105 protein-coding genes, 4 tRNA genes and 3 rRNA genes (2 of these 112 running past the window's edge) are annotated in these 115,343 nt (G+C 42.4%); 41 read left to right on the top strand and 71 right to left on the bottom strand.

Annotation, left to right across the window (positions count from 1 at the left end; genetic code table 11):
- From hisS to CLV57_RS03260, 5 genes are all read right to left on the bottom strand, one after another.
- Positions 1-314, bottom strand: partial view of a histidine--tRNA ligase gene (gene hisS, locus CLV57_RS03280; RefSeq protein WP_100339917.1) — the start only. It extends 1,051 nt beyond the left edge of the window; only the first 314 of its 1,365 coding nucleotides appear in the window; the start codon lies at positions 312-314; its stop codon lies off the left edge, out of view.
- 33 nt (positions 315-347) lie between these two features.
- Positions 348-719 carry a VOC family protein gene (locus tag CLV57_RS03275; RefSeq protein WP_100339916.1) on the bottom strand — a complete coding sequence of 124 codons (372 nt, stop codon included), beginning with the start codon at positions 717-719 and terminating at the stop codon, positions 348-350.
- 65 nt (positions 720-784) lie between these two features.
- On the bottom strand, positions 785-2,620 hold the full coding sequence (gene glmS / locus CLV57_RS03270; protein WP_100339915.1) for a glutamine--fructose-6-phosphate transaminase (isomerizing): 1,836 nt from the start codon (positions 2,618-2,620) through the stop codon (positions 785-787).
- A gap of 103 nt (positions 2,621-2,723) precedes the next feature.
- Entirely contained in the window at positions 2,724-4,112 is a 1,389-nt protein-coding gene (locus CLV57_RS03265; protein ID WP_100339914.1) for a DUF4270 family protein, read from the bottom strand.
- Positions 4,113-4,127: 15 nt separating this feature from the next.
- Complete coding sequence (locus tag CLV57_RS03260) at positions 4,128-4,952, bottom strand: glycogen/starch synthase (RefSeq protein WP_100339913.1); 825 nt, start codon at positions 4,950-4,952, stop codon at positions 4,128-4,130.
- 157 nt (positions 4,953-5,109) lie between these two features.
- Here CLV57_RS03260 and panC point away from each other — a divergent pair, with 157 nt between their 5' ends.
- Entirely contained in the window at positions 5,110-5,946 is an 837-nt protein-coding gene (panC, locus tag CLV57_RS03255) for a pantoate--beta-alanine ligase (RefSeq protein WP_100339912.1), read from the top strand.
- Positions 5,947-6,071: 125 nt separating this feature from the next.
- Positions 6,072-6,422 (top strand): aspartate 1-decarboxylase, encoded by a 351-nt coding sequence (gene panD / locus CLV57_RS03250; protein WP_100339911.1) that lies wholly within the window; start codon positions 6,072-6,074, stop codon positions 6,420-6,422.
- Positions 6,423-6,498: 76 nt separating this feature from the next.
- Here the strand turns inward: panD and CLV57_RS03245 are convergent, their stop codons facing one another.
- From CLV57_RS03245 to CLV57_RS03220, 6 genes are all read right to left on the bottom strand, one after another.
- The gene (locus tag CLV57_RS03245; RefSeq protein WP_100339910.1) at positions 6,499-7,320 is read right to left on the bottom strand and encodes an alpha/beta fold hydrolase; all 822 of its coding nucleotides are present in this window, start codon (positions 7,318-7,320) and stop codon (positions 6,499-6,501) included.
- Between the two features lie 279 nt (positions 7,321-7,599).
- Positions 7,600-7,711 (bottom strand): 5S ribosomal RNA (gene rrf / locus CLV57_RS03240).
- Between the two features lie 243 nt (positions 7,712-7,954).
- Positions 7,955-10,831: ribosomal RNA gene (locus tag CLV57_RS03235) — 23S ribosomal RNA — on the bottom strand.
- 222 nt (positions 10,832-11,053) lie between these two features.
- A tRNA-Ala gene (locus CLV57_RS03230) sits at positions 11,054-11,130 on the bottom strand.
- A gap of 36 nt (positions 11,131-11,166) precedes the next feature.
- A tRNA-Ile gene (locus CLV57_RS03225) sits at positions 11,167-11,241 on the bottom strand.
- A gap of 214 nt (positions 11,242-11,455) precedes the next feature.
- Positions 11,456-12,977, bottom strand: a 16S ribosomal RNA gene (locus tag CLV57_RS03220).
- Together the 16S, 23S and 5S rRNA genes with 2 tRNA genes alongside form the textbook arrangement of a ribosomal RNA operon.
- An 883-nt stretch (positions 12,978-13,860) precedes the next feature.
- Here CLV57_RS03220 and CLV57_RS03215 point away from each other — a divergent pair.
- The 4 genes from CLV57_RS03215 (at position 13,861) to porD (ending at position 17,363) form a co-directional block, all read left to right on the top strand.
- Positions 13,861-14,805 (top strand): outer membrane protein assembly factor BamD, encoded by a 945-nt coding sequence (locus CLV57_RS03215; RefSeq protein ID WP_100339909.1) that lies wholly within the window; start codon positions 13,861-13,863, stop codon positions 14,803-14,805.
- A 10-nt stretch (positions 14,806-14,815) separates the two neighbouring features.
- Positions 14,816-15,160 carry a DNA-directed RNA polymerase subunit omega gene (locus CLV57_RS03210; RefSeq protein WP_100339908.1) on the top strand — a complete coding sequence of 115 codons (345 nt, stop codon included), beginning with the start codon at positions 14,816-14,818 and terminating at the stop codon, positions 15,158-15,160.
- A 116-nt stretch (positions 15,161-15,276) separates the two neighbouring features.
- Positions 15,277-16,473 (top strand): bifunctional phosphopantothenoylcysteine decarboxylase/phosphopantothenate--cysteine ligase CoaBC, encoded by a 1,197-nt coding sequence (gene coaBC / locus CLV57_RS03205; RefSeq protein WP_100339907.1) that lies wholly within the window; start codon positions 15,277-15,279, stop codon positions 16,471-16,473.
- The gene (porD, locus tag CLV57_RS03200; protein ID WP_100339906.1) at positions 16,470-17,363 is read left to right on the top strand and encodes a type IX secretion system protein PorD; all 894 of its coding nucleotides are present in this window, start codon (positions 16,470-16,472) and stop codon (positions 17,361-17,363) included. The genes coaBC and porD overlap by 4 nt, the downstream gene beginning before the upstream one ends.
- A 51-nt stretch (positions 17,364-17,414) precedes the next feature.
- Here the strand turns inward: porD and CLV57_RS03195 are convergent, their stop codons facing one another.
- The 4 genes from CLV57_RS03195 to CLV57_RS03180 all read right to left on the bottom strand — a co-directional run bounded on the left by CLV57_RS03195 (position 17,415) and on the right by CLV57_RS03180 (position 21,339).
- On the bottom strand, positions 17,415-18,365 hold the full coding sequence (locus tag CLV57_RS03195; RefSeq protein WP_100339905.1) for a DUF6515 family protein: 951 nt from the start codon (positions 18,363-18,365) through the stop codon (positions 17,415-17,417).
- A gap of 128 nt (positions 18,366-18,493) precedes the next feature.
- Positions 18,494-19,066, bottom strand: coding sequence for a CBS domain-containing protein (locus CLV57_RS03190; protein ID WP_157799057.1), 573 nt, complete (start codon positions 19,064-19,066; stop codon positions 18,494-18,496).
- Positions 19,067-19,192: 126 nt separating this feature from the next.
- Positions 19,193-20,863 carry an alkaline phosphatase PafA gene (pafA, locus tag CLV57_RS03185; RefSeq protein ID WP_100339903.1) on the bottom strand — a complete coding sequence of 557 codons (1,671 nt, stop codon included), beginning with the start codon at positions 20,861-20,863 and terminating at the stop codon, positions 19,193-19,195.
- Positions 20,864-20,973: 110 nt separating this feature from the next.
- Positions 20,974-21,339, bottom strand: a complete 366-nt coding sequence (locus CLV57_RS03180) for a DoxX family protein (RefSeq protein WP_100339902.1) — start codon at positions 21,337-21,339, stop codon at positions 20,974-20,976.
- Positions 21,340-21,564: 225 nt separating this feature from the next.
- Between CLV57_RS03180 and CLV57_RS03175 the strand changes: the two genes are divergently transcribed.
- Positions 21,565-22,506 carry a manganese catalase family protein gene (locus CLV57_RS03175; protein ID WP_100339901.1) on the top strand — a complete coding sequence of 314 codons (942 nt, stop codon included), beginning with the start codon at positions 21,565-21,567 and terminating at the stop codon, positions 22,504-22,506.
- A 55-nt stretch (positions 22,507-22,561) separates the two neighbouring features.
- Here CLV57_RS03175 and CLV57_RS03170 read toward each other — a convergent pair whose 3' ends face one another.
- The 4 genes from CLV57_RS03170 to modA all read right to left on the bottom strand — a co-directional run bounded on the left by CLV57_RS03170 (position 22,562) and on the right by modA (position 26,157).
- The gene (locus CLV57_RS03170) at positions 22,562-23,758 is read right to left on the bottom strand and encodes a cation:proton antiporter (protein WP_100339900.1); all 1,197 of its coding nucleotides are present in this window, start codon (positions 23,756-23,758) and stop codon (positions 22,562-22,564) included.
- A 327-nt stretch (positions 23,759-24,085) separates the two neighbouring features.
- Positions 24,086-24,709, bottom strand: a complete 624-nt coding sequence (locus CLV57_RS03165) for an ATP-binding cassette domain-containing protein (protein ID WP_100339899.1) — start codon at positions 24,707-24,709, stop codon at positions 24,086-24,088.
- The gene (modB, locus tag CLV57_RS03160; protein ID WP_100339898.1) at positions 24,706-25,377 is read right to left on the bottom strand and encodes a molybdate ABC transporter permease subunit; all 672 of its coding nucleotides are present in this window, start codon (positions 25,375-25,377) and stop codon (positions 24,706-24,708) included. Before modB ends, CLV57_RS03165 begins: the two co-directional genes overlap by 4 nt.
- A 12-nt stretch (positions 25,378-25,389) precedes the next feature.
- Positions 25,390-26,157 carry a molybdate ABC transporter substrate-binding protein gene (modA, locus tag CLV57_RS03155; RefSeq protein ID WP_100341293.1) on the bottom strand — a complete coding sequence of 256 codons (768 nt, stop codon included), beginning with the start codon at positions 26,155-26,157 and terminating at the stop codon, positions 25,390-25,392.
- 205 nt (positions 26,158-26,362) lie between these two features.
- On the opposite strand from modA, the gene CLV57_RS03150 reads away from it, so the two are divergent.
- The 4 genes from CLV57_RS03150 to CLV57_RS03135 all read left to right on the top strand — a co-directional run bounded on the left by CLV57_RS03150 (position 26,363) and on the right by CLV57_RS03135 (position 31,709).
- Entirely contained in the window at positions 26,363-26,731 is a 369-nt protein-coding gene (locus CLV57_RS03150) for a BlaI/MecI/CopY family transcriptional regulator (protein ID WP_100339897.1), read from the top strand.
- A 122-nt stretch (positions 26,732-26,853) separates the two neighbouring features.
- Complete coding sequence (locus tag CLV57_RS03145) at positions 26,854-28,935, top strand: M56 family metallopeptidase (protein WP_100339896.1); 2,082 nt, start codon at positions 26,854-26,856, stop codon at positions 28,933-28,935.
- A gap of 132 nt (positions 28,936-29,067) precedes the next feature.
- Positions 29,068-30,720, top strand: a complete 1,653-nt coding sequence (recN, locus tag CLV57_RS03140) for a DNA repair protein RecN (RefSeq protein WP_100339895.1) — start codon at positions 29,068-29,070, stop codon at positions 30,718-30,720.
- 176 nt (positions 30,721-30,896) lie between these two features.
- Positions 30,897-31,709, top strand: coding sequence for an enoyl-ACP reductase FabI (locus CLV57_RS03135; protein ID WP_100339894.1), 813 nt, complete (start codon positions 30,897-30,899; stop codon positions 31,707-31,709).
- A 71-nt stretch (positions 31,710-31,780) separates the two neighbouring features.
- Here the strand turns inward: CLV57_RS03135 and CLV57_RS03130 are convergent, their stop codons facing one another.
- The 4 genes from CLV57_RS03130 to CLV57_RS03115 form a co-directional block, all read right to left on the bottom strand.
- Positions 31,781-32,209, bottom strand: coding sequence for a hypothetical protein (locus CLV57_RS03130; protein ID WP_100339893.1), 429 nt, complete (start codon positions 32,207-32,209; stop codon positions 31,781-31,783).
- A gap of 142 nt (positions 32,210-32,351) precedes the next feature.
- A complete protein-coding gene (locus tag CLV57_RS03125) occupies positions 32,352-34,886 on the bottom strand; it encodes an ATP-dependent Clp protease ATP-binding subunit (RefSeq protein WP_100339892.1) in 2,535 nt (844 codons plus the stop codon).
- Positions 34,887-35,211: 325 nt separating this feature from the next.
- On the bottom strand, positions 35,212-36,381 hold the full coding sequence (locus CLV57_RS03120) for a PepSY-associated TM helix domain-containing protein (protein ID WP_100339891.1): 1,170 nt from the start codon (positions 36,379-36,381) through the stop codon (positions 35,212-35,214).
- A gap of 1 nt (position 36,382) precedes the next feature.
- Positions 36,383-38,773 carry a TonB-dependent receptor gene (locus CLV57_RS03115; RefSeq protein ID WP_100339890.1) on the bottom strand — a complete coding sequence of 797 codons (2,391 nt, stop codon included), beginning with the start codon at positions 38,771-38,773 and terminating at the stop codon, positions 36,383-36,385.
- A 352-nt stretch (positions 38,774-39,125) separates the two neighbouring features.
- On the opposite strand from CLV57_RS03115, the gene CLV57_RS03110 reads away from it, so the two are divergent.
- From CLV57_RS03110 to CLV57_RS03095, 5 genes are all read left to right on the top strand, one after another.
- Positions 39,126-39,299, top strand: a complete 174-nt coding sequence (locus CLV57_RS03110) for a hypothetical protein (RefSeq protein ID WP_157799056.1) — start codon at positions 39,126-39,128, stop codon at positions 39,297-39,299.
- A gap of 191 nt (positions 39,300-39,490) precedes the next feature.
- Entirely contained in the window at positions 39,491-39,613 is a 123-nt protein-coding gene (locus tag CLV57_RS18670; RefSeq protein WP_262497411.1) for a hypothetical protein, read from the top strand.
- A gap of 217 nt (positions 39,614-39,830) precedes the next feature.
- Entirely contained in the window at positions 39,831-40,214 is a 384-nt protein-coding gene (locus CLV57_RS03105) for a response regulator (protein WP_100339888.1), read from the top strand.
- A gap of 231 nt (positions 40,215-40,445) precedes the next feature.
- On the top strand, positions 40,446-40,904 hold the full coding sequence (locus tag CLV57_RS03100) for a nuclear transport factor 2 family protein (RefSeq protein WP_100339887.1): 459 nt from the start codon (positions 40,446-40,448) through the stop codon (positions 40,902-40,904).
- Positions 40,905-41,204: 300 nt separating this feature from the next.
- Positions 41,205-41,278, top strand: a tRNA-Pro gene (locus CLV57_RS03095).
- Positions 41,279-42,066: 788 nt separating this feature from the next.
- Here the strand turns inward: CLV57_RS03095 and CLV57_RS03085 are convergent.
- Positions 42,067-43,170 carry a glycosyltransferase family 4 protein gene (locus tag CLV57_RS03085; RefSeq protein ID WP_169927054.1) on the bottom strand — a complete coding sequence of 368 codons (1,104 nt, stop codon included), beginning with the start codon at positions 43,168-43,170 and terminating at the stop codon, positions 42,067-42,069.
- 93 nt (positions 43,171-43,263) lie between these two features.
- On the opposite strand from CLV57_RS03085, the gene CLV57_RS03080 reads away from it, so the two are divergent.
- The 3 genes from CLV57_RS03080 to CLV57_RS03070 all read left to right on the top strand — a co-directional run bounded on the left by CLV57_RS03080 (position 43,264) and on the right by CLV57_RS03070 (position 46,095).
- On the top strand, positions 43,264-44,211 hold the full coding sequence (locus tag CLV57_RS03080) for a hypothetical protein (RefSeq protein WP_100339884.1): 948 nt from the start codon (positions 43,264-43,266) through the stop codon (positions 44,209-44,211).
- A 402-nt stretch (positions 44,212-44,613) separates the two neighbouring features.
- Entirely contained in the window at positions 44,614-44,979 is a 366-nt protein-coding gene (locus CLV57_RS03075) for a hypothetical protein (protein WP_100339883.1), read from the top strand.
- A 690-nt stretch (positions 44,980-45,669) separates the two neighbouring features.
- The gene (locus CLV57_RS03070) at positions 45,670-46,095 is read left to right on the top strand and encodes a hypothetical protein (protein WP_100339882.1); all 426 of its coding nucleotides are present in this window, start codon (positions 45,670-45,672) and stop codon (positions 46,093-46,095) included.
- A gap of 80 nt (positions 46,096-46,175) precedes the next feature.
- Here the strand turns inward: CLV57_RS03070 and CLV57_RS03065 are convergent, their stop codons facing one another.
- Genes CLV57_RS03065 through CLV57_RS03055 form a run of 3 tightly spaced genes read right to left on the bottom strand, consistent with a single transcriptional unit; the run spans position 46,176 to position 49,754 of the window.
- A complete protein-coding gene (locus CLV57_RS03065) occupies positions 46,176-48,044 on the bottom strand; it encodes a glycoside hydrolase family 97 protein (protein ID WP_100339881.1) in 1,869 nt (622 codons plus the stop codon).
- A 25-nt stretch (positions 48,045-48,069) separates the two neighbouring features.
- Positions 48,070-48,843 (bottom strand): carbohydrate-binding family 9-like protein, encoded by a 774-nt coding sequence (locus tag CLV57_RS03060; protein ID WP_100339880.1) that lies wholly within the window; start codon positions 48,841-48,843, stop codon positions 48,070-48,072.
- 20 nt (positions 48,844-48,863) lie between these two features.
- Positions 48,864-49,754 (bottom strand): sialate O-acetylesterase, encoded by an 891-nt coding sequence (locus CLV57_RS03055; protein ID WP_100339879.1) that lies wholly within the window; start codon positions 49,752-49,754, stop codon positions 48,864-48,866.
- 203 nt (positions 49,755-49,957) lie between these two features.
- Between CLV57_RS03055 and CLV57_RS03050 the strand changes: the two genes are divergently transcribed.
- On the top strand, positions 49,958-51,079 hold the full coding sequence (locus tag CLV57_RS03050; protein WP_100339878.1) for an MBL fold metallo-hydrolase: 1,122 nt from the start codon (positions 49,958-49,960) through the stop codon (positions 51,077-51,079).
- Between the two features lie 12 nt (positions 51,080-51,091).
- Here the strand turns inward: CLV57_RS03050 and CLV57_RS03045 are convergent, their stop codons facing one another.
- Entirely contained in the window at positions 51,092-51,751 is a 660-nt protein-coding gene (locus CLV57_RS03045) for a YceH family protein (RefSeq protein WP_100339877.1), read from the bottom strand.
- Positions 51,752-52,050: 299 nt separating this feature from the next.
- Here CLV57_RS03045 and CLV57_RS03040 point away from each other — a divergent pair, with 299 nt between their 5' ends.
- Both CLV57_RS03040 and CLV57_RS03035 read left to right on the top strand, forming a co-directional pair.
- Complete coding sequence (locus tag CLV57_RS03040; protein ID WP_100339876.1) at positions 52,051-52,281, top strand: DUF433 domain-containing protein; 231 nt, start codon at positions 52,051-52,053, stop codon at positions 52,279-52,281.
- A complete protein-coding gene (locus CLV57_RS03035; RefSeq protein WP_100339875.1) occupies positions 52,278-52,646 on the top strand; it encodes a DUF5615 family PIN-like protein in 369 nt (122 codons plus the stop codon). Before CLV57_RS03040 ends, CLV57_RS03035 begins: the two co-directional genes overlap by 4 nt.
- Before the next feature lie 25 nt (positions 52,647-52,671).
- Here CLV57_RS03035 and CLV57_RS18295 read toward each other — a convergent pair whose 3' ends face one another.
- The 3 genes from CLV57_RS18295 to CLV57_RS03030 form a co-directional block, all read right to left on the bottom strand.
- Positions 52,672-52,851 (bottom strand): hypothetical protein, encoded by a 180-nt coding sequence (locus CLV57_RS18295; protein WP_157799055.1) that lies wholly within the window; start codon positions 52,849-52,851, stop codon positions 52,672-52,674.
- A complete protein-coding gene (locus tag CLV57_RS18290; RefSeq protein ID WP_157799054.1) occupies positions 52,808-52,981 on the bottom strand; it encodes a hypothetical protein in 174 nt (57 codons plus the stop codon). Before CLV57_RS18290 ends, CLV57_RS18295 begins: the two co-directional genes overlap by 44 nt.
- Before the next feature lie 333 nt (positions 52,982-53,314).
- Positions 53,315-55,546, bottom strand: a complete 2,232-nt coding sequence (locus tag CLV57_RS03030; protein WP_100339874.1) for a S41 family peptidase — start codon at positions 55,544-55,546, stop codon at positions 53,315-53,317.
- A gap of 249 nt (positions 55,547-55,795) precedes the next feature.
- On the opposite strand from CLV57_RS03030, the gene CLV57_RS03025 reads away from it, so the two are divergent.
- Positions 55,796-57,220, top strand: a complete 1,425-nt coding sequence (locus CLV57_RS03025; protein ID WP_100339873.1) for a glycogen synthase — start codon at positions 55,796-55,798, stop codon at positions 57,218-57,220.
- Between the two features lie 7 nt (positions 57,221-57,227).
- Positions 57,228-58,490: a glucose-1-phosphate adenylyltransferase gene (locus CLV57_RS03020; RefSeq protein WP_100339872.1), complete on the top strand. Its 1,263-nt coding sequence runs from the start codon at positions 57,228-57,230 to the stop codon at positions 58,488-58,490.
- Between the two features lie 79 nt (positions 58,491-58,569).
- Here the strand turns inward: CLV57_RS03020 and CLV57_RS03015 are convergent, their stop codons facing one another.
- A complete protein-coding gene (locus CLV57_RS03015) occupies positions 58,570-58,794 on the bottom strand; it encodes a hypothetical protein (RefSeq protein ID WP_100339871.1) in 225 nt (74 codons plus the stop codon).
- 142 nt (positions 58,795-58,936) lie between these two features.
- Between CLV57_RS03015 and CLV57_RS03010 the strand changes: the two genes are divergently transcribed.
- On the top strand, positions 58,937-59,317 hold the full coding sequence (locus CLV57_RS03010; RefSeq protein ID WP_100339870.1) for a hypothetical protein: 381 nt from the start codon (positions 58,937-58,939) through the stop codon (positions 59,315-59,317).
- A gap of 3 nt (positions 59,318-59,320) precedes the next feature.
- Here the strand turns inward: CLV57_RS03010 and CLV57_RS03005 are convergent, their stop codons facing one another.
- The 6 genes from CLV57_RS03005 to CLV57_RS02980 all read right to left on the bottom strand — a co-directional run bounded on the left by CLV57_RS03005 (position 59,321) and on the right by CLV57_RS02980 (position 65,135).
- Positions 59,321-60,208 (bottom strand): sterol desaturase family protein, encoded by an 888-nt coding sequence (locus tag CLV57_RS03005; RefSeq protein WP_100339869.1) that lies wholly within the window; start codon positions 60,206-60,208, stop codon positions 59,321-59,323.
- A 74-nt stretch (positions 60,209-60,282) separates the two neighbouring features.
- Complete coding sequence (gene cdaA, locus CLV57_RS03000) at positions 60,283-61,077, bottom strand: diadenylate cyclase CdaA (protein WP_100339868.1); 795 nt, start codon at positions 61,075-61,077, stop codon at positions 60,283-60,285.
- 48 nt (positions 61,078-61,125) lie between these two features.
- The gene (locus CLV57_RS02995; protein WP_100339867.1) at positions 61,126-61,608 is read right to left on the bottom strand and encodes a group II truncated hemoglobin; all 483 of its coding nucleotides are present in this window, start codon (positions 61,606-61,608) and stop codon (positions 61,126-61,128) included.
- 30 nt (positions 61,609-61,638) lie between these two features.
- Positions 61,639-62,685 (bottom strand): TerC family protein, encoded by a 1,047-nt coding sequence (locus CLV57_RS02990; protein WP_100339866.1) that lies wholly within the window; start codon positions 62,683-62,685, stop codon positions 61,639-61,641.
- Position 62,686: 1 nt separating this feature from the next.
- Positions 62,687-63,658 (bottom strand): polyprenyl synthetase family protein, encoded by a 972-nt coding sequence (locus tag CLV57_RS02985; RefSeq protein WP_100339865.1) that lies wholly within the window; start codon positions 63,656-63,658, stop codon positions 62,687-62,689.
- 181 nt (positions 63,659-63,839) lie between these two features.
- A complete protein-coding gene (locus CLV57_RS02980) occupies positions 63,840-65,135 on the bottom strand; it encodes an Ig-like domain-containing protein (RefSeq protein ID WP_157799052.1) in 1,296 nt (431 codons plus the stop codon).
- A 68-nt stretch (positions 65,136-65,203) separates the two neighbouring features.
- Between CLV57_RS02980 and CLV57_RS02975 the strand changes: the two genes are divergently transcribed.
- On the top strand, positions 65,204-65,584 hold the full coding sequence (locus CLV57_RS02975) for a zinc ribbon domain-containing protein YjdM (protein WP_317044563.1): 381 nt from the start codon (positions 65,204-65,206) through the stop codon (positions 65,582-65,584).
- A gap of 7 nt (positions 65,585-65,591) precedes the next feature.
- Here the strand turns inward: CLV57_RS02975 and CLV57_RS02970 are convergent, their stop codons facing one another.
- Positions 65,592-66,080, bottom strand: a complete 489-nt coding sequence (locus CLV57_RS02970) for a YdeI/OmpD-associated family protein (protein ID WP_100339863.1) — start codon at positions 66,078-66,080, stop codon at positions 65,592-65,594.
- Positions 66,081-66,329: 249 nt separating this feature from the next.
- Between CLV57_RS02970 and CLV57_RS02965 the strand changes: the two genes are divergently transcribed.
- A complete protein-coding gene (locus tag CLV57_RS02965) occupies positions 66,330-68,795 on the top strand; it encodes a glycoside hydrolase family 95 protein (protein WP_100341291.1) in 2,466 nt (821 codons plus the stop codon).
- A gap of 57 nt (positions 68,796-68,852) precedes the next feature.
- Here the strand turns inward: CLV57_RS02965 and CLV57_RS02960 are convergent, their stop codons facing one another.
- A complete protein-coding gene (locus CLV57_RS02960; RefSeq protein WP_100339862.1) occupies positions 68,853-70,346 on the bottom strand; it encodes a hypothetical protein in 1,494 nt (497 codons plus the stop codon).
- A gap of 120 nt (positions 70,347-70,466) precedes the next feature.
- Here CLV57_RS02960 and yiaA point away from each other — a divergent pair, with 120 nt between their 5' ends.
- Positions 70,467-70,934, top strand: coding sequence for an inner membrane protein YiaA (gene yiaA, locus CLV57_RS02955; protein ID WP_100339861.1), 468 nt, complete (start codon positions 70,467-70,469; stop codon positions 70,932-70,934).
- A gap of 67 nt (positions 70,935-71,001) precedes the next feature.
- Here yiaA and CLV57_RS02950 read toward each other — a convergent pair whose 3' ends face one another.
- Positions 71,002-71,361, bottom strand: a complete 360-nt coding sequence (locus CLV57_RS02950; RefSeq protein WP_100339860.1) for a response regulator — start codon at positions 71,359-71,361, stop codon at positions 71,002-71,004.
- Positions 71,362-71,605: 244 nt separating this feature from the next.
- On the opposite strand from CLV57_RS02950, the gene CLV57_RS02945 reads away from it, so the two are divergent.
- The 4 genes from CLV57_RS02945 (at position 71,606) to CLV57_RS02930 (ending at position 75,315) form a co-directional block, all read left to right on the top strand.
- The gene (locus CLV57_RS02945; RefSeq protein WP_100339859.1) at positions 71,606-72,664 is read left to right on the top strand and encodes a sensor histidine kinase; all 1,059 of its coding nucleotides are present in this window, start codon (positions 71,606-71,608) and stop codon (positions 72,662-72,664) included.
- A gap of 1 nt (position 72,665) precedes the next feature.
- A complete protein-coding gene (locus tag CLV57_RS02940) occupies positions 72,666-73,394 on the top strand; it encodes a LytR/AlgR family response regulator transcription factor (RefSeq protein ID WP_100341290.1) in 729 nt (242 codons plus the stop codon).
- A gap of 120 nt (positions 73,395-73,514) precedes the next feature.
- The gene (locus CLV57_RS02935) at positions 73,515-73,994 is read left to right on the top strand and encodes a cupin domain-containing protein (protein WP_100339858.1); all 480 of its coding nucleotides are present in this window, start codon (positions 73,515-73,517) and stop codon (positions 73,992-73,994) included.
- A gap of 7 nt (positions 73,995-74,001) precedes the next feature.
- Positions 74,002-75,315 (top strand): hypothetical protein, encoded by a 1,314-nt coding sequence (locus CLV57_RS02930; protein WP_100339857.1) that lies wholly within the window; start codon positions 74,002-74,004, stop codon positions 75,313-75,315.
- Positions 75,316-75,396: 81 nt separating this feature from the next.
- Here the strand turns inward: CLV57_RS02930 and CLV57_RS02925 are convergent, their stop codons facing one another.
- From CLV57_RS02925 to CLV57_RS02915, 3 genes are all read right to left on the bottom strand, one after another.
- Entirely contained in the window at positions 75,397-76,032 is a 636-nt protein-coding gene (locus CLV57_RS02925; RefSeq protein ID WP_100339856.1) for a DUF2306 domain-containing protein, read from the bottom strand.
- A 123-nt stretch (positions 76,033-76,155) separates the two neighbouring features.
- Complete coding sequence (locus tag CLV57_RS02920; RefSeq protein WP_100339855.1) at positions 76,156-77,256, bottom strand: helix-turn-helix domain-containing protein; 1,101 nt, start codon at positions 77,254-77,256, stop codon at positions 76,156-76,158.
- 175 nt (positions 77,257-77,431) lie between these two features.
- Positions 77,432-77,519 (bottom strand) — tRNA-Ser (locus CLV57_RS02915).
- A gap of 552 nt (positions 77,520-78,071) precedes the next feature.
- On the opposite strand from CLV57_RS02915, the gene arr reads away from it, so the two are divergent.
- Positions 78,072-78,485, top strand: a complete 414-nt coding sequence (gene arr, locus CLV57_RS18740; protein ID WP_394339442.1) for an NAD(+)--rifampin ADP-ribosyltransferase — start codon at positions 78,072-78,074, stop codon at positions 78,483-78,485.
- A gap of 72 nt (positions 78,486-78,557) precedes the next feature.
- Here arr and CLV57_RS02905 read toward each other — a convergent pair whose 3' ends face one another.
- The 6 genes from CLV57_RS02905 to CLV57_RS02880 all read right to left on the bottom strand — a co-directional run bounded on the left by CLV57_RS02905 (position 78,558) and on the right by CLV57_RS02880 (position 87,272).
- Positions 78,558-80,666, bottom strand: coding sequence for a hypothetical protein (locus CLV57_RS02905; protein WP_100339853.1), 2,109 nt, complete (start codon positions 80,664-80,666; stop codon positions 78,558-78,560).
- A 100-nt stretch (positions 80,667-80,766) separates the two neighbouring features.
- Complete coding sequence (locus CLV57_RS02900) at positions 80,767-82,422, bottom strand: response regulator (protein WP_100339852.1); 1,656 nt, start codon at positions 82,420-82,422, stop codon at positions 80,767-80,769.
- A complete protein-coding gene (locus CLV57_RS02895; RefSeq protein ID WP_100339851.1) occupies positions 82,397-83,050 on the bottom strand; it encodes a hypothetical protein in 654 nt (217 codons plus the stop codon). Before CLV57_RS02895 ends, CLV57_RS02900 begins: the two co-directional genes overlap by 26 nt.
- Positions 83,051-83,062: 12 nt before the next feature.
- Positions 83,063-83,512 carry a hypothetical protein gene (locus CLV57_RS02890; protein WP_100339850.1) on the bottom strand — a complete coding sequence of 150 codons (450 nt, stop codon included), beginning with the start codon at positions 83,510-83,512 and terminating at the stop codon, positions 83,063-83,065.
- Between the two features lie 181 nt (positions 83,513-83,693).
- Complete coding sequence (locus CLV57_RS02885; protein ID WP_100339849.1) at positions 83,694-83,918, bottom strand: DUF4287 domain-containing protein; 225 nt, start codon at positions 83,916-83,918, stop codon at positions 83,694-83,696.
- 156 nt (positions 83,919-84,074) lie between these two features.
- Positions 84,075-87,272 carry an arabinofuranosidase catalytic domain-containing protein gene (locus tag CLV57_RS02880; RefSeq protein ID WP_211290019.1) on the bottom strand — a complete coding sequence of 1,066 codons (3,198 nt, stop codon included), beginning with the start codon at positions 87,270-87,272 and terminating at the stop codon, positions 84,075-84,077.
- 307 nt (positions 87,273-87,579) lie between these two features.
- On the opposite strand from CLV57_RS02880, the gene CLV57_RS02875 reads away from it, so the two are divergent.
- On the top strand, positions 87,580-88,047 hold the full coding sequence (locus CLV57_RS02875) for a (2Fe-2S)-binding protein (protein ID WP_100339848.1): 468 nt from the start codon (positions 87,580-87,582) through the stop codon (positions 88,045-88,047).
- A complete protein-coding gene (locus CLV57_RS02870; protein ID WP_100339847.1) occupies positions 88,044-90,158 on the top strand; it encodes a xanthine dehydrogenase family protein molybdopterin-binding subunit in 2,115 nt (704 codons plus the stop codon). The genes CLV57_RS02875 and CLV57_RS02870 overlap by 4 nt, the downstream gene beginning before the upstream one ends.
- A gap of 72 nt (positions 90,159-90,230) precedes the next feature.
- On the opposite strand, the gene CLV57_RS02865 is transcribed toward CLV57_RS02870, so the two are convergent.
- From CLV57_RS02865 to CLV57_RS02835, 7 genes are all read right to left on the bottom strand, one after another.
- A complete protein-coding gene (locus CLV57_RS02865; protein ID WP_100339846.1) occupies positions 90,231-90,662 on the bottom strand; it encodes a hypothetical protein in 432 nt (143 codons plus the stop codon).
- A gap of 3 nt (positions 90,663-90,665) precedes the next feature.
- Positions 90,666-91,010, bottom strand: a complete 345-nt coding sequence (locus CLV57_RS02860) for a phage holin family protein (RefSeq protein ID WP_157799051.1) — start codon at positions 91,008-91,010, stop codon at positions 90,666-90,668.
- Between the two features lie 79 nt (positions 91,011-91,089).
- Positions 91,090-91,356, bottom strand: coding sequence for a YtxH domain-containing protein (locus CLV57_RS02855; RefSeq protein WP_100339844.1), 267 nt, complete (start codon positions 91,354-91,356; stop codon positions 91,090-91,092).
- Between the two features lie 158 nt (positions 91,357-91,514).
- Positions 91,515-92,561, bottom strand: a complete 1,047-nt coding sequence (locus CLV57_RS02850) for an AI-2E family transporter (RefSeq protein WP_100339843.1) — start codon at positions 92,559-92,561, stop codon at positions 91,515-91,517.
- 71 nt (positions 92,562-92,632) lie between these two features.
- A complete protein-coding gene (locus CLV57_RS02845; RefSeq protein ID WP_100339842.1) occupies positions 92,633-92,830 on the bottom strand; it encodes a hypothetical protein in 198 nt (65 codons plus the stop codon).
- Positions 92,831-94,240: a sigma-54-dependent transcriptional regulator gene (locus tag CLV57_RS02840; protein WP_100339841.1), complete on the bottom strand. Its 1,410-nt coding sequence runs from the start codon at positions 94,238-94,240 to the stop codon at positions 92,831-92,833.
- Positions 94,241-94,421: 181 nt separating this feature from the next.
- Complete coding sequence (locus tag CLV57_RS02835) at positions 94,422-95,000, bottom strand: outer membrane beta-barrel protein (RefSeq protein ID WP_100339840.1); 579 nt, start codon at positions 94,998-95,000, stop codon at positions 94,422-94,424.
- A gap of 251 nt (positions 95,001-95,251) precedes the next feature.
- Here CLV57_RS02835 and CLV57_RS18530 point away from each other — a divergent pair, with 251 nt between their 5' ends.
- On the top strand, positions 95,252-96,229 hold the full coding sequence (locus tag CLV57_RS18530) for a L,D-transpeptidase family protein (protein WP_211290018.1): 978 nt from the start codon (positions 95,252-95,254) through the stop codon (positions 96,227-96,229).
- Between the two features lie 175 nt (positions 96,230-96,404).
- On the opposite strand, the gene hemN is transcribed toward CLV57_RS18530, so the two are convergent.
- The 4 genes from hemN to CLV57_RS02810 are packed head-to-tail and all read right to left on the bottom strand — an operon-like array spanning position 96,405 to position 101,121.
- A complete protein-coding gene (hemN, locus tag CLV57_RS02825) occupies positions 96,405-97,769 on the bottom strand; it encodes an oxygen-independent coproporphyrinogen III oxidase (RefSeq protein ID WP_100339839.1) in 1,365 nt (454 codons plus the stop codon).
- Positions 97,770-97,780: 11 nt separating this feature from the next.
- Positions 97,781-98,836, bottom strand: a complete 1,056-nt coding sequence (locus CLV57_RS02820) for a 2-hydroxyacid dehydrogenase (protein ID WP_245856842.1) — start codon at positions 98,834-98,836, stop codon at positions 97,781-97,783.
- A 49-nt stretch (positions 98,837-98,885) separates the two neighbouring features.
- Positions 98,886-99,935 (bottom strand): response regulator, encoded by a 1,050-nt coding sequence (locus CLV57_RS02815; protein WP_100339837.1) that lies wholly within the window; start codon positions 99,933-99,935, stop codon positions 98,886-98,888.
- Positions 99,913-101,121, bottom strand: coding sequence for a PAS domain-containing sensor histidine kinase (locus CLV57_RS02810; protein ID WP_100339836.1), 1,209 nt, complete (start codon positions 101,119-101,121; stop codon positions 99,913-99,915). Before CLV57_RS02810 ends, CLV57_RS02815 begins: the two co-directional genes overlap by 23 nt.
- Before the next feature lie 191 nt (positions 101,122-101,312).
- On the opposite strand from CLV57_RS02810, the gene CLV57_RS02805 reads away from it, so the two are divergent.
- Positions 101,313-102,032, top strand: a complete 720-nt coding sequence (locus tag CLV57_RS02805) for an LOG family protein (RefSeq protein ID WP_100339835.1) — start codon at positions 101,313-101,315, stop codon at positions 102,030-102,032.
- Position 102,033: 1 nt separating this feature from the next.
- Positions 102,034-102,207, top strand: a complete 174-nt coding sequence (locus tag CLV57_RS18285) for a hypothetical protein (RefSeq protein ID WP_157799050.1) — start codon at positions 102,034-102,036, stop codon at positions 102,205-102,207.
- 4 nt (positions 102,208-102,211) lie between these two features.
- Here the strand turns inward: CLV57_RS18285 and CLV57_RS02800 are convergent, their stop codons facing one another.
- Positions 102,212-102,664: a pyridoxamine 5'-phosphate oxidase family protein gene (locus CLV57_RS02800; RefSeq protein ID WP_100339834.1), complete on the bottom strand. Its 453-nt coding sequence runs from the start codon at positions 102,662-102,664 to the stop codon at positions 102,212-102,214.
- A gap of 152 nt (positions 102,665-102,816) precedes the next feature.
- Positions 102,817-103,338 carry an ExbD/TolR family protein gene (locus CLV57_RS02795; RefSeq protein ID WP_100339833.1) on the bottom strand — a complete coding sequence of 174 codons (522 nt, stop codon included), beginning with the start codon at positions 103,336-103,338 and terminating at the stop codon, positions 102,817-102,819.
- Between the two features lie 237 nt (positions 103,339-103,575).
- On the opposite strand from CLV57_RS02795, the gene CLV57_RS02790 reads away from it, so the two are divergent.
- Positions 103,576-104,403 carry an SDR family oxidoreductase gene (locus CLV57_RS02790; RefSeq protein WP_100339832.1) on the top strand — a complete coding sequence of 276 codons (828 nt, stop codon included), beginning with the start codon at positions 103,576-103,578 and terminating at the stop codon, positions 104,401-104,403.
- A 103-nt stretch (positions 104,404-104,506) separates the two neighbouring features.
- On the top strand, positions 104,507-105,409 hold the full coding sequence (locus CLV57_RS02785; RefSeq protein ID WP_100341287.1) for a helix-turn-helix domain-containing protein: 903 nt from the start codon (positions 104,507-104,509) through the stop codon (positions 105,407-105,409).
- A gap of 6 nt (positions 105,410-105,415) precedes the next feature.
- On the opposite strand, the gene CLV57_RS02780 is transcribed toward CLV57_RS02785, so the two are convergent.
- The 5 genes from CLV57_RS02780 to CLV57_RS02760 form a co-directional block, all read right to left on the bottom strand.
- The gene (locus CLV57_RS02780) at positions 105,416-106,009 is read right to left on the bottom strand and encodes an HPP family protein (protein WP_100339831.1); all 594 of its coding nucleotides are present in this window, start codon (positions 106,007-106,009) and stop codon (positions 105,416-105,418) included.
- 216 nt (positions 106,010-106,225) lie between these two features.
- Entirely contained in the window at positions 106,226-107,632 is a 1,407-nt protein-coding gene (locus CLV57_RS02775; RefSeq protein WP_100339830.1) for a sialate O-acetylesterase, read from the bottom strand.
- A 113-nt stretch (positions 107,633-107,745) separates the two neighbouring features.
- Positions 107,746-108,669, bottom strand: coding sequence for an RraA family protein (locus CLV57_RS02770; protein WP_100339829.1), 924 nt, complete (start codon positions 108,667-108,669; stop codon positions 107,746-107,748).
- Positions 108,670-108,693: 24 nt separating this feature from the next.
- A complete protein-coding gene (locus tag CLV57_RS02765; RefSeq protein WP_100339828.1) occupies positions 108,694-110,343 on the bottom strand; it encodes a hypothetical protein in 1,650 nt (549 codons plus the stop codon).
- 113 nt (positions 110,344-110,456) lie between these two features.
- The gene (locus tag CLV57_RS02760; protein ID WP_100339827.1) at positions 110,457-111,770 is read right to left on the bottom strand and encodes a cupin domain-containing protein; all 1,314 of its coding nucleotides are present in this window, start codon (positions 111,768-111,770) and stop codon (positions 110,457-110,459) included.
- 382 nt (positions 111,771-112,152) lie between these two features.
- Here CLV57_RS02760 and CLV57_RS02755 point away from each other — a divergent pair, with 382 nt between their 5' ends.
- Positions 112,153-112,710, top strand: a complete 558-nt coding sequence (locus tag CLV57_RS02755) for a helix-turn-helix domain-containing protein (RefSeq protein WP_100339826.1) — start codon at positions 112,153-112,155, stop codon at positions 112,708-112,710.
- Between the two features lie 59 nt (positions 112,711-112,769).
- Here CLV57_RS02755 and araD1 read toward each other — a convergent pair whose 3' ends face one another.
- The 3 genes in view from araD1 to CLV57_RS02740 are tightly spaced (at most 17 nt apart) and all read right to left on the bottom strand, a layout consistent with a single transcriptional unit that may run on beyond the window.
- Positions 112,770-113,780, bottom strand: a complete 1,011-nt coding sequence (gene araD1 / locus CLV57_RS02750) for an AraD1 family protein (protein WP_100339825.1) — start codon at positions 113,778-113,780, stop codon at positions 112,770-112,772.
- Positions 113,781-113,789: 9 nt separating this feature from the next.
- Positions 113,790-114,566 carry an SDR family NAD(P)-dependent oxidoreductase gene (locus CLV57_RS02745; RefSeq protein WP_100339824.1) on the bottom strand — a complete coding sequence of 259 codons (777 nt, stop codon included), beginning with the start codon at positions 114,564-114,566 and terminating at the stop codon, positions 113,790-113,792.
- Between the two features lie 17 nt (positions 114,567-114,583).
- On the bottom strand, positions 114,584-115,343 hold the end of the coding sequence (locus CLV57_RS02740) for a glycoside hydrolase family 127 protein (RefSeq protein ID WP_211290017.1). It continues 1,613 nt past the right edge of the window; the window shows 760 of its 2,373 coding nt (coding positions 1,614-2,373); the start codon falls outside the window, past its right edge — the gene reads right to left on this strand; its stop codon occupies positions 114,584-114,586.

Here is a 115,343-nt window from a genome sequence, read left to right as displayed (position 1 = left end):
GGAACGGTAAGGTCGTAGCGGAGGGCTTTTTCAGAGATTACGCCGGTTAAAGCTTTTGAAGAATGCTCTGTATTCTTCTTCTCTACCTCATTCCAGAAATCGCCGCTATTTAAAATTTTAAACATCAGTTTATCACCTTCTTCACCATATTTACCGGTAAGGGTAGTTAAGTTTTCCATAGATGGGGTTTCTATCTGCTGATAGCCATACTTGCGGAAAACAGTTTTAATGGTGTCAAAAATATAATTGCGGCGGCCCATTTCTAACGGAGAAAAATCGCGGGTGCCTTTTGGTACTGATGGTTTAATTGCCATGCGGCAAATGTACAAAAATGAAGGTAAATCACCTCATTGCTTATATTCAAGCAACTCCAAACGGTTGCCAAACGAATCATAAAAGGTAAACCTGTGGCGGCCTTGTATCAATGGCTCATCATAAGTTTTTATATGATTTTGCTCCAGCCAACGGCGGGCAGCAGCAACGTCCGTCACTTCAAATGCCGTGTGCCGCGCAGAAACCGGCAGGGCAGGTTCAACGCCTATGTGCAGCTCAATATCTGCCCAGGCAAACCAATGGCCGGGTGTAGTAAACACTTCGGGCCGGTCTATTTGCTTTAACCCCATTATGGTCCGATAAAACTCACGCGCTTCTTCCAGTTTTTCAATTGGAACGCAGATGTTGATATGATCTGTACGTTTGTAACTTATAGGGCAAGCCATATAAAATTTGAGTTAAAAGAAAAGGCGCCTGTTGCAAAGGCGCCTTCAAAATTTATTAATATTTGTTACTCTACAGTTACTGATTTTGCCAAATTACGTGGCTGATCAACGTTGCAATTACGCATAACCGCAATATGATACGATAACAATTGCAACGGAATAGTGGCCAGCAGCGGAACAAAAGCATCATCGGTGGCTGGTATCTCTATACTATAATCGGCCATGTTGCGTACTTCGGTGTCACCCTCGGTAACAATAGCCAGAACTCGCCCGCCGCGCGCTTTTACTTCCTGTATGTTGCTGATCACTTTCTCGTAAGAAGAATTTTTGGTAGCAATAAAAACAACAGGCAATTCCGCATCTATCAGCGCTATTGGCCCGTGTTTCATCTCAGCAGCCGGATAACCTTCAGCGTGTATGTAAGAAATCTCCTTTAACTTTAAAGCACCCTCTAATGCAACAGGGAAAGAACTGCCCCTACCCAGGAATAAGCAATTGCTGGCATCTTTAAATGCAGCTGCTATCTTTTTAACTTCTTCGTTGCATTTCAGCGTTTGCTCTACCAGTTCGGGTATTTGATCCAACTCTGTTAAATAGGCAATTAATTTGCTCTTGGTAAGCGTACCGCGAAGCTGGGCTATATAAAAACCAATCAGCGTTAATACGGTAACTTGTGCCGTAAAAGCCTTGGTTGAAGCTACACCAATTTCGGGACCCGCATGTGTATATACGCCCGCATGGGTGATGCGTGGAATTGAAGCACCAACCACATTACAAATACCAAATATTGTAGCGCCTTTTTCTTTAGCCAGCTCAAGGGCAGCCATGGTATCTGCAGTTTCGCCAGATTGAGAGATCGCTATCACAATATCCCTCTCAGATATAATAGGGTTACGATACCTGAATTCTGATGCATACTCTACCTCTACAGATACCCTTGCATACTCTTCAATCAAATACTCGCCCACCAAACCAGCATGCCATGATGTTCCGCATGCTACTATGATTATGCGATCAACATTTTTTAGCTTATCAGCATACTCTTTAATACCTCCAAGTTGTACTTTGCCTTTTTCGGGATAAATACGACCGCGTAAACAATCGCGTATGGATCGTGACTGCTCGTATATCTCCTTCAGCATAAAGTGATCGTAGCCGCCTTTCTCCAACATTTCCAGCTTTAGGTCAAGCTCTTGTATATACGGAGTTTGAACGGTATTATCTATATTCTTTATCAGCAGGTCATTCCGTTGTATATAGGCAATCTCGTTATCATTTAAATAAATAACGTTTTTGGTGTATTCAACAATAGGTGTAGCATCAGATGCTACAAAGTACTCGCCTTTACCAACGCCAATCACCATTGGGCTGCCTTTGCGGGCCGCAATAAGCAGATCAGGTTCCTCGGCACTCATAATTACAATGGCGTAAGCTCCAATAACACGGTTTAGCGCTATACGCACCGCCTCTTTTAGATCAACACCTGTTTCATTCAAAATATCTTCTACCAGGTGTATTAAAACCTCGGTATCGGTATCGCTTTTAAAAACGTGCCCTTTGGCTAACAGCGTCTCTTTAATAATACCGTAGTTCTCAATTATACCGTTGTGTATAATGGTAAGCTTTCTATCTCCTGACGAGTGCGGGTGAGAGTTCCTGTCGCTTGGCGCGCCGTGCGTAGCCCAGCGTGTATGCCCCATACCAATGGTGCCGGTCATGGGTAGCCCTTTAACGAAATCTTCCAGATCGCTAACCTTACCTGTTTTTTTGTAAACCTTTAAGTTTTTGTCCAGTAAAGCAACGCCGGCACTGTCATACCCACGGTATTCAAGGCGACGCAGGCCCTTAATTATAATCGGATAAGCATCCCTGTGGCCTACATAGCCTACTATTCCACACATAAATTAAATTTAAAAAACGTTGTAAAAATAATCAGCTATATAACATGTTATATAGCTGATTGCATTTTTCAATATAAGAAATTAACTATTTTACAACAACGTGTTATTTGTTAACTTTTGTATAAATGATATTGAGTTTTACACGATAAGTTGATCCATCACTCCCCACAGCTGCCGTACGTCCGTCAAGTTGAGGGTTGGGTGTTACGTCGCTAAAATAAGAAAAGCCCTGATTGTCGGCCGCTCCTATATAGGTACCATAATCAATGGTTTTTCCGCGCATTAAATCCTGAACATATGCAGTTACCAAAAAGCGATATTCCTTTTTATCTGAGTTGTAAAAACCACCATAAGACGTGGCAGAACGCGGATCGGTCTGTGTGTTGTCCTGGATGTTGATGCGCTGCTTCGCCAGATCAAGCTTGTAAAGCATTAAACTATTAATAGGCGTATAAGGGAACGCAGTTCCGGGTTGCGGAGAAATAACCAGTTCAGCACGGTTTACAATAATATCACTACCGGCTTTTGTTATAATTTCTTTAAGATATGGAAACTGTACTTTAGCCCTTAGGCCTAATAACCCCTGTAAATAAAATGTATTACGTGTTTTTGATGTAGTAGCTGCAAGTTCTGTAGCTATGGCAGTACCAGCGTAGTTATGACTAATTTCGGCTGAGCGACGTACGCTTGGCAAAACAACTACGTTTGTATCAATTGTGGACCCATCTGTAGCGGTTACTTTAACATAAACTTTAACAGTGGCCGAGTCCATGTTGAACATCATAGTTCCGCCGGGCCCTGTTTGGTTTTTATCTAAAGTTACATACAATCCGTTCACTCTGTTTCTAAACACCAGATTAGATGCTACCTGATCAGCAGGAGCATTGAACAAAATACTGTTAACAAAAGTAGGGTCTAAAGGCACACGCACCTGCGGAATAAACTTCATTAAAGAATCTTTTCCCGCTCGGATAGGTTGAATCACTCTAACACTATCACGCGTTCTTGGAAAGAAGGATTTAGTTCCCAACAAAACGGATTTAGTTTTCCATTTTTTTGAGGCGTTATAAGTTCCATTACTCAGTATGCGCTCATCCAACTGATAAACGTTGGCTTTAAAGCGTGTTGTAAGCGAGTCGCCATAAAATCCGCTGGTATACGGAAGAATAAGTATGGCAGAATCAATAGCTATTGTACCTGTTGGAACAGTATAAGCTGCTTGCGAAGGCAAATTAAGATCCATTGCTATATTTGATTCAGTTATACCAAAAACAGGATCTTTAAAATAACTAAGCGCAGTTTTGGCCAGACCAGAAGCAATGGCATCCTCCTCAGGAACGGTATTTACATATACAGTAGATGTATCTATCAGACTACCTTCAATAAGGTTACCATCATTAACTCCCAAGTTAACGGTGCCCTGCTTTTTACAGCTACTTAAAATAAAAAGACTTATTAACAGTGTCAATAAGTCTAATCTGAAAAATTTCATATTTGATCTCAAAGCTTATACAACGTTTACCAGTTCTTCAGTGGTAATTTCGTCGTAAAAATTGTAATAATTTTCGAAATCTGCGGTAGAATTAAAATCCAAAACCGATTTTTGGCTGTTTTTAACATTATTTAACACATCCTCGTCGATATTTTCGGCCGCTAAAACAATGCCATCACTGTAGTGAATAGCTCCTTCATACAATGAAGTGTTAGTACCTGGTTTATACATTTCGGTATGCTGCTCGGTCATGCCGCCCATAACTGCTTTTTGTGCAAAATCGGCATTCATTTCGCCTTTAAAATCATTTTCATAAATAGAGTAGACTATTTTTGAATGCTTAAAGGTTGGATCGTCTTTGTAAGTAGTTTTTAAATAGGCCGGCACTAATGAACTCATCCAGCCGTGACAATGGATAATATCCGGGGCCCAACCCAATTTCTTCACCGTTTCTAGCGCGCCCTTACAGAAAAATATCATTCGCTCATCGTTGTCAGCATAAAACTTCCCGTCTTTGTCCTCAAACACATGCTTGCGTTGAAAATACTCTTCGTTGTCTAAGAAATAAACCTGCATACGCGCCGCCGGAATAGAAGCCACTTTTATGATCAAAGGATTATCATTGTCATTAATAATGATGTTCATCCCCGATAAGCGGATCACCTCATGAAGGCGGTTCCTGCGCTCATTAATATTACCGAAACGAGGCATCAGGATACGAATCTCGTAACCTTTCTCCTGCATAGCCTGCGGAAGCTGGCGTGTTATTTCAGAAATTTTGGTGAGTTCAAGGAAAGGCGACATTTCATGAGTTATAAACAATAGCTTAGATTTACCCATCTCCAATTCAGAATTAAAATATTATGAAACTAAACCCAAAAAAATTGGGTTTGCAAATATAAGCATTATAATAACAACTATCAACCAATTACACAAGTAGTTTGGTATTTAATGATGTTTTATGCAACTTCGCCCTCTTGTTGATGATTGATCTCAGTTGAAACATTTTACCACCCGGCAAGCCCTTGCAGAACACCTGCTGCAACTGAAAATACAGGGCAAAACAATAGGTTTTGTACCCACCATGGGCGCGCTGCACAATGGGCACCTTTCGCTTATACGCATAGCGCAGCAACAATGCGATGTTGTAGTTTGCAGCATTTTTGTTAACCCAACCCAATTTACTGATCCGAGCGATCTTGAGAAGTACCCTCGCCCTATTGGAGCTGATATTGCTAAACTTGAAAGTGTGAAATGCGATGTTTTATTTGAACCACCGGTTAATGAGATGTATGCCGGTAATGAGCATTGGCATTTAGCTATTGGAGAATTGGAGCATTTACTTGAGGGAGCGTCGCGCCCCGGCCATTACCAGGGCGTTACTCAAGTGGTAAGTAAGCTTTTTGACATTGTTAAGCCTGACATTGCTTTTTTTGGGCAGAAAGACTATCAACAGTTTTTAGTGATTAGCAAAATGGTAGAACTATTGGCCATGCCGGTAAAGCTGGTAATGTGTCCTATAGAACGTGAGACAGATGGTTTAGCCATGAGCTCACGTAATATACACCTCTCTGCATCAGACAGGCGAAATGCTTTGGTACTATCTCAAACACTGAATGCTGTAAAACAGCAATTTAATATTGATGGTATTGATCAGCTAAAGCAGGAGGCCGAACATACTATAACCTCCACTCCAGACGTGAAGCTTTCTTACTTTGAAATAGTAGATGGAGAAACACTACATCGCGCTACTTCAAGTTCCAAACATATAGTTGCACTTGTTGCAGTCAAAGTAGGCAATACGCGATTGATTGATAATGTTATTATTATGTAGCAAATAGTGGATAGGCCATGGCGTATAGTCTCAATGGCTATTGTCATGGTACTGTGTGATATATTTTACTAAACTATGGAATATTGACTATGAACTATAGACCAAAATAACATTACCTTTGCCCCATGATTATTGAAGTATTAAAATCAAAAATTCATCGTGCCCGTGTTACTCAAGCAGAATTGCATTACGTGGGTAGCATCACTATAGATGAGGATTTGATGGATGCGGCGAATATTATTGCCAACGAGAAGGTGCAGATTGTAAACAATAATAATGGCGCCCGTTTTGAAACTTATGTAATTAAAGGCGAACGCGGTTCGGGCACTATTTGCCTAAACGGTGCAACAGCTCGTTTAGCAGCCGTTGGTGACATTGTTATCATCATGTCATACGCACATATGGACATGGATTTAGCTCGCAAATACGAGCCTATATTGGTTTTCCCAGACAACGACAATAAGCTTTTAAAATAAGTTATTCATCGCTTTTAAAATTGAAGGCAGCTGTTTTGAAAAATAGCTGCCTTCATATTAAATAACCAATTACTAATTAAGACTGGAAGAACGCAAGCAGATCTTTGTTGATAACATCCGCATGAGTTGTTGGCATACCATGGGGAAAGCCTGGGTAAGTTATCAGTTTCCCGTCTTTTAACAGCTCTGCTGATTTTAAAGCCGTAATGGTGTAAGGAACAATCTGGTCATCTTCACCGTGCATCACCAATACCGGCACATCGGCATTTTTAAGATCTTCCGTAAAATCAGTTTCAGAGAATACCTTAACACAATCATAATGAGCTTTAATTGAACCCATCATGCCCTGACGCCACCAGTTATCCTGCACGCCTTGAGATATTTCAGCACCTTCACGATTGTAGCCATAAAAGGGGAAGGTAAAATCTTTAAAGTATTGCGTACGGCGTGTAGCTGTATTTAATCGGATATCGTCAAAAACAGACATCGGCACACCATCAGGGTTATTTTCAGACACAACCATTACTGGCGCAACTGCGCTTACAAGTACCGCCTTTGCTACACGGCCCTTGCCATATTTTGCTACATACCTAATAACTTCTCCGCCACCTGTTGAATGACCAACATGTATAGCATCTTTCAGATCAAGCGCCTCTACTAATTCTGCAACATCGGCAGCATAGGTATCCATATCATGTCCGTAAGGAGTTTGGCTTGAACGGCCATGGCCGCGGCGGTCATGTGCTATAACTCTGTACCCTTTTTCCAGGAAAAACATCATTTGGTTGTCCCAGTCATCGCCTGATAGTGGCCATCCGTGGTGAAATACAATTGGCTGACCTTTTCCCCAGTCTTTGTAATAAATCTCAGTTCCGTCTTTGGTTGTAATAGTGCTCATGGTGCTGTTTTTTAAGTGTGTATTGTTTTAGTTTGTTAATACAAATATGAGGCAGATTCACGCGAACACACTTGATGTAGATCAAGTAATGTTTATTTAATACAATATATTACGCTCTTGTTAAACAGTTATGTGCAGAAGGTTAATATTAGGAGAGAAATTAGATAAACTACAGATTGGGCGTTCTAATAGCATCTTGATATAGTCTCTCATGTACATGACGGAGGGGCTATAAAACAGAAAAGCCCCATATTAAAGATATGGAGCTTTCTGAGTAAAATTTGGCACCGACCTACTCTCCCACGTTTTACCGCAGTACCATCGGCTCTGGCGGGCTTAACTTCTCTGTTCGGAATGGGAAGAGGTGGACACCGCCGATATAGGCACCTGAAGGTTTTCAGATCTGAGTATTGAGATATAAGATTTGAGACTCATTTCAATAACAAATCAATATTTTATAGATGTAAGAAGAGATTGTGCGATACAGACTAACGTCTCATATCTCATATCTCACGTCTCATATCTAAGACAATGATTGAAAGAAGTGATTGAATTGTAGAGAAAACAACAGTATTAATTTACTATCTGTGTTGTGTTGTCAGGGTGCAGATTGCTCTGCACCCCTATATTCCAACCGAAGAAAGCTTCGGGCGATTAGTATTACTCGGCTATGATGTCACCACCTTTAGACCTGTAACCTATCAACGTAGTAGTCTACTACGACCCTCAATGGAAGTCTCATCTCGTGGCTAGTTTCGCACTTAGATGCTTTCAGCGCTTATCTATTCCCAACGTAGCTACTCTGCAGTACACCTGGCGGCATAACAGATTCACCAGAGGTTAGTCCAACCCGGTCCTCTCGTACTAAGGTCAGCCCCACTCAAACTTCCAACGCCCACAACAGATAGGGACCGAACTGTCTCGCGACGTTCTGAACCCAGCTCGCGTGCCACTTTAATGAGCGAACAGCTCAACCCTTGGGACCTTCTCCAGCCCCAGGATGTGACGAGCCGACATCGAGGTGCCAAACCTCCCCGTCGATATGAGCTCTTGGGGGAGATCAGCCTGTTATCCCCAGCGTACCTTTTATCCTTTGAGCGATGGCCCTTCCATGCAGAACCACCGGATCACTATATCCGTCTTTCGACCCAGCTCGACTTGTCTGTCTCACTGTCAAGCAAGCTTATGCTATTGCACTCCGCGTACGGTTACCAAGCGTACTGAGCTTACCTTTGAAAGCCTCCGTTACCTTTTTGGAGGCGACCACCCCAGTCAAACTACCCGCCAAACAATGTCCTCGACTGTGTCGAGTTAGACACCAAATACAGAAAGGGTGGTATTTCAACGTTGGCTAACCTACTCCTAGCGAAGCAGGATCACAGCCTCCCACCTATCCTACACATCCTGTATCCGATATCAATGTTAAGTTGTAGTGAAGGTGCATGGGGTCTTTCCGTCCCGTTGCGGGTAACCGGCGTCTTCACCGATACCACAATTTCACCGAGCTCATGGCTGAGACAGCGCCCAGATCGTTACACCATTCGTGCAGGTCGGAACTTACCCGACAAGGAATTTCGCTACCTTAGGACCGTTATAGTTACGGCCGCCGTTTACTGGGGCTTCGATTCAATGCTTCGCCTTGCGACTAACATCCCCTCTTAACCTTCCAGCACCGGGCAGGTGTCAGGCCTTATACGTCATCTTTCGATTTTGCAAAGCCATGTGTTTTTGTTAAACAGTCGCCTGGGCCTTTTCACTGCGGCTGATATTGCTACCAGCGCCCCTTCTCCCGAAGTTACAGGGCCATTTTGCCGAGTTCCTTAGCCATGATTCACTCGAGCACCTTAGGATTCTCTCCTCGACTACCTGTGTCGGTTTACGGTACGGGGTTTTATAACCTGAAGCTTAGCAGGTTTTCTTGGAAGTCTGATTACCTGAACTATTCCCTTACCCGAAGGCTCGAGATACTATCAGCTTTCAGCAAAAAAGGCGTACTTAACTACCTCTCCTATACCTACGGCCTTTAACGAACTATTCCGTCAGTTCGCGTCAGTTTCACTACTCCGTCACTGCATCGCAGTTATAAAACGTACTGGAATATTAACCAGTTATCCATCGGCTACGCCCTTCGGCTTCACCTTAGGCCCCGACTAACCCTGATCCGATTAGCGTTGATCAGGAAACCTTAGTCTTTCGGTGGGCAGGTTTCTCTCCTGCCTTATCGTTACTTATGCCTACATTTGCTTTTCTATTCCCTCCACAGTCAGTTACCTTCCTGCTTCACCGCAAATAGAATGCTCCCCTACCAGTGCATTTACATGCAATCCATAGCTTCGGTATACCGCTTAATGCCCGTTTATTATCCATGCCCGATCGCTCGACTAGTGAGCTGTTACGCACTCTTTAAATGAATGGCTGCTTCCAAGCCAACATCCTAGCTGTCTGTGCAATCGGACCTCGTTAGTTCAACTTAGCGGTAATTTGGGGACCTTAGCTGATGGTCTGGGTTCTTTCCCTCTCGGCCATGGACCTTAGCACCCATAGCCTCACTGCCGTGTATATTATAAAGCATTCGGAGTTTGTCTGGATTTGGTAGGATTTGACTCCCCCGCACCCAATCAGTAGCTCTACCTCTTTATAACTCTACCACGACGCTGTTCCTAAAAACATTTCGGGGAGTACGAGCTATTTCCCAGTTTGATTAGCCTTTCACCCCTACCCACAAGTCATCCGGAAACTTTTCAACGTTTATCGGTTCGGTCCTCCAGTACCTGTTACGGCACCTTCAACCTGCTCATGGGTAGATCACAAGGTTTCGCGTCTACCTCCACTGACTATGCGCCCTATTCAGACTCGCTTTCGCTTCGGATCCGTGTCTTAAACACTTAACCTTGCCAATGAAGAGTAACTCGTAGGCTCATTATGCAAAAGGCACGCCGTCACGGTGTTAACCGCTCCGACCGCTTGTAAGTACACGGTTTCAGGTTCTATTTCACTCCCCTGTTCGGGGTTCTTTTCACCTTTCCCTCACGGTACTGGTTCACTATCGGTCTCTCAGGAGTATTTAGCCTTACCGGATGGTGCCGGCAGATTCCCACAAGGCGTCTCCGACCTCGCGGTACTCAGGATACCACTATCTTTATATTACTTACCCGTACGCAGCTCTCATGCTCTATGGCCGGGTTTCCCACCCCGTTCCGGTTCATTTTATAAGTCATGTTGTGGTCCTACAACCCCTATATTGCCGTAACAATATAGGTTTGGGCTTCTTCCATTTCGCTCGCCACTACTCTGGAAATCATTGTTATTTTCTCTTCCTCTGCTTACTTAGATGTTTCAGTTCAGCAGGTTTGCGCTATTGCAACTAGTCTTCAACTAGTTAGGTTTCCCCATTCAGAAATTTACGGATCAAATCTTATTTGCAAATCCCCGTAACTTATCGCAGCTTATCACGTCTTTCATCGCCTCTGAGAGCCAAGGCATCCCCCGTGTACCCTTTCTTACTTTCTTCTACTATACCGCCTTTTGCGCCGGTATGTATGCTTTTATTAGTTAGTCAGTCATTAAGTCATTGGTCATTCGTCACTAGTCATTATTGCTAATAACTGTTGACTATTGACTAACTTCTTAACAACGTCCCTACTGTTGTTTTCTCGTTTTTCAATTACTTCTTCCAATATGTCAAAGAACGTTCGTAAACCTAATCATATATATAATATACTTTCGCTATACTTGGTGGAGAATAACGGATTCGAACCGTTGACCCCCTGCGTGCAAGGCAGGTGCTCTAGCCAGCTGAGCTAATCCCCCAATTAATGAATCTGTGATATGTTTCACTCACCTTCGTAGTCCCGAGCAGATTTGAACTGCTGACCCCTACATTATCAGTGTAGTGCTCTAACCAAGCTGAGCTACAGGACTTCTTGTTTTAGGATGTCGGACTCACGATTTCGGATTTTCGTAATCGCAAATCGTAATCTCTTACAATCCTGCCTCTCAGATGTTACCGCCACTGATGGCTTCATCTTTTGGGTTTTCTTTTTGTTTTATTATTTAAAAGATAATCATGTATCGAGCACTCCTGCTCTTTATTGATGCTGTTAGTAGAACAGATCGAGGGTGGGTATTGCTCCAGAAAGGAGGTATTCCAGCCACACCTTCCGGTACGGCTACCTTGTTACGACTTAGCCCCAGTTACCGACTTTACCCTAGGCGGCTCCTTGCGGTTACCGACTTCAGGTACTTCCAGCTTCCATGGCTTGACGGGCGGTGTGTACAAGGCCCGGGAACGTATTCACCGCGTCATTGCTGATACGCGATTACTAGCGAATCCAACTTCACGGGGTCGAGTTGCAGACCCCGATCCGAACTGTGATCAGCTTTGTGAGATTGGCATCCTGTTGCCAGGTAGCTGCCCTCTGTACTGACCATTGTAGCACGTGTGTAGCCCCGGACGTAAGGGCCATGATGACTTGACGTCGTCCCCTCCTTCCTCTCTATTTGCATAGGCAGTCTGTTTAGAGTCCCCATCATTACATGCTGGCAACTAAACATAGGGGTTGCGCTCGTTGCGGGACTTAACCCAACACCTCACGGCACGAGCTGACGACAGCCATGCAGCACCTAGTTTCGTGTCCCGAAGGACTAGAGCGTCTCTGCTCTATTCACTAACTTTCAAGCCCGGGTAAGGTTCCTCGCGTATCATCGAATTAAACCACATGCTCCTCCGCTTGTGCGGGCCCCCGTCAATTCCTTTGAGTTTCACCCTTGCGGGCGTACTCCCCAGGTGGAATACTTAACGCTTTCGCTTAGACGCTGACCGTATATCGCCAACATCGAGTATTCATCGTTTAGGGCGTGGACTACCAGGGTATCTAATCCTGTTTGATCCCCACGCTTTCGTGCCTCAGTGTCAATTAAACCATAGTAAGCTGCCTTCGCAATTGGTGTTCTGTGACATATCTATGCATTTCACCGCTACTTGTCACATTCCGCCTACCTCTAGTTCATTCAAGTTCATCAGTATCAAAGGCACTGCGACAGTTAAGCTGCCGTCTTTCACCCCTGACTTAATAAACCACCTACGCACCCTTTAAACCCAATAAATCCGGATAACGCTTGGATCCTCCGTATTACCGCGGCTGCTGGCACGGAGTTAGCCGATCCTTATTCTCAGAGTACATTCAGCTTCGTATACATACGAAGGTTTATTCCCCTGCAAAAGCAGTTTACAACCCGTAGGGCCGTCTTCCTGCACGCGGCATGGCTGGTTCAGACTTGCGTCCATTGACCAATATTCCTTACTGCTGCCTCCCGTAGGAGTCTGGTCCGTGTCTCAGTACCAGTGTGGGGGGTCATCCTCTCAGATCCCCTAAACATCGTAGCCTTGGTATGCCGTTACCACACCAACTAGCTAATGTTCCGCATGCCCATCTTAATCCTATAAATATTTGATTATTAAATAATGCTATTCAATAATGTTATGCGGTGTTAATCTCTCTTTCGAGAGGCTATCCCCCAGATTAAGGTAGGTTACATACGTGTTACGCACCCGTGCGCCACTCTCAAGGAAAGCAAGCTCTCCTATCCCGTCCGACTTGCATGTATTAGGCCTGCCGCTAGCGTTCATCCTGAGCCAGGATCAAACTCTCCATTGTAAATGTTTTGAGTTCGAACTTTTCCTGACTCTACTTATTAATTCTTTGGAATTGTCTAAATAGAATCTTAGTTCTGTTTGTTATATATCTTTATACAACACCCTTCCCTGTTTCAATCTATTCTTATTACTAACTTCTTCAATATTGAACAGCTCAACCTGATGGTTTAACTGCTCGCTACATGATTGCATCTTTTAAAAGAACTTTTCTCTTCCCCGTCTCGGTTCCGATATATTTTATCCGCAATTGCTGCGGCTAAATCTCTGTTTGTTGATCAGGTGATTCGCTCACCGTCTTTCGCTTTTCAGCTCCCATCGTTTTGGGATTGCAAAGGTAGAAATCTTTTTTCTTTTTCCAAATTTTATTTTAAAATAATTTCTGGCCTCTCTTCCCTTTCCTGTTAGCTCGTTTTCCGTTCCGCTTTCGCTTCCCATTCATCACTCGCTAACCCCTCTCAATGTACAACCGCATTCCTTCGTTTGCGGGCTGCAAAGGTAGGAAGAAATCTCTTCTGTGCAAACAATTCCTATAAAAAAGTAACAGCATATTGTTAAAACGCTATAAATGAGATAGAAAAATTTAAAGCAAAATTCATCAAGCATAAAACAAACACTATCCACAGGTGTTAAAGCCCTCTCCATACATAATACAGACTATATATAGTTTAATTATAGTAATGATAATAGCAGTTAGAAACAGCTATATATAGTATAAATAGCGTGGCTGCATTTATATACTAAATAACTAAGGCAATCTCAATACCACATATACGTTAAAAGATGTTAAATGTAGTACCTATAAGCTGTTGACTATTAGATACAGCCTATATTTACCACCCACAAATAAAATTGATTGACTTTGTATTATTATTTATCTTTGCAAAATGTTTAAAAAACAACGATCAGTAATTGGGGGCTTTTTAATATTATTACTTATTGCGGCTGGTAGCTGTAAAAGCAAGTACGAAAAATTGAAAGCAAGCAATGACAGAACTAAGAAATACCAGGAAGGCAAGAAGCTTTACGAAAAAAAGCAATACGCTAAAGCGCTTGGTCTTTTTGAAACACTGTTATCGCAGTACAGGGGGCAGGAAAGTGCAGAGGAGCTTTTTTATTTGAACGCTATGGCTACCTACAAGCTAAAGGACTATACCGCCGCCTCTTATCATTTTAAAGAATACGCTAAGGATTTTCCTTCAAGTATACATGCCGAAGAGTGCCGTTATCTGTCAGCTTACTGCTTGTATCTGGAGGCACCTATATCATCGCTTGATCAAGCCAATACATTAAAATCAATTGAAGCTATGCAGCTTTATATCAACCTTTATCCAAAAGGTGATCATGTTGCTGAGGCTGCTAAAACAATTGACGACCTGCGCAGTAGGTTAGAGCAGAAAGCTTTTGATAATGCTAAGTTATATTACGTTACCGGCAACCACCAGGCGGCGGTAATTACCTTTGGCAATGTATTACGTGATTACCCGGATACCAAATTTGCAGAGGAAATTGAGTATTTAAATGCGAAGGCACAGTATCAATATGCGCGCGAAAGCCGTGAATCAAAACAGGAAGAGCGTTATGAGGAAGCAAAAAACTTAGCTGCCAATTTCATAGAGAAATATCCTAACAGCAAATTTTTAAAAGACGCCAGCGCTGTGCAAAAAGACAGTGAAGATGGCATAGCTTCGGTTAGGCGCTTGTTAGCGCAGGCTGCAATTGATGAGAAACTGGCGCGTAAACTTGCCCGCAAAGACTCTCTTTTAAATCAAACTATTTTAACACCAACACCATCTGTTAAGATGGATATTCATAAAAAAATACCAAACTAAAAAAATTGATATGAGTACCAACAATAATAATAGTAATAATACCAAACCGGCGGTAGCAAGCAGCACAGTTACCCGCGACCTGCGCGAACTGGACGTGGAAACCGGCAACATTTATGAATCATTAGTTATCATGGCTAAAAGAGCTAACCAGATATCTAATAACATTAAAGAAGAGTTGCATCAAAAACTTTCAGAATTTGCTTCATCAAATGATAACCTGGAAGAGGTTTTTGAAAACCGCGAGCAGATAGAGATATCTAAACATTATGAAAAACTGCCAAAACCGTCATTAATTGCCGTTCAGGAATTTTTAGATGGCAAGGTTTATCATCGTAATCCAATTAAAGAGGCTTAATTGCCAACCCGGAAGGGTAATAATGGATAAAATATTTAAACTCCCTTACGGGAGTTTTTTGTTTATTTGAATTTTAACTTAGTTTCATTCTACTCCGTTTGGAGTAAAGCCGCTTTATGCTTGAAGGTAAAAACATAGTATTAGGAGTATGCGGCAGTATAGCTGCTTATAAATCTGCAACGCTGGTAAGGTTGTTAATTAAAGCGGGAGCCAATGTGCAGGTGATCATGACGCCCGATGCCATCAACTTCATTACTCCTTTAACTTTATCAACCCTTTCAAAAAAGCCTGTATTGGCAGACTACTTTAAGCCTAAAACCGGCGAATGGAACAACCATGTTGATATTGGCCTTTGGGCTGACCTAATGCTTATCGCCCCGGCAAGTGCAAACACCATGGCTAAAATGGCTTCAGGGCTTTGCAATAACCTGCTTACCGCTGTTTATCTTTCTGCTAAATGCCCGGTGTATTTTGCTCCGGCTATGGATCTGGATATGTGGAAGCACAACTCAACCACTACCAATGTTGCCCAACTGCAAAGCTTCGGCAATATTTTGATACAACCGGGCAGCGGTGAACTGGCCAGCGGTTTGCATGGCGAAGGTAGGATGGCCGAACCCGAGGAAATATTAGCATTCTTGATCAATGATCTTAAAAAAGCACTTCCGCTGAATGGCACAAAGGCTTTAGTTACCGCCGGACCAACTTACGAGGCGATAGACCCCGTACGCTTTATAGGTAATCACTCATCAGGTAAAATGGGCTTTGCTATTGCGGATGAGTTGGCTAAACTCGGCGCTGACGTTACACTCGTTTCGGGACCATCAGCACAAGTAAGTAAGCAACGGTCTATCAAGCGAATTGATGTTACATCGGCTGCTGAAATGCTGGATATGTGTTTGCAAAACTTTGAGCAGGCACAAGTTTGTGTAATGAGCGCGGCAGTTGCTGATTATACCCCGGTTACGGTAGCAACGCAAAAAATAAAAAAACAAGACGACGGGCTTACCATCGCGACAAAGAAGACTACTGATATTTTAAAAACATTGGGGAGTTTGAAGAGGCCGCATCAGATTTTGGTTGGCTTTGCATTAGAGACCGACAACGAAGAGGTGCATGCCATTGGAAAACTTCAAACCAAAAACCTCGATATGATTGTGTTAAACTCGCTAAAGGATGAAGGCGCAGGCTTTAAAGGCGACACTAATAAAATAACGATTATTGATAAAAATCTGGCTAAGACAGACTACAGCCTGAAAAGTAAAGACGAGGTGGCCAAAGATATTTGCGCTAAAATAGTTACCCTGATATGAAAAGGCTATATGTATATATGATCCTAAGTGTGTTGATGCTGAAAGTATCGGCGCAGGATTTGAATGCCAGAGTAACTGTATTATCGCCTAAAATTCAAACTACCAATAAACGCATATTCCAATCGCTTGAAAATGCGATGAAAGATTTCTTAAATGGACGCAAATGGCTGGGAGATCAAATTTTACCAAATGAACGGATTGATTGCAATTTTGTGGTGACCATAACTACCTGGGATGGTAGCAGTAATTTCAATGCTGAGTTACAAATACAATCAAGCCGACCCGTATTTAATGCTAACTATACCACCACCCTGCTAAATATTAACGACAAAGACTTTGATTTTATTTACAATGAGGGTCAAACCATTGATTACTCAGACCAAAACTTCCAATCAAACCTGGCATCAGTAATGGCGTTTTACGCTTATATAATAGCCGGAATAGACAATGACAGTTTTTCAAGATTAGGCGGCACACCTTACTATGAACGCGCGCAAAACGTGTTAAACATTGCACAATCATCGCCCTACCGCGGATGGAAAGCTTTTGATAGCAACACCAATAGGTATTGGCTGTTAGAGAATATTAATAATAAAGTATACGAGCCTCTGCGCGGTTTTATTTATGATTACCACCGTAACGGAATGGACCTGATGGCAGATAATGCTGCTAAAGCGCGCAAAGCCATTGATGGTTTTTTACCTGTACTTGGTGATGTTGACAGGCAACGTTTAGGCGCAATGCTGCCTTTAGTATTTTTTGCTGCAAAAGGCGATGAACTGGTCAACATTTATAAAACTGCGCCCGCACAGGAACGAGTTCAAGCCTACAACATTTTAATGAAAGGCGACCCCTCAAACGGGATAAAGTACCAGGCGCTACAAAAATAGAAACCGACTACCCTTTAACAGAGTAGCCGGCTTCTCTTCAATCACCACAATTTATCTTTTATCGTCGTCCGCATCAGGAGCGGGCACACTTATAATTTTATACACCTTCTTACCATTTTCATCAACTGCGTCCTGCAAATAATAACCGCTTGGCGTAACGTAATAAAGCTGGCCATTTAGGTTTACTTTTTTGTAATCTTCCGGCAGGTTATCAACCAGATCGCCAACCTGTATAGGCGGCGCGTCCTGCACGTTTACATCGTCAGTATTCAGTTGACCATCTTTACCGGCTATCTGGTAAGTTTGCGTGCCATCATCTTTAGTTATAGGTTGATAATACACGCCGTTTAATTCATAATATTGAACGTCATTTATTACAATAGACTTTGCGTCCTCCGGCAACTGCTTTACTTCGGCACCTATTGGTGGCTCAACAACAGTATAACTACTTCCGGTTTGCTGATAATACATGCCACCACCATAAAAATACTGTGTGGGGCCATAGTAAAACGGATAGTAGCCATAAGGCAATGCATCAACCACTAAACCAATACGTGGCGCGTAGTAACTGGCGTAAAATCCGTTGCTATAATAATAATACAAACCCTGTGGTCGTACTGATATATAATTTCTTCCGTAAGGTAAACCTTCCCAAACACGATACACACGGTTTGAACCGGCCGGTTGTCTTGTTGACGGTCTATTTATGCCTGACACGTTTATATCTGTACCACGGCGAGGTGCATTAGGATAACTTCCCTGCGGATAAGTGTTGGGTTGTAAACCTGCGGCTCCGTCATTCCCACGACGAGCCTGACCAAAACCCTGCGGAACATCAGCTCCCCGGGGCGGATTATAACTACGCGGCTGCGCTACAGATGGCTGAGGCCGTGGCATGCTCATTCCGCCGCCAGCTCCAAGCCCCCGGCGCTGTGCGTCAACTGCAAGTGATGCACATAACAGCAAAGCTGTTCCTGCTAATGTTATATACCCGGTTTTCATTTTAATAAACCTTTCAACTATTATTATCAATTAGAGCAAATATTTGATAAATGGTTTAATGCAACAAACACATCAAGCAATTATTGCTCCAATAAAATGAACAGGATTTCATTCAGCCTGATGCCGGATCATGATATAGCTTCGGCTATGAAAATGAATGGGTTGGAGAACTCCAATTTGATCACGCCGTCGGCAGTTGTTGTAAATTTATTATTTTGTTGCTGAGATAAGCCGGTACTTATCAGATCAGTAGCTTGAGTTAAAAACGTTAGCTCCTCACCAGCAGGTAACCATTTGGTAAAACCGGATGTAACGGCGTACACCTTTTTATTCTGATGAAGGATGACCAGATTGATTTGCGAGACAAATGGAATATAATCATTAAGATCAAAGTCGTCTGCAATAACATTTACGGCAGAGTAATTCTCACCTATTAGCAAAATAAGTGCAGCCTCGAGCGGAGTATGGCCATGAACAGATATATAAGTAACATCTGATTGCATCACATCGCCAACATCATTACCCAACACCCTATCTACCTTGATGCCCATGGCATTTAACTGTTCTGCAATAGGAGCATCAGCAATAACCGTGGGACTCCATTCCAATAATTGCCCCAATAACTCCTGGTCAAACGAATCCAAGCCCAGTATCAACAGGGCAGGTTCTTGCTTTTCACGAACGATATGATGAGATGACACTTTACTATTAATTTGCCGCTGCCATTTTGAGCGATAGCGAAAAATCCTATAGGATTTGCTAACCCAATCGCCTCGCAAACCGCTTTTATAAGATTCTTCACTCCGTTCAGAATAACAAAATACTATTTATTTAATCACTTCCCCAATTGCTTCCCCAATATTGCCATTAGGTGCCTGGATATGGAGTAGTGCTGCAACAGTTGGTGCAATATCTGTCATTTTGGTAGCGCGTACAGTGCTGCCGTGCTTTACACCCCAGCCCATAAATACCAGCGGGATATGGGTGTCATAAGGGTTCCAGGTACCGTGGGTAGTGCCGGTTGGCGAGTTTTGTCCAACACGCTTGCCGCTAAACCAACCCGGTTGTAATACTACCTGTATGGCGCCGCTGTTATCTCTGTTATAACCGTTAATAATACGCGTGCGCAAAGCTTCCGGTATGCTGGCTGTAGCAGCTTTTTGCATATCAACAACAAAGGCAACACCGGGCTGCTTTTCTAAATACTTAATACAATCTGCCTTAATAGCTCCCTCATCTAAACCCGCCTTTGATATAACCGAATAGTTTAAGTTAACCTGGTAATTAGTAAGCGACAGTACTATGCGATCTGTTTTGTACTTATCTAACAATAGCTTGTTTAAGCTGCTTAGTGCACCACTTGTATCCCAAACGTCTGATGGAATGTTATGATCGCGCAGATAACCAGTGTTATGCGCGGCACCATGATCAGCTGACAAAAACACAGTATACTGTCCTTTGCCAACGGTATTATCCAGATATTTAAAAAAATCAGCCAGATCCCTGTCTAAATGCAGGTAGGTATCTTCTACTTCAACCGAATTAACCCCAAATAAATGCCCTACATAATCTGTTGATGACAAGCTTACGGCCAGAAAGTCGGTCACTGCTCCTTTGCCCATTTGCTCGTTAGCAATGGCAGCCTTTGCCAGATCAAGCGTAAGTGTATTACCATATGGCGTAGTACGTATTAAGCCTGCGTTACCCTTATAAAGTTCTGAAGTTTTTATAGGGAAGCCTGTAATGGTTGCACCACCCAGTTTTCCCTCATATTTGCTTTCAACCGGCAAAGTTTGTACATAAGTGTTAAGCGCAAAAACGCCTTCCCATTCTTTTTTGAGATATGCCTCGGGTAATTTCCTGGCATTGAAATCTTTTACCCATTGCGGCAAATCTTTCATATAATAGGTACTGCTTATCCAGCTTCCGTTTTTATCGTCAAACCAGTATGCGGCGTTGGCAGTGTGGCCGGCTGGTAATATACCGCCCCTGTCTTTTAGTGCGATGCCTATAACTTTTGACCGAAAATTTGTGGCCAGTTTCAATTCGTCTGTAACGGTGGTAACCAACAGGTTTCTTGGCGACATTTTACCTGCATCAGAAGTGCTGCCAACCGTATTTACAGAAGTATCTTCTGTACAATACATGGATTTGCCTGTAGCCTGAACTATAAAATCGTTCCCTGCAATGCCATGCAATGCCGGCACCGAACCGGTGTAAATACTGCTATGGCCAATGGCGGTAACGGTAGGTATATAATCTATATTAGTATTCTCACAGGTAAAACCTTCATTCAACATGCGTTTAAAACCGCCTGCGGTATATCTATCGTAAAAACGATAAAGATAATCCCATCGCATTTGGTCAACTACTATACCCACAACCAGCTTTGGCCGCGAAACTGTAGTAGAAGCTAGGGCAATTTTAGTTTTATTTTGGGCAGATGTGTTTAATACTCCAAAAGCAAACGGAAGCAAAAACAGAAACTTTATTTTCATGGGGTGTTATAGCTTAAATTGCAAATATCAATATTACAAATAAAAGCTTAAATGAAGTTTTTGTTAAGGCAACATTAGCCAAAGGTGACAAATACATCTTGCCGATAAGGCTATATCGTTTTTTGAGGGTGTAATTTATGATAGCAAAAGTAAGAACCAAACACCAGTAACAGCCCTACCAACATAAACCAAACTCCGCTTACTGGCGTACCAATGGCTAAAAACGCGTATGCAGCGCCTATCAAATCAAAAGTAAAGCCTGCATAGGCCCATTCTTTTATACGTGGAAAGCCCGGCACAAGCAATGCAATACATCCCAGTATTTTCAACACAGCCAACATTTTGAGGATGTTGTACGGGTAGCCTATCATTTTCATCATCGCTTCTCCATCAGGATTGGGGAAGAAACTTGTTACTGCCGACATCAGCATCATTGCAATAAGCAGTCCTGTAAATATCCAATATGCAACTTTCATGATCTTGTGAGTTTTAAGGTTATATAAATATGCTTTTAATTATTTGAATTACACAAATATATAATGGCATATGCTGAACAATGGGTTGTAAAAACGACAAGTTTAGGGGGCAACAGGGCGCGTGAAATACCTGTTATTTTAATAACCGAAACTTTACACACTCCCTTTAGTTGTAATTAAACCTTTACTTCTAATTAAAAAAATTTCAAACTAAAATCATCTACCATGTTTCATCACGTTAAAGACTTACAATTTAATGCGCGGGTTTCGCGCCCCGACCCACGTTTTGCCAACCTGCTGTTAGAGCAGTTTGGCGGAGAGAACGGCGAATTGGCTGCAGCTATGCAATATTTCACCCAGGCTTTCGGTGCTAAAATGCCGCATCCTGATAAGTATGATATGCTGATGGATATCGCCACCGAGGAGTTCAGTCACCTTGAAATTGTCGGCGCAACAATCCAAATGCTATTAAAGGGCGTAAACGGCGAACTCAAAAATGCAGCCGACAGCTCTGAAATAATGCAGGTGTTAAACGGCAAAGCGGCTAAAGAGGATATTATCCACGAAGCTGTGTTTGCAAATCCGCAATTTGGCATTATTACAGGAGGTGGAGTTACCCCTCGCAATAGTCAGGGTATACCCTGGTGCGCGTCGTACATTCATTCCAACGGTGATCTGACTGTCGACCTGCGCAGCAATTTGGCTTCGGAATCAAGAGCTAAATTGGTATACGAACACCTGATGAAGTTTACGGACGATCCATATATTCATGAAACCCTTTCTTTTTTGATGACCCGTGAGGTGGCGCATTATAAAATGTTTGAGGCAGCGCTGAATGATATTGAGAATAATTTCCCTCCGGGTGTGTTAGCAGCCGATCCTCGTTTTACGCAGCAGTTCTATAACTTATCAGACGGTACAGTTCGCGGCCCATGGAACGAAGGTGAGATGCCGGGCTTGGGTAAAGAGTGGGTTTACATTTCAGATCCGATTTCGCAAGTTAGTGAAAGCAAAGGTCATTCGGATATGGCGGGTGAGTTTGCAAAAGAGCTGAAGCAGACCGAAAAACTGAACAAAGAAATGAGTAAGCTGAAAAGCGAAGAGGTGAAAAAAGCCGAACCTGAGGGCGTTGCACAATGGAGTGATTACAAACCATTGGAAAATTAATACGCAAAAGAGGGGCTACAATGTAAATTGCAGCCCCTCTTTACTTCTCATTAAATTATGCCGGGTATTCGGATGGCTCTTCCTCTGTAACCGGGCGCTTATTTAAAAGTGCACCCACCATTAATACCAATGCCGAAAGTACAATGACCTGAATGATCATCGGGCGGTTTATTAAGGGTATCCTGAATGCCAAAGGCAGCGAAAGAAAAAGCAAAATGGTGATCAACCCACGTGGCGCAACGAACACCAATGGCATCAATGGCATTTTCGCTAATTTTAAAACAACGGCACGTATCAGGAAGATACCGGCAGTAATACCAACAGACCATGCCAGTGTATCGGTGGCAATTAATTCACGCGTTTCTATTAAAAAACCAAACAGCAGGAAAAATAGTGCCCGTACTAAAAAGGTGGCTTCGATGGTGAGCTCTTTAAATTTATGCACCTCAACCCTCAACACTTTAGGCTTTAATTTCTGAATAAAAGCTATGTGTCTTAATTTGTCCAGATTGTTCAGGAACAAACCGAAAACCAGGATGAAAACCAGTGATGGTAAATGGAATACTTTTGATATCTCGTAGATCAATATCACCAGAAACATGATGGGCACAAACTTTACATGATGCTGCAATCTGCTCAACATAAACGAAAGCGCGCCGGTGGCAACAAACGAGATCAGGATAATAATGATCAATTCGGCAAAGAACATCCCGAAGGAAAGCAAGCCGAAGCTGGTATGCTGCGTAATGAAATTGAAAAAGATAACACCAAGTATGTCAGAAATACTGCTTTCGTAAATAACAAACTCCCGCTGTTCTGCAGTAAAATTGCGTGTGCTGGGTATGGCTATTGAACTACTGATGATAGCCAGCGGAATAGCATTTGCCAAAGCGCGTCTGAGATCATAACCAAACTGGTAATGCATGGTTAATGCTACCCCGAATGAAATTAAAATAATAGGGAGAAACGCCACCCACACTGATTTCCTAATTAGCGGAAGTTTCTCGCTGTTCAGTTCTAGTTCCAATGAGCCTTCCAAAACAATCAATATCAATCCTATGGTGCCCAATATGGGTAACATGCCGCTTAGGTCAAATAGTATAATGTTAAAAGCATAGCATAACTGCTTAACCAAATACCCAAGACCTAACAACAGTATTACCGATGGAATTTTGGTTTTAGCTGATGTGAAATCAAATACATAAGCCAGTAAAACCAGAATGCATAGTGTGAGTATAATCCCTACCGTCATATATTATTAACTGCTGCCAGTCGGCAATTTAACCTTAAATAGGAAATTGTGGATTAATGTTTGAAAAATTTGATGAAGTATCCTTAGCAGATAAAAGCCTGTTAAACAAAAATGCCGTAATAAATACGGCAATGTTGTATAGCTGTAAGCTGTTTCAGGTAAAGGAGATATAGGGTCTCTTCTCTATAATTATATACCAAATATACCTATTAAATTTAATATGTGTTATTATTGTTTTGCTCTATATACAACCTCACAGTGGAAACTTGCTTTATGTTTTATAATATAATATATATACCATAATAAGTTTGATTTCTATTCTTAGTATTAAATAGCTGATATATAAAGTTCTTCATCAGCAATTCTAGAAAGTTCATCAGGATTATGTGTAACCACCAAAACCGTTGATTTTAAGGTTTTGAAGACAGCTGACAGTTCAATTATCAGCTCATTTTTAGTCAATTTATCTAGTGCCGAAAATGGCTCATCCATTAAAATAATTTGCGGCTTTATAGCTAACGCACGCAAAATGGCTAACCGCTGTTGCTGCCCTCCTGATAGGTAAGCAGGTTGATGTTTAGTAAGCGTTTCCAGTTTACCTGCCTTTAACAGGTAGTCTATCCAATCTTTGTCGTTGGTGGCATATTGCATGTGCTCTGTTACCGACATGTTGGGGAACAAGGCATAATCCTGAAAAACAAAACCTAACCGCCTTTGCTGCGGACTGAGGTTTACTTTTCGTGCCGTATCTAACCAAACCTGTTCGTTAACAGTGATTAAGCCGTTTTCAGGGGAAGTTAATCCTGCAACAATTTTTAAGAAAGTTGTTTTGCCTGCACCCGATGGGCCATGGATCGCCGTAACGCTACCCGTTGCAAACTGATGCTGCACTTTTAAAGTACCTGCCCCGGCATAGCCTTTTAACTTCTTTTCAATAGCTACACTTATCATTCCAACGGACTTTTTGCGTGATACCTGTTAAAAATGAACACCCCCACCACCATTACAAAAGTAAGTGCGAACAGGATAAACGAATAAGCATTGGCGGATGCATAATCCATCCGCTCAACCGAATCGTAAACTGCTATGGATGCAACTCTTGTAACGTTCGGGATGTTCCCGCCTATCATCAACACCACACCAAACTCACCCAACGTATGCGCGAATGTTAGTACCAATGCTGTTAAAACCGACGGTTTGATGTTAGGTAACAATATACTTTTGAATGTTTGCCACTGGGTTTTGCCTAATGTGTAAGATGCCTGCGCTAATGATGATGGCAGTTGTTGCAGTGCTGATTTGATCGGTCCTATCATAAAAGGCATGCTGTAAATAACAGAGGCGAGCACCAAGCCTTTAAACGAGAACACCAATTGTATATCAAAAACTTCCTGCAGCCATTTGCCAACTCCCTGCTGCGGACTAAAAGCCAGCAACAGGTAAAAACCCAAAACAGACGGCGGCAGTACCAAAGGCATGGTTAGCAATGCCTCAATTATTATTTTAAATACCGACCTGCCCTTAGATAACCACCAGGCCAACGGCAACCCTATCAGGAACAACAGTAGCGTTGTTATTGCTGCCAATTTTAAAGTAAGCCAGATGGGAGATAGGTCCATAGTCAGCAAAGCTTATTTATATCCATATTTAGCAAATATGCGCTTGGCATCAGCACTTTGCAGGTAATTATAAAACTTTAACGCTCCGGCATTTTTACTTGCCCGATTTAATAGTATCATCCCCTGCTCAATAGGCGTATACAGCTTTGGGTCTATAGCCTGCCAGTACAACTTTGCTTTATTAGCCGGATCATTGATCAATGCCTGGCTGGTAAACCCAACATCAACTACGCCTGTGGTTATATAAGTATTCACCTGCGCTATGCTTTCGCCAAATACCAATTTTGATTGCACATCATCAAATATTCCTTGTGTTTGTAATGCCTCCTTTGCCGCGACGCCGTAGGGTGCTACATCTGGGTTGGCTATAACAATTTTCTTTACAACCGGGGCAAGTAAATCCCGTTCCCAGTTAGCAAACCCAATGTTTTGCCTGCTGCATATTACCAGTTTTCCAAAAGCGTAAGCAACGGGTGCTTTCGTCGCAAGGCCCTTTTTATAAAGTGCTTGTGGAAAATCCATATCAGCAGAAAGAAAAACATCAAACGGCGCCCCGTTATTTATCTGTGCCACCAATTTGCCCGATGAGCCTACAATAGGCTCAATTGCGATGCCCGATCTTTTTTTAAAATCAGCTTTTAATGCCCCAATAACGCTTTGAAGATTGGCTGCCGTAGCTACACGAACGCCTTGCCCCAAGCTATTTGCAAACGCGACGGAAAAAAATACTATTGTAATTAACAAGCGCTTAACTACAGCGCCCAGACCTTGAAAGCTCATGGCATCAATCATTTAACTTTATAAATGCAATGGAAGCAGGATCGTCTGTTTTCCGGTTTTTACCTGTAACAATTTGAGTTCTCAGGCTACTTATATAGGTGCAAATAACGGTAAATAAAAATATTTAAAAAATATTTTGCGTTTCTCTTGGATATACGAAAGCAATCGTACATCTTTGTACGAAGATATTCGTATACAAATAAAAATGGAACTAAAACCCACAGAAAGCGAGCTGGAAATTTTACAGGTGATTTGGAAAAAGGGCCAATGTACCGTACGTGAAGTGCACGAAGAACTGGCTGCAAATAAAGATGCCGGTTATACTACCACACTTAAGTTGATGCAGATAATGCACGATAAGGGTTTGGTAGAGCGCGACACTACGGCCAAAACACATGTATATAAAGCCTTAATAAGCAGGGAACAGGCACAAAGCAGCGCGCTGGATAAAATTATTAATACGGTATTTAAAGGTTCCACCGCCGATCTGGTAATTCAGGCGTTGGGGCAGCACAGAGCATCGACTGATGAGTTGGATGCGATAAGGCAATATTTGAAGCAATTCGAAGAGTAGAGATAAGTGATAGGAGATTAGTAATTAGAAAACTAAATAGTTGAAGATTGAAGATTGGTTGATGCATAGTGAGTTAAAACAAATCCGAAATCGAACATCCGCAATCCGAAATAGGTAATATCATGGAAAATCTGTGTTACAACATCAGTCAGGTTTTAGGCATAACGGTGGTACACTCACTGTGGCAAGGGCTTATTATATATATGCTGTTGCGCATATTTATATTGGTTTTTCCTAAAGTACCAGCCGCGGTCAGATATCGCGTAGCCTTTGGCGCACTTACTACTGTTTTAGCATGGTTTTTATACACCCTGTTTTTACAACTCATTAATTACGAATGGCAATCAAATACTCCGGTTACCATTAACCCGGCTATGCTGCCTGTGCTGCCGGCAGGCTATGCGCAGGCTCCGGTTAATAAATACTATTTAACCATTGCCGGCTATATGCCGTATGTAACTGTGTTGTATGTAGTTGGGCTTGTGTTTAACACGCTGAAACTCGCTTTTGCGTGGAATAATATTTACCAGATAAGAAAGTATGTTACACAAACAGAATTCTCACAATCAATACGCAGATTATCTGCTCAGCTTAACATTAAAACAAAAGTTGAGGCCGCATTTAGTGAGTGGGTTGATGTGCCTTGTGTAACCGGCTTTTTAAAACCCATAATATTGCTACCGGTATCTTTATCCTGCTATTTAAATACCGAAGAAGTTGAAGCCATATTGTTGCATGAACTGGCCCACGTTAAACGCAACGATTACCTTCACAACTTCATTCAACAGGTTATAAGCGTTATGCTTTTCTTTAATCCCTTTGCCCGGCTGATCTGTAAAGTTATCAGCGAGGAAAGAGAGCACAGCTGTGACGACCTGGTGATTGAAACAACCAGCAGACCTTTTATTTACGCACAAACCCTGCTAAAATTAGAAGAAAACAAGCAATACCAATGGCAACTGGCCCTTGCTGCTACCGGTAAGCGAAAATTTGAATTACTTAACCGCATTGAAAGAATCATGAAAACTAAAAAACACACCATAAATATTCGTCCGGTACTGGTTACTGTACTGGCACTTACCTTTGGCATAACCAGCATAGCTTGGTTGAACCCTAAAGTTGAAGACGGAAAACTCAAAGTAAAAAACCTTGACCCGGCATTACATGCACTGAGCGCGTTTGCATCGGGTGGCGATATTGGTTCTGCCGAAAAGAGCGCACAGGAAAACGCTGCTACAGTAAAACCTAAAAAACACACAGTTAAGGTTGTTTATAGTGATACAATACTAAGCCGCCTTAGCGATACAATCAGCAAGCCCGGGAAATTCCGAATAATAATTGTGGATGACAAAGGTATCCAAAAAGAGTATACCTCCGCTGCTGATCTACCGGCTGAAGTAAGGCAGGAACTAAATGCACGCGATTTTAACTTCAGATATAAATTTAGAGGAGACTCTGCTTTAGCACGCATGAACACTTACTTTGAAAGCGAGGATTGGAAAAAGCATCAGGCGGATATTGAAAAAAATGCCGAAGAAATGGCAAAACGCTTTAATAGCCCTGAATGGAAAAAACAGCAAAAAGAGATAGAAAAGCAAGCGATTGCCATGAGCAAAAAGTTTGAAAGTAAGGATTGGAAGAAACAGCAGGCAGCAATGGAAAAGCAGGCTGAAGAAATGGCTAAAAAGTTTAATAGTCCTGAGTGGAAGAAGCAACAGGAAGATATTGAGAAAAGTGCTGAGGACATGGCTAAATATTTTGATAGCCCCGAGTGGAAAAATACGCAGGATGATTTTGTAAAAAACACAGTAGAGTTAAGTATGCGTGCTTTGGAACTTGGCTCAAGCACAGCAAACGCTGAATTGAAAAAGCAACAGAAAGCCGCACAAGAACAAGGCATGAAAGTGGCGGAGATAACGAAGAAAATGGTTACCAGCCCTGAATGGCGCAATCAACAGAAAGAAATTGCCCAAAAAGCATCAGAGATAGCCAAGAAGTTTAAAAATAGTGCTGATTACAAAAAAGCAATAAAGGATCTAAAAGATGCCCTAAAAAAGATACCTGAATTGCGTGAAGTACCTGAAGCTCCCGAGGCACCGGAAGCTCCAGAACAACCTGAGGCTAAAGAAGCGCCTGAAGCAAAATCGGCTCCTGTTGTTCCGGCGGTTAAACCAGCGCCTGTAACACCGGCAAAATCTTTATAATGATCTGTTAGTTTATTTAGTTTGAAAAGGACCGGCCCGTACGCCGGTCCTTTATTTTTGCAAAAAATTTTAGCAACACCTCAACAAAACGGGTGTTTTTGTAATTTAGTACCTTTATAAACACACGCCTGTATGCTGCAAAAACTAAGTATCAGTAACTATGCTTTAATTGATGACCTGGAGATTGTTTTTGATAAGGGCCTGAATATTATGACGGGCGAGACCGGTGCCGGTAAATCAATTGTACTTGGCGCGCTGTCGCTTATATTAGGTCAGCGGGCAGAGAGCCGTTACTTCTTCAATCAGCAAAAAAAATGTATTATAGAAGGGTTATTTAAAATTGAAGCCTTCCATTTAAAAACCTTTTTTGAGGAAAACGACCTGGATTATGAGGTAGAGACTGTACTAAGGCGCGAAATATCTGCTGATGGTAAGTCAAGAGCTTTTATAAATGACACACCGGTTAACCTTACTATTCTAAAAACGCTTGGCGAAAAACTGATAGATATCCATTCGCAGCACGCAACTTTAGAGATCAACAACCCACTGTTTCAGTTAATGGTGGTTGATGCAGCAGCTGGGCATCAACCTTTGCTGGATAATCACCGCACAAAATTCAGTCAGTATAAAAAAGACAACAATCGTTTAAAAAAGCTGATAGAAGAAAGCAACAAAGCCAAAGCTGACCTGGACTATTACCAATTCCAATTTGATGAATTGGAGAAAGCTACTTTGATTGAAGATGAACAGGAAAAACTGGAGAAAGAACTTTACACCCTCAACAATGCCGAAGAAATAAAACGCAACTTATTAAATGCAGGCTTTTTGTTGCAGGATAGCGAAACAGCTGTGCTGTTGCAACTACGGGAGGCAATGAACCAGTTGGTAAGCGCAGCTAAATTTAATGCCGACATTGAATTACTGCGCGAGCGCCTTAACAGTACTGTTATTGAGTTAAAGGATGTGGTTGCCGAAATTGAAAATATTGAGCAACGTACTTTTACCGATGAAGCCCGCGCAGATGAGATCAACAACAGACTAACCATCATTTATAATCTTCAAAAGAAACATCGTGTTAGCAGCAATTCCGAATTATTGGCCTTGCAAGCCGATCTATCTGACAAAATACAACATGCAGTTTTTGGCGATGAAGCCATTGAAAAACTGCAAAAGCAATTAGTTGAACAACGCAAAGAGCTTGAGGGCCTAGCTGCGAAATTATCTGCCGGACGCACTAAAGCAATCCCTGAGATTGAAAAGCAGGTGCTACAAAACCTGGCCGAAATGGGCATGGCAAACTCTGCCCTCTCCATCAATTTAACTGATACGGCGTTAGAAAAAGACGGCGCTAATGCGGTTCGTTTTCTGTTCTCGGCTAACAAAGGACATGCTTTGGCCGAGATGAGCAAGGTGGCATCAGGCGGAGAGCTGTCGCGTTTGATGCTGGCCATTAAAGCGCTTATTGCCAAGTACACTGCTTTGCCTACCATTATTTTTGATGAAATAGATACAGGGGTTTCCGGCGAGGTGGCCAATCGTGTTGGGATCATCATGGAGCAATTGGCTCAAAACCTGCAGGTTATCACCATTACGCACCTGCCGCAAATTGCCAGTAAGGGAAAAGCGCATTACTATGTTTATAAAGACGATAGCTCCACCGCTACTTACACCCGCATAAAACAGCTAAGCAATAACGAACGTGTAACCGAGATTGCAAAAATGCTAAGCGGTGATAACCCAGGAGAAAGCGCGCTGAAAAATGCTAAGGAACTATTAGCGATCTAACCCCTAAAGGGGAACATTGAATATCGAAAGTCGAATATTGAATGATGAAGCGACTTCGGCGTTCGATATTCGGCATTCTATGTTCGGTATTAGAACTATCGCAATGCTTAGTAATTCAATATCATACTATTTAAGAAAATACATACCTTTGCCCCATTATAATCAAACTTAAATAAATGGCTTATAATTTATTAAAAGGAAAAAAAGGCATCATTTTCGGTGCGTTAAACGAGCAGTCAATAGCCTGGAAAGTTGCGCAGCGCGCGGTGCAGGAGGGTGCAGAAATTGTATTGAGCAATGCCCCTATTGCTTTACGCATGGGCGAACTAAATAAACTTGCTGAAGAATGCAACGCCCCTGTTATTGGCGCCGATGTTACCAATAACGACGACCTTAACAATCTGTTCACCAAAACCATGGAGCACTTTGGCGGTGGCGTTGACTTTGTTTTGCATTCAATAGGTATGAGCGTAAACGTGCGTAAAGGTCTTCCTTATTACGAAAACAACTACGATTTTACCCACAAGGGTTTTGATATATCGGCTTTAAGCTTACACCGTGTGCTGCAAACAGCCATGAAAATGGATGCCATTAACGAGTGGGGTTCTGTAGTGGCCTTAACTTATATTGCCGCGCAGCGTGTATTCCCTGATTATAATGACATGGCTGATAACAAAGCGGTTTTAGAAAGCATTGCCCGCAACTTTGGTTACTTTTATGGCACCAAGAAAAAAGTACGTGTAAATACAGTATCGCAGTCGCCAACCCGTACCACTGCAGGTTCAGGTGTTAAAGGCTTTGATGGCTTTATTAATTATGCCGAAAAAATGAGTCCGCTGGGTAATGCAGATGCGGCTCAGTGCGCTGACTATTGCGTTTCGTTATTCTCTGATCTTACCCGCATGGTAACCATGCAGAATTTATTTCATGATGGTGGTTTCTCTTACACCGGCGTAACTAAAGAGATCATAGAGCAAATGGAAAAATAATCATGCTTTCGCATATAAAACAAAAGGCCCTCCGATAAACGGAAGGGCCTTTTGTTTTATATGTTTCTTTGTTACCCGTTAGATTTGTTAGAATCTATCAATACAATTTTTATCAAAACATCCTGATTAGGCGGAGTGGCCGGATTGCCTCCCGGTGTTTGTGAAAAGATCACCACTTTTCCGTCGGTATGATAAAAACTAAATGAAGCGCCTTGATAAACCTCAGGTATCTGCTCATAAACAGGAGCGTTACTTACCGATCCGTAAGAGATGTAAACCAATATAGCACCATTGTCATTGTATTGCTGGTCTAACTGCGGTACAGATAGTTCAGCTTTGTAAGCGCCTTCAGCCTGATCCAACACCCAGGCGTTTGCCTTTATAGTTCTGAATACTGTTGTATTGGTATTTGTGGAGTCGGGAGTTACATACGTTTTTTTGCATGATGAGATAGCCGCCACAAACACAACAGCTATCAGGAATAATAAACTTTTTTTCATAAGTGCCTTAAATTTGTTACCAGTATGATATATAAGAAACCAAAAGGTTTAAGCAAAGGTTTTAATAATTGCATATTTAAAAGGCACAAAAAAAGTCCCGGCAGTTTCCTACCGGGACTTTACTATTTATTGCTTTAACAAATTAATCCTGTTCTTCCTGTTTAGGCTCCTTGCCTGAAGCTTTTTTTGCTGAAACCTTGATCTCGTTAGTGTCTTTGTCATAATCAACAACCATCAACTCTGCCTCGCCAAGTTCACCTTTCAAAATTTCTTCTGCAATTGGATCTTCCAGGTATTTTTGAATAGCACGTTTTAACGGACGGGCACCAAATTGTGAATCATAACCTTTATCTGCAATGAAATCTTTGGCTGCTTCGGTCAACTCAATTTGGTAACCTAAAGCATGAACGCGTCCAAACAATGAAGCTAACTCAATATCAATGATCTTGAAAATCTCTTCTTTTCCTAATGAGTTGAATACGATCACATCATCAATACGGTTCAAAAACTCCGGAGCGAAAGCGCGTTTTAAAGCGTTCTCAATTACGCCGCGTGAATGAGCATCAGCTTGGGTAGTTTGGGCGTTTGTGCTGAAACCAACACCTTGTCCGAAATCTTTCAACTGACGGGCGCCGATGTTTGATGTCATGATTATGATAGCATTCCTGAAATCAACTTTACGGCCCAACGAGTCGGTTAACTGACCTTCATCTAACACCTGTAACAAAATGTTAAACACATCAGGGTGAGCTTTCTCTATCTCATCTAACAATACAACAGCATATGGTTTTCTGCGTACTTTCTCCGTTAACTGTCCGCCTTCTTCATAACCCACATAGCCCGGAGGCGCTCCAACTAAACGAGATACCGCGAATTTTTCCATGTACTCGCTCATGTCAATTTGTATAAGCGCGTCTTCAGTATCAAACATGAAGCGAGCAAGCTCTTTAGCCAATTCTGTTTTACCAACACCTGTAGGACCTAAAAAGATGAAAGAACCAATTGGTTTTTTAGGATCTTTTAAACCGGCACGGGTACGTTGTATAGCACGGGCCAGTTTTTTAACCGCGTCATCCTGACCGATGATTTTTTTACCGATCTTTTCAGACATATTAAGCAATTTCTGGCTATCGGCCTGGCCAACTTTCTGTACCGGTATGCCGGTCATCATGGCTACAACCTCGGCAACATTGTCTTCAGTTACAGTGTAACGTTTAGATTTTGTTTCGGCCTCCCAAACACCTTTAGCTTGCTCCAACTCTTCCAATAAATGTTTCTCGGTATCGCGCAGTTTGGCAGCTTCTTCATATTTCTGGCTGCGTACTACTTTATTTTTCTCAAGCTTTATCTGCTCAATTTTATTTTCAATATCCAATATTTCCTGCGGAACGTGGATGTTGGTTAAGTGAACGCGTGAACCGGCTTCATCTAAAGCATCAATAGCTTTATCAGGTAAAAATCTGTCTGTAATATAACGGGTAGTTAAATTAACGCAGGCCTCAATAGCTTCCTGGGTATAAGTTACCCCGTGGTGCTCTTCGTATTTTTCTTTTATCCTGTTCAGTATCTCAATGGTTTCGCTGATAGATGCAGGCTCAATCATTACCTTTTGGAAACGACGGTCTAAGGCGCCATCTTTTTCAATGTACTGACGATACTCATCTAAAGTAGTTGCGCCAATGCATTGTATCTCGCCCCTGGCTAAAGCTGGTTTGAACATATTTGAAGCATCCAGTGAGCCTGAAGCACCACCCGCGCCAACAATGGTATGTATCTCATCAATGAACAAGATCACGTCAGGAGATTTTTCCAGCTCGTTCATAACGGCTTTCATACGCTCCTCAAACTGACCGCGGTATTTTGTACCCGCTACTAAAGATGCAAGATCTAGCGTAACCACACGTTTGTTGAACAATACGCGCGATACCTTACGCTGTACTATACGCAAAGCTAAACCTTCGGCAATGGCACTCTTACCAACGCCCGGTTCACCAATTAATATTGGGTTATTCTTTTTACGGCGAGACAAGATTTGAGATACACGCTCAATTTCCTGCTCACGACCAACAATCGGGTCAAGTTTACCGTCTTCGGCAGCGCGGGTTAAATCACGGCCAAAGTTGTCAAGAACCGGTGTTTTTGATTTAATGTCTGATACCTTTTTAGGCTGATTGAATGCTTCTTCTTCTTTGAAGTCGTCATCGCCACCTGTAGGCGATCCCGGCATTTCGTCGGTTATGTTGTTTTTGTGTGCTTCCACTTCGCCTTTAAATATTTCGTAGTTAACATTAAACTGCATCAAAATTTGTGATGCGATATTATCTTCATCGCGAAGGATTGACAACAGTAAGTGTTCTGTGCCAATTACATCACTTTTGAAAATCTTAGCCTCAAGGTAAGTTATCTTCAATACTTTCTCAGCTTGCTTGGTAAGCGGTATGCTGCCAATATGTACGTTAGTTCCTATAGTTCCTTTTACAGCGTCTTCAACAGAGCGACGAAGCCTGGCGGTATCAACAGCCAGTTCTTTGAGCAGCTTAATGGCTACTCCGTCACCATCTCTTATAAGCCCCAGTAACAGATGTTCTGTGCCAATATAGTCATGTCCAAGACGCAATGCCTCCTCTCTACTGTATTGTATTACATCTTTAACCCGCGGCGAAAATTTAGCTTCCATATATTCTCCTATGTTAATACGCCACAATATACCAAAATGTTTGTATTGTATGTGGCGCGTGTTTCCAACTTATCAACAATATTATTGCCAAGTTTCTGGCCTCTTAATAATCAGACATTATTATGATGTGCAATCTATTAAAAGTTAAATTTTATGCAACATTAATCTGTTAAAAAAGGCAAAACACTTGTTTTTTTTACATTTAATTGCCGTTAACTTATTGTATGATACACGTTACGGGAAATAGTTTAACAAATGCGGGCAATATTTCCACGCATTATCAATCATCGGGCAAAACGGCAGAACATGACAGAAAGGCTGATTATTAGACAGCAGCAGGGACCTGTGCCTTAGCTACCTGTTTTTTGCTTTTGCGGCGCTTATGCCACCAAACATAAAAACCGGTTATGGGGAGTGAGGCACAAATTAGTGATGCCGAAAAGGCAATAAGTTTAGTAAATATACCAGCATATGCTCCGGTGTGCAGGTCATAATTCATGCTTCTTAGCTTTTCGCCGCCTTTAATATCGCTGCTGCCATAATTTTGCAGGAGCTTACCATTGTTGCGATCGAAATAATACCACCGGAAAAAATGGGTGCGCTTCTTTGCCAACCGCACCTGCACATCAAGCGGGTCGGTTGGCTTTTCTCGAAAACGGATGGAAAAAACATCAGCATCAGCGTGCGCTTTCAATAATCCGGCTATTCTATAATTCATTGCCAACGAGTTGTAGTCGGCATTAGGGGTTGATTTTGGAATGTTGCGTTTCTTTATTGTTTTTGCTCCGTTAGCTACATATTGAACCGAACTATCCGCCCAGGAAAATGCAAACACCAACCCGGTAACGCAAATTACAAATAGCGGTACTAAGGCATAAATGCCGAACACTGTATGCAGGTCATAATTAAAACGCTTGTTGCCAGCATCCCATTTAACAGCTAATTTTGATTTTAAAGTTTTCTTTTTCCATTTGGCGGGCCACCAGATCACAACGCTGGAGATCAATATCACCAAAAAGCAGGCGACTGAAATACCCGTAACCCATGTGCCAATATATTCACCTAAAAGCAGGTTAAGGTGCGTGCTTAAAACCAGCTGAAAAAACTCATTCCGGGTATCTTCCACATAAGCAACTTTCCCGCTTACCGGGTTTATATAAACCCTGTAATAGTACTTATAGTAATTCCAATGCCCAATAGCTTCGGCATCTGTTGAAGTGGCTCTGAATATCCAGTTACGGTTATTAGCCGGATAGACCTCGCAACGGGATATTTTATATTTATCACCCAGTGCATGTTGTGCATTACTTCGCAAAACACTAAATGGCAATGGAGGACTCTTGTCCTCCACTCTAAAAAAACGGTCGTGGTAAAAATATTCCTTCAGCTCGTCGGCAAAAACGTTGATACAACCGGTAATGCTCACAATGACCACCACCAGGCCTGTTAACAACCCTAACCATCTGTGCAACCATAGGAAAGTTTTTTTTACCATATTAAAAGCTATAGCTAAAGTTAAGGTTCATGGTGGCTCCGTTACCTCTAACATATTCGGCATCAACAGCGCGGTATTGGCTCACTACCGGATAGTATGATCTGTTCAGTAAGTTTTCAACACCTAATCCGGCTGATAGCTTACTGTTGAATTTATAATTGGCTGCCAGATTAAACAGGTGTATCGGCTTAACCGGCCCTTCGCTATTTGCATATAATCCGTTAGATCTTACTGCGAACCGGTCTCTGGCACCGGAGTACACCCAAAATAATTTCATATCAAATGCCTGCACCGGGCGGAAACCCACATAACCTGTTGCCTTTGGTGGAGCAATGCGCAACCCATTTAAATAAACCTCATTTCCGGTTGATTGCCTTGCTTTTCCTTCAACGTAAGCGTAGCTACCACCAACCGACCATACAGGGTTAATAGTATAATCCGCAGTGATCTCATAACCGCGAACATTCTCGGGCTCGCGCTGTGCAACTAAAACTCCGCTGCCATTGTCAACCAGGTTAGCGCCAAGGTTTGACTTACTGATAAAGTAAGCCGCGGTAATATTTAAATTGCCAATAGTGCTGCTAAACCCGGCTTCATAGTTGTTGGTTATAATAGGATCAGTTGTAATGCTACCCAGCGTGTTGCTGGTTGCGCTGCGTAGAATCCGCCCTAACTCATTAATTGCAAAACCTTGTGAAAAACTCACGAACGGATTAAATATATAAAACTTGTTATAGCGTAAACCTGCATTAAAAGTAGTGGCATTATAAGGTATTTTTCCACCTGTAACAGCTATGCTCCCCTGGCCATTAGGGCCGCTGGCAATGGTGTTATAATCTTTTACCTTCACAGTAGCATTCTCATATCTTACACCTGCTTTCAATACAAGGTTGGTTAAAACGTCCAGCTTCATTTGAGCATAAGGCGCCAGGTTAACCATGTTCATATCCGGAATATAAACCCTGCCATCTGTTAGTATCTGGTTGGTGCGGTCGTTCAAAAAGTCAAGACCGTAAGTTAATTCACCATCTCCCCAGTTGCCCAGCTTCCACGGGGTATTCAATGTTACCCGTACTCCTTTTTTAAATGACTGTATCTTAGTTTGCCCGGGGCCGTACCATGCTGTGCCTTGTGCCACATATCTGTTTAATGAGATAAAGCCATTATAGTAGGCAGACAGATCCAAAGTTGTATTTAAAGGCAGAGCCCTGTTTTGATAGGAAACCAACACATTATGATTGTATGGCGTACCCGCAGGCTCACCGGGATCAATTCCTTTTTGACCTACTGATGGGTTTTTACCATATTTACCTATCACATTAACATAATCGCTTTTTTGCGTGCTTCTGAATAAATTGTAAGAAGCAGTAATGACGCTGTTATTATTAATGGTATAGCCCAATTTTACAAATGCGTTATAAGCGCGATTTTGGCCAAGCCCATCAGGCTGCGCGTTAACATTGCCCTCTGCATCGCGCTGAACACCCGTGTAATTTACCGTTCCGTTCACAACGTAGGAGAAACGATTAACCGTACCCGAAAATGTTTGCGAGAAGCGGTAACCTAATGTATTGTCGGCATGAGCAACGTTTCCGCTAACGCCTGCACTTGTAACACCGCTAAATGTTTTACCAACTGTTGGCTTTTTGGTAATGAAGTTAATTATACCACCGGCAGATCCATTGCCGTAAATTGAAGTAGCTCCTTTAATAACTTCAACACGTTCAATAACAGCAGGGTCAAGCGTGCGGATATCGCGGCTGCCATTCATTAACGGTGTTGATTGTGGTATACCGTCGATTAACACCAGCACCTGACGCCCGCGCAGTGTTTGGCCTGAATTGGTTGCTTTATTGGTTGCCATGCCCAAACCGGGTATGGTATTGCCTAAAATAGAAGCTATAGACGGATTGACGTTGAGTTGTTCCCTAACCTGTTTGGCATTCAATATACTTACAGATGATGGAACCTCTTTTATGCTTTCGGTTTTACGACCTGCCGTCACTACAACCTCAGAGAGGGCGCTGCCTTCCTGAAGGATGAAAGTCAGATCAGTTTTGCTATCCGCAGTAAGTTCAATCCTCTTTGTTTCTGTTTGATAGCCAACCATGCTTACGCTAATGTTGTGTAACCCCGCAACAATACCAGTTAACGAAAATTTACCCTGCTCATCGGTATGCCCACTTTTAGCTTTTGACAGGGTAATTGTAGCGTAAGCCAATGGCTGTCCCTGCGTATTTTTAACGGTACCAGTTATTGATGAACCTGCGTTTTGCGCAACAGTTATAACCGCGTTAAGTAAAATGAATGAAAGAATAAATAGTGTTTTAAAACCCGCTGCAGAGCGCAGCTTTGATGAAGTGTTTGTAACTGAAAATATAAAAAGTCGCATCCTTGTTGTGTATTCTTTTAGATGGTGCAAAGATAGTTTATTTAGACTAATTATAAAGAAGAGTGTTTAAATTCCCCTTTTTGCAGTTCCACTCTATCACTCCAAATGCTCAAAACGTTGAATTCAGAAAACCTGAGTTACAAATCAAGAGCGTTTAATTGTATTGGGTTCAACATATTTACACATTTTATTTTAGCTAACTTAATATCCTAAGTAAACTACAGCAGCCAAAAAGGCACACCTTTTGTTTAGACAGCGTGAGACTAACAAAAACGCTATGATGAATGTGCATGAGTTTAACAGTTTAAGTCTGGCCTTGAAAAAGGAAGCCTTGTCAGGAGGGACTTTTCTTATGGATCACCTCACAGATGATCACTATGTAAAACTTTACAGTCTTGATTCATTTTATGTAGAAGTGTACTTTGATGATAGCACACATCGTATAACTATCATTCGTGCTTTTAAGTCAACAATGTATCTTCAACCATACCTCAATTGGCTAACCGTTTCTGTTGGACTTGATTAACAAATGCTATGAATGCGTCCAAGCTGATACTGGCGATAGATGATGATGCAGACCTTCGTGATGTACTTAGTCAAATATTCGTCAGGATGGCTATACGGTAACTGAACAACACAGTGGACATCACATCTATAATATAATACACTCTGTTAGGCCCGACCTGATCATCCTGAATGTAATGCTTTACTAATTAGATGGCAGACACATTTGCAGAAAGCAAAAAACAGTTTCAAAGCATTAAATCTATTTCTGTTATAGTAGTATCGGCAGGTTATGGATTAATGGAAATGCAGGAGAAGGAATGCACAGCTAAGTAATCCAACCCAAACCATTTGAAAATGTCGAAATGTTATTGGCGCAATCACATTGTTGTCATAATAAAACTATTTTCTTATAAGTAAAATTTATGCCTATATTTGAATAATTGTATTGATGATCCCTGATCTCGGTCGATTTGCGAAGACTGGTGTACACCTGCTGCTCCGAACGACTTTATCGCTGTCAGCTTTCTGCTAATCCAATACAGCGATTGCCATGAAAAAAATTCTTGTTCTTGACGACAATCAAGATATTCTTGATATCGTAGTTGAAGTATTAGCTTACGAGCGGTACTATGTAAAAGGAATTAAAAGCGCACTGTCTTTACTACCTGTTGCTGAATCTTTCCATCCGGATTTGATTTTGTTAGATCTCAGACTGTCCGATGGTCATGGCGGTGAGCTTTGTAAAAAGATCAAAGCCGACCCGGCTTTGTGCCACATCCCGGTAATTATATTTACTTCTTACCACTCTCCTTACGATGACCTTAGCAAATACTGTTGTGATGGTGTGATTGACAAACCATTTGACCTGGTACATCTGATTGATACCATTAACAACTTTCTGGTGAACGCTGATGGTATGCTTGATGAGGGCTAAAGTGAAGAATCTTTTAAATGTCCTCTTTAGTGGCACTCGGTCCTTTAGGCCAGTAGCTTAATTCGTCATCTTCATTAATACCGCTATCAAAAGTTTTGGAATAATATACGGACGTTAAACCAGTTACATTATTTATAAGGTAAGATTCAGAGTCATACCTATTGCTTTATGTTTACGCTCATCTAAGCGTTATTAGCTATCTATTTATTTATATTAGAGAAAATTTAATCCATGAAAATTAAATCACATCTATTAATAACCGTTCTTTGCAGTGTTTCATTCCTGACGGCAAAAGCTCAAATAGATACCGTTAGTTTTCCTAAAGAGCGTACTGAAATAAAAGCTATTGTGCATAGCCCCGGCAATAGCGCGTTGGGTAAAGACATTATTATGGTGGGTGCAAAAGGAGACATCTCCTTTACACAAGAAGAATTAAAAGGGGCTCGTGCTCAGGAAAAGCTCGTATTTAAATCGGTAACACCGGTTGCCGGCAGTGAATTTATCAGGATATATAATGCAAACACTGCAATTGTTAACTGGTTAGCCGCTGTAGAACTACAGGTTGATGGGCATGATGTATCATTAAAGGTGAGACGTATTGAGGTGTACATCAAGAAAGATGGTAAGTGGAACAGAGTTGCCGGACAAGGTACTGAGGTAGATCAAACTCTTTTTCCTAATCCGCACTGATTACAATATTGTCATAAAATATTTAATGGCTCAAGGTGGGATTTTGCAGATTATACGTTATACACGCTGATAGCTGTACTAACATTAGTTTTAGCCGGGCAACTCCTTGCACAGTTTTGTTCAGTTAACGATATAGATTGCAACCTACAATTGTAAATTATGCCCAATTCGGTTATATTTGATGCCTAAATTGTTTACTAACTACAGCGGTCTAACAAGTATGCCTCATTAACTATTTGTTAAACCTGATATTAGATGAGCGTAAATAACACAAACAACTGATTGTATTAAGTAACAACACGGGATGTAGCGTAGCCCGGTATCGCGCCAGCATGGGGTGCTGGAGGTCGTAGGTTCAAATCCTGCCATCCCGACGAAAACAAAGTCAATCGGAGCATATTTAGAAGGGTTTAGCTTTTTGAGTATGCTCTTTTTGGGTTTTATTAATGGCTGTCGACCTCCTTGCTGACCTCCATGTTAACCTTCGTTTCGTCATAACACAATCAGTTATGGCTACCATTGCTATAGTATTAAACCAATCAAAAGCTTTCTAACAACAAGTATGCAGTTGCATTAAGAGTAACCCATGAACGTATAAGCCGTTTCTACGCCATTAGTAGATTGGTACTAATCAATCCTTGAAGCTAAGGTGTAAAGTTGAAGACTGGAAACCAGCAGAGCTTGAAGACAATGGACTTGGTAAATTTCGTAAAACTTTTAAAGAATGTAACACGATCCTCGAAGCTAAACTTACTGAGGCTCAAGCCATATTAAAACGGCACGATAAAGAAGGGTTAGGTTTTAGCTTTGAACAGTTTGAAATCGACCATTTTTATTACCTTTTACATGTAATATTGAATCTGATGTATATATCTGCGATATCATACCAACAGGCTACTTTATATTATATTTAAGCAAGATTATAATCAGCGCAAGAAGTCGTTGAAATGTCTAGATAAGGACATCATCCGCAATATCGACGATGACAAGCGCATTGCTTGGAACGTTTGTTGAGCATGATAAACTGACGATCCCTGAAAAAAACTTACCCAAGCAGTCTACTACTGCTTGGGTAAGTCTGCACATATTAGGCCGCTAACTCCGCTCAAAAGCTCTAAGCAGTGCTGCCTGATTATCTAATGAAACGTCTACAATTCTACGATTAACTTTTTCGACTGTGCATACATTTCTCATAAAGATTAAGATAAGCTTCTGCAGCTCTTTCCCAAGTGAACATTTTTGCACGATCAATCATTTCTTGCTCCCTACGTCTTTTATTGAAATCAATCAATCCATCGGTAAAGACCTTTTGTATATTTTCCGGCTCAAAACTTTCAAAATAGTAGGCACATTCTCCGCCTATTTCTGGTAAAGAAGTAAAAGTTGATAAAAAAACTGGTTTCCCAAAGTTCATTGCTTCAATCACAGGAAGGCCGAAGCCTTCAGTTTTTGATGGGAAAATAAATGCACTGCAATTTTTGTAATACCAGGCCTTATCATCGTCAGAAATGGGGCCCGTAATATGAACTCTATCTAAGCAGTTATATTTGATAGCTTCTTCGATGATTTTTTGCTTATGTGGTGTTTCAGTGCCTGAAATTACTAAGTCAAAATCATTATGTTGCAATAAAGCAGGTAATAAATGAAACCCTTTTTGAGGGGAAAGAAGTCCGATAGTAAATAAAAACGGCCTTTGCGGAACGAAAGCAGGGTTATGACCAGCCTTCAACTCTAACTTATCTGCACCGTTGTAAATTACAATGATTTTATTTTTTGCTTCAGGAAAGTATTTTATCACATCGTTTGCCACAAACTGTGAAATAGTTACGATATGGTCACATTTGCTAATGTTTTTTCTCATTTTATCCAAATACGCTTGAATACGATGAGGCTTGCTTTTTTTCAAATGAACCTTATTCATGTCGTGAATGGTCATTATTTTAACAGCATTGACCATTGACGGATTAAGACGAACACGCTGGTCGGTAAAGTGCACCAAATCATAATCGTTTTTACCTGTGAAGAATAGTTTATCAAAAAATCTTAGTTTTCTCGTCGATACCGCTTCCTGAAAAAGTGGGATCGTTTTAGCAAATAAATAAAACGTAAATTTATAGCGGGACTTGTTTTCCTTTATTAGAGCATTGCCTAAACCTTTTCCAAAAGAAAAATATCCGCAATTAATATCTTTCATGGAATCGAAGGTTACTAAAATAGATGGTTGTGGCATATTTTTCTTTAAAGATTCGTAACTAAATGTTTGCATTGATAGCAAAGTTAATGAATGAAATGTCATCAATAGATATTGTATTATGAATGCAATTAGCCATTTTACCAGTTATATTTGTCAATAATAAATATGAAGAAGAAAAACATTTTTGGTAAGCTCTATCTGAAATATACCAACAGAGTAAAATACAAAGAGTATAAATGGGAGATAGCTAATAACAAAAATCTTAATTTCTCTGCTAGGGTTAATTCGTCAGGCAGGCTAAATAGCCTCTCTAAAATCAAAGCCATTACTGCTCACACAACAGAGCTTAATTTAGTACACGGTGGCCATGCGGGAGATATTATATATACTTTACCTACTATAAAAAGACTTTGGGAATTAACTCAAACCAAAATCAATCTATTCTTAAAAACAGACCGTCCTGCAAATTTACCTAACTATGCTACTCACCCGGGAGGCGGCATTATGTTGAATAGCAAGATGGCATCAATGCTTATTCCGCTTATTGAACAACAAAACTACATAAACTCATGCGAAGTTTATACAGGTCAGCCTGTCGATATAGATTTAGATTATTTCAGAGCCGGTCTAATTCCGCAGGATCGTGGTAATATTGCACATTGGTGTGGTTATATATTAGGAGTAAACCCTAAGTTATATGAGAGCTGGATAACTGTAAAACAAGATTTGGCAACATCTGATTATATTTTAATCAACAGAAGTCTTCGTTACCAAAACACATCTATTAGCTACAAATTCTTGTCACAATATCAGAGTCTGAAATTTATAGGGGTTAAAGAAGAGTACGAAGCGATGAAAGTTGATCTCCCTGAGATAGAATGGTTGCAGGTTCCAGATTTTTTGCAATTAGCCGAATTGATTAAGGGATGCAAATTTTTCATCGGAAATCAGTCATTTCCATTTTCGCTAGCGGAAGGGCTTAAAGTTCCAAGAATACTAGAATTGCCCTTTGACGTTATTAACGTAATTCCTGAAGGGGAGAACGGATTTGATTTTCTTTTTCAAGATCATTTTGAATCCTTAGTTGAACAAATAGTGAACGGAGAGTACTAACTATTTGTACTATATCGTTTTCCGAAGTACGAGACGATGAATCTGCACTTATATATAATTTTGCTAATTTTCTCAAGCAACGAAATCACGATATTGTTATCTATCATTTAGCGGAAACAAGAAAAATCGAAATTTGTTCGTTGTTGAATATACTGAAAGAAAATATAGTTCCTAGCAAACGTAACAGCCAACCAACATGGTTCAAATTACTTACTACTATATAAAGTTATAAAGTCGCGGAAGTTCGTGATATGGTTTGAACAAACGGGTTATACCTATGAACGTTGCATCTTGTACCCGTTCTATACACTTGAGAAAAGGCACCCGCCCTTATGGTTCTATAAACGGATTATCTCTAAACTTTTACATGCACATGCCACTTGGATAAAGGTATTCAACGAAATGGGAATCAACTATGATTTGCATCTCTGGCTGTACGATCCTGATTATATCCGTTCTGAGATAATTTGTTACAAGACTGACAGTCCTGGGGAAACGATTCGTCCTGATTCTGAGATAGTAGCAATCAAACCGTTCCCCTATAATAAATTTGGAGACATCAACTACAACCTACATCAATTTGACTGGAGCATTGCAGAAGATAAGGTTGTTTGCTATGACTATGAGTTTGAGTATGCTGATTTTACAGTTGATGACCTATTGAAGGATGGTTATGAATTGCAGTTGAACCAAGAAGGAGCCAAGATGTACGTCAAGCACTTTGGTGATATATGGATAGGAAGAAAGAAGCATGAGTTGGAAACTTAGCCGTTTGGAGCCTTGCTTGCTACTTTAAAAGTTAACCAGGTCTAACTCTTACAACTTGATTCAACTTTTAACTAACCTCTTAAAGAGTAAATATTGCTAAAAGCTGAATTACTTTAGAAGTAAGTAGGAGTAGTCATTAATCATTACAGCAAAGTTAGGCAACGGTCTGAATACGCGCTAAGGAACTACCGCATAAACGCTCACGTGCCCTATGCACATACCTATTTATTCAGGTCCTCCTTGCGCTAAATTCATGCCTAGCCTGGGTGTGGGCTTTATGATTAACTACACACTATTCATTATCAACGACGATTATGAAATCAACACACATCTATTATCTTTATCACTGTTGGCCCTCCTATTGACCTTAATTAAGGTTTCAGAGGCATATAGAGCGTTAATAACTATATTACAAATCATTAAGACGAAATAAGGACTACATGGGGTGCTGGAGGTGGTAGGTTCAAATCCTGCCATCGCGACGAAAGCTCTAATATAAAATCAGGGCTTTTTTATTTTTATATACTAATGTGCATACATTGGTTCGTTTTTATCTTCACAACAAAGTTGAAGATATAGGCGAGGAAAGGGTGTTTTATCCTGAAATACAACGTGAAATCTGGTCAAGTTTTCCCCGTTTATGGGTATTGCGAGGCGATAGTCCAACCTATACTTTTGAGGAAAAAAAATATGAAAAAAACCTTAATCGCATTTTTAATTGCTGCAACTGCTTTAGTTGGATGTAAAAAAGACAAAAGCGAAGCTACAGCAGACAAGCTAATTGGCAAATGGATGGCCACAACAGAAGTTGAAACCGAGTATGAGAATGGAAAAATTACTCACAAAGATGATCCTTTTAGTTACAGTGCTGATGAGTGGGTGGTAGAGTTTACCGGAACACAGATAAAACAGTATGAGTTTGGTAAAGCCATTGAAGAACCTTACAGTTATTCGGTATCGGGAGATAAAATAATCTACACTGAAGACAACAAGCCTAAAACAATAATCATTAAAACGCAAACCGATACCAATTTGGTTCTGTCTTACGAAGAGACAGAAACGCTAAATGGAATAACCTACAAAGAGGTTAACGAGGTAACTTTTGTAAAAAAATAATGTATTATCTCATCTTATTAAATTGCAAAGAGGCCGTTTCGATTATGAACGGCCTCTTGCAATTAATAAGCTTTTTAAAATTACATCTTCGCCACAAAACCACCGCTTGGGCGCAACTTAATAGTTAAAACATCTTTACTGCTCACGGTTTGTTCTTTACGGTCAACGCTGGTATTGGTCTCGCCATCATAAACCAAGTTGGCTTTGGTCGGTTTAGTTAAAAAGTCCAACGGAATTTTTACTTCCCGTTCCTCTCCGCCATTCATCACACCAACCCACCAGGTTGTGCCTTTTCGACGCGCGAAAGCAACCACATCGCCCATGCTGGTGCAAGGTAACACGCGGGTTTCGTCCCATGTAGTTGGCACTTCCTGAAAAAGGTCAAACATAGGGCTATCCAGATAAAACTGGTACTGGTCTGTAAAATGAATAACAGGAGATAAGTACACAATAGCCTGCGCAAACTCATGCGCCCAACTGAATTTAGTGGTAGCAAGTTGTTTTGGATCTAATATCACCGAAGTAAAATCAGCGGGACCAGCCAACAGCCTTGTAAATGGCACCGTAACATCATGCTGCGGTGGCATCACACGGCGATAGCGTGTCATGTGATATTCATTACCCCTTATCGCTTCACGGGTTATATCATTAGGGAAAGTCCGGTTTAAGCCAGTCGGCTTAACACTTCCATGAAAGTTAAGCAGTAGTTTCAGGTCGGCACATTCCTGCTGGGTTTCGGCATACCATTGCATAATGTCGGCCGTTGCATCTGGTATAAAATCTATTTTAATACCCGATGCGCCAATAGCTTTCACCTTATCTAAATAAGCTTTACGCTCGGGCGCCTTTCTAAATTCTTTGGAGTCAACCCAAACTATTGACTTTACGCCTACTGTTTTACCATAGTCAATGGCCTCTTTTAACAATTGCCATTGATCCTTACCTTCCTGTTTCCAGTTGCGCCATCCATCATCAATCAGGTAGTACTCCCATTTAAGTTTGGCCGCCGCATCAAACCATTTTTTCTGATCATCTAACTTGGGCGCACCAATGCTCCACCACTGCCACATACTGCGACCCGGCTTCACCCACGAAAAGTCTGACCCTTTTGGCGGCGGCGGGCACAAGTTGGTGATCAAATCAGAGTTAACTAAACCATCGAGCGATTTTGCAACCATAGTAGTGCGCCACGGTGTAACCTTTTTGCCTTTGTAAGTTCCGTTCAAATAAATGGTGCTTGACGGTGGTTTTACCACCCAGCCTTTTTTAGCGAATGGAAAGTATGCACTTAAGACGTTGCCGCTGCGCATGAAAGACATATCTGAGAAATCTTCTACATCTGCCTCAGATACTGAAACGTAATAGTCGCCGGTTTGAAAAGTGATAGGCCCCATTATTGCTTTGCCTTCGGTGACTTTGTCAAGCGTAGTTACATAGTTTAAGCCCTCATAGCTTTGATGATAATCGGCCCATGCAATTTTATCAATGTTAGCAGGTAAGGTCCATGCTGTTTTCTCTCCGTTAATATATTTAATTCCTGCCGGGATGGTATAACGTATAGCCACACCATCATTATAAACTCTCACAATTACGCTCATGGCTTTTCCCGCAGCGCTAACAGGTATTTCCGCCTCGTTAGCCTGATTTTTTGCTATGGGATGATTGCCTAAAATAGGATAGCTTTCGTTTACCTTGCCTGTTTTTGCAGCGCCCGTTATTTTCACGTTATCGCCCAAGTCGGCACTGTCTGCAATTAGACCCAATGGCGATGTGCTGATAATTGGCGTATTGCCCGCCTTAATATTATAAGTTAGTTTTTTATCTAAAGCAGAAACTGTTAATGACAATTGCTTATCCGGACTACTAACCGTAACGGTTTGACTTTGCCCGAAGCTGCTTTTTGCAGCGGCTAACAGCACAACCACAGATAAAATTTTAATGTATCTCATGTTTGATAGAATAATGGCTGCCCTCTTACTTCTTATCCAAAAACTCCATAATGCCAAACCGATTAGGCTGATGCACGTCTAAGCGGATATCATAAATTGGATAAAGCGTTGATGTAGAGCGAAAGCGATCGTCAACTAAATTACGGTCCTGCCTAACGGCCTGGAATGCCCACTTTGCACCCACCCGAGGGCGACCAAAGTTGGATAAAGCATCTATTGGAATGGCGATCTCCATTGTCCAGCCCTTGTCCTTATCTTTATCATTATTGATGGTACCATTAGTGGTTACCTCAACCTTGTAGGCAGGATTGTATCCTTTTACAAAATAATTGCGTTTTTGATAATACTGCCAAAACATCATATAATCATAAGCAGCTTTGGTAATGTTGATCTCAAACCCAAAGTGCATGTTTAAGCTATCCGGAACCGGAACAACAAAAAATTCAGCGCAATCATCCAAGTAAGGGCGAGCGTCAAAAGCTGTTTCGCGGGCAGTTAGTGAAGTATCCTGGCATTCATAAAATAAGTACAGGTTGGTTTCATCCCACATCATCCTGAATTTGGTTGCTTGTTTGTCAACCGGTTTATCTGCACGGTAAAAATAATCCAGACTACGTACTTCGGCATTTTTCCAGGCAGCCTCGTCCATTTTACCGTCAACGGTAATAGGTTCCGTGGCTTTAGCTACTTTGTATGATGGCAATTCGCCAATTACATATTTCTTTTCGGGCGTTTGCGCTTTTACGCTCAGGCATGCAACTAAGCAACATGCGGCGGATGCTATAATTTTGCGTATCATGTTTATATCAGGTTTAGATATTACTTAGCAGCTATATAAGGACCTTTTTTACCTAACAGTTCCAGCATTTTTTCGCCGTAGCGGGTACCTAATAGTTTGTAACCTTCAGTAGTAAAGTGCAACCTGTCGCGTTTTGCAGTTGCTCCAGCAGATGATATTACATAAGAGTTAGGAATTACTTGCGGTATAGTAGCAATAAACTTGTTAAAGCCCGCGCATGCACCGTTCTGATCGGCATTTACCAGTTCGCCAACTAATAGCGGTGTGTTTTTAGGTTTTATTTTCAGATCAGTGGTCACGTTATCATAAATAGTCTTTACCTTTTTGGTCCATAGGCTATCATTAGCATTTGACTCACCCTGATGAAGTAAGACTCCTTTTATAACTCCATATTTAGAAGCCTCTTTGGCCATATTAACCAAATGCTGGTAAGGGTTATCATTATATTCTTTAACGATGTTTTTCATCCATCCGGCCTGGTTGGCTATGTAACTCTGATAGGTTGTATTATCAAATACCTCAATTTTAGCGCCTGCTACAGATACGTTTACAATACCTACCTTAATATTTTCTGGCAGGTTGGCTAAAAGTGTTCTTCCAAAATAGTCTGATGGGGACACACCTGTGTTGCAACGACAAAGGGGTGGTTTTGCCTTGTACCATTTGCCTGCTTCGCGGCCCAGGTTAGGGCAATTTACTGTTTCGAACACCTGGAAACGCGGATCAACGCCAACGGTATCGGCAGGTGCAACGGGGCCGTTACCTTCCATGTTTGACTGACCAAAGGCCAGGAAAATATAAAAGTTCTTGTCCTGTTTAATGGTTTCGGCAGGTTTATAGGCTGTAAATACAACAGCGCTTGATAAAACAATTGCACTTAGTACAGTGAGTGCGGCAATGCGTAATTTCATATGGATTAAAATGGGTTTTAGTAATTGGCAATGCGCCGGTTAAGTCGCATTATTTCTGATAGCCAAAATATAAAATTTTTACAATACATGTTTGTAAAGGTTTTGTGCGAATGACCTGTAACCATTTGCGCCTAACGCTCATCTACTATTTATAAAACACCCATAACAATGCCTGCACAAATGCGTTATGGCTGTATCTGAATATGAAATTTACCCGAGCCCTGTGTCTGCTTAGCCTTTTACTTACTGTTTTCCTTTTGTCGGAATGCCGTATCATCAAATCTGTTGGTAAAAACCCTTCCGGCGAAAGTCTTAAAGAGCTACAGCAACTGCCCAACTACACCATGGATGGCTTTTTGAACCTGAACGAAGCACAACCACGCAGAGTTACTACACCAGCTACTGCTCCCCGCAAGCTAACGCCATTCAGGATGTTGCGCATGTTAAATGGAAAGCCCGACTCGGTTAGACCATCTCAGATTATGCCAACAGTTAAAACGAATCTTAATGCTGCTTACGATAAACCTACCGTTATTTGGTTTGGGCATTCGTGTTTTATGATCAAAACCAAAACGGCCAACATATTATTCGACCCGGAACTGAGCAGCTTTGCAGGCCCGTTTGCAGGTCCGGTAAATGCTTTTGAGGGGGCCGACGTTTACAAACCTGAGGACATGCCCGCTATTGATGTGCTCGTGGTGTCGCATGATCATTACGACCACTTAGATTATATCACCATCAGCAAGTTGAAAGAACGGGTAAAAAAGGTAGTGGTGCCCTTAGGCATTGGCAGTCATTTTAAATACTGGGGATATGACAACGCTGTCATTACCGAACTCAACTGGGGCGAGGCTATTACCATTAATGAGCAATTGAATATTACCGCTATGCCGGCGCATCACCGTTCGGGGAGGGGATTTAATGGTAACAAAACGCTTTGGGCATCGTACGTAATTGAAGCCGACGGTTATAAAATGTTTTACTCGGGCGATACCGGTTATACCGCACACTTCAAAACCATAGGCGAGCATTTCGGCCCGTTTGATCTGGCCGTGATGGAATGTGGGCAGTACAACACCATGTGGTCGCAAAACCATATGTTCCCTGACCAGACCGCACAAGCCGCTGCCGACCTGAAAGCCAAAATGATCTTACCTGTACATTGGGGCAAATTTGCCGAGGCTTACCACGGCTGGAACGAATCTGTTAAAACCATGTTGCCTGTTGCCGATAGCCTGAACGTGCAGGTTACCGTGCCCAAAATAGGCGAGCCTTACACCGTGGGCACCGCACCACTGCGCACCCCATGGTGGAACATGGATTAAACAAGTTTATCCCTATCCCTTCAGTTCTTTTACCAGACTGTCGAACTCTGCGCGCAATGTGGCAAGCTCTTCTTCCAGTTGTACTATGCGGGCTTCCAGTCCGCCGGAGCGGGGGGAAGTGGTGGTGTTAGCTTCATCGCTCCAGTCATCTGTCAATTGGGGTTCACCTTGCAGGAGTTGGGCGTAGCGCGCTTCCTTTTGTCCGGGGCGTTTGGGTAGCTGGGTTATAAAAGCAGGCTCATTAGTAGCCAGCTTGTCTATATATTCCTGTACTTCTTCCAGGCTCTCAAACTCATATAAACGACCTGAATTAGTGTTAAGCTCACCGGGGGTTAGCGGACCACGCAGCATGAGCAAACACAACAGCGCCAGCTCCTGCGGGAGGAGCGGGTACACTATGGCCAGGTTATGCTTGAACTTTACCGCCCTGCTTGACCCACCGGTAGCGGTTGATACCAATCCACGTTTTTTGAGGGAGTTGAGGGCATCCATCACTTCCGCTTCCTCGTAAGCTACTACCGGGTTGCGCGATGTTTTTTGGTTGCAGGCCGTGGTTAGGCCATTCAGCGTCATGGGGTAATAGTCGGGTGTGGTGCGGCTTTTTTCAATAAGCGAGCCCAGCACACGCAGCTCAACAGCATCTAAAACAGGCAGGGTTTGAGGTGTATCCATAGTGGCGGTAAATATAATAATTTGAGGCATTTATACGCCGTGCCACCGCTCCGGTACCGTTTCGTCTCATTTGGTGTGTGAGACGATGTGAAACGATATTTTTTGCAAGATATTGATTGTTAATTTTTTATCGTTTTTGAGTGAAACGAAAATGAAACGGGTGAACCGATTTTACAGGGTTGATACGGTGTGTGGTTTACAATACGTTGGTTTGTTCCTCCATAGCGCTTATACTGCGGACGCATATAGGTACAGCGTTACCATTTGAATTGCATTTATTTATATGTAAATTTGAATTAATGAAAAACTTAACACGCATAACGCTCGACCCCAATATAATGGGCGGCAAACCTTGCATTAGGGGATTGCGCGTTACAGTAGGCACCATTATTGGCTTGCTGGCATCGGGTATTACAATTGATGCTGTATTAGCTATGTATCCTTATTTACAAAAAGAGGATATAATGGAGGCTTTGGCTTATGCTGCATGGCGTTCTGAGGAAATAGAAGTTCCTTTGGCTACTGCATGAAAATACTTATCGACATGAACTTATCGCCTGAATGGGTTCATGAATTTAAACTTCACAACATATCCGCTGTGCATTGGTCTTCCATTGGCAGATTTGATGCTCCCGATGTTGAATTAATGGATTGGGCCAGACAAAACGACCATATTGTTTTCACCCACGACCTCGATTTCGGTACTGCGCTTGCGCTTACAAAAGCCGAAAAACCCAGCGTGATACAGGTTCGTAGTCAGAATGTAACGGTTAAACATCTCAGCGAATTAGTGATATCCACAATTTTAAAATACAATGATCTTTTAATTCAAGGTGCTCTTTTTGTTTTAGATGAGGAAAAAGCGCGAATTAGAATTCTTCCGTTAGCACGATAGCATAAGGTAAGATTTCAGGTCAGCATCATTGCGAGGGACAAAGCAATCCCCATGCGATAGGTAACAATAACAAATCCATAGTAGCGGCTTCGTTGGTGTATTCAACTCCTTCAAATTCATGCCATGTTGGGTCGCTTGGGCAGGTATCAGGAAAGCGCAGGTCAGGCAATTTCCATTCTTTTAGCGTAAAACCAGCAACCGTCAATCAAATTACTTTTAAGATGATGCACAACTTCTGCTAACTCCATATTAGTTGGATTGTCAAAAACTACATAGCCAAAGTTTTTGTAGTTGTCGGCATCACGATAGAGGTAGGAGAATTTGATATTGGGCATGGTTAAAGTAACAAATCTATTTTTAGGTTTGCCTCATGCATATTGAACCGATTGTTGCCTCATTAATCTGCATATCTTCGAAACATAAAAATGCCCTTTTAAATAAATTATTATGTGGCAATTTATAGGCTACTATCGGCAGTAGTTGCCTATCGTCGCAAAGTTTTATCAGGAGCGTCTTCAATTTGTACTCATAAAATTTATGGCCTAACGATTGATCAAATTTGAGTCGATTTGTTCTTTCTAACCAGGCAAGTCAAGCGAATCACTTGTGCATGTGCAGTACATTGCGCTTTTCATTGCCTATTGGCAACATTTTAATTCCGCCCTTACTTACTTCCCATCCATCACCATCTTAACCGCTTCCTCCAATAATTCATCCCTACCTGCTTTTATGCCTGCAACAGTTGGCTTTATTTGCTTGTCTATTTTTACCCCTACTTGCTGGCTTTCGGTGCCATCAGGATAGAGTACGCCAATTCCTGATATGGCAGTTCTTAAGTCGCCCGGCAATGTTATGTAGGATACATTTCCGTCGGCACCGGCTGTGGTACTGCCTATAACGGTTACATTGGTTGAGCTTTGAAAAGCCATGGTGGTATATTCTGCATTGCTTTGCGCATTTTCATCAACAATAACCACTACCTTCCCTTTGTACGTGCTTACATCGGGCCTTATACCAAGGGGTTGCTCAATAAAAAAGTACCCCGGCGCTTCAAGGTTTGGCCGGGTAAATTTTACAAAAGGAGCTTTGCCATGTTTTATATATCCACCAAATTTAAAGGGCATAAAGTCTGCTGGGTAACAACGCATATCCACAATAATGCCTTTAGTGTTAGCAAACAGCTTTTTAATGGCAGGCATGTAGTTATTACTGTACCGTGCCGGATACACGTAGCCTATATCTTTATTAAGTAAATAATAACCTGGTGAGTTGCGTGGAGGCGTATTAATTACTGCAAAGTCGTCGTAATCATATTTAACTGCGTCAACATTGACCTTTTTTTGTATGTTGTTGCTTAATATGTCAAACTCAAACGCGGGCTTTTGGCTGCGTAGCAGATAAGTTAAAGGCATATCGCGCATTAATGCTGCCTGGTTAGAGGCAGATGTTAAAGGCTCATACTTTTTAATCAACTCTTCAACAGACACTCCGTTGATGGATCTGATAATATCGCCCTTTTTTATTTTGTCTTTTACTGCTGTAGAGTCTTTATGATAGCCGGTTACTACCAATTGGTTCTCAATAAAGCGGGCTTTAAAAGGTGGCGCGTAAGCCCCTCTGTAGTTCTCAATTACATTATTGCTTGGTAAAAAGCCGTGCGTGTCGCGTATCCGGCAAATGAGTTCAATTACGGTTAGTGCATAGCTTTCCGCATTGGTATTAGCTATAAATTTCGGAATGAAATCGGGCAGCACTTTATTCCAATCTCCAATCAGGTGGCGGTTGGGATAAAAATATTGTATCATATTCCAATACCTGAACAAGCAGAGCAGGCGGTAACCTGCATCGGGATAATTTTTATCGGCATAAGCTTTCTCGTGCTCAAACACCGGATTGCCCGCGTTAGGTGTTAAACTTACATAGTAATGTTTTGTGATATTGCGATTTAGGATATTGGTAAGCTTGGACCTAAAGGCAGGTGTTAATAGACTATCGTCAAAAATACTCCCGTAGTCGGGACGTAATTTGGTATCCTTAAAATCAAAAGTCTTGCAATTAGTGCAAGGCGGCACTGTGCCAAGCTTATCAAACCATTGCTCTAACACATTACTTACTGCGGAAGCATCCTTAGCGTTAAGCGCGACCGGCATTATTCTGAAAAGTTCGGCGTCCATATTAACATTGCCATCGGCAACTTCGGTGTGGTGATATTTAACAAAACCCCACACCTGTGCTAAAATATTGAGGTTTTTTATGGTTTGTGGAGTGGTGTTTATATTACTTATGCCCGAATTGCTGATAAAAGCCGTATCTGCAACAGCTCTGGACAATGAAATTTTAGAAGCATCTGCCTGTTCAATTGGTTTACCGTCTATAAATAACCTTACGTTATCAAACCACATTTTTCCTTTCCCGGCTAATATTGCGCCGCCTCTTACATAAGTAGCATACTTTTCTTTATAGGCTATTTTTACCCGATACTCTTTCCAGTTAGTACTTCCCTTAACGGCATTAGGGCCTTGCATACTAACCGAAAAATCTTCTCCAACAGCAAGCCAAAAGCCGGCGCTTTCTGCATTTTCTGTTTTTAAATAACCACGCAACTCTATGTTCTTACCTGCAAAGCGCTTATCAATATTAAAGCCTACGGTAGCATAGCTCACCTTATTTCCTGCCTGGCTTATCATAACAGCATATTTGCCTTGCTGCTTTTCTGCACTATCAAGTGTAACGCTGTAGCCATCAGATATAACCGTAACGGCAGGGTGCGTCCATCCAGCAGGAAGCTTTCGCGGGTTATTTATCTTTTCCAGATCGCCGTTAATGTCAACCTGCGCCTGGGCATAATTAATAAACAGCGCTGAGAAAATAAATGTGAGTAGTAGATGGATAGGTTTCATAATAGTATGGTGCTAACACAGCTAAGATACTGTATAAAAAATCTGCAGCAATTTTTTAACATCATTTAACTCATTGTTGCAATTACCAAATCCCCAACAAACCCTACCTTCAAAACCGTATTTCTACGCGTTTGGCAACAAAATGTACCCTTTGTTTCAAATTCGCCATTTTTTGGAACACATTTTTTGAATTATCTGTTTGTTGTATTGTACAAATGTTTAGTACCTTAATCGCAGCTACATTACCACATGAGAATATACCATTTAAGTGCCGAATGCTACCCTGTTGCCAAAGTTGGTGGCCTTGCCGATGTTGTGGGCGCACTGCCCAAATACCAGGTTAAGGCGGGTTTGGATGCTGCCGTTGCCCTGCCTTACTACAACCGTAAGTTTACCCGCGAACATGATTTCGACGTGGTTTTTCAAAGCGCTACCCTGCTGGGCACGCGTCGCCTTTATTTTGAAGTATTAAAAGAGCGCAACAACACTTTGGGGTTTGAGCTCTTCCTGATAAAAATTCCCGGACTGATAGATCGCGAGGAAGTTTACTGCTATCCCGACGAGAATGAGCAGTTCATTGCCTATCAGCTGGCTTTTCTGGATTGGATCAGCTATTCGCAGCAAAGTCCGGATGTGATCCATTGCCATGATCACCATTCGGGCCTGGTGCCTTTCCTGTTAAAATATTCAAAACTGTATACCCGTTTGGCCAATACGCCTACCGTGTTTACTATTCATAACGGGCAATACCACGGCGCTTTCGGGTGGGACAAATTAGCTTACCTGCCGGAGATAGACCTGAGTAAAACCGGCTTGCTGGACTGGAGCGGCGGCATTAATCCGCTGGCTTCGGCAGTGCGCTGCTGTTCTATGTATACTACTGTTTCGCCAAGTTATCTGGACGAGTTGGCCGTAAGTTCTAACGGATTGGAAAGTCTCTTTGTAATGGAGCGCGAGCGTGGCGTTGGTATTGTTAACGGCATTGATACAGCTGTTTGGAACCCGCAAACCGACCCGATGATCTCTGCAAAATACAATGTTGCCAAAGTTGCAGCAGGCAAAAAAGCCAACAAAGAGGCATTGTGTGCAAGGTTCAATTTATCGCCCGATAAACCTTTGATCTCCTTTATAGGCCGATTGGTTTATGAGAAAGGCGCTGATGTTATGGCCGATGCCATTGCCGAAAGCCTGGAAAGCACCAGCGGACAGGTAAACTTTGTTTTATTAGGAGCCGGTGATGTTGACGTGGAACATAAATTGCAGGAATTAAAAGAGAAATTCCCAACTGACTGCAATGTGTTCATTGGCTATAATGAAGAACTGGCGCATTTGGTTTATGCCGGTGCCGATTTCTTGCTGATGCCATCGCGCGTGGAGCCTTGCGGATTAAACCAGCTCTACTCTTTACGCTACGGCACGCTGCCTATGGTGCGCAGTACCGGCGGACTGAAAGATACGGTAATTGATTTTGGTGATGAAGGTGGCTATGGCATCCGTTATGACCAAACCAGCGTGGCCGATATTGTGTATGCCATTAGCAGGGCATTGGTATTGTACAACAACCCCAAACACTTACAACAACTGCGTAAACGCATGATGGCGCTTGATTTTTCGTGGGATACCGCCACGCAACAGTATATAGACATTTATAAAAGCATAATTCCAAATAATTAAAAATCACATGACATCAAATGTAATTTGTATAGTGTTAGGTGGCGGGCAAGGCAGCCGGCTCTCTCCGCTTACGGCGTCGCGGTCAAAACCTGCTGTGCCAATTGCCGGCAAATACCGGTTGGTAGATATTCCTATCTCTAACTGTTTGCACTCGGGTATAACACGTATTTATGTATTAACCCAGTTCAACTCGGCATCGCTTAACAAGCACATTAAAAACACTTACCACTTTAGCAGTTTCAGCGAGGCATTTGTTGACATTCTGGCTGCCGAGCAAACGCCAATGAGTGGTGGCTGGTACCAGGGTACTGCAGATGCGGTAAGGCAAAGCTTGCACCATTTGGCTGTACATGATTTTGATTACGTGCTGATCCTATCAGGCGACCAACTGTACCAGATGGATTTTGAGGATATGATATCAAAGCACATCGAGGCACAGGCAGATATTTCCATTGCCACCATTCCGGTGCATGCTAATGATGTACCCGGCTTTGGTATTTTGAAAACTGATGAGCAAAGCATCATAACCAAGTTTGTTGAAAAGCCAAAAACCAACTTTGAGCCGCTGGCATCAGAGGTGAGCGAAGAAATGCAGGCGCAGGGTCGTATTTACCTGGCATCAATGGGTATATACCTGTTTAACCGTAAATTACTGTTTGATCTGCTACAGGGAAATGATCACCCAGACTTTGGTAAGGAGATCATTCCGCAGGCTATTGTTGATAAAAAAGTATACAGCTACCAATACGAAGGTTACTGGACAGATATTGGTACCATACCATCTTTCTTTGATGCTAACCTTGGCCTTACTGATGACATCCCGCAGTTTAACCTCTTTGACAAGAATTACATTTTTACCCGCGCGCGCATGTTGCCGCCTTCAAAGGTATCGGGCACGCACCTGGATAAGGTTATTATTGCTGATGGATGTATTGTTAATGCCAGCCATATTAAACGGTCGGTTATTGGTATACGTACCCGCATTGGCTTTGAAACCAGTATTGAGAACTGCTATGTAATGGGTAGCGACAACTACCAAACACTGGAGCAAATTGATGAGTCGGTAGCTAATGGCACGCCTATTATGGGTATTGGCGACAGGTGTAAGATTAAGAATGCCATTATTGATAAAAACACCTTTATAGGTAATGATGTTTGCATTAACTGTGGACCGCCGCTGGCCAATGGCGATTATGGCGATTACACCGTGCAGGATGGAATTGTAGTGATCAAGAAACGTGCAGTAATACCGCATGGCACAGTGATATAAAAAATTACAAACCTATACATACAACAAGAGCGGCTCAAAATTGGGCCGCTCTTGTTGTATTACAATAAAAATATTTCGATTAGTAACGCTTGTTATTAGCGCGTACTTTAACCGGGGCAGCTTTTTGACCGTTGATGATCTGCGCTGTTCCCAAAATCAGGAAGATTGCAAATGCCGGATACAGTGCCATAAAAACAGGGTGTACGGCAGGCATGTTCAATACCAAAGCCATGATGATATGTAGAGTGGCTATAACAACAAAGCCGGTAGTACCGATAGCGAAAAAGGGATTCATTTTTTTCATAGCACTTAATTTTTTAATTTATATCTAAAGGTAACGAATAATTTAACAAAACATTGCAAATAATGTTAATATTAAAATTGTTAAATAACTTGTTTACAGATATTTTAACGAATATATTTACTTAACCATTATAATCACATCAATGAAAGCTGCCTTTATTGCCATTATAGCATTATGCTGCACAACCCAATTGAAAGCGCAACAAGCGCCTGCATTTGCTAAACAGCAACCGCTTCAACAGTTCGGGTCGTTTCAGGATAGTTTAAAAAACAGGGAGCTTGCTTTTAAAATGATGGATAGCGTAAGGCGGAATACAATAAACCCTTTCACACAGAATATAACGATCAATAGTGATAACATGCCCGTAGCATGTACGCAGGGAAATTCAAGAATGCCGGTGGTGCAAACTGATGTTACGACTTATAATATGCCTGTGGTTGGCATGAACAAGCCCGGCTTATACACTATGCCAAAACCCAAAACAAATAATATAATTGTTCCGGCTGCGAATACCGTAAAATAAAAGCTATACCGCGGTTTTCTGATCGTTCATTATCTTTACCCGGGCGGCTACGGCAGCGGGTATAACCGGAGCGTTTTCTGAGGCAACAATATTATCCTGCGGTTCAACCTTGGCGGCGTCACGCTGGTTAACCACCTTTTCAAAGTGTTCTTCGTATTTAGGGTGATTGGTTTTCATCCACTTGTCCCATAAATTAAAATACAACCCGAAATTGTACTTAACGTACTTATGGTGCATGTTATGATGCGTAGCGCTGTTATGCCAGTTGGCAGCTTTATTATGCGCAAAACTTTTAGGAAAGAACTCATAACCCATGTGCCCCATAATATTCATTATCAAAGCATAACCTGAAAAAATGGTTAGTGCCATGTAATGATAAGGAACAGTAAACACAATAACAGGTACAATACCTACCTCAACCAATGCCTCTACCGGATGAAATGCATACGCAGAAAAAGGCGTTGGATTAAGTGATCTATGGTGTACCACATGCACGTGTTTATAAAGCGGCTTCCAATGCAATAAACGGTGGGTCCAGTAAAAATAAGCGTCATGTATCACTATCATCAATAACACACTGAACACAAAGTAACCATAACCATACTTATCAATCGGGCGATAGATCAACGTGTAATCATTAGCGCTTAGCCACATTACGGCCACAATAACTATACTGAAAATAAGTGAGGTATAAATGGAATATCTTATTTCGCGTGCAACATCTTTTTTGTTGGGGAAACGCTGCTGTATTTTAAGGTAGAATAATTTACCTTTTTTCCACACGTAGAATACGCCGTACAGGCCGCCTGCTATTACCATAAAATGCAGGGTAAGCAGCAACGGCGGAGCAAGCGTTACTATCCACTTTGTTATTGAATCGAGTATCTGCATATAAATGCTGCAAATGTACAAAAATCGCGCCGTTAATTTTAATTAAAAATTAACAAATATAATTTGAGAGATAATTACTGAAAGTCCTTATTCAGCAGTTTTTCCAGCTCTACAAAACTGATATTCATTTTTACGCGGCCCTGCTTGGCGTATGATATCTCTCCGGTCTCTTCTGATACAATGATGGCTGCAGCTTCATTGGCTTCGGTAACACCTATGCCGGCCCTGTGGCGCAAACCAAACTGCGCGGGCAGGTCGTGCTTATCTGTAAGCGGCAATATGCAACTGGCCGATTTAATTTTATTATCGGCTATAACCACTGCCCCGTCATGCAGCGGACTATTCTTTTGAAAGATACTCTCCAATAAACGTTTGGATATTTTGGCATCCATCAACTCGCAACTGGTTTGGTAAAACTGCTCATCGTAATATTTAGCGAAAACTATTAGAGCCCCGGTGCGGGTTTGTTTCAAGCTTTTGCAGGCATCAATAATGGGTTTAATGCGGGCGTAGTTGTTCTTTTCGGCTTCGGCTTTTCCAAAAAAGTACTGCCACCAGGCCTTGTTACGTTGTAGCGAAGCGTTTTTACCGGCCAGCAATAAAAAGCGGCGTATCTCCTGTTGAAAAACCACCACCACTATTACAATGCCACCGTTGGTAAAATAACCCAATATGCGCGATAGCAATTGCATATGCAGTTTCTCTACCGCAAAACCTACGGCATACAGTATAAGCAGACCTACCAATATGTTGGCCGCTATGGTTCCCCTTATTAAATTGTAGATGTGATAAATAATAATGGCTACTAACACCACATCTATCACATCAACAAAAGAAGGTATGAAAATAGAAAGATCGCCTAACTGCATCGCACTAAGTTAACACTTTAAAATAAAAGTGTTTTAAAACAGCAGCAATTAACCCTGATAAGGGCCTCCCGGCACACCCCAGCCCCATTGCGGCATAGGTATATCCTGCGGACCATCAATTTGCTCTTCATTAGAATTGATAACGGCAATGCGTGTGCCCCATTCCAGGTAAGCCACAAAAGCTGACCGAAATTCAGGGTCATCTGGCAGTTCAAGTTCATCTGCTGTTTGCAGTAATAACTCAACCCAGCGTTTGCGGTGCTGCTCGGTTAAATGTTTTGACAGGTGTTTTTGTATCATACCAAAGTGGCTGCCGCCTTCTTCGCTGTACATTTTCGGGCCGCCTAAAACTTCGGCTACAAAATGGGCAACATGCTGCCTGTGTTCGGGCGACATATGTTTGAAAACCGGCTCCAGTAACGGATCTGCTAAAACCTTATCATAGAAGTTATTGAAAAGCTTTTCAAAAGCGGGCATGCCGCCGGCCCATTCGTATAATGTAGGTATTGTTTGCGTGTTAGTATTTTCCATAGTTATGGTAAATCTAATACATAAAACGCTTTAAGTCAGCTTCTTTTTCGGAAAAATAAGCGAAGCCACTATACTGATAGCCAAAATCCCCAATATAACGTACAACGAGGTTGCGGTAGTTAATCCTATCTGCTCTGCATAATGTGAGGCCAGCATTTTTAGGCCGATAAAAGCCAGCAAAGCAGCCAAACCCACTTTGAGATAGTGGAACTTTTCAATGATGTTAACCAGCAAAAAGAACATGGAGCGCAGGCCCAATATGGCAAATATGTTAGAGAAGAAAACGATGTAAGGATCTTTGGTAATGGAAAATATGGCAGGGATTGAATCAACAGCGAAAATGAGATCAGTAGTTTCAATAATGAGCAGCACCAGGAACAGTGGTGTGATCATTTTTTTACCATCAATTTTGGTGAAAAATTTGTTGCCGACAAAATGCGGATGTACGGAAAAAAAGCGCGAGGCAAACTTTACCACAGGGTGATTTTCCGGATCTATCTTTTCTTCCTTGTTGCGGTTAATGAACATGGTGATACCGGTATATACCAAAAATGCGCCGAATACATACAGTATCCAGTGGAAGCGATCGATCAGCGCAGCACCTAAAAAGATGAACAGAAACCGCATTACAATAGCGCCAATAATACCCCAAAGCAAAACGGTATGGTAGTTTTTTGATGCAACACCAAAGGCGGTGAAAATGAGCACCATCACAAAGATGTTATCAACAGACAAGGCGTACTCTACCACATAACCGGTTAAAAACTCTAACCCAAGTGTTTTGCGGTATAGCTGCAAACTGGTTATGAGGTTGTGGTTATCAATAGCCAGCTTGTGGAAGTGTTTCTGATTGATCTCGTGCAGGCGGCGCAGGGTATGTACATCATGCAATTCATGCCCGAAGTTTAATATAAGCACATAAAAGCCCATGGCCAGCGCTACCCAAACCGCACTCATTATACCGGCCTGCTTCAGGCTTACGGGTTTGTTAGCTTTGCCGAACAGGCCAAGGTCAATAGCCATCATCAAGCCGATGAATATTACGAACCCGATAATGAAAAGAATTTCGTGCGACATGTTATTTGTTGCGCTCTGTTGTGAACCGTACTAATTGCTCAAGCCCCCTGCGGGCCTCACCATCCGGAAAGGTGTTCAATATGGCAAAGGCTTCGTCCTGATACTTTTTCATCTGCGTTGCTGCATATTGCAAACCACCCCGACGGTTAACAAAAGCCACTATTTCGACAATTTTTGCAGGCTCATCATTGTGATTCTTTACCAGGCTCATCATCTTCTTTTTTTCTGCTGCATCGCAATTGTTCAGCGCGTAAATAAGCGGAAGCGTAACCTTTTTCTCTTTGATATCAATTCCAACCGGTTTACCTACATCATCTGTGCCAAAATCAAACATATCATCCTTGATCTGGAAGGCTATGCCGGTTTTCTCGCCAAACAATCGCATCTTCTCAACGGTCTCGTCATCAGCACCGGCAGATGACGCACCAATGGCGCAGCAGGAAGCTAAAAGCGAGGCTGTTTTTTGACGTATCACGTCGTAGTAAACATCTTCGCTAATGTCCATGCGGCGCACCTTTTCTATCTGCAGCAATTCGCCCTCGCTCATTTGCCTTACCGCTTCAGATACGATCTTTAACAGGGCAAAGTCGTTATGCTCAACTGAAAGCAGCAAGCCTTTTGACAGCAGGAAATCGCCTACTAAAACGGCTATCTTATTTTTCCAAAGGGCATTGATAGAGAAAAAACCACGGCGTTGATAAGAGTTATCCACCACATCGTCATGCACAAGCGAAGCCGTATGCAGTAGCTCCACCAAAGCGGCGCCACGGTGGGTTGCATCGGTTATGCCACCGCAAACGCTGGCCGAGAAAAACACGAACATGGGACGTATTTGCTTGCCCTTGCGTTTAACAATGTAATGGGTGATACGATCCAACAGCGGAACCGAGCTTTGCATAGAGGCTTTGAACCTATCTTCAAAGGCATCAATATCAGCAGCAATGGGTTTCTTTATCTCGTTAATGCTCAGCATTATAAGCTATGTATGCCTTCAATTTATCGGCATTTTGTTACAGGTGACAAACATAAGCGAAAAAACGCTATTTGCGTTATGACTGCATTTGTTTTTATCGTCACAGCACATCAAAATAAAGTTTAATGGGTGGCTTGCATTATTTGTTGAGCAACTTCACAGGAGCCGCTAAAAAACAAGGCTACTTTACTGTAAAACGCACAGTATATGGTTGTAGAGCATAACCTGTTCGGGATTTGAACGATCTGTCAGTAATTACAAAATCATACGTCTGTCCCGGTTTCAAGGTTAATTTAAGCTTAAATGATTTACGATCATCTGTAAAGCCAACAACCCCGGAAATTGGGAAATGCTCTTTACCGCCTTCGCCCAAATTAATAGAATAGCCTTCACCCATAGGCTCAGAAAAGTTAATGATAAGCTCCGAGAGAGACGAAGAAACATCCTCTTGGTTATTAATATTTGGCATTAGGCTAATTACCCGGGGTTGCAGTTTTTCAAATTTGCTTAACAGCTCCTGCTTGTTAATTGGCCCGGCATAATATTTGGATTGCCTGAAAAAATCTACAACCTCCTGCTCGTTTGTGTAATCTAATTCTATTATCTTTTTTATCGCCTGTCTCTTGTCATTATGATGCAGATAATAGCTTTTGCATATAACATAACCCATAAAATAACCAAGGTCAGAATGAGGGTTGTTGGAGCCGTTATACAACCAGCTATCCGTTGCTGTGCTAAACATTTCCACAAGGAATTTATCTTTTAACTCTTGTTCATGGCTCCGGCCATAAACCATATATGCGTTATTATTTTTCTTTTGTGTAACAAGCTCTGCAATAAAGTCTGCCGATCCTTCCATTATAGTTTGCGCAAGCAAGAACTGCGCATTACCAGCTATTTGCTGGGTATGAACATATTCATGAACATTTAGCGCAACAAGGTTTGACGGCTGTTGATTCTTGAAAACATCCTTTAACCAATCGTTTAATTCAGCAGCGTCAGTATGTTCATCTGCCGCTGCGATTTCCGTACCAATGAGTACCATATCATCAGTAGTAGTACCCCCTGACCGTACCCCCCCTACAGTGAAGTACATCTTTGATGGACGGAGTTCGGGGTATAGCTTTCTAAAATTATCAATGCTTTTTGAAATAGCCGGAACTTGGTTTTTTATATTCAATGTGTTGTTCCTGATACTTTTCCAAAACCTGGGGTATTTATGAATAAGAGCCACCCACAATTTTGCATTGTAATTGCGGGCTTCCATAAAGGCTTTCAGGCCCGGTGTGCCTTGGTTCACGTAAATGCGTTGAATAAATTCTGCTTGCTTTACTGTGTCAGTTGTAGTCGCAACACTATCATAGGCTTGCCAAAATCGGTCAATATCATCGGTATAAACTATCTTCAAATTGCGTTGTTGCGCTTGAATTAGTAAAGGGAAACAAATTGCGATGACGAGCAGGTGAATATATTTCATGATATTGAGACGAATCTAATTCAACTATGTGACATTAAAATATGATTATTTAAGCAAAGTATTATATCATGGCTTTTTTTAACTTCGCCACTCCAAAAAAGAGTAATATGAGTCAGCTTCCCCCTTGCCCTGTTTGCAATTCTGAATACGCCTATGAAATGAATAATGTGCTGGTATGCCCTGAGTGCGGCAACGAGTGGGCGGCAGCAACTACTGAAGATGAAACAGCAGGCGCATTGGTTGTAAAAGATGCCAATGGTAACATACTTGCAGATGGCGATAGCGTAGTTACCATTAAAACGCTGCCCGTAAAAGGCTCATCGCAAAGTATAAAGGCTGGCACCAAGGTTAAGAACATCCGTTTGGTTGAAGGTGATCATAACATCGACTGCAAAATAGATGGCTTTGGCGCAATGGCGCTTAAATCAGAATTTGTAAAGAAAGCATAGGTAGGCATTAATCAGGGTTGCGGCCAACAAATGGGTTTTTACCTAATAAAAAGCCAATCGCCTTTTCAATATTTTTCTGGCGGGTCTCATCAGTTTTCACTGCTGATATGTAGCGGATTATTTCTTTCCTGTGGGATGGCGACAGCTGCTGAAACCTGTCCTCCGCTTGTTTATTTTGGGTAAGGGCCGCAATTAACTCCGAATGCGGCTGCAGGGTGCGGTCGCGCGGATCAAATTCGATTGTTACGTCAATACTTTCACCTATCCGCTTTGGTGAATCAGGCAACATGGTGGTATTGACATACAACCTCCACTCACCGCTGTATCGTACTAAAGTTTGCTCATATGGCACTCCGTTAACGGTACCACGTATGGGTATAAATCCTTTATCTTTCCCGGCATCCTTGAACAATTTCATTAGTATAGTCTCAGGCACAAAAACAAACGGATTAATGCCAATGATATTCAGGGTTGCCTTAAACTGATGTTCGCTCATAACTGTTTCTACTTAAATATAGCGCCTTTATCAAAGCCCGTCGCGACTAAATTTTTGTATCTTTTATATTACAAATTACGCTATTCTGTCGCCAAAACGCGCCATCTAACCAATATTAGGCCATTTAAAGGCTGCTTACACTTGTTAGCATAAACAACTTAATAATCCGGTTAATCTGCTTTAATCTAATTGCTCAAAAATTAAGTAATTTGGGCCAACCAATTGAGTACAGCAACCAATAATATTAAAATGAAGAAGCTACTTATCATTCCGTTAGTGTGTATATCCGTTTTCGGCTTTGCGCAAAGCAAGCCCGATATGAAACTGTGGTATAAAACACCGGCCGGAAAAACCTGGGAGAACGCTTTGCCTATAGGTAACGGCAGGCAAGGAGCCATGATCTACGGCAATCCAGAAAAAGAAACCATTCAGTTGAATGAACATACCGTGTGGAGCGGTGGCCCCAACCGTAATGATAACCCAATGGCCTTAGACTCGTTAGCGCTGATACGCAAACTGATCTTCGAGGGTAAAAGAAAAGATGCCGAGAGGGTAGCCGGGAAAGCCATCATCACCAAAAAATCGCACGGGCAAAAATTTGAACCGGTGGGCAGCTTGCAATTAGCTTTTGCCGGACACGATAAGTTTACCAATTACTATCGCGACCTGGATATTTCAAAGGCGGTAACTAAAACCTCATATACTGTTGACGACGTAACCTATACCCGCGAAGCTTTTGCTTCATTTCCTGACCGTGTGGTAGTTATGCGCCTAACAGCCAGCAAACCAGGAAAACTTTCATTCAACGCATCATTTACTACACCTCAAAAAAGAGCTACTATAAAAACCACGCCAGCCAAAGAGTTAACCATTTTTGGTGTAACGTCTGACCATGAAACGGTTAAAGGTATGGTGAACTACAAAGGCATTGTTAGAATGAAGTTGGAAGGTGGAGCACTGGCAGCAACTGATACATCATTGAATGTAAGCAATGCCAACGCGGTTACTATTTACATTTCAATAGCCACCAACTTTAATAACTACAATGATGTAAGCGGCGACCAAAACAAACGCGCGCTTGATTACTTAGATAAAGCTTACGCAAAAACCTACGCGGCAATGCTGCCTGCGCATATTGCTGCTTATCAAAAATATTTCAACCGTGTAAAACTTGACTTAGGCACAAACACCGCGGCATCTGCATTACCAACGGATGAAAGGTTGAAAAACTTTACTTCAACCAATGATCAATCTTTTGCCGCATTGTATTATCAGTTTGGGCGTTACCTGTTGATCTCATCATCACAACCGGGCGGACAAGCAGCTAACCTGCAAGGTATATGGAACGATAAGATCAATCCATCATGGGACAGCAAGTACACCGTTAACATTAATGCCGAAATGAATTACTGGCCCGCTGAAAAAACCAACCTGGCCGAAATGCATGAGCCGTTTATTCAGTTGGTGAAAGATATGTCAGTAGCCGGGCAACAAACCGCTAAAGACATGTATGGCGCACGCGGCTGGGTGGCTCACCACAATACTGATATTTGGCGCGCAACAGGCGCTATTGACGGCGCTACCTACGGTTTATGGAACGGCACCGGCGGCTGGACCAGTCAGCACCTTTGGGAGCATTATTTATACAGCGGCGATAAAGCTTATTTAGCTTCCATCTATCCGGTTATGAAGGGGGCGGCTACTTTTTATGTTGATTATTTAGTGGAACATCCGCAATACCACTGGCTGGTTGTTGCTCCTGATGAGTCTCCGGAGAACCCATCAAAGCAGCACCAAAACTCTGCTGTTGATGCCGGCGTAACCATGACCAACCAGATAGTTTTTGAACTGATGAGCTCCACCATAAAAGCTGCTGAGGTTTTGAAGAAAGACGCCAAATTCATTGACACTTTAAAGCAAATACGCAAACGTCTTGCACCTATGCATATTGGCCAGTATGGCCAGTTACAGGAGTGGTTAGATGATGTGGATGATCCGAAAGATAACCACCGTCACATATCGCATTTATATGGCTTGTTCCCATCTAATCAGATATCGCCATTACGCACACCACAATTGGCCAGTGCTGCTAAAACAACATTGATCCAACGCGGCGACGTTTCAACCGGATGGAGCATGGGCTGGAAAGTTAACTGGTGGGCACGTATGCTGGATGGCAACCACGCTTATAAATTAATTCAAAATCAGCTTACACCGGTAGGTTCGGGTGGCCGTGGTAGCGGAGGCACTTATAACAACCTGTTTGATGCTCACCCGCCATTCCAGATAGATGGTAACTTCGGTTGTACATCGGGCATCACCGAAATGCTGATGCAAAGCGAGAACGGCGAAGTGCATTTATTACCTGCGCTTCCGGATGTTTGGGAAAATGGCAGCGTAAGCGGACTGCGTGCTATGGGCGGCTTCCAGATAGTGAGTTTAGATTGGAAAGATGGTAAACTGGTTAAAGCGGTAGTTAAATCAACTTTAGGTGGAAATTTGAGGGTACGCACACCCAACGCTATTAAAGTGGCGGCAGGTGCGCCGTTGAAAAAGGCAACGGGTAAAAACACCAACACCTACTTCCAGTTGGAGGAAACCCCTGCAGCCATCATTTCAGAAAAAGCGACTATTACTCCACTTGATCTGAAACCAACTATGGCTTATGATCTGCCAACAGTAGCAGGCAAAACTTATACTTTGGTTGCGCAATAATTACTTAAACGCATACAACAAATAACAAGGCTGCAATGAATATTGCAGCCTTGTTTGTTATTCAGTATTGTTGATCAATGATAGCATTACCTCGTAGGATGACCTCTTGTCCCAACGGGCGATTAGCCAGGAGATGAAACTTAAGCTGAAAATGTCGCCGTTAGCAGGAATTTTCAACTGCTTTAAAACCGCTTGTTGAAAGGCTGGCTCCTGAATAATATGTGGCTTGATCAAATATTGCTCCACCTGTTTTAAAAACAGCAGCACCCTATCTTCTGATGTTTTTAGCAGATACTTTTTATACCGCCGCCTGAAACTATTGAGACGCGACATCGCCGGCTCAATATTGCCAAACTGCGCCTGAATCAAGATCTCCATCAGGTTTTTACGGATGGTCCATAACATGCCCATTTGTTTTTCGTACCAGGCATCTGTACGCGTTAATGATGATAGCAGCTTCAGGCAATCTTTGTTATTGCAAAGGGCTAAAAACATGGTTAAGCAAACCTGTATGTCTTCCACCTCTTCAGCTTTGTAGGTTTTCTTTGTACCGGATAGAGATTTACGGAGTATTGAAACAGCATCATCAGCCTTGCCTGTGTAGAATAGATTGAGCGCGGTAAGCAGCTGATGGCGCAGATAAAACGAATTATGATAACGGCTGTCTGCACCCATCAGAGTCGCCATTTCATTAAGATACGCCGCGCTGGCAGAAAATTGCCTGCACCTCAAATGGTAATTCGCCAGAAAATATAATATGCCTGTATGATAAAACAGATAAGGTTGTTTGTTATGCTTTTGATCTTTGATAAATAGAGCTGCCCGCTCAACATAGTTTTCAATCAACCTGTAATTTTGTTGTATAGCGGCATATTCATTGGCTATCAGCATAATCTGGTAAACAGATCTGTAGGTCATCAGCTCCTCTACCGCAATTTGGTATTTCCGAATAGTTGCTGTGATCAGGTCGGTTAAATTAACCACTTTTCCTTTCAGGTGTATCTCCTGTAATTGCTGTCGTAAAAACGCATAAGCCATGTTGAGCTTAGCCTCTCGCTGCATAGCCAACTGATTATCCGTAAAGCGTCGCGTCAAACTTTCAAAATCCTCGGCCCCTGATAAGTGCGCATATTGTATTTTAAGCAATAGTATTTCATTGACAAGGTTAAACTGTTCTTGATGTTTGGCTATGTTTTCAGCCTTATTTAGGCATTTGAAGGCAACTTTTACCACATCGTTCTCTAACAAAAATCTGCCCACTACTACCAACCGAAGCGCATCATAGGTTTCAAAATGGCTACTCTCAAAAGTACGTTGCGACAGGAAAAGCAGCAGGTTATCCTGCAACCGTTTACGCAAAGCATGATAGGCATCATCACTTTTTTGCGTTTTGTATAGTTTTTTTATGCCTTTTATATCGTCAGTTTCTATCAAATTAAGCAAGCGGATATTTTTAGTATCCGCACGTTTATTCTTCTTAACCAGAAACTGTTTAAAGGCAATTAAATCAGGTTTATCAAGCAGTGATATAAGTTCAGCAAGCGAATCCATGGCAGGTATAATTGACTATAAAAGTAAAAATATATCGTCAGTTATTTCTAAAAATTGAATTTTGAAGGCAAGTTTTACACCGCACATTTGCTTCCATATTAATCAATCAAACAAAACAACATGGAAACGCTACAACACAGAACAGAAGAAAATTCATTTACTAACAAACACGGTGATAACGCCAGGAACCCATTCAAACCCACACCTGCATTTATAGGCGCGTCGTGGTTTGCCTTACTAACCGGAACATTGGGTTATTGCATAGGCCTATGGAACGCCGATATGATGTTAAACGAGAAGGGATACTACTTTACCATTTTATTATTCGGCTTATTCGCGGTTATATCGGTACAAAAAACAGTGCGCGACAGAACCGAGGGCCTTGCCGTAACCGACCTATACTATGGCATTAGCTGGTTCTCTACCATAGCGGCACTGGCTTTATTAACAATTGGCTTGTGGAATGCGGATATGCTATTGAGCGAAAAAGGCTTCTACGCCATGGCATTTAGCTTAAGTATGTTTGCTGCCATAGCCGTACAAAAAAATACCCGCGACGCAAAAATGATTGAGGAGAAAGAACTGTAACGTAGCAGTTGCCACCCCGCAGCGCTTTGCCCAAGGCAAGCCTGCGGGGATTTTTTATTTAGTTGAATTACGCTGCCAGTGTTTCTGCTAACACTTGCTGCACGCTATTATAATTATCAAAGGGCTTGCGGATATATGCGTTGGCTTCGCAAAGTGTGGCTACATGCTGTAGTTTATCATCGCCGGATATCAATACCACAGGGATATTTTTGGTTTGAGGTTTTGATTTCAATATAATGCAGATGATGTGCCCGTTAACAACAGGAAGAATCTCGTCAATAATAAAGGCATCTGCATTTAAATTGAGTAAAGTTTCAACACTTTCTAGGTGTGTTAGTTTGGTAACCCGGTAACCATCGGCCTCAAGCAGCGTTGCTAAGAGTGATAGAAGTTCAGGATCATCTTCAATAATTACGATATGTTTCATGGTTGCAGATGCAACAATTTGAAATTGCTTTTGTTAGCACGTGCTAATAAAATAATTACTGCTTTAATAGCAATACTTCGTGACATTAGTTATCGCGACTAATTTAATATTTAACCTCTGGTGCAACAATTGCTGACAATGTGAAATATTAATGTGTAAAAACCGGCGAGTCGTTTGTCGACAAATTCAAGGTGTTAATCTACAAAGGCTAAAATCTTTACAAGGGTAACTATATTTGACGTTGATGAAAGCAACGTTGATCAGGCACCTCATTTTTTGGACCGCTAATATTTTGGTGATCACCATTATTTTTGGAGCTCAGATAGGTCACTACATCATTGCCCTGCCGGCGGTATTAATGGTTATGCCGGTACATGCCTTGTACTTTTACACGTTAACGTATTACATCATTCCCCGGTATTTTTTCGGTAAACGGTACTTGTTGCTTTGTTTAAGCAGCGTAATTTGCATAGTGGTTGCCGGCTTGTTGTTCCGGTCAGTAGATATACTTGCGGTGGATCCTTATTTTTTCGATTTGAGTAAAAATCCCGATAATCACTTTAAATGGCACATACCTGAAGGAACATTTTTCGAAAAACTGTTAGAACCGGCTTCTTTAGCGAGTGCATTCATTGGCAGTAATTCGGTAGTGTGGATAGGCGTTTCCGTCAAAGCGGTAAAAATGTGGTATGATAAAAGAGAAGCCGCTACGCAGGCAGAACTTAGTTTTTTAAAAAGCCAGATACATCCGCATTTTCTCTTCAATACATTGAATAATCTATATGTTCTGGCATTAGATAGATCCGCCAAAACACCCGGGGTTATTATGGGGCTATCGGGCATACTCCGATATATGCTGTATGAATGCCATGCAGACCTTGTTTTGCTGAAGGATGATGTAGAGATACTTCATAACTACATATCCCTTGAAAAGATCAGGTATGAAGACCGGCTGGATCTGAATGTTCACATCAACGAGAGCATAAGCACACAAAAAATTGCACCCCTACTTTTGCTGCCTCTTGTAGAGAACGCGTTTAAACACGGGGTAAGCAACACCGAAGATGAACCCTGGATCACGATAGAACTTAAGGTAAAAGACCAACACCTTACCTTCAAAGTTTCCAACAGTAAGTCCCAAAAGATAACTACATCTCACCAAGTACATTTTGACAAGATCGGCTTGCAAAATGTACGTAAACGACTGGAAATGCTTTATCCGGGCCGCCATCGTTTAGCCGTGCACGAGGAAGACGATGTGTTTATTGCTACATTACATTTGGAACTGGGAAAAGATGCCTGATATGAAAGAGTTAAAGGTGCGGACATTAATTGTTGACGACGAGCCACATGCGGTAGCGCTCATAAAAAAATACGCCGCAGAATTTGCTGAACTGGAGATAGTTTCTACTTGTCACAGTGCCTTGCAGGCGCTTCACTTTTTGCAGGATGAATCGATTGACCTTGTTTTTTTGGATATCAAAATGCCCGGCATCAGCGGCATTGACCTGATTAAGAGTTTACCGCTCCCGCCTAAAGTTATTTTTACAACAGCTTACCAGGAATATGCGGTGGAAGGGTTTGACTTGAACGCTGTTGATTATTTGCTTAAGCCCATTTCATTCGAGCGCTTTTTTAAAGCAGCAGGAAAAGTGATCTGCCTGTTCAAGGGGCAAATGGCAATCTCTCCGGCTATTGCTGAATTGCCTGCTACCACCACAATGCCGCACTACCTTCATCTCCGTATTGACCGGAAAATTATGAAGATAAATACAAAAGACATTTGCTGGATTGAGAGTGATAAAGACTATGTTAAAGTTGTGTTGAAGGACCGGACGTTAACAGCCAAGCAAAAGATCAGTGTGATAGAACAGCTGTTGCCAATTGACGCGTTTATGCGCATTCACCGCTCTTTCATTGTACCGGTTGATCGCGTAGAGGCTTATCATGCTAACTCTGTACAGGTTGCCGGAAAGACCTTTACCATTGGCCGTCAATATAAGTCTGCCTGTCAAACCCGTTTGCAGTCCTAACCTTACGTTCATCGCCCCTGGGTAAGTTTCTATCGACAGTTCCCGTCATCGGTCGACCGAATTTGTTTCCGTAAGAGGTGTTTTTGAAACTTTACCGCAACAAAACACCAATATATCACTATGGAACAAGACGTACTTATAACCCCGGCCTCTTCGGCTTACCGCGCCTATCAGGGCGGTTTTTTCACTACACTAATTGCACCTGATCAATCAGTAGGCGCGCTTGCGTTAATGGATATGGTATTGCCACGCGGTGCCGAACCGCCGCTGCATGTGCACGAGTTTGAAGACGAAGCATTTTACCTGCTTGAGGGGCATATGCGTTTTCAGGTTGGCGATGACGTCACAGAGCTCAAAGCAGGCCAAGCAATTTACGCTCCCCGTAAAATACCACACTTATTCAGCATTTTGAGCGAGCAGGCACACTTTATTACCCTGATCACACCCGGCAAATTCTGGAACTACTTCATGGAATTTAGTACGGCTGCCTCCGAACAACCGCCGGTAACGCCGCCGCAGGGCCCACCTCCTGCAGAACTTTTAAGCCTTCTAACGAGCAGACTGGAAACCGCTTACGGCATTACCCTTTATAGTAAATAACGACAACATGAATCTGCACTATAAAAAATTTTATCTGCTGCTGCTTATTACAGCATTATTTACCGCATGCAAAAAACAGTCGGCAACGCCCGGCCCAAAACCTAATGACGAGGTAGTATACCGCGGCTTTGAGAAGGTTGAACACGGATTGCCGGTGGGAGAAAAAACGCAGGCTACCATTGGGCCTACAGGGGGAACTTTGAGTACTCCTAACAATACGCTTCAATTAACTATTCCGGCTGGGGCTATAGACGATAACATAGCATTCAGCGTGCAGGAGGTTAAGAACACCATGGCCGCGGGCGGTATAGGCAAATCATACCGGCTGCTACCTGAAGATGTACAATTTAAAAAAGATGTAGAGATCAGCATGAACATATCCGACACAACCGGCCTGGTGCTCGCCACCGACTGGATGTATCTGGCATATCAGGATAAGCATGGGTATTGGCACTGTGCTAAAAACTCCGTTTTCGACCCTGCAACCTATACCATGAAAGCAAAAACGCGACACTTCAGTGACTGGTCGCTGATGCAGACTTTCAAGATCAAGAATACCGGTAAAGACGAATTGGATAAAGGAGAATCAGCAGCATTGCAACTTGAAGTGGTACAACCCGCCAGTAACCCTGACGAACCCACGATTGACGACTTGCTGGGGCCTTCCATCACCCTTGACGAATCAAATATTGCGGGCTGGCACCTGTTGTTTGATGGCCCGGCTGCACGGATAGGCACCTTGTCGGCAAGCGGGATGAAGGCTACATTTAAAGCCCCAACCGCTGATGACAGGCTCACGCAGGGCGGCGTTTATGTTGATCTGAAAAACCTGTCAATTTTCAAAGATCCAAATCGCCCCACCCGCGGACAATCGCTTCGCGTGAGCTATAATGTCTTTGTAGAACTCGAGCAATATGCAAAGCTGACGTTAGATAATACCGGTGGCATAACACGGTCTGTTAAGGATATTAGCGTACAAGTTGCGGCCGACGGTAAATCTAAATTAGACTTTAACATGAACGGCAACTTACTTAACATTGAGCTTCCGAACATGAATATGGGGCTAAAACCATATGGTGATAAGCAGGCTTTTGTAACATTCCTTGTTTACTGGGGCTCGTATTATGAAAAATATACATCGTATTATGCGCCTTGCGGCCAAAGCGGCTATAGCCATGTAGCGGGTGGTGTTGAATTGAAGCCAGACCGTGATGGCATGATCAAAGGAACATTCAGCGGCTACCTGCGGCACTGGATAAACGGCGAGTGTGCAACTGTACCCATACCGGTTAAAGCAACCTTCCGTGTAAAAAAGCCTTAATATAGCTTGTCCAATCTTAATAAAAAGCCGTTTCATGAGTTGAGCATGAAACGGCTTTTTATTGTAAGGTTTTGTTATTTGTCATCCGCCTGACTCCATATTGCTAACACTTTTCAATGCTGATTTTTTTACAATTAAATAAGCCGCCAATAAATTGGGAATCCATGATAACCAGGCTACAATAATATATGATATGCTATAATCACCTATGGTAATAATTAACACAGGCAGCCATATTCTGAGTGTTACAGCAGCAAAACAGGCAGCATAGCTATAGATCATCATATTTCGATGCCTTATAAACTGCCTGTTTCTGACTGTTAAATAAGCCATAAACGTTGTATAAAACCATATTACAGCCAGGCAACTAAAGCCAAGTGATGCCCAAAATCCCTGATCTGCAAATAGCGCAATATAAAAGCCTGAAAAAGAACTGAGTAATACGGAGATAACATATATTTTGCCAATGAATTGATGAATACGAGGTTTGCTGAGCCTGAGCTTATCATTAAATTGAAGCCATCCTATTGATAGTGCTACCCCGCCCAAAACAATGTGTGTATAAAAGGAAATTTTCCATATTAAACTATTCAGCAGCCAATCAGGTTTACCATTCAATATGCCAACTGTTCCTGTACTTAACAGGTATTTAAGCGGGTACAATCCAATAAGGATAGCCAATACACCAATCAGAAACCAAACGATCCTTTTTCTCATTTTGATAAATCAAGTTTAAAACCAAATGGGCCATTCACACCTATTTGAGCCCAACATCATCGCAAAAATGTGTTTCAATGACCTTTAAATAGTTCCACTTTGTAAGGTGGAACTTACTTTTGATCAATTATTAGCTTTTAGCTGAATGTGCTGCTGCTTTAAGTAAGCCGTTGGAGATGTCCCTGTTATCTTTTTGAAGTTTCTGTTAAAGGAAGTTTTTGAATTAAAACCAACTTCATAAGCCAGAGAAAGCAATGTAAACCTTTGATTTTCGGGGAGAAAAACAATTGTTTTAAATTCATCAACTCTTAGCTCGTTGATGTAATCGTAAAAATTCTTATCCTCTAATGTATTGATAACCTGAGACAGATTATTTGGATGAACGCGCAACTGTTTGGCAAGTTCATTCAAACTTAACTCCGGATTTTTAAAAAGTTTTTTTTGATCCATAAGTGTGAGGAGCTCGGCATGTATCTCTGACAAAAGCAATTCTCCGACTGCTGATTTCTGATATTTTACCGGTAACGTCACCTCTTCGTTCTGCTGCGCCTGAACATCTAAGTTATTGGCAAAGATGCCCGCTTGTTTTATGCCGAAATAGCCTGTGGACAGGATAAACAGATCTACACATGCAAAAGTGGTCATGTCATTGCCGATAAAAACAGACAACCAGATTACGCCCATGCCGATTATCAGAATATTTAGCCAATTTAAATTGATCTTTTCCGCGTAAGAAAGCTGATTGGAAATATTCCTGCGATGTTCTTTTAACAATAATAAAGAAAGCGTGATGTATATTACACCTGAAGGTAATACTGCAAAATGAATAAACTTTAAAAGGATTGTATAATCCGCTCCTTGATTTTCATAAACCAAAATTTTTTCAGGTAACGATAACAGAAAAAACCTCGATAATAAAACGTATACTAAAATGGATGGAATAAAATGAAAAGCAGCCTTTAGCTTAGTAAACTTCTTCCCTGTAATCAACGAGGTATACAGATAGAGAAAAGGACCATGAAAAAATGGAAAAGCAATTTCAATACCAAGTAAATAAGGAAATTCAAGAAACTTCCGTGTTGCTAACAGATAATACGTAATTAGATGAACTGAAATTAAAAAAAGCCAGCAAGCCAGCACCGCATCTGCTGTAGATTTACCTTTTTTTGTAAAAAGGAGGATTGAAAGGAATAAGGAAATAATTATCCCTATGACATGTAACATACCGTAAAATCAAAAACACTTGCTAAATATAAAGCAAATGATGCCAACATGAATGTTCTGAACCTTGGCTGAGCGTATCTTTAGAATTTGCGTTTTTATTGCGCGTTTTGTGGGGTGATGAATTGCAAAAACCCTTTAATTCGTAAAATTAGGCTTTTACAACTAATGTTATCAGCGGAGAGGGAGGGATTCGAACCCTCGATACACTTTTGGCGTATACACACTTTCCAGGCGTGCTCTTTCGACCACTCAGACACCTCTCCGTTTAATATTTAAATTATTACTTCAAACATGCGCCCGTCTGTAATAATTTTGGATGGCAAATGTAACAAAAAAACCGGGCCCTTGTCAGCGCCCGGCTAAAACTAAATTATAACCTAAAAACTATACTATCACTCTTATCACCATCGTTGGTAATTGCGGAGTTATTGTAATAGAGCGTTTTGCCTGCCAATGGTTTAAACGATGTAAAATATTTTTGCAACATGGAATTTAATCCTAACAATCCCATTATTCAGCTTTGCATGCAAGGCATGGCCCGGTCAGAAAAAGGCGAGATCATGGAAGCGGGCCAATTGTTTTCACAGGCCTGGAATAATGCATCAAATAACTTTGAAAAGTTTATAGCAGCTTACTACATGGCGCGGCATCAAACTAACACTGCTAATAAACTACCCTGGCTGCAAACAACCATACAACTTGCGCTTGAATTGAATGATAATACCGCAAAAGGCGCTCTGCCATCTTTATACAGTAGCCTTGCTGAATGTTACGAAAATAGAGGCGATGAGCAAAGAGCGACCGAATGCAGAAAGTTGGCCACGTCATCAGCTACAACACCTATTGATGCCGGCCCATTTTACCACGGCACAAAGGCTAACCTGCAAACAGGTGATCTGCTTACAGCAGGCTATAACTCTAACTATAAAGATGATGTGGTAATGAACCACGTTTATTTCACCGCAGTTTTAAGCGGTGCCGGCCTGGCAGCAGAACTGGCTAAAGGCGATGCGCTACCGCGTGTTTACCTTATTGAGCCTACCGGCGATTTTGAGAACGACCCCAACGTCACTAATAAACGATTTCCGGGGAACCCAACACGTTCTTACCGCACAACTGCGCCGTTAAAGATAATAGGCGAAATAAGCGACTGGACCCATCTCACTCCTGATGAATTAAAACAGTGGAGACAAAGGCTGGCTAATAGTACCGGCGAGATAATTAACTGAGCGTGCGATGTATAACAAAAAAGGCGGAATGATAAACCATCCCGCCTTTTTCATAGAGTATTAATTAGCGACTTATTGTGGTGCTAAAATAACATTGTATGTTTTAACTATACCCTTGTAATCAAACTTAACCACTGCCATACTTTTTGGTGTTTGCGGTTGCGTAATACTCACCTTTACAGCCGGGTTGTTTGATGATGCTGTTACAACCGGAGCTGCTGTACCCGCAGTATATTTATACGTAGTTTCGTAAATATCATAGCCGGTAATTCCGTTTGCATTGGTTGACCTAACCGGAGTAGCAGGAATCTCTACAGCTTGTCCGTTAACCGCTATGTTCAACACAGGCATAACCGGGCGGGCAATTTTCTTTTTGTTCGAGCTAAAGCCCAGGCCAGACATATCAAACAAACCGTCAGTACCTTCACCTTCAGCAACCAGGTAAATAGCATGTTTTTTGCCCATGCCATCAACAATTTTTGATACATCAGCAGTAAGTTGTGTAACCTCTTGCTTTGAATTGGCAGGTATAACAAACTCAGCTATTTTTTTACCTTTCCAGGTTGTGTTATCCCAAGGTCCATCTAACATCACGTTAATTTTGAAAGACTTGTCGGTTTTAGGAGTGATCCACAGGTTAAATTTGGTGTTGTTACCTTTCTTGGTTCCTTCAAATGGTTTTAAGCCCTTGGTAGCTTTTGCTAATCCGCCAAAACCGAAGTACTTGTAACCAACAATGTTGCCATTTTTAACATTGGTTATCGGCATATGGTTATCCCAAATATCCCATGAATCCTGCTGAACGCTACCGTTTGATAAGTAGCTGGCGTAACCAGCAGAATAATACTGGTAAGGATCTAAACCATACATGTGGAAACCTTCTGAGGTAACCTCACCGCCTTTATACTCACGGCCCTGGCTATCTTTGGCTGTCCAAATGCCGTTTGGTGCGTACGGATCATAAGCGCGGATAGTTACTGTACCGCCTTGTGAAACAGGTTTCTCATCAAAAGTAACTGATACCGGCGCTACTACTGCCTGGCGCGCATAACCAAAGCCACGTGGCGGGCGGTGATAGAACACGTACCACTGACCATTGATCAACTCGATACTACCGTGTGTATTGTGACCGGCATTGGTAGTAACAATAGCAGAACCATCCTGATTTAAAACAGGTGCGCGTGAATCAACCACTACGCCACCGCTTTTCCATGGACCAAGCGGTGAATCGCCTACTGCATAACGCAGGGTTGAGTTGGAGCTGCTAACACCATACTCCGGACCAGAGTAACCGCTGAACACCGTTACATATTTATTACCAACCTTACGGATAGATGATGCTTCAAAGAAGTTGAATGTACCCAGATCTTCGCCAGGATAGATATTTGGATATACGGCGTTAGGATCGCGCAATACACCGTAGCGTGAGCTGGCAGGTATTAACAAGTTGATTGGCTGCGTACCAGGGCGTAAAGAGTACATGGTATTTTGGTCTAACTGCGCTGCAGATGATTTTTGGAAACCCCAGAAACCATAAGCACGGAAACCAATGTTGAAATCAGGGTCCTTAGGATCGGTTACATACTCAATGTAAACCGCAGGGTCAAATCCTAATATACTTCCCGGGATAGTGCTTTTGCCATCTTCGGTAAGGTTGATAGGTTTAAACGGCCCATCCGGACGATCGCCTTTACAAACCATAGCTTCCCTGTTACGGCCACGGCTGTGTGGGTATAAGTAATATTCTTTTTTGCCATTTTTTCTCTTTACCTCAACCAGGTCTGGCGCATACATCACGTCCCACTGGTTATCAATTGGGTAGGTAAAGATAGCACCTTCATCGCGCCATTTGGTCAGATCCTCAACCGGAGCAGACCACATTCTGATATCAGGACCGCAATAGCTGGTTAATCTCAGGTCATGCGAACCAATAATGTAAGCACGGAACTTTCCTTTGTTATCCGGGTCTTCAAACACACGTGGCTCACCATCCGGAACGTGTTCCCATAACGGCAGGTAAGGATTGCCCGCACCAGTGTGCACAAATCTTTCAGATACTTTCAGTCTTGGGGCTCCGGCTGCTCCATTTTGCGCATTCGCCGCATTTATGCCGAGCAATGATGCAACGGCAAGCAAGAAAGCCAGTTGGTGTTTTTTAAAACCCAGGTTGTATTGCTTCATAAAGAATAAAAATTATAAATAGGTTATGGCGTAAAGTTAGCCTTTTTATTGAAGTTGCAACAAATTAAGTGTTAAATATACACTAATCAATTACTTCCATTTACATGCCGATAGATTTGGTTTCCTTCAGCACGGCTAAAAGCGCATCCAGCTTTATAGGTTTACCCAAAAAATCGTCCATCCCGGCATCATAGCAATCTTGCTGATGTTCTGTTATCACATTCGCGGTCATGGCTACTATACGAGGTTGCACTGTGTTGTTCGTTCTAATATACTTGCTGGCGGTTAATCCATCCATTTCGGGCATTTCTATATCCATCAGTATGAGGTCAACCTCCTGTTTGCTTAAATGCTCAATAACTTCCAGCCCGTTTTCTGCCAAAACAGGTTGATAACCCAATCTATCAAGAACCTTCAAAATAAGCATTTGATTCACCTTATTATCTTCGGCAACAATTATTTTAAGAGGATGCTCAAAAGCAAAGTCTTTATGTAAAATGGACTTTGTTTTAGCGGCAGGAATGGTATTTTTTGATATACATTGCAACAGTGCTTGTGCCAAAACGTACTGCCTTACCGGCTTAGTAATTATTGCTGCAAACGCGGCTTTTTCTTCTCTTTCAAACTCAGCACCTGCCTTTGCCATTAACACCACAGGCGTAGCAGGCTCAACAGCTTTTGCAGCAGCCAAAATGCGCTCTTGCCCTTGTTCGGGCAATGTTGAATCCAAAATAATAATTTGAAACCGTTTACCCTCATTAATAATATCAAGTGCGAGGTTGACACTATTTGCAGGATGAACCACTGTATCCAAGGCGAGCAAACGCGCGCTTAATGATCTTAAAGCAGTGTCATTATCATCAACCAGCAAAATGTAAAGCCAACGTAGCGCCGACATATCAGGGAGGTCAGCATGTTGTTGTAGGGCCACAGGATAGCCACATTTAATATTGAACTTAAACGAAGTTCCTTTTTGCGGAAAACTTGTAACGGCAATATCCCCGCCCATCAGGTTAACTATCTGTTTACAGATCATCAAGCCAAGGCCTGAGCCACCATATTGGCGCGCGGTTGACGTTTCAGCCTGGGTGTAGGCATGAAACAAGCGGGGTAGCTTATCAGCAGATATACCTATGCCTGTATCTTTTACCTCAAATTCCACTTCGGGCTTATCATTTAGTAAAGATAAAAGCTTTGCACTAACTACAATTTCTCCCTGTTGCGTAAACTTTACCGCATTACCTATCAGGTTGATCAATACCTGCCTTAAACGTAAGCTATCAGCATGTAAATAAACCGGTATTTGCTCATCAATTTCATATAATAGCTCAACATTAGTATTGGCTACTTTTACAGCGAATAGGCTTAATACATCTTCAATGGTATTACGCAACAAAAAGTCATGGTGGTCAAGTACCATCTTGCCCGACTCAATTTTTGAGATGTCCAGCACATCGTCAATAACACTTAACAATGCCTCGCCACTTTGTATAATGGCATTGGTGTATTCACGTTGTTCGTCGGTTAGGTCGGTTTCTTTTAACAGCGCGGCCATACCCATTACCCCATTCATGGGTGTGCGTATTTCGTGGCTCATGGTAGCTAAAAACACACTTTTTGCTTCGTTGGCATTTTTGTGCCTGAAAGCATCTAATTGCTTGCGGTAAATGACAATTAAAAAACAAATAACAATGGTGAATGAGCACATCATGGCCGCAATCACCAAAACATCAATATTGTCTTTTAGGTCGTTCATAGATAATAGCCCACAAAAACAGCAGATACATTATTAAAACAAATGTACCATGTATGTTCCATATTATCAGTTTTACACCTTTTGCGGCGTGTTTTGATATCACATTTGAAAAGATAAACTGAAACAACGAACTACAAAAATAGATCATAAAGCCCGATGCTACCAACCTCCCGCTGCGCTTTATTAACTGCTGATTTTTGAAGCCGCTTTGCATAGCTAAATAAGCTGCCGTGAATACTATTACAATAATTGCACCCAGCGGCCTTGTATAAGTATTGAACTCATAAATGCTCTGAAAAAAGCTGAAGTTAACAATACAAATAACAGGAAAAACTATCATGACCATCTTTATCCATCTGCTTACCAGCCCTTTGTCAAAAGCATAAAGATAGTACAGCATTATGGTTAACACTTCTGCAACGGTATATAAATGTAAACCTGGTAAATTATTAATACCAAACCCGGCCAGTACACTTCCTGTTACGTTGAAAACAAACGAAGTGACTAAATAGATCAGCAACACGCGTAATGGCTTGTTTATCCCATTATATAGAAACAAGCCCGCTATAACCGGAACTAATGTAAACGCAGGTATAAAATACCCCAGATAAAGCCTCGATAAAGACATGACCAGCACTACTTATTTTCTTTCAATTCCGGTAAAAAGCGGACTTGTAACATCGCAAACATCAGGGCATGGAGTTGTATAATCATACACATTAGAGTTTCCGGCAACAGTGTTTACTTTGCCATCATCACCTATATATAGTATATCTTCACCAAAAGGTTTTACATCACTGGCACGTACAAGTACCATTAAAAATGTCACCTCATTTTTAAACTGTTCGCTAAACTCGTCATTAAGCGTAAAGTAGGCACGAACGCCGGCAATGCTTTCATCGGCTTCACATTGCTTAGCCATAGACATAATGTCTTGCTTCGAAATGTAAACCGCCTTAGGGATCATTTTATCGTCAGCTTCGGCAGTTTTACTTTTCATAAAGTTTCGCCAATTGGTTGTGCGCTCAATGGCTTCGGGGATCGGAATAATTACGCGGGTCTCTGTAGGCAATTGATTTTTTGAGGCCATGGTCAATAGGTTGTGGGTTGATTAATAAGGATTTCTGAATTTTAAAAAATACAGACGTAAGATAATTGATTTTTTGAAAAGAAACCCGTTCAGATTCAACAAAACCGCCAGCCTCTAAAAACCAGCTTTTTAATGCGTTAAATTGACGCTGCTTTAGGCTTTTGGATGATGGATAGCGCCTTTATATGCTATCCTCGTTTTTAGTTCCTTTCAACAAAGCATAAATAGCCATGCTATGGCCGTGGCCCAATTCAAATTCATCTTTTAACCAGCAGGTAATATCACCTGCTTTAGCAACAAGTTCTCCGTTTTTAGTAAAGCCTTTTTGTTCTGCAATAGCGCGGAAGTCTGCGGCGTCTTTACCTGTTTTCTCTTTGATAGTTTTTAAGTAGGCTTGGAATGACATAGTTTTTATTATTTGATTCTTTCAAAAATAGCTGCGGAAAATTATAACAACACAGCCGCTTTGGACATTTTTAAGGGGACATCAGGACATAATTTAAACAAAACGGCAGAACCCATCTTCATAAGCTCTGCCGTTTGATATATATAATAGTAGTTTTTACTTTTTCGCCGTGTAAACATTAGCAACGCCCGGTGTTGGCATAGCGCTGGCTACCTGTGCCCCAACCTCATAATTTTTTGTTAAAGCCGAAGTGAGCGTAACACCGCTGCCTGATACCTGCACACCTGCCGGCTGCGCGTTTTTAAGCGGAGCGGTTAACGTAATAGAACTACCCGGCGCATTAGCCGCCGGAGCGCCAAAGCCACGGCGAGCCGCTGTAACGGTAGCAATAGTAACTGTTTCGGTAGTAGCACCACTGCCTATGGTTATGGCTTGGCCTACAGTAAAACCGGTAACAGAGTTTACCGGAAGCGTAGTAGCGCCAGCTTCAACGGCTGTACTTGTGGTAGCAGCGCCGGTTGTACCTATGCTGGCTATGGTAATGGTCTCGGTGTTTGCGCCTGCACCTATCACCATTTTCTGCCCAACCGCCAAATTAGCAATGTTGGCTACCTTGATGTTATTAGAGCCGGCAGTTACAGGCGCAGCAAGCGCAACTACATTTTGTACAGAAAAATCGCTGCAATTGCTGTCGTTATCATTACCATCAGGATAACGGCCTACGCTACGGTTAGTAAAATCAGTAGCAGAGGCCCTTGCCGGTTGCGGGCGCGCGGTGGCCCATGGCAATACCACAATACAGCCGCCTTGCGTTTGCTCACCCTCTAAAGTGGCTATTTCTGTGCTGGCAACAGTTCCGTTAGCGCTTGAGTTGCTCTGCTGCGAGCCATACACCATACCGTCAACCAATACCTTGCCGCTCGCATCCGTTAATGCTATAGAACCCGCGTTGTTACTAAACGGTATGCCAAACCACTGATTAGGCTGCGGACCCTGGTATCCAAACATCGTATCGCCAGTATGATGAACCGGGGCGCCTTCAGCATGTGCCTTAGCCAACGAATTATTTAATGTGATGCCACTACCCAAAGCGTGAACCAGATCAGCACTTTTGTGGGCGAAACGTGTAGCAGGCGTAAAGCTGATACCTGTACCCGGGGCAAACACATCAACATCGGCCATATGATCGCGTTGCAACGGTGCTTCCAGCTCAACTTCGCCACCTGCACCCGGTGCCGCGCCGCGGGCAGGTGCAGTGTATAAATTCACTATCCTTTTAACCTTTACTTTTTCAACGCGGGAGCCTGTGTTAATGCTTAACACATCACCAACGGTCATGTTAGCATTGTCGGTAACCTTAATGATTGTTTCTCCGGCTTTGGCAGCTACCGATAGGTTAGTTTGTATGCCTGCCTTTCCAACTGCGGTAACAGTGGCTACTTCGTAATTGCCTCCCATATCAATACCTATTTTCTCACCAACTACAAAACCTGCCGCGCTGGTAACCGGTAGGTTGGTCGAGCCTACAGGCACTATTAACCTTGTTGAAGTTGATACCGGGATATAAACGGTTGTAGCCGGAGCAGCCGCTGTACCTAATTTTGATATCCGTCTTGTTTCGCCATCTACGTCCAATATTTGTCCTTCTGATAACCCGTCAATGCTTTGCACGTTGATAACCATATCGCCTGCTTTAACAGGCGCTACCAGTCCTGATGTAGCAAGTCCTAATACATAAAATCCTTTAGCGGCTATTTTTGTTCCTGCCGGAATGTTGCCCAGGTTAACAGAACCTAACTCACTGCGGGTGTTAATGAGTTTCCAGTTTGAAATATCTACAGCAGCATCAGAAGAGTTATACAGCTCAACAAACTGGTTGGTGAGGTTATTACCTGTACCAAACCGCACTTCGTTAATTTTTACAGGAAACGCCGAGCGAACACGCTGAGTAGTTAAATCGGTTTTCACCACTGCATTGTTATTACCTTTCCACTCGGCTTTTGCAGATAAGAACGCTGCCTGAGCAGTTGCAGGCGCGGTTACCTTAAAAGTAACGCTAACCGTAGCTCCCGCCGGAATTGGATAAGTAAATGTTTTTGATGACCCGGTGCCGCCATTAACGGTTGCTGTCCAACCCGTAAGTGGTTGTATACTTAGCTTTACGCCATTAGCAATTGCACCCGTAGTGTTGGTGAACTTAACGGTAACATCCTGAGATGATCTCGGCACAAATGTTTTAACGCGCGATAGGCTTAACATTTCAACATCATATTTAGCGGCTACTATGTTGGCCTGTACCTTATCAGTAGTAGCCATGGTAGGGTAGCCCTTGGTCATTACGCCCTCATAAAAAGTACCTGATGAGCCTGCGCCATTATCACCGCCATTACCCAGCAAAACCCCTCCTTTTTTGTTCATAGGATAGTAGGCGTTACTGCCCGGCGTACCGGGACGAACACCATCATAATAAGTTGTTAAACCGCCTTGCTGTGCATTGCCGCCACGCAGATCCCAGCGGTTACCCCCGCCGCCGTCAACAAAAGCGCTTACAAATCGCCAGGAGTCAATGCTTGGCACATCGTTCTTTTTGGCATTGTAACCCGAAAATAAACCGGCTTCCATATCAGCCATTATCCACGGACCGGTTCCGCTACCGCTGCCCCATGCTGTTGAGGTACCGTAGTAAGTGGTCTCCATAGTACCCGTACCCACCGCGCGACTGTTGGTTGATGAGTTACCATAATCAAAGCAGCAACCGCTATCAAAATGCTTTCCGTTAATTACATAATAAATGCCTTCGGGCTCATCATTAATAGCTATGTCGCGGGCATTGTTGTTACGCAAACCCATCCCCGGCATAATAAATACACCATATGCTTTATGGCCGCTAATGGTTACCGGAGCCATATCAGCAATCGGCAAGGCATCATAAGCGCCTTTTTCCGGTCCTTTAAAAGTTCCGGGAGGCGCTTCTACCAAATGGTTGCCTTTGCCCGATTGGTCATAAACGGTAGTGATACGGCAAAGCGATGTAGCGCAAAAAGCATCCTGCGCAGCGGCATTGGCATATCCGCCGGCATCGGTTGCGGTTGCAGACACTACATTGATATCAAGCGTTTTACCATCCGATTCGCGTTTTACCTGATAAAGCGGACCGTTATATGCTTTATACAATGCCCTTGTTGTACTGTGTGCCACAACACAAGGGGTACCGCCATTGGCGTAAATATCACAAGCACCTTCTGGGCGCTGCGGTGCAGCCGTTTTAGCGCCCGACATGGCCATAACCAGTAAACTTGCGGGTAATGCCAACACAGCAATTTTTAAGCTTGTAAGCCTGTTGTTTATCTTCATTTTTATTCTTGGTGTAAATTAGGGTTTATATGCCTGCATAACCAGGGTTACGCAGCTTAAGTTTCTGCTGAAAAGATTTATAATGGCACTAAGTTATTACAAATTTATAAAGGTGGCACTCAACTTTTTTATCCAAAAAAGACTGTTTCTTATCCTTCCATGATGAATAACGACCTTAATAGTGTTGAAACTAATTTTTTTATTAGAAGTAGGTTATCTACTGAATGGTAGCATTTTAGTTACGAAACATGGATAGTTGTTAAACCTGCATCCATAAATTTTTATATTTGAGTGTAAACTTAATGATATGGCCAGTTATAACCTTAATGTAAACGGAAAAACCATGACCGTTGAAGCCGATCCGGATACCCCAATGTTATGGGTGTTACGTGATCATTTAAACCTGGTAGGTACCAAGTTTGGTTGTGGTATTGCACAATGCGGCGCCTGTACCGTTCATCTAAACGGCGAAGCTATACGCTCCTGCCAGTTGCAGGTAGCATCTGTTGGCAACAACAAAATAACCACCATTGAAGGCTTGAGCAAAGACGGCGATCATCCGCTGCAAAAAGCCTGGGAAGAAATTGATGTTGCGCAGTGCGGTTACTGCCAGGCTGGCCAGATTATGGCGGCGGCATCGCTTTTAAAGAAAAAACCAAAACCAACTGATGCCGATATTGACGCTACCATGAATAACATTTGCCGCTGCGGTACACATTACCGCATACGCAAAGCCATTCATTTGGCAGCCGAGAAAGGAGGGGTAAGCAAATGATAGATCAAAAAGTATCCAGAAGAGATTTTGTAAGGATCTCCTCAATAGCCGGTGGCGGTATAATGGTTGGCTTCAACATGGTAGGCGGAACCGCCAGCGCTGCTGCCGATGTTGTTTTTGAGCCTAACGCATATGTGTCTATCAATACAAAGGGTGTGGTTACATTGATGTCGCCCAACCCTGAAATTGGTCAGGGCGTAAAAACGGCATTGCCTATGATATTGGCAGAGGAGCTGGAAGTAAAATGGGACGATGTGGAAGTGGAGATGGCTCCGCTTAACCAGCAAAAATACGGACAGCAAATTGCGGGCGGAAGCGGCGCGGTGCGTGGCCGTTACATGCCTATACGTACAGCAGGTGCAACTGCCAAGCAAATGCTTACAACAGCTGCCGCGCAACAATGGGGTGTGCCTGCTGAAGAATGCTATGCAGAAAATGCAACCATTATTCATAAGCCTACTAAAAAGAAATTATCATACGGTGAGCTGGCTGCCAAAGCAGCAACACTGCCTGTACCCACCGACGTTAAGTTAAAAGATCCGAAAGATTTCAAGATAATTGGTACCCGTGTAGCCAATATTGATAACCATAAAATAGTTACCGGACAACCTTTATATGGCATTGACACCCGCAGACCGGGCATGTTGTTTGCCGCTGTATCTCGTCCGCCTGCTTTTGGCAAGGTGTTAAAATCATTTGATGATACCGAAGCACGCAAAGTTAACGGCGTTAAAAACGTGGTTAAAGCCGGTAATGTGGTTGCCGTGTTGGCCAACTCAACCTGGGCAGCTAAAAAAGGCAAACTGGCGCTTAAGGTGGAGTGGGAAGACAAAAGCAAACTGGAAAGCTCTACCGAACATACTGCCGCATTCACAGAGCTCGTCAACAAAATACCTGAAAAAGCCGGAAGAAATGATGGCGATGTTGAAGCGGCTTTAAAAGACAGCAACAATAAAATTATTGAGGCCATTTACGAAACACCTGCACTATCACATGCCAACATGGAGCCGCTTAACTTCTTTGCTGATGTTAAAAATGATAAAGCCGAACTGTACGGCCCAACTCAGGTGCCGGCAAATCTGCGTTCGTCAGTAGCTCGTGCTTTGGGTATCCCCGAAGCTAATGTTACCCTGGCTATGCCAAGGCAAGGCGGTGGTTTTGGCCGTAAACTGCAGCCGGATAACGGTGTAGAAGCAGCATTGATCTCGCAGGCGGCGAAAGTTCCGGTGCAAATGCTTTGGATGCGCGAAGACGATATGCAGGGAGATTTTTACCGCCCGGCATCCATGTTTAAATACCGCGCAGCTGTTAGTCCCGATGGTGAAATTGCCGCGTGGCACTTAAATGGCGTGGCTTTGGCTAACAACCGAGCCGCCGCCCCTGACGGTTTCCCCGCAGCAAGTATTAAAAACTTCAGGGTTGACAATCAGAATATACAAAGTAATATACAAACCGGTCCGTGGCGTGCGCCTACAGCTAACGCTGTTGCTTTTGCCGACGAGAGCTTTTTAGATGAATTAGCTCATACTATGAAGAAGGACCCGGTTAAACTGCGACTGGAACTACTTGAGAAAGCTAAAACCTCGCCTAACGGAAGGGTAAGTTACGACCCGGTTAAGTTTAAAAGCGTGATAGACCTGGTTACCGAAATGAGCGGTTGGGGTAAAACCAACAAACCTAACGTTTATCAGGGATTCGCATCGCATTATTCATTCTCAACCTACGCCGCGCACGTGGCTGAGGTTACCAAAATGCCTGATGGACACTTGCGTGTTACCAAAGTTTACAGCGCCATTAACTGCGGTCGTGTAGTTAACCAAAGCGGTGCCGAGAACCAGGTGGAAGGTGCTATCATTGATGGGTTAAGCCATGCTTTATACAGCAAGGTTACTTTCAATGAAGGTGCTGTCGAGCAAACCAACTTTCATACTTACCGCTTTATGCGCATGAAAGACGCGCCTATTGAGGTGGTAGTGAAGTTTGTTCCATCAGAAGATGCGCCAACCGGTTTGGGTGAGCCCGGCCTGCCGCCAATTGCCCCTGCTGTGGCCAACGCCATATTTGCGGCAACAGGCAAAAGGTACAGAAAGCTACCTTTTGAATTAACATAATTTAAGAGCAAACCAATAAGCACAAAAAAAGCGATGGATCAACCATCGCTTTTTTGTTATGTTATAAAATCACTACTCGGTTTTGCTGATCTTTTTATAAGATACAGAAGCCGGTTTAGGCGATTTCTTACTCAGCAGACCACCAACCAAGCCTTTCGCTTTATCCCAAATGTTGCTTATAGAGTCGCTTGATACATAGTTTGACGCTTTTTGCGATGCTAAACCAACCAATGCCTTCATGATAAAACCTGAACCTTTAAACAGGGTTTTGTTTAACACCAATGGTATGATAAACCTCGACAGAAAACCAACAAAATCCTGTTTGGGTTTTCCGTGTTCATCTTTATCAGACGAACCACCGCCAAGCAAACCTGCAACGGTAGACATGATGGCTGTAGGACTGCTAAAGTGCTGCTTTAGCTGTATTTGTTTCTCCAACCTGTCCTGTTGCAGTCTGAATATTTCGGCACGCAGATCGCTGCGGTTTCTTATTAGCGTATTCATACCTTATTCGTTAAATATTTTGGTGATCATTTTATCGGCAATCGAATTTTTAATTGCCTTACTGCTAAGCGAGATGATAAGTACTAATAAAAGATACAAACCTGCAACGCAACCAAATCCTGCCCAAAAAGACTCAAGCACTTCTGATAGATAAAAGCCTAAAGTAAAGCTGGCAAACAGTATAAGGAACAACGCCAAAATGCCCAGCGTTGCGCCAACTATTACTGATGCTATTACACCCGAGCTACCGTCAATTGCCTTATACTTGGCAATTTTGATCTGTAGCTCTATATATTCTTTAATTTGATCAACAATTGATTGGGATTGCGTATCCTTTTGGTTTTCCATAGGTATAGTATTAGCCGGACGATTCATCATCATCCGGACGTTGTTTTGAGCCTAATGGGCTTTATTAAACCTCAATTGCTTACGCGTGTTCCAGGTCGTCCTGATATTCTTCTTCAGCGCCCTGAACTTTGCTTTTCAAATTTTCAACTATTTTATCTTTAAAACCTACCAGGTTATCAATCTCGGCGGCGGCAGTTTCTTTGATAGAATCGCCAAGGTTTTTCAATGATTCTGCCAGCTTATCGCGGGTTTCATCTCCTTTGCTTGGTGCAAATAATATTCCAAGGGCAGCTCCTGCCGCTAAACCGGCGAGCAACGCAACAACTACTTTTGTGTTATCTTTCATAAGATTGGTTATTTAAGTTGAACAATTCTGTTTTATAACGACTAAATACCTTGCCAAAATATGGCTGGTGAGTTATTTTTCTTTGAATTTAGTTAAAAAAAGCGCTTTCCGTCAAACTAACTTTATTCAGCTGTTCAGTAAACTGTCCATGTGTCAGGTCACACCTCATCTTGTGTTGACTGTATGCGCTCCAGTCTGTCGGCAGCCATGCGGTTAGTTTCATATATTTCTACCAGCAGCAAGAAGTAAGAAAACAACAGCGGACCAAAAACCAAACCCAATATTCCAAACAATGGCAAGCCTATAAATACACCTATCACAGTAATAATAGGGTGAGTGTTTGATACGCGCTTATTGATGATCATGCGCAGAACGTTGTCAATATTGCCTATAAACAATACACCATAAAGCAGCAGTATAACACCCTTTACCGGATGCCCTTGTGCATACAAAATAACGGCTGCAGGTATGGTTAGTGTTGGCGCGCCTACTACCGGCAAGAAAGATATAAAAGCACCTATCACTCCCCAAAAAATGGGGTCGGGTATACCAAATATCCAAAAGCCGTTAGCCAGTAAACCGCCCTGTACTACAGCTATGAGCCCTTGCCCTAATACATTTGAATAAGTAGAATTGCGTAGCTCCTGCGCAAACTTTAAAGCGTACTGTTCACGAAAAGGCGCGTACTTTAATAAACCCGCTTCAAACTGCTTTATCTGCACAAACATAAAGTACATTAAAAAGTAGCACACCAATAGCAGTAGGAAAATATTAACTACACTACCAATAATCGATGGAAAAAGATCTGTTGCCAACGTACCTAATTTTTGAACGGACTCTTCGGCAAAGTGTGGTTTTCCTATAGTTTTGCCGGCAAACTCATCAATTTTTACCAGCCACTCCTGTATCGGAAAGTTTTTAGTGTTGAGTTCTGATATTTTACCTATTACCATAAGGCTGAGCGCCAAAAATGGCAACACTATCACAACAAACGAAAATACGATGATCAACACTGCAGTGAAGGGCTTGTTCCAGCCTTTTTTTTCAACCAGGTACAAGTATATTGGACGGAAAATAGTGAAGAGAACAATAGCGCCCAATATGGCGCTGAACAAACCACTTAACGCGTATAATATAAAGCAACCCAATATAATTATGCTTACCAGAATTATAAGGTTGCGTTGTTTGTAGTTAAAGATTGACATGCAGCAAATTATATAAGCAAAACAAAGATGCGCCTAAAAGTTTTTAGAGCTTACTTATAATTTACGCCCTGCTAAACAATATCTTTTAACAGGGAATCAATTTTTGCAGCGCTGGCAGCAATAGCATCTATACAGAACTTCACATCGCCTGTTGTTTCACCAAGGTCATACTTGAGCGAGTCTAAAGCCAGGTGAATATTTGAAAGCTGATTTTTTATATCATGTTTAAGTAAACGCAAAGCATCAACATCAATGGGTTGCTTTTCCATTTACTTTAAATTAATTGCTTTCATTTTATTGTAAAGCGTTTTTCTGTCTATTTGCAAAATTTCTGCAGCCTTGGTTTTATTGAAGTTAACCTCACGCAGTACTTTCAGTATGGTTTCGTACTCCGCTTCAAGCGCGGCATTTTTCAGGTCGTGGCGCGGCTCTTTAACCGCGGCAGTTTGTGGCTCAGCGTTACTTTGCAACTGCCCGAAGTCGACCACAGGCATGCGGTAGTTTGAAATCTCCAACGGTAACGATTTAGTGGTTATTTCAGGGCCTTCGCTAATTAAAGCGGCACGGCGTACTATGTTTTTCAACTCGCGTACGTTACCCGGCCAACGGTAATTCATAAAGCACTCAACCGCATCAGCCGAAAACGTAGTTACATTTCTGCCCAGTTCTTTATTTGCTTCTTCTAAAAAGTGTTCGGCCAATAAAATAATATCATTTCCGCGCTCGCGTAAAGGCGGCATATAAATACCAAACTCGTTAAAACGGTGATAAAGGTCTTCGCGAAAGCGGCCTTTCTGAATACCTTCTGTCAGATTTTCATTTGTAGCCACTATAATGCGTACATCCAGATCGATCTCCTTTGTACTGCCTATTCTTTTCACTTTACGTTCCTGCACGGTTCTTAACAAAGCAGCCTGGATCTCATAAGACAGGTTGCCAACCTCATCTAAAAACAAGGTACCACCATTAGCCATTTCAAAATGACCAATTTTTGTAGCGAAGGCTCCTGTAAATGAACCTTTTTCGTGCCCAAAGAATTCGCTGGCTGCCAGTTCCTTTGTTAACGAACCACAGTCCATGGCAATAAAAGGCTGATTATGTCTGTTACTATGCAGGTGTATACTTTTGGCAACCTCTTCTTTACCGGTACCGCTCTCGCCTAAAATGATAACGCTGTAGTTGGTAGGCGCTACCAATTCTATCTGCCGGTAAAGCTCTTTTGATGCCTTACTTGTGCCTACCACAAAGCCTGAAAGGTTTTGCTTTTTGTTAACTTTTGTAGCAACAGGCGCGCGCTCTTCGGTTTCAACTAAAGCATGGCGGGTTTCAATAGCTTTAGTAATGGTATTCAATATCTCGTCCGGATAAAGTGGTTTTGTAATGTAATCATACGCCCCCATCTTTATCAGCTCAACAGCCATTTTAATATCTGAGTAGCCGGTTATAATAATAACGCCCGTTTTAGGATACTGCGTTTTTATCTTTTTCAGCATCTCTCTTCCATCTGTATCCTCTAACCTGAAATCACACAAAACGAGGTCAAATTCCTCATTTTTCATGATCTCCATGCCACTGTTACCGTTTGATGCTGTACTTACATCAAAACCGTTACGGGTTAGAAACTTTGAAAGCAATAATGCAACATTAACTTCATCATCTATGATGAGTATTTTTTTCATATCGGCTTTGGTTAAAGTAGGCAGATGTACTAAGGTGTTAAATTACGCAAAAAACGCAATTATCACAGTTTTTTACAAGCAAAAACTTGACAATTAACGCCTTTTAGAGCTAAAATGTTTAAACTAAAAAAGGGGAACGCTTTTGAGCATTCCCCTTTTTACGGTAGATGTTTAGTTTTAGTTACTTGGTATCAAACGCGTAAGCTAAACGCAAGCCTAAGAAATTAACTTTGCTGTCATTAAACGCAGTGTTAAATTTAGTGCTGGCCTCGTAACGGATACCTGCGTCTAAATAGCTTTTGTTACCTACAGGGAACTGAACACCAACTTGCGGAGCCCAGATAAACGCTGCTGATTTGTCAAAACCAACATCCTTTTTGTTTAAAGCAAATCCGGCACCGGCTTCACCCTGAATATAGAAGTTACTTACCGGGAAGAATTTCAAACCACCTTTAACAGGCAATAACTGAATGTTAGGTATTGATACACCGGCAACATCTTTACCAAAAAGATTGTTGTAACCTGCGTTTACAGTAACAAATAATTGCTCTGCAACCGGGATGTCCGCTTGTACCGAACCTCCTAAGTTCCAACCGTGCGAATCATTTAATTTACCTGTTGGGATGCCTGTTTCAACACCAACGCTTAAACGAATACCATTTGATGTAGTAGTAGATGTAGGGGCGGTTTGTGCTTTAGCGGTATAAGTTAAACCGGCAAAAGCCAATACTAAAGCTGAAATTTTTAATGTACTTTTCATAGTTGTGATATATTAAAATTGTTGTGCGTTTTTAAAACACGGAGCAAATTAAAGCAACAAATGATATATGATTTCTCATGGAAAAGTCACGTTTAATCAATCGATTGATTGACAGCATTTTAATTTTTGACCGATTGAGAATTTTAGTCAGCTTTGTGTAAAAGTTGTTGTTTTGTACGCTGATTTTTTATTACTAAAATTATAGTTATAGTGAAACTTTTTTTGCATTTTAGCTTTTTAAGCCTATCATTATGAAATCTGCTTTTTTGATATTACTTGTTTCTCTCGCCTTCTTACGTTTTTTTGCAGAAAGACCGGGCATCGTGGGTACTAATCCTACAGTATCTTATTTTAAAACATACCCTTTAGCAATTGACACAAATCAAATTGTTTGGTTTGAAGGCAAGCCTCTCCGTTATTACCAGTATATTAAACATCTAAAAACAGGTAAGTATACCATTATCACCAAACTTGATATTAATAATCGCGATGCTGGGGAGGATGTCAAGGAGTTGATAAAACTGACTGACAGGCAATTAGGGCATTTAAAAATGGATTCTGCATCAATACGAAAACGTATAGCCGACTTACTTTTTAAACCATCAATGATGTCTTTTAGTCAATTGGATACTAACATTACAATTTATCATAACAACATACCCTTAAGATATTACCAATACATGCCTATTCTATTAACAGGTAAGTATTTGGTACAAATGGATAGCGGTAGAAGATCAATAATCGAGCTTTCCGGCCCGACACTGCAATATTTAAATAAAGACAGCATAAGCATTAATAACATGATAGTTAACTGGTTAAGCCGGGCCGACAGAATTGTTGTTGAAAAAGCCAAACGCAGATTATATATAGAAAGAAACGGCAAACGCTTATTTGATTTCCCTATTCAATTAGGTAAAGCTCCTGTAGGGCATAAACTAAAAGAAGGAGATGGGCGTACGCCGGAGGGTATTTATTACTTAGATTATAATGTTAACTCGTATGCGTCCTATCATTTAGGGTTTCATATCTCTTACCCTAATGCAGATGACATTGCGCGCAGCAGTAAACAAGGTGTTAAGCCTGGTGGAGATGTTATGATACATGGAACCAGTGCGGCCCGAGCCAAGTTAAAAGATTGGACCAACGGCTGCATTGCTTTATCAAATGCGCATATTGATACATTGATGAAGTATTACCATCGCACTATTCCGATTGAGATACGTAAGTAGTAAAGTGCTGTTTTAATTGCCGAATATCTTTGGCGTTTGTTTTGCCAGGCAAACCGAAACGCCTGCAGAAGTTATTATAAAACGTTTATGTACAACACGATTTTTGAGCATGTTTAACTTAACCAACAAACACATGAAAAAATCAACAGTAGTTATCGTTTTCCCAAAGGAACCGTTAGCCCGCCATGCTAAACAGTTGCGTGGTGGGTTTATCGGCCCATAAGCGGGCATCAATAGCCATGCAAATGTTACGCAGGTATTGTTTGCCAATGGATGTAACGGTTAATTGGGTTGAGTCAAACACTACCAGGCCGTCATCAGATAGTTCTCCCAATCGGTCGAGGCTGTTATAAAAATCGGCAAAGGGCTCTTCCAAAAAGTTCCAATCGGTTTGGCCTTTGCACATAATGTTGAGCATATGCCTGCGGATGATGAGGTCCTCGCGTGTAAGAAAATGGCCTTTGAAAACCGGCAATTCATTATGCTGCAACAAGGTTAGGTACTCCTCAACTGTTTTAACATTTTGGGCGTAGCCTGTCCACGAATCGCTTATGGATGATACACCTAAACCAACTAACAATTGGGTGTACTGGTGGGTGTATCCCATAAAATTGCGGTGCATGGTCCCTTGTTTATCGGCAACAAAAAGGCTGTCGGTAGCTAAAGCAAAGTGATCCATGCCAACCTCCATGTAGCCCATTTCAACAAACATATCGCGGCCCAACTTATAAAGCTCGGCTTTGGCCGTAGCATCGGGCAGGTCTTTCTCAGTAAAGCGCCGCTGGCCGGGTTTTATCCATGGAACGTGGGCATAGCTGTAAAAGGCAATACGGTCGGGCATTAGCTCGCCAACTTTTTGTATGGTTTCGGCAAGGCCATCTAATTGCTGTAATGGCAGGCCGTATATCAAGTCGAAATTAACAGACGTATAGCCAATTGCGCGGGCATCATCGGTAACCTGTTTAACCTGCTCAAATGTTTGTATGCGATTGATAATAAACTGTACCCGCGGATCAAAATCCTGTATGCCCAAACTTAACCGTCTGAACCCTAAATTAAACAAAGTAGCCAGGTGTTCATGTGTGGTATTAGCGGGGTGCGCCTCAAAACTAAACTCAGCTTCCGGGTGAACGCTGCTGTCTTTTAACACTCCTTTTATAAGCTTATCCAGATTCTCCGCGCTGAAGAAAGTTGGGGTACCGCCACCCAGATGTATCTCTTTGATGATGGGCTTATCGCCAAATAGTTCCCTGTACAATGCCCACTCTTTCAATACAGCATCAATATATGGTTCCTCAACGCTATGGTTTTTGGTGATGCGGGTATTGCAGCCACAGTAGGTACAAAGGCTCTCACAAAACGGAAGGTGTATATATACACTGATGCCATCGCGCTGGTTGCTGCTTTCAAAGGTTGCATGTACGGTATCTTTCCAGTTTTGTTTATCAAACTCGCCTTTATCCCAGTAGGGTACAGTGGGATAGCTGGTGTAGCGCGGAGCGGCTACGGTATATTTTTCCAATAAGTTTGGGGTACGCATAATTTAGGGTATTAGTTTTTGTTGACCACGTCTTTTGTAGCAGCAGAACAGTTCTTGGCACAAACACAAGCGTTGCCAACGCATTTTAGCTGTTGCCACAGGTCGAGGTTTTTGATGGTTTGCGCGGCTATTTCCTGTAGGGCCTCACGGGTAAGGTAGCCCTGATGCGGTGTTACCAATACATTAGGATGGTTGAGGAGTTGGGTCAACAGCTCATCTTTATGGCTGTCCTGCTCGTGGTCTTCAAAGAAAAGGCCGCGCTCGTGTTCATAAACATCTATTCCGAGGTAGCCAATCTTGCCATTGTTGAGGGCGTCTAAAACATGCGCGGTATTCAGTATAGCGCCGCGCGCGATGTTGATCAGCATAACGCCATCCTTCATCAAAGCAATGGTTGAATCGTTGATTAAGTGTCGGGTTTGCTCATTTAAGGGTATGTTGAGCGAAATAACATCCGACTGCATCAGTAGCTCATCCAAGCTTACTCGTTCTGTTTGTGTAGCAATTGTTTGGTCAACATCATAGCCTAATATCCGGCATCCAAAACCCTTAAAAAGATCTGCCGTAACCGCGCCTATATGACCGAGGCCAATTATGCCTGCGGTCTTTCCGTTCAGGTTGAAGCCAATCAAATTATCCTGTTTAAAATTAAAAACGTGACTGTGCTTGTCAGCAATAGTTATACGCCTGTTAAGTGAAAGTGCCAATGCCAGCGTATGTTCGGCAATAGCCTGGGGTGAGTACTCAGGAACGTTAGCTACCTTTATGCCGTTTTGTGCTGCAGCCTGTTTGTCAATATGATCTGTACCAACAGAGCGCGTGGTGATAAATCTTACGCCGAAGCCGGCCAGTTTTTCAATAATGTTTTTGGAAACATCATCATTGGTAAAAACTATCACGGCATCTTTACCGGCAGCAAAACCCACGGTCTCCTCTGTTAACGCGTTTGATATGAGCGTTATTTCGTGCTTCTTCTGGTTCGCTTTTATAAGGAACTCCTTCTCGAACGCCTGTATGCTGTAGGCTACCACTTTCATCTGTTTTGCTTTTTCTACAAAACTATTCAAGCGGCAACGCCCGCACCATGAGGGTTATCAGCAGAAAAAGTGATAAATATCAGTTTTTCATTTTCATGAGGCGGTTCAGGTCAAGTATCTGAATATGACTGCCTTTTTTTTCTATCAGTTTTTCGTCCTTAAAATCACTTAGCGTTCTGCTAACCGTTTCGGTAGCCATGCCGGCCATAGCAGCCAGCTCATCGCGCAGTATTTTAAACTGAGTAGGATCAGGCAATTGGTTGCTGAGTTTTACAAGGGTTTGGGCCAGCCTTTTACGCACCGAATGATAAGCCAGTTGCAATAGCTGCTCTTCCTTTTCCCTAATGTTATTGGCCAGCAACTTTATAAACTGTACGCTCACATCGGGGTAGCGGTTCATCAGGTTAATAACGGCATCTTTGGGCAGCATGCAAACCGCGGTGTCTTCAAGGGTTTCGGCGGTTTCGGTATAAGGCTCATCCAGCAGGAGGGCATGTACGCCCAAATAATCATCGGTTTTGTACAAGTTCATCATCAGCTCGCGGCCGTCTTCTGCTATCTTGTAGGTGCGCACAGCCCCATCTAAAACCAGGTACAGGCCCTGCGGCTGGTCGCCTTCATAATACAAGATCTGCTTTTTGCGGATCTGTTTTATTTTACGCCCCGCTATCAGGTTTTTAAGCTCGGCTATACCTTTGCCCGATCCTGATGCCAGTGTTTCCAAACTTTGGAGGGATTTTGTATAAAATGCCTCATGCTGTTGCTTGCGCGCCAGTCGGCTTTCAATGGCTTTGAGCAGCTCTATATCATCAAAAGGCTTGGTGAGGTAATCATCAGCCCCCATTTCCATGCCTTTTCTGAAATCAACACGCTCAGCTTTGGCCGTAAGGAAGATGAACGGGATAGCGGCGGTCTCGGTGTTTTTGTTGAGCATATACAATACGCCGTAACCATCCAGTTCGGGCATCATAATATCGCATAAAATAATATCGGGCAGGTGCTGCGTAGCCAGGTCAACACCAGCTTTGCCATTATCGGCTTGTAATACTTTATAATCCGCCAGTTCCAGTATCTCTGCAGTACTTTCGCGAATGTCGTTATTATCCTCAATTATCAATACGGTTTTCATGCGTTATCGGGAATGAAATGGTAAATGAAGTGCCCTGGTTTACCTTGCTTTTAAATTCTATTTTGCCCTGCATTAATGATGCGTAGCGGGTTACAATATTTAAACCCAGACCGGTACCGGGGATGTTGCCTGTATTGTGTGCTCTAAAGAACGCCTCGAATAGATGCTTCTGGTCGCTTTCAGGGATGCCTATGCCGTTGTCTTTTACAACGATGATCAGATGGTCAACAGTTATTTCTGAGTTGAACTCAATAAATGTATTCTCGCCCGAGTATTTAATAGCGTTGCCTATCAGGTTGATTACACAGTTTCTCAACAAGGTTTGGTCAAGCGTTACTATGCTTGTTGTTCCGGTATGCTGATATACTATATTTTGATTCTGCTTTGCAATGAGTTGCATTTCTTCGGTGATCTCCTCTGCAAACTGCATTACATCAAACGGAACAAAAACAGGTTCTACCTTACCGGCTTCCAATCGTTCTAACGACAGGAAATCGTTTAAGATAGACGTTAGGTTAGCTACTGAGTTTTTTATTTTGCCTATATGCTTGTGTACATTGCTTTGGTCTTGCTGCTGGGCGTATTTTTCTATCAATACCGCCGATAGCTGAATAGAACTTAAAGGCGTGCGAAACTCATGCGAAGCCATTGAAACGAACCGGCTTTTAAGGAGTCCCAATTCTTTTTCTTTCTCTAACGAAAGACTCACCTCTTCCTTGGCCAATTCAAGTTCGGCCACTGTGTTGCGCAGTGATTGTGTGCGCTCGGCAACCTGTTCTTCCAGGCGGGATGCATGATCTTTGAGTTTCTCCTCGGCTTCCTTCTCCCTTGTAAGGTCGTGAATAAAGCCCGTATAAATTTTACGGCCGGAGTATTGTACTTCACTAACCCCTAACCTGAACGGAAAAACAGAGCCGTCTTTTTTAAGGCCTTTTACTTCCCTGCCAATACCTATAATGTGCGCTTTACCTGTACGCTGGTAGCGTTCTATATATTCATCATGCAATTCCTTATCGGGCGGGGGCATCAGGCAGTTAACGTTTCTACCTATCACTTCCTCAGGGTCATATTGAAAAAGCTTGCATGCCGATGGGTTGATAGATTCTATTCTACCGCGGTCATCAATAGTAATTATACCATCAATAGCGTTTTCAATAATAGCTTTTAGTAATGCGGCGCTTTCCATGTAATGGTTTACGTGATAGTTATCACAAAGTTGGTAAATATAAACCCATACTGGAAATGACAGAAATTATTTCAAAAAATGACGACAGTCATATTCATCTCTTTTGGTGACGGCTGTCATAGCGTTTAATGACCGCCATCATGTATTTGCGTTGCCCGGTTAACCACTTTTGACTAATTGATTTATCAGCAATGAAAGAGGCAGAAATTGTTTTTTTGGATGGTCCAAACTCGCGTTGGAAAGAGTTTAAATTCACGCTCCAAACCATGAAACAGTTTATAAGTGGTTTCAGGGCGCTGCACTTTGTTGGGCCATGTGTTACGGTTTTTGGTTCTGCCCGCTTTGGAGAGGACCATCCTTACTATGAGCAAACGCGCAAACTTTCCGGCGCTATTGCCCGACTGGGTTTTACCATATTAACCGGTGGAGGCCCTGGTTTAATGGAAGCCGCTAACCGCGGCGCTAAGGATGTGGGCGGCCGCTCGGTAGGCTGTAATATTGTTTTGCCAAAAGAGCAAAAGCCCAACCCCTACCTGGACAAATGGATCAACATGAAGCATTTTTTTGTGCGGAAGGTTTTGCTGGTAAAGTATTCGTACGCTTTTGTGGCAATGCCCGGCGGCTATGGTACGCTTGATGAATATTTTGAGGCTTTAACACTTATACAAACCCATAAGATCAAGGATTTTCCGGTGATCATATTCGGCAGAGAATATCATAAAGAACTGGTTGATCATATTGAGCGGATGAAGGCGGAAAAAACCATTGACCCGCTTGACGATCGCCTGTTTCTGGTTACTGATGATATAGAAGAAGCGGTAAACCTTATCCGTGAAAAAGCCATTAAAAAGTTTGACCTCCGGCCTAAGCAACCTGCCAAGCCCTTTATGTTTTTATTTGAACGCAAATAGCATGAATAGTTATAACAATTTACCTACCTGCAACAAATGCGGCCAACCCTACAGCGCCTGGATAGAACGTGCCGTATGGGCCAAAGCATTTTTATTTTGGCTGCCGTTAAAAAGGTATGCCTGCAACTCGTGTAAAAGCAGCAGGCATTTGATCAGGAAGTCGGCTTTTTTATAGATTCTTAGCTGTTTTCAAATCTTCCGGTCTTTTTGCTGAGGGCTATGCGGTATACTATCAGTTCTACACTGGTGCCTACATCGCTGTCGTTCTCGGTTATGCCATGCGACGGATGGTTGTCTGGGTTTACTGACAGTGGCATAATGCGGTGAATGATAGATTGCATAATGCGTTGCTTCTCATCCATATTTTTCACTTCCTCAAAGGTGCCCCAGGCTATAACGCTTTGCCACCTAAAGATGCTTTCTATCTCATCCACTTCAAAACACACTTCAGGATTGTGCCGCATCATTGCAATTTTTTTCCCCTCAGATGAATGGCTATATATGTATTCGCCGTCATAAACATAGTTTACAGGCACTATATAAGTAACGCCTTTGGCATGGCAGGCTATTCTGCCGGTTACCTGTTTCCTCAGCAGGTCATTTATCTGTTGTTCATTTAATTCGCCTAACATAGCTGTACGTTTTTTTAAAGTTAAGCAGACCTCTCAGCACAAAATCTGACGGGCATCACCAATTAAAGTAAGCCTTATCAATGCAGAGCCATTAATAAACAAAAAGCGCGACCTTGATCAGGGCTGCGCTCTCCATATAATAAGGTTTAAGGTTAGTTATATATTTTATCTTTTTTCAACATAGCAACATCATCAGCACTTATATCAACAACGGCACGTATGCTGTTTTGTGTAATGTTCAACTCGTCCATTACCTGTACCAGGTTATCATAAACAGATTGGTCGCTGGGTTTTATCAACACTATCATTTCCTTTTTTTGTTCGCGTTTTATACGCGCGCTTTGTTCAAGCAATATTTTACGCAGGTTACCTTTATCAAGCCCTATTACCGAGGGCGATATAACCGGCTTATCAATCTCGCCCATGTACCAGGCTGCTTTATCCCCCCTGCCTAACACTACAGATAGCGTTCTACTGGCGGCAACGCCACCGGGCTCAGCATCCACAGGCATAGCCACGTTCATCATCTTAGGCTCTTTAAGGGTGGTGGTTAAAATAAAAAATGTGATGAGCAAAAAAGCCAGATCTACCATAGCGGTTAGATCAACACGTAATGGTTTTCTGGTGTTGTGGCCGCGTTTTTTGCCGTTGTCGGAGGTATTTAGCTCTGCCATAATTTTAGGTTTTTTGCCGTTTAAGGCTTTAATTATTTTGATTAACTAAACTTTTAATTAAAGCTAAGAACTATATTTATTAAATGCAACAAAATTGCATTTAATTTTTTTAGAAGAATTAACCTTGTTTGATTTTTGCAGTTTTCGGTTTGCTTTGCGTAACAGCCGGCAGGCATTGGCCCTATACCTTTGTGTTGTTAATCATTAAATAAAACACACAATTAAATACAAATCACTATGAACACACAAAAAACATGGTTAGTAACCGGAGCATCAAAAGGATTAGGCCTTTCATTAGTACAAAAACTATTAAACGAAGGCTATAAGGTAGCAGCAACTTCAAGAAACATTAACGACCTTGAAAAGGAAAGTGAAAACTTTTTACCCCTGCAGGTTAACCTGTTAAATGAGCAAAGCATTGCCGATGCTGTAGCAGCTACCCTGCAAAAATTTGGCAGTGTTAATGTATTAGTAAACAATGCCGGTTACGGTCAAATAGGCACTTTAGAGGAGTTAAGCGATGCCGAAGCACGTGCTAACTTTGATGTTAACGTATTTGGCTCGTTAAATACTATTCGTGCGGTGATGCCGCACTTACGCGCTCAAAACGCAGGCGCTATATTTAACATTGCCTCTATTGGCGGCTTTGCCGGTAACTTCCCTGGCTGGGGCATTTACTGCGCCACTAAGTTTGCCATGGCAGGCTTTACTGAATCATTAGCTGCTGAAGCTAAGCAGTTTGGCATTAGTGCTACCGTAGTTTATCCTGGCTACTTCCGCACTAACTTTTTAAAAGAGGGCTCATTGAACCTGCCTAAAAACCCAATTGCCGACTATACCGCTGCAAGGGAATTAGAAGCTGCCCACGTAAACCAGATCGACAATAATCAGGCCGGCGATCCTGATAAAGCGGCTGCCGTATTAATTGAGATGGCTAAACAGGAAAACCCACCGCTGCATTTGTTTTTAGGACAAGATGCTAATGACATGGCAAAAGCTAAAATAAGCGCCGTTGAAGCAGACATAGCCGCAAACTGGGACCTAGCTACCTCAACCGGATTTTAATTAGCTCATTTATCTAATTGCTTTTTGTCCCGACAGCACACTGCCGGGATAAAGGCGTTTAAGCACTTGACAAATGGTGTTTGATTTTTATAACTTAGTAAACATGAACAAAACGGAAACACTGGAAGATTTTTATCAGAATAAATTGAACTGGGTGCCCGACAACCTGGGCAAGGGTATGGGCCACTTTAATGTTTTCAAGCTGGAAGACTTTGTGGCTAAATACTGCCAAACCATTCCATACAGCCGCAAGGATTTTTACAAGATAAGTTTCATTGTAGGTAAAAACCGTGTTCATTATGCCGACAAGTCTGTTGACATTGATAAGCAGGCCCTGTTTTTTGCAAGTCCGCAAATACCTTATAACTGGGAGTATTTAAGCGAGGACCAAAGCGGGTTTTTTTGCATTTTTACCGAGACCTTTTTCAACCAATTTGGCAACATTAAAGATTATCCGGTGTTTAAACCGGGCGCCAATCCCGTCTTCCAGATAACAAACGCTGATACCGATCGGATCAAAAACATCTTTTTGAAAATGATGGAGGAGATAGAATCAGATTATGCCTTTAAGTACGATGCTATACGCATGCTGGTGATGGAGCTTATTCATATCGCTCAGAAACTGCAGCCATCGTTATTGCGGTATGAGCACCCTAACGCAGCTACCCGTATATCATCTATATTTTTAGAGTTGTTGGAACGGCAGTTCCCTATTGAATCCATACGCCAGCGAATGAAGTTCAGAACTGCCGCCGAGTTTGCCGACCAGCTATCGGTACATGTTAACCATCTTAACCGCGCGCTGAAAGACACCACGGGTAAAACTACATCGCAAATTATTGCCGAACGGGTAGTGCAGGAGGCAAAAGCTCTATTGAAACACAGCGACTGGAACATTGCCGAAATTGGTTACGCTTTAGGCTTTGAGGAGCCGCCGCATTTTATCAACTTCTTCAAAAAGAGTACACAAATAACGCCGAGGGCTTTCAGAACAGTGGCGGTGTAAACCTCACTACCCTAACGGGCGGCGTTTGTATCTGCGCCACACTTTGTACCAGTTTTTATTATTAGGATAATGCCGGTGTTTGGTGCTGTTGTTGAAAATGATAGCTACCAGCAACAATATGGCAGCGCCCGCCAGCACCGGGTTCAGCACATAAATATAACCCAAAGCATGTATCTTTTCTGAACCTATGTTGGCTATTAAAGCCGTAGCGACGCCCGGCGGATGCAGTGTTTTGGTCATCTGCATTAATACGATGGAGGTTGAGACCGATAAGGCCGAGGAAAGCCAAAGGTGGCCGGGAATGAGCTTATAAATGGTTACACCAACCAAAGCACATAAAACATGCCCGCCTATCAAATTACGCGGCTGCGCCAGCGGACTGTTAATGGCTCCGTAAATTAATACTGACGAAGCCCCGAAGGAGCCGATTAGGAAAAGGTTATCTGAGGCTTCAACGTGCTGGCTGCTAACAATACCTATTAAGCCAATACCAAAAAAAGAGCCTAAAAACGTCCAGAAGTGTTCTCTAAAATCAACTAAGGTTTCTTTGTAAACAATGTAGCGAGCCGTTCTGACGTGGCGATGTAAGCGTTTCATCATAGCGCGGCAAAAGTAAGGTTTAAATTCCGGCAAGCGATGACTTACAGTTTTAAGTAAAATCGAAACGGAGCCGTTTCACTCGTCTCATTTTCGTTTCACTAATTTTCAACAAATAATTGACAATCAAATTTTTATGAAAAAAATCGGTTCACATCGTCTCACCTATTCAGTGAGACGGTGAACCGATGTAGCAGTGTAAACGGCCTAAAACTAACCTTATTTCCAATCATCCGTTCTGAACGGATTAACCGGCAATCCTTCTTTATTGAACAGGTTGGACATGGCAATATTAGTGAAAGAGAAACGTACCGCAACCGGATCAGGCACCGCCTTGCTTGATACCACTATACTGTGCTTCTCCAGCTTCACCACATCCGCCGGAACAAACTTCTGGTCTGCGCCGGCTATCATAAACTCGGTGGCTTGTTTAGCATCACCCTTCAACATGAAACCGTTAGGTGCATAGTCAAAATACAGGTTAACCTTATCTTTTTTTATCTCCATGTGGTTGTACAGCGGATTGCGGTACTCGGCCACAGGAATAGGCTTTTTGTACGTATCGGCCAGGGCAAGTTTGGCCAGCCTTTGCCCTACAGTTAGCTTATCAACAGGGTGCTGGCTTTTCAGATCATCAACCAGATCGGTAATTACCACCATACCTGTTTTGGGATATTTAAGCGTGCGGGTTTGTTGCTCCATCAACAGGGCTGCATCAACAGGCTGCTCGTAGCCAGAAAACGGCGCTATCTGCACAATATAGAACGGGAACTCGTTACCGTTGTTCTTGCGCCAGTCGGCAATCATGCCGGTCAGCATTTTCTCGTAGGCATAAGCGCGCGGCACATTACCCTCGCCCTGGTACCATAAGGTGCCGGCTATGGTATAGTTGATAATGGGCGCAATCATGGAATTGTATATCAAGCCCGGCTTGTCAGGACGATAGGTTACCGTCTTAATGGTTTTTGATGCTTTCACCATGTCAGGGTCGCTGTCAATAATGGATTGCGGCTCCCAAAGCTCAATAGGTGTACCGCTCCAGGCAGATTGGATGAGGCCAACAGGTACATTGAGTTCCTTATTAATCTCCCTTCCAAAGAAATAAGCTACTGCGCTGAACCTTCTCAATGACTCCTCATTGCAGGCCATCCATTTACCATCAGCAAACTCCTGCGGGTATTCTGATGTTGCTTTGGCTACATTAAAAAAGCGAATCTTGTCATTGGCTGATGTTGGCAAAATATCGCGTATCTGCTTGGTGCCGCTCATTTCCATGTTAGATTGGCCGGAGCATAACCAAACCTCACCAATCAGAATATTATCCAGCACCACAGTGTTGCCTCTGCCTTTTATGGTGATGGTATAAGGACCACCAGCAGGCGGCGTTTCTATCTGTACCTTCCATTTACCGCCCGGAGCAGCAGTAACTTCATCCGCAGTAGTTTTCCATGACGACACTACAGTAAAACGCTCGCTGGCATCGGCCCAGCCCCAAAGGGTAGCCTTGGCATTTTGCTGCAAAACCATACCACTGCTTATGATAGGTGGCACCCGCACAAGTGCAAACGATTGTGCGCCGCACAGCAGTACCGCCAGCAAAGGCATTAAAAAGTAATATTTCTTCATTTGGTTATCAGGGTTATTGGGTTTAGTATCTTAAACTAAAAACGGCTGCAAGCATGTGTATATAGTATCACACTCCTCGCAGCCGCTATGTATCTTTGTTATTAAGAACGCTGTTACCAGGTTCTTTTAGCCATCATTTTATCCACCTCGGCACGGGTCATTTTGCCCAGCTCAGGGTGTTTTTCTAGCCATTTAACAAAGTCATCTTTTATGGGGTCTGTCCACTGGCTGTCAATCTCGCCGGTGCTGTATTTGCCGGTACGTACCATTTCAAAACCAAACTGGTCTTTCCTTACCACAAATTCGCCGGTGCTTACTACCTCTTCTGCCATGTGCGCCGGGATGAATAACACGCCCTCTTTCTGAACCAGAACAAGGTCACCGGGTAATACCATCACATCACCAATGCGAATAGGCGTATTGAGGCCCATCAGCACCATATCTTCAGTAAATGACGGGTGAAAATCACGCACCAAAGCGCTGAAGCCCTCCATGCGGCTTATTTCCTGCAGATCGCGGGCGGCACCGTCAAACACCACTCCATTGCCTGATTTAGCGAAGATGGAGTTAGCCAAAGTTGAGCCCATAATACCGCCACCGCTAATTTTGCCGAAGGCATCGGCAACGTATAAGTCGCCTTTTTGCAATACGTCAATAGGCCATGAGTTGGTGTTACCTTTACGGCCCTGCTTAGCGCCACGGTCCTTAATGTTCTTCTCTACATCAGGGCGGCTTGGCATATACATGGCTGTAACCGCACGACCGGTCATGGTAATATCGCTGCTGCGTTTAAAGTTACCTTCATACTGATGCAGGTAGCCCGCGTTTTTCAAAACCGTCCAGGCATCATCTATCATAATGTGCTTGGCGCGTTCTAACAATGCATCCGGCAATTTCGGACGGCCGTCAGGAAAACGTTCACCTTTCCATTCAGAGGTAAGAAACATCATTTCCTCTTTTGAAATGGTTTGCGACAGTGCCGGTTTTAAACCCGCAATAAATAAACCAAGTAACAGTGCTAATCCTTTTCCCTTCATCTTTTCAATATTGTATTTCCTGTGTTAAAATTTAAAGTTATCTGATTTATCTAACATGATGTTAGATACAGCCTCTATACCTAAACGCTCTTTTAGCTGCGTTAAATATAAACTTTTTGGAGCAACGTGCTTATCTAATGATTCAATGTACCCACGTGGCTTGGTAAGGTCTTGCAGCGGCGCGTTATATATAACTGACGCTGTACCGATATGGCCAAATGAATAGTTTTTAGCAGTTGGCGGATTTTGAATCAGGAAATCACCCTCGCAGTTCCACATTACTATATTAGCACCTGCCCAACCAATGATATAATCCCAGAAACGGGCTGTTAAAGGCGCTTTAACGTTGTCATATAATACACCGTTTGCCCAATGGTTATGCGGCTCGCTGGTTGAATATGGGTTAACTGCTTTACAATCTAAAAATACATTACCACTTGCTTCAGACTGCTGCAACACAAATGAGTGACGGCCTTTTTGTGAGAAACAACGCTGTACTAAAGCCAACTGGCCTTGCAGATGGAAAATAAACCTGCGGGCACCCTGACGTACAGATACCGGCTCCCATGATTCTACATCCTGAATAGTTACCCACTTGGTACCTGCATTGGTTTGCACAACGCTATTAACAAAATGATAAGCAGACATGCTACGTACCCATACGTTTTTAGCGTTAGAAATGGTTATCAGGTTTCTGTAGTGGTTCTCATCAGAGTAATACTCTTCTCCTTTATAAGCAGCGGCAGGTTTGTTATCGGGCCTGTCCATGTTGTAATATTGAGCGGTACGCACAGTAGGGTCATACTCAGAAATGCCGCGCAGATTTTCTACAGCAACATTCTCAATCCGTTCGTCGTTATATTTTACAACATCACCACCGCCCCACCTGGTATCAATAGCGGTAAATATCGGTGCATCAACGGTTAGGGTATTTCCGCTTATGGCAGTAATGATACGGTCGTAAGTTATTACAAATGGCCTCCATCTGTTGTTTTTAACTGTAGCACTATCTAAACCAATCTCTTTTATCCATTCTTGGTTGCCATTACGTCTAACTAAAATCTTTTCGCCAACTTTAAAGCCCTTTGCAGAAGCCACGTTAAATGAACGTGCGCCAACAGGTACGTAATTGTCCGTAACGTTCTGCTTGGTGGCTTCCTGAACAGCAATGCCTTTATCGCCTGCAAGGTTAATTAACGCCGCACCACCGCCTCGCCCGGCAGGTGCCGCCGGTTTAACAGTTCTACCGAATAAAATGGTTCCAATTTCGGTACTGCCTTCGCCACGCAATATCACCCCTGATGCTTTTATGTACAGCGGTTTATCTAAAGGATAAGTGCCTTGTTTTAAAAGTACCGCGCCACGAAAGCCGTTTGCATCTAAAGGCATGGCAGATACTTTGTCAATAGCAGCTTGTACAATGGCCGAGCAATCGCCGGCAACCGGCCAAACAGTTACTTTGTTAGGCACGTAAGGAATGGCAACACCACCACCTTTGTAACCTGCATTTGAAAAATCGGGTATTTTGTTGCCTAAACTATCGGCAGCATAAACTAATTTGCCATCCATGCCCGGATAAACCATGGAGGTATAAGGCGGAATGTCTTGCGCGCTGCCCGTAAAAGCGTTTAAACACAACGCAAAAGCAGCGATAGCGTAAAATTTAATCTTCATAATTGGTTGTTGTTCTAATTGGTTTAGCCGGTGATTAGTCGCCGGTATATTGGTATAAACAACATGAACCGGAGTTATTAAGGCCGGTTCATGTTGTTTATTATCCTGTTAGCTTATTTTATTTTAACGTTATCATCGCCAACAACGTCGTAACCGCGCCATTTGTATGATTTGGCTAACTTCTCGGCAGCAGGCCATGCTGTACCAACGTGCTCTTTGCTGGCTACCCATTTTTGGCGGTTAGCTTCGGTATCGAAAGACAGGAATAACTGGTAGTTATAGGTTGTTGCCTCACCCTGAATTTTTTTTTCAATTTCTGTAGGGAAAATACGGATCAGTTTTGACTCAAGGTAACCTGGTTGAACCCTTAAAGCAGGTACATAAACATTGGTATACATTTTTTCAAAAGCTTCGGCATTTTGTGCCTCAACCACAAAGTCCATTTGCAATAACATAGCCTTTGGAGCAGCCGCAGGAGCGGTTGCTGCCGGCATTGGAGCTGAACCACCACGAGGGCCGCCAACCGCACCTGGCGCAGCACCCGGACCGCCTGCAAATCCTCTTTGCGGAACCAGTTTGGTTTTATCAACAGCTATGCTGATCACTAATAACTCCAGCTCTTTATCTGTGCTGGCAATGTTTACCTTCTCGCCTAATAAGCCGCAGAAAGCATCATCCTGACCAATAGGGAATTTTTTGCCATTCAGATCAACTGTACCCGAGCCATTCACTACGTAGTAAATATCCTCAAAACCTTCCATTGAACGCGGACCCATGGCAACACCTGCCGGAATTACAACATGGTCAACATTGTTCCACTCGGTTTGGAATACGTCCGGATTAAATATGCGACGAGCTACAACACCATTGCCGGTATAGTTAGGGTTCGCACGTAATTTGTCGCGCTCTAATCTGCCTGATACAAATTGAGGAATGGCATCAAGCGTGTTAGTGCCTGGTGTAAGCGGATCGCCAAGGTTGAAAACACCGCCGCCGCTATTTTTGCTTTTGCCAATGCCAAAGTTTAACCATTTTACGGTTTTACCAGAGGTATTGTATAAGCCATGCGCATCGCCCAGTTTACATGGAACCAGTGCCGGAGCCTTGATCAATGATCTGCGACCGTTGATGGTAAATTCTGCTTCGCCTTCCAGCAATACGTACATTTCTTCCATGCTGTGGTGAAAATGCTCGCCTATGCTTGAGTTAGGGTTCATTACACCGGCGTGCAGGTACATCAGGTTAGTGCTTACATCTCTGCCTCCAAACAATTGAGTAAAGGCCATGGTACCGGCGCCATCGTGAATTTTAGGTTGAGCCCTCAGCTTTGAAGGATCGTTTTTCATTACACGCGAAGCTGCCGCACCCGGCTGCGCTTTTACCGAGATGGTTAAAAACGCTAATAACAGAAGTAATAATCTTTTCATAATATTTATAAAGGTTGTGTACTAAATTTTTCAAGCCATAATATATAGCCGATGCGTTGCAATCAGCATTGATTTTCGCGACTTAAAATAATGGTCTATAATTAATAAATGGTTTTTCTGTTAAGCATATTACCCAATAATACTACAGCTAACAGAGTAATTGCCTTACTACAAATATAAATTTATACTACAGCAATGGAAATTGATAAATGTAACATATTTGTAACCAGCATGAGCAATCATTTAGCTCCAAAGCCACCGGTAAATCTGTGGTGGAATTATAATTGCAACAATATTGAGGGTTGTTAATAGCCATACACTACTATTAAATAAGTTAGTTATTTTTGAGCTTGCATTATGCTATTTTATCACAACAACTTTAATGGAAGAAAGCGCTTCGCATAAAACGCTTAATATAGGCGACAGGATACGCATACTGCGTGTTACCCAAAAACGAACTTTACAGGAACTTGCCGACAATTGCGGAATATCCAAAAGCATGGTATCCAAAATTGAAAATAATAAAACCATGCCTTCGGTAGCTACGCTAGTAAAAATTGCCCAAAATTTAGGCACCAACGTATCCAGCCTAATGGAGCAAAACGGCTGGGAAAAAGCCATTGTTACCTCGCGGGCGGAAGCTGAAAGCAAACTTATGCATACCGAAAAAGGATATTCCATTTTTCCATATGCCTCGGCATTTCACGAGAAAAAGATGCAGCCGTTTTTGTTTGTGGCGAAGAAGGGCGAAGTTAAGCCGCATCAACTATCGCATGACGGGCAGGAGTTTGTTTATGTAGTAGAGGGCGAAATGAAGATGACTGTGGGCGATACCGACTATACGCTGCGTCAAGGGGATAGCTTGTATTTTAACGCCATTCAAAAACACGGCATTATCCCGGTTTCTGATGTGGTGACTTATCTGGATATTTTTGTTTGATCGTTGAAATATAAAGTGCAATTCGCTCGCGATGGAGAGAATCGCACTTTTACAATTTTTTATATCGTGCGTACAGGCACCAGCTTTTCTTCTTCGGCAACTATTTTAACATAGTTTTTTAAAGCGCGGCCCATGCCTTCCCATTGTACCAGCATTTCGTCGCCGTGTTCCAGCTTAATGCCTTTACCAAAGCTGAACTGCCCTGTGCCGAAGTAGTGTACATGCGCCTGTAGTGGTACGCGATGCCCATCATATTTAAACTGATGATATTCCAAATTAGCCAGGTTATGCGCCATGGCCGCTTCGCCGGTTTTGATATTTTCGGCTTCCCAAAGTATTTCGCCTTTTCGGTTTACATTTACGTAGCCGGTCAGGTCAGAGAAATCATCGGTTATCACCAACTCTGGACCAATGGCATTTTGCCTTAATTTTGATGGCGCCAGGTACAGATAGTTTTTCTTCTCCATTACATGGTCTGAGAACTCATTACCGGTTGTAAAACCTACCCGGTAGGGGTTTCCTTCCCTGTCGATAATATACACACCTGCAACCTCTGGTTCTTCACCGCCGTCATTGCCATAAGCCGGAACTTCAAGCTCATCACCATGGCCTTTTAGTGCTGAACCATTGCCTTTATAAAACCATTCGGGTTGAATGCCGGGTTTATTGCCTTCGGCAATACCGCCGTCAACGCCCCACCAGTATACGATCATACTGTCGGTAGGTTTATTATCACCTGTTTGGTGCATGGCCTGGCGGTTAGCCGCGCTGCTTTTATGCGTTAAACCTGTGCCAGATATTACTAATTCTGATACGTTAGTTGGATGATCAAAAGCAGGCAGCAGTTTCCAGTCGCTTTTACCTTCGTAAATCTCATCATAGTTAACCGCCTTATCGCTTAGGTTTTCCTCAATTAATTGCTTAACTGTTGTGCCATTATCAATGGCATGTAAAGCCATAGCATAAACCGAATCAAAATTATCTATAATGTATAACGAAGGCTCTTTAACCAACGCAACGCATCTGCCCGAAGCGTTTTTGAGTTGCACTAAACGTGTTGTATTTTCCATGCTGCTAATTTACTGAGCTATCCATCCACCATCAATAGAAAACATTGCGCCGGTAACAAAACTTGATGCCGGGCTGGCCAGGTACAAGGCTAAACCGCCAATCTCGTGCGGTTCGGCCCAACGGCCCATGGGTATTTTGGCCATAAAAGCTTTATATTTTTCGGGGTCGTTCAACAATGGCAGGTTTATTTCTGTAGCAAACGGACCAGGCAGCATGGCGTTTACATTAATACCGTCCTGTGCCAGCTCCAATGCCAGCGCGCGGGTAAGTTGTATCACACCGCCCTTGGCTGTAGCATAAGGTGTTCTGTCTGTCATGGCCGTTACTCCGAACATAGAGCTCAGGTTGATAATACGACCATAGCCGTTTCTGCGCATGGTAGGTATAACTTCCTTCGCCATCATCCAGGCGCCGGTAACATTTACCTGCTGCACCAGGTTGAACTCTGCCAACGAAATATCTTCAATTTTACCGCGGATATTAATGCCGGCTGAATTAATGAGGATATCTATCTTCCCAAAATGATCTAAAACATAATTAACCGTTGCCTTAATGCTTTTCTCACTGGTAACATCGCAAACCTGAGTGATGCAATCAACGTCAAAATCAGTGTTGATCGCCTTTTGCGCATGCAGATTAACAGCCTCATCGCGTGCTGCGATAGCTATTGAAGCTCCGGCTTCTGCCAATGCCTGTGCCATGGCCAAACCTAAACCGCGATTACCGCCCGTAATAAGGGCAGTTTTGCCGCTCAGATCAAACTGTTTTAATACGCTATGTTTCAAATCCGGTTAGCTAAAGCCTATTTACGTAACAAACGGGTCTCATAAATATTGGCCGTTGTTGATCCTTCAGCCGCTACAAATTTCACAGTTAAACCCCCATTTCCGGCTGCCTGTAAAACATCAGCGGGTATAGCATACTCCTCGGTGTAAAAATCATTGCCTTTGCTGCCATCCAGGCTTACTTTGGCAATTTCTTTACCGTTGATCAAAACAGAGAAATTCTTATTGCGGTCTGTGCCTAAATAAGTAAGACGTAGTTTGGCTCCCTCTTTATTTTTGTCGACCAGTTTGTAGCTGAACCAGCCTTTTGCATTGCGGTAATATCTTCCACGGGTAATGCCTGTGGCTGAGTTTTCGCTCTCAATGAAGTGATCCGATTCCGGTTGTTGCTCACCGTTATTAATTACGTCAACCGTTGCTGCTGCCAGTTTAGCCGCGGCTTCTTCTTCAATTGCCAGTTTTTGTTTGATCACTTCAAAGCTTTGCGGTGTTTCCTTCTGGAAGTAAATAACATAACGGTTATCATGCACCTTGTAAAACGGCACCAGTTTAAGCGACTCAAATTTCTCAGGGTATACCAATCCGTTCATGCTGTAAGTTAACGGCTTGCCTGCTACCGGTTTTATAAAAGCAACATCATTATTGGTATTACTTACAAACATTGGCATGTTTTGCAAAGGCAATACTTTACCGGCTGCAACGTGGCCCATACGGCTGTCATCAGCAAATAGTAGCGGAATATCTTTGTTGCCAATTTCGGCAGCCATAACTATAGGG

It is taken from the genome of Mucilaginibacter auburnensis, assembly GCF_002797815.1.
GTDB classification, from domain to species: Bacteria; Bacteroidota; Bacteroidia; order Sphingobacteriales; family Sphingobacteriaceae; genus Mucilaginibacter; species Mucilaginibacter auburnensis.
The sequence above is the reverse complement of the archived record's forward strand: the minus strand, read 5'-3'. Positions and strand labels throughout refer to the sequence as shown.

Coding starts and splice junctions, on each gene's coding strand:
- CLV57_RS03275 (WP_100339916.1), bottom strand. CDS start 719: ATGGCTTGCCCTATAAGTTACAAACGTACAGATCATATCAACATCTGC.
- glmS (WP_100339915.1), bottom strand. CDS start 2,620: ATGTGTGGAATAGTAGGCTATGTAGGCCACAGGGATGCTTATCCGATT.
- CLV57_RS03265 (WP_100339914.1), bottom strand. CDS start 4,112: ATGAAATTTTTCAGATTAGACTTATTGACACTGTTAATAAGTCTTTTT.
- CLV57_RS03260 (WP_100339913.1), bottom strand. CDS start 4,952: ATGGGTAAATCTAAGCTATTGTTTATAACTCATGAAATGTCGCCTTTC.
- panD (WP_100339911.1), top strand. CDS start 6,072: ATGATTATTGAAGTATTAAAATCAAAAATTCATCGTGCCCGTGTTACT.
- CLV57_RS03245 (WP_100339910.1), bottom strand. CDS start 7,320: ATGAGCACTATTACAACCAAAGACGGAACTGAGATTTATTACAAAGAC.
- CLV57_RS03215 (WP_100339909.1), top strand. CDS start 13,861: ATGTTTAAAAAACAACGATCAGTAATTGGGGGCTTTTTAATATTATTA.
- CLV57_RS03210 (WP_100339908.1), top strand. CDS start 14,816: ATGAGTACCAACAATAATAATAGTAATAATACCAAACCGGCGGTAGCA.
- coaBC (WP_100339907.1), top strand. CDS start 15,277: ATGCTTGAAGGTAAAAACATAGTATTAGGAGTATGCGGCAGTATAGCT.
- porD (WP_100339906.1), top strand. CDS start 16,470: ATGAAAAGGCTATATGTATATATGATCCTAAGTGTGTTGATGCTGAAA.
- CLV57_RS03195 (WP_100339905.1), bottom strand. CDS start 18,365: ATGAAAACCGGGTATATAACATTAGCAGGAACAGCTTTGCTGTTATGT.
- pafA (WP_100339903.1), bottom strand. CDS start 20,863: ATGAAAATAAAGTTTCTGTTTTTGCTTCCGTTTGCTTTTGGAGTATTA.
- CLV57_RS03180 (WP_100339902.1), bottom strand. CDS start 21,339: ATGAAAGTTGCATATTGGATATTTACAGGACTGCTTATTGCAATGATG.
- CLV57_RS03175 (WP_100339901.1), top strand. CDS start 21,565: ATGTTTCATCACGTTAAAGACTTACAATTTAATGCGCGGGTTTCGCGC.
- CLV57_RS03170 (WP_100339900.1), bottom strand. CDS start 23,758: ATGACGGTAGGGATTATACTCACACTATGCATTCTGGTTTTACTGGCT.
- CLV57_RS03165 (WP_100339899.1), bottom strand. CDS start 24,709: ATGATAAGTGTAGCTATTGAAAAGAAGTTAAAAGGCTATGCCGGGGCA.
- modB (WP_100339898.1), bottom strand. CDS start 25,377: ATGGACCTATCTCCCATCTGGCTTACTTTAAAATTGGCAGCAATAACA.
- modA (WP_100341293.1), bottom strand. CDS start 26,157: ATGAGCTTTCAAGGTCTGGGCGCTGTAGTTAAGCGCTTGTTAATTACA.
- CLV57_RS03150 (WP_100339897.1), top strand. CDS start 26,363: ATGGAACTAAAACCCACAGAAAGCGAGCTGGAAATTTTACAGGTGATT.
- CLV57_RS03145 (WP_100339896.1), top strand. CDS start 26,854: ATGGAAAATCTGTGTTACAACATCAGTCAGGTTTTAGGCATAACGGTG.
- recN (WP_100339895.1), top strand. CDS start 29,068: ATGCTGCAAAAACTAAGTATCAGTAACTATGCTTTAATTGATGACCTG.
- CLV57_RS03135 (WP_100339894.1), top strand. CDS start 30,897: ATGGCTTATAATTTATTAAAAGGAAAAAAAGGCATCATTTTCGGTGCG.
- CLV57_RS03130 (WP_100339893.1), bottom strand. CDS start 32,209: ATGAAAAAAAGTTTATTATTCCTGATAGCTGTTGTGTTTGTGGCGGCT.
- CLV57_RS03125 (WP_100339892.1), bottom strand. CDS start 34,886: ATGGAAGCTAAATTTTCGCCGCGGGTTAAAGATGTAATACAATACAGT.
- CLV57_RS03120 (WP_100339891.1), bottom strand. CDS start 36,381: ATGGTAAAAAAAACTTTCCTATGGTTGCACAGATGGTTAGGGTTGTTA.
- CLV57_RS03115 (WP_100339890.1), bottom strand. CDS start 38,773: ATGCGACTTTTTATATTTTCAGTTACAAACACTTCATCAAAGCTGCGC.
- CLV57_RS03110 (WP_157799056.1), top strand. CDS start 39,126: ATGGATCACCTCACAGATGATCACTATGTAAAACTTTACAGTCTTGAT.
- CLV57_RS18670 (WP_262497411.1), top strand. CDS start 39,491: ATGGCAGACACATTTGCAGAAAGCAAAAAACAGTTTCAAAGCATTAAA.
- CLV57_RS03105 (WP_100339888.1), top strand. CDS start 39,831: ATGAAAAAAATTCTTGTTCTTGACGACAATCAAGATATTCTTGATATC.
- CLV57_RS03100 (WP_100339887.1), top strand. CDS start 40,446: ATGAAAATTAAATCACATCTATTAATAACCGTTCTTTGCAGTGTTTCA.
- CLV57_RS03085 (WP_169927054.1), bottom strand. CDS start 43,170: ATGCAAACATTTAGTTACGAATCTTTAAAGAAAAATATGCCACAACCA.
- CLV57_RS03080 (WP_100339884.1), top strand. CDS start 43,264: ATGAAGAAGAAAAACATTTTTGGTAAGCTCTATCTGAAATATACCAAC.
- CLV57_RS03075 (WP_100339883.1), top strand. CDS start 44,614: ATGGGAATCAACTATGATTTGCATCTCTGGCTGTACGATCCTGATTAT.
- CLV57_RS03070 (WP_100339882.1), top strand. CDS start 45,670: ATGAAAAAAACCTTAATCGCATTTTTAATTGCTGCAACTGCTTTAGTT.
- CLV57_RS03065 (WP_100339881.1), bottom strand. CDS start 48,044: ATGAGATACATTAAAATTTTATCTGTGGTTGTGCTGTTAGCCGCTGCA.
- CLV57_RS03060 (WP_100339880.1), bottom strand. CDS start 48,843: ATGATACGCAAAATTATAGCATCCGCCGCATGTTGCTTAGTTGCATGC.
- CLV57_RS03055 (WP_100339879.1), bottom strand. CDS start 49,754: ATGAAATTACGCATTGCCGCACTCACTGTACTAAGTGCAATTGTTTTA.
- CLV57_RS03050 (WP_100339878.1), top strand. CDS start 49,958: ATGAAATTTACCCGAGCCCTGTGTCTGCTTAGCCTTTTACTTACTGTT.
- CLV57_RS03045 (WP_100339877.1), bottom strand. CDS start 51,751: ATGGATACACCTCAAACCCTGCCTGTTTTAGATGCTGTTGAGCTGCGT.
- CLV57_RS03040 (WP_100339876.1), top strand. CDS start 52,051: ATGAAAAACTTAACACGCATAACGCTCGACCCCAATATAATGGGCGGC.
- CLV57_RS03035 (WP_100339875.1), top strand. CDS start 52,278: ATGAAAATACTTATCGACATGAACTTATCGCCTGAATGGGTTCATGAA.
- CLV57_RS18290 (WP_157799054.1), bottom strand. CDS start 52,981: ATGCCCAATATCAAATTCTCCTACCTCTATCGTGATGCCGACAACTAC.
- CLV57_RS03030 (WP_100339874.1), bottom strand. CDS start 55,546: ATGAAACCTATCCATCTACTACTCACATTTATTTTCTCAGCGCTGTTT.
- CLV57_RS03025 (WP_100339873.1), top strand. CDS start 55,796: ATGAGAATATACCATTTAAGTGCCGAATGCTACCCTGTTGCCAAAGTT.
- CLV57_RS03020 (WP_100339872.1), top strand. CDS start 57,228: ATGACATCAAATGTAATTTGTATAGTGTTAGGTGGCGGGCAAGGCAGC.
- CLV57_RS03015 (WP_100339871.1), bottom strand. CDS start 58,794: ATGAAAAAAATGAATCCCTTTTTCGCTATCGGTACTACCGGCTTTGTT.
- CLV57_RS03010 (WP_100339870.1), top strand. CDS start 58,937: ATGAAAGCTGCCTTTATTGCCATTATAGCATTATGCTGCACAACCCAA.
- CLV57_RS03005 (WP_100339869.1), bottom strand. CDS start 60,208: ATGCAGATACTCGATTCAATAACAAAGTGGATAGTAACGCTTGCTCCG.
- cdaA (WP_100339868.1), bottom strand. CDS start 61,077: ATGCAGTTAGGCGATCTTTCTATTTTCATACCTTCTTTTGTTGATGTG.
- CLV57_RS02995 (WP_100339867.1), bottom strand. CDS start 61,608: ATGGAAAATACTAACACGCAAACAATACCTACATTATACGAATGGGCC.
- CLV57_RS02990 (WP_100339866.1), bottom strand. CDS start 62,685: ATGTCGCACGAAATTCTTTTCATTATCGGGTTCGTAATATTCATCGGC.
- CLV57_RS02985 (WP_100339865.1), bottom strand. CDS start 63,658: ATGCTGAGCATTAACGAGATAAAGAAACCCATTGCTGCTGATATTGAT.
- CLV57_RS02980 (WP_157799052.1), bottom strand. CDS start 65,135: ATGAAATATATTCACCTGCTCGTCATCGCAATTTGTTTCCCTTTACTA.
- CLV57_RS02975 (WP_317044563.1), top strand. CDS start 65,204: ATGGCTTTTTTTAACTTCGCCACTCCAAAAAAGAGTAATATGAGTCAG.
- CLV57_RS02970 (WP_100339863.1), bottom strand. CDS start 66,080: ATGAGCGAACATCAGTTTAAGGCAACCCTGAATATCATTGGCATTAAT.
- CLV57_RS02965 (WP_100341291.1), top strand. CDS start 66,330: ATGAAGAAGCTACTTATCATTCCGTTAGTGTGTATATCCGTTTTCGGC.
- CLV57_RS02960 (WP_100339862.1), bottom strand. CDS start 70,346: ATGGATTCGCTTGCTGAACTTATATCACTGCTTGATAAACCTGATTTA.
- yiaA (WP_100339861.1), top strand. CDS start 70,467: ATGGAAACGCTACAACACAGAACAGAAGAAAATTCATTTACTAACAAA.
- CLV57_RS02950 (WP_100339860.1), bottom strand. CDS start 71,361: ATGAAACATATCGTAATTATTGAAGATGATCCTGAACTTCTATCACTC.
- CLV57_RS02945 (WP_100339859.1), top strand. CDS start 71,606: ATGAAAGCAACGTTGATCAGGCACCTCATTTTTTGGACCGCTAATATT.
- CLV57_RS02940 (WP_100341290.1), top strand. CDS start 72,666: ATGAAAGAGTTAAAGGTGCGGACATTAATTGTTGACGACGAGCCACAT.
- CLV57_RS02935 (WP_100339858.1), top strand. CDS start 73,515: ATGGAACAAGACGTACTTATAACCCCGGCCTCTTCGGCTTACCGCGCC.
- CLV57_RS02930 (WP_100339857.1), top strand. CDS start 74,002: ATGAATCTGCACTATAAAAAATTTTATCTGCTGCTGCTTATTACAGCA.
- CLV57_RS02925 (WP_100339856.1), bottom strand. CDS start 76,032: ATGAGAAAAAGGATCGTTTGGTTTCTGATTGGTGTATTGGCTATCCTT.
- CLV57_RS02920 (WP_100339855.1), bottom strand. CDS start 77,256: ATGTTACATGTCATAGGGATAATTATTTCCTTATTCCTTTCAATCCTC.
- CLV57_RS02905 (WP_100339853.1), bottom strand. CDS start 80,666: ATGAAGCAATACAACCTGGGTTTTAAAAAACACCAACTGGCTTTCTTG.
- CLV57_RS02900 (WP_100339852.1), bottom strand. CDS start 82,422: ATGAACGACCTAAAAGACAATATTGATGTTTTGGTGATTGCGGCCATG.
- CLV57_RS02895 (WP_100339851.1), bottom strand. CDS start 83,050: ATGTCTTTATCGAGGCTTTATCTGGGGTATTTTATACCTGCGTTTACA.
- CLV57_RS02890 (WP_100339850.1), bottom strand. CDS start 83,512: ATGGCCTCAAAAAATCAATTGCCTACAGAGACCCGCGTAATTATTCCG.
- CLV57_RS02885 (WP_100339849.1), bottom strand. CDS start 83,918: ATGTCATTCCAAGCCTACTTAAAAACTATCAAAGAGAAAACAGGTAAA.
- CLV57_RS02880 (WP_211290019.1), bottom strand. CDS start 87,272: ATGAAGATAAACAACAGGCTTACAAGCTTAAAAATTGCTGTGTTGGCA.
- CLV57_RS02875 (WP_100339848.1), top strand. CDS start 87,580: ATGGCCAGTTATAACCTTAATGTAAACGGAAAAACCATGACCGTTGAA.
- CLV57_RS02870 (WP_100339847.1), top strand. CDS start 88,044: ATGATAGATCAAAAAGTATCCAGAAGAGATTTTGTAAGGATCTCCTCA.
- CLV57_RS02865 (WP_100339846.1), bottom strand. CDS start 90,662: ATGAATACGCTAATAAGAAACCGCAGCGATCTGCGTGCCGAAATATTC.
- CLV57_RS02860 (WP_157799051.1), bottom strand. CDS start 91,010: ATGGAAAACCAAAAGGATACGCAATCCCAATCAATTGTTGATCAAATT.
- CLV57_RS02855 (WP_100339844.1), bottom strand. CDS start 91,356: ATGAAAGATAACACAAAAGTAGTTGTTGCGTTGCTCGCCGGTTTAGCG.
- CLV57_RS02850 (WP_100339843.1), bottom strand. CDS start 92,561: ATGTCAATCTTTAACTACAAACAACGCAACCTTATAATTCTGGTAAGC.
- CLV57_RS02845 (WP_100339842.1), bottom strand. CDS start 92,830: ATGGAAAAGCAACCCATTGATGTTGATGCTTTGCGTTTACTTAAACAT.
- CLV57_RS02840 (WP_100339841.1), bottom strand. CDS start 94,240: ATGAAAAAAATACTCATCATAGATGATGAAGTTAATGTTGCATTATTG.
- CLV57_RS02835 (WP_100339840.1), bottom strand. CDS start 95,000: ATGAAAAGTACATTAAAAATTTCAGCTTTAGTATTGGCTTTTGCCGGT.
- CLV57_RS18530 (WP_211290018.1), top strand. CDS start 95,252: ATGAAATCTGCTTTTTTGATATTACTTGTTTCTCTCGCCTTCTTACGT.
- hemN (WP_100339839.1), bottom strand. CDS start 97,769: ATGCGTACCCCAAACTTATTGGAAAAATATACCGTAGCCGCTCCGCGC.
- CLV57_RS02815 (WP_100339837.1), bottom strand. CDS start 99,935: ATGAAAACCGTATTGATAATTGAGGATAATAACGACATTCGCGAAAGT.
- CLV57_RS02810 (WP_100339836.1), bottom strand. CDS start 101,121: ATGGAAAGCGCCGCATTACTAAAAGCTATTATTGAAAACGCTATTGAT.
- CLV57_RS02805 (WP_100339835.1), top strand. CDS start 101,313: ATGAAAGAGGCAGAAATTGTTTTTTTGGATGGTCCAAACTCGCGTTGG.
- CLV57_RS18285 (WP_157799050.1), top strand. CDS start 102,034: ATGAATAGTTATAACAATTTACCTACCTGCAACAAATGCGGCCAACCC.
- CLV57_RS02800 (WP_100339834.1), bottom strand. CDS start 102,664: ATGTTAGGCGAATTAAATGAACAACAGATAAATGACCTGCTGAGGAAA.
- CLV57_RS02795 (WP_100339833.1), bottom strand. CDS start 103,338: ATGGCAGAGCTAAATACCTCCGACAACGGCAAAAAACGCGGCCACAAC.
- CLV57_RS02790 (WP_100339832.1), top strand. CDS start 103,576: ATGAACACACAAAAAACATGGTTAGTAACCGGAGCATCAAAAGGATTA.
- CLV57_RS02785 (WP_100341287.1), top strand. CDS start 104,507: ATGAACAAAACGGAAACACTGGAAGATTTTTATCAGAATAAATTGAAC.
- CLV57_RS02780 (WP_100339831.1), bottom strand. CDS start 106,009: ATGATGAAACGCTTACATCGCCACGTCAGAACGGCTCGCTACATTGTT.
- CLV57_RS02775 (WP_100339830.1), bottom strand. CDS start 107,632: ATGAAGAAATATTACTTTTTAATGCCTTTGCTGGCGGTACTGCTGTGC.
- CLV57_RS02770 (WP_100339829.1), bottom strand. CDS start 108,669: ATGAAGGGAAAAGGATTAGCACTGTTACTTGGTTTATTTATTGCGGGT.
- CLV57_RS02765 (WP_100339828.1), bottom strand. CDS start 110,343: ATGAAGATTAAATTTTACGCTATCGCTGCTTTTGCGTTGTGTTTAAAC.
- CLV57_RS02760 (WP_100339827.1), bottom strand. CDS start 111,770: ATGAAAAGATTATTACTTCTGTTATTAGCGTTTTTAACCATCTCGGTA.
- CLV57_RS02755 (WP_100339826.1), top strand. CDS start 112,153: ATGGAAGAAAGCGCTTCGCATAAAACGCTTAATATAGGCGACAGGATA.
- araD1 (WP_100339825.1), bottom strand. CDS start 113,780: ATGGAAAATACAACACGTTTAGTGCAACTCAAAAACGCTTCGGGCAGA.